The organism is Sphingobium sp. R-21, from assembly GCF_049913335.1.
In the GTDB taxonomy this organism is placed as follows: domain Bacteria; phylum Pseudomonadota; class Alphaproteobacteria; order Sphingomonadales; family Sphingomonadaceae; genus Sphingobium.
In genome coordinates this window covers 838,694-951,152 of the sequence record NZ_CP184375.1, presented here as the reverse complement: position 1 = coordinate 951,152, position 112,459 = coordinate 838,694, and the positions used below count along the sequence as shown (strand labels likewise).

112 protein-coding genes and 2 pseudogenes (1 of these 114 only partly in view) are annotated in these 112,459 nt (G+C 60.1%); 47 read left to right on the top strand and 67 right to left on the bottom strand.

All coding sequences use genetic code 11. The features are described from left to right. Positions 1-124: the beginning of a DUF6152 family protein gene (locus ACN9MX_RS18950; protein ID WP_363737119.1), read on the bottom strand. 242 nt of this gene lie to the left of the window's left edge; the window shows 124 of its 366 coding nt (coding positions 1-124); it begins with the start codon at positions 122-124; its stop codon lies beyond the left edge, outside the window. Positions 125-602: 478 nt separating this feature from the next. On the opposite strand from ACN9MX_RS18950, the gene ACN9MX_RS18945 reads away from it, so the two are divergent. From ACN9MX_RS18945 to ACN9MX_RS18925, 5 genes are all read left to right on the top strand, one after another. Next, positions 603-2,957, top strand: coding sequence for a TonB-dependent receptor (locus ACN9MX_RS18945; protein WP_363830185.1), 2,355 nt, complete (start codon positions 603-605; stop codon positions 2,955-2,957). Between the two features lie 56 nt (positions 2,958-3,013). Continuing rightward, positions 3,014-3,379, top strand: a complete 366-nt coding sequence (locus ACN9MX_RS18940; RefSeq protein ID WP_363830182.1) for a DUF6152 family protein — start codon at positions 3,014-3,016, stop codon at positions 3,377-3,379. A gap of 72 nt (positions 3,380-3,451) precedes the next feature. Then, entirely contained in the window at positions 3,452-4,219 is a 768-nt protein-coding gene (locus tag ACN9MX_RS18935) for a hypothetical protein (protein WP_363830179.1), read from the top strand. A 722-nt stretch (positions 4,220-4,941) separates the two neighbouring features. Beyond that, on the top strand, positions 4,942-6,234 hold the full coding sequence (locus ACN9MX_RS18930; RefSeq protein ID WP_426387678.1) for a tyrosine-type recombinase/integrase: 1,293 nt from the start codon (positions 4,942-4,944) through the stop codon (positions 6,232-6,234). A gap of 77 nt (positions 6,235-6,311) precedes the next feature. Beyond that, positions 6,312-6,698 carry a sigma factor-like helix-turn-helix DNA-binding protein gene (locus tag ACN9MX_RS18925; protein ID WP_426387677.1) on the top strand — a complete coding sequence of 129 codons (387 nt, stop codon included), beginning with the start codon at positions 6,312-6,314 and terminating at the stop codon, positions 6,696-6,698. A 24-nt stretch (positions 6,699-6,722) separates the two neighbouring features. Here the strand turns inward: ACN9MX_RS18925 and ACN9MX_RS18920 are convergent, their stop codons facing one another. From ACN9MX_RS18920 to ACN9MX_RS18905, 4 genes are all read right to left on the bottom strand, one after another. Beyond that, positions 6,723-7,064, bottom strand: a complete 342-nt coding sequence (locus tag ACN9MX_RS18920) for a helix-turn-helix domain-containing protein (protein WP_426387676.1) — start codon at positions 7,062-7,064, stop codon at positions 6,723-6,725. Between the two features lie 503 nt (positions 7,065-7,567). After that, positions 7,568-10,540, bottom strand: a complete 2,973-nt coding sequence (gene mobF, locus ACN9MX_RS18915) for a MobF family relaxase (protein WP_426387675.1) — start codon at positions 10,538-10,540, stop codon at positions 7,568-7,570. After that, positions 10,537-12,582: a type IV secretion system DNA-binding domain-containing protein gene (locus tag ACN9MX_RS18910; protein WP_426387674.1), complete on the bottom strand. Its 2,046-nt coding sequence runs from the start codon at positions 12,580-12,582 to the stop codon at positions 10,537-10,539. The genes mobF and ACN9MX_RS18910 overlap by 4 nt, the downstream gene beginning before the upstream one ends. After that, the gene (locus tag ACN9MX_RS18905; RefSeq protein ID WP_426387673.1) at positions 12,579-12,881 is read right to left on the bottom strand and encodes a hypothetical protein; all 303 of its coding nucleotides are present in this window, start codon (positions 12,879-12,881) and stop codon (positions 12,579-12,581) included. The genes ACN9MX_RS18910 and ACN9MX_RS18905 overlap by 4 nt, the downstream gene beginning before the upstream one ends. Before the next feature lie 354 nt (positions 12,882-13,235). On the opposite strand from ACN9MX_RS18905, the gene ACN9MX_RS18900 reads away from it, so the two are divergent. Next, on the top strand, positions 13,236-13,616 hold the full coding sequence (locus ACN9MX_RS18900; RefSeq protein WP_426387672.1) for a hypothetical protein: 381 nt from the start codon (positions 13,236-13,238) through the stop codon (positions 13,614-13,616). A 103-nt stretch (positions 13,617-13,719) separates the two neighbouring features. On the opposite strand, the gene ACN9MX_RS18895 is transcribed toward ACN9MX_RS18900, so the two are convergent. The 6 genes from ACN9MX_RS18895 to ACN9MX_RS18870 all read right to left on the bottom strand — a co-directional run bounded on the left by ACN9MX_RS18895 (position 13,720) and on the right by ACN9MX_RS18870 (position 18,525). Further along, the gene (locus ACN9MX_RS18895; protein WP_426387671.1) at positions 13,720-13,935 is read right to left on the bottom strand and encodes a hypothetical protein; all 216 of its coding nucleotides are present in this window, start codon (positions 13,933-13,935) and stop codon (positions 13,720-13,722) included. Positions 13,936-14,250: 315 nt separating this feature from the next. Further along, positions 14,251-14,565 carry a hypothetical protein gene (locus ACN9MX_RS18890; protein ID WP_426387670.1) on the bottom strand — a complete coding sequence of 105 codons (315 nt, stop codon included), beginning with the start codon at positions 14,563-14,565 and terminating at the stop codon, positions 14,251-14,253. A 77-nt stretch (positions 14,566-14,642) separates the two neighbouring features. Beyond that, positions 14,643-15,068 (bottom strand): DUF2958 domain-containing protein, encoded by a 426-nt coding sequence (locus ACN9MX_RS18885; RefSeq protein WP_426387669.1) that lies wholly within the window; start codon positions 15,066-15,068, stop codon positions 14,643-14,645. Next, entirely contained in the window at positions 15,065-16,009 is a 945-nt protein-coding gene (locus tag ACN9MX_RS18880) for an ArdC family protein (protein WP_426387668.1), read from the bottom strand. The genes ACN9MX_RS18885 and ACN9MX_RS18880 overlap by 4 nt, the downstream gene beginning before the upstream one ends. A 405-nt stretch (positions 16,010-16,414) precedes the next feature. Then, positions 16,415-16,633: a hypothetical protein gene (locus ACN9MX_RS18875; RefSeq protein WP_426387667.1), complete on the bottom strand. Its 219-nt coding sequence runs from the start codon at positions 16,631-16,633 to the stop codon at positions 16,415-16,417. Between the two features lie 65 nt (positions 16,634-16,698). Continuing rightward, positions 16,699-18,525, bottom strand: a complete 1,827-nt coding sequence (locus ACN9MX_RS18870; RefSeq protein ID WP_426387666.1) for a ParB/RepB/Spo0J family partition protein — start codon at positions 18,523-18,525, stop codon at positions 16,699-16,701. A 586-nt stretch (positions 18,526-19,111) separates the two neighbouring features. Between ACN9MX_RS18870 and ACN9MX_RS18865 the strand changes: the two genes are divergently transcribed. The 4 genes from ACN9MX_RS18865 (at position 19,112) to ACN9MX_RS18850 (ending at position 22,758) form a co-directional block, all read left to right on the top strand. Next, on the top strand, positions 19,112-19,912 hold the full coding sequence (locus tag ACN9MX_RS18865; protein ID WP_426387665.1) for a type IV toxin-antitoxin system AbiEi family antitoxin domain-containing protein: 801 nt from the start codon (positions 19,112-19,114) through the stop codon (positions 19,910-19,912). 16 nt (positions 19,913-19,928) lie between these two features. Continuing rightward, positions 19,929-20,819: a nucleotidyl transferase AbiEii/AbiGii toxin family protein gene (locus ACN9MX_RS18860; RefSeq protein ID WP_426387664.1), complete on the top strand. Its 891-nt coding sequence runs from the start codon at positions 19,929-19,931 to the stop codon at positions 20,817-20,819. Positions 20,820-21,079: 260 nt separating this feature from the next. Further along, positions 21,080-21,448, top strand: coding sequence for a hypothetical protein (locus ACN9MX_RS18855; protein WP_426387663.1), 369 nt, complete (start codon positions 21,080-21,082; stop codon positions 21,446-21,448). Beyond that, on the top strand, positions 21,439-22,758 hold the full coding sequence (locus ACN9MX_RS18850; protein WP_426387662.1) for a hypothetical protein: 1,320 nt from the start codon (positions 21,439-21,441) through the stop codon (positions 22,756-22,758). The genes ACN9MX_RS18855 and ACN9MX_RS18850 overlap by 10 nt, the downstream gene beginning before the upstream one ends. A 142-nt stretch (positions 22,759-22,900) precedes the next feature. Here ACN9MX_RS18850 and ACN9MX_RS18845 read toward each other — a convergent pair whose 3' ends face one another. The 6 genes from ACN9MX_RS18845 to ACN9MX_RS18820 form a co-directional block, all read right to left on the bottom strand. Next, positions 22,901-24,067 carry a winged helix-turn-helix domain-containing protein gene (locus ACN9MX_RS18845; RefSeq protein ID WP_426387661.1) on the bottom strand — a complete coding sequence of 389 codons (1,167 nt, stop codon included), beginning with the start codon at positions 24,065-24,067 and terminating at the stop codon, positions 22,901-22,903. Between the two features lie 675 nt (positions 24,068-24,742). Then, positions 24,743-24,955, bottom strand: coding sequence for a hypothetical protein (locus tag ACN9MX_RS18840; RefSeq protein WP_426387660.1), 213 nt, complete (start codon positions 24,953-24,955; stop codon positions 24,743-24,745). A 55-nt stretch (positions 24,956-25,010) separates the two neighbouring features. Beyond that, positions 25,011-25,805 carry a fructosamine kinase family protein gene (locus ACN9MX_RS18835; RefSeq protein WP_426387659.1) on the bottom strand — a complete coding sequence of 265 codons (795 nt, stop codon included), beginning with the start codon at positions 25,803-25,805 and terminating at the stop codon, positions 25,011-25,013. A gap of 91 nt (positions 25,806-25,896) precedes the next feature. Further along, positions 25,897-26,097 carry a hypothetical protein gene (locus ACN9MX_RS18830; RefSeq protein WP_426387658.1) on the bottom strand — a complete coding sequence of 67 codons (201 nt, stop codon included), beginning with the start codon at positions 26,095-26,097 and terminating at the stop codon, positions 25,897-25,899. 475 nt (positions 26,098-26,572) lie between these two features. Further along, positions 26,573-26,914 (bottom strand): hypothetical protein, encoded by a 342-nt coding sequence (locus ACN9MX_RS18825; protein ID WP_426387657.1) that lies wholly within the window; start codon positions 26,912-26,914, stop codon positions 26,573-26,575. 35 nt (positions 26,915-26,949) lie between these two features. Continuing rightward, the gene (locus ACN9MX_RS18820) at positions 26,950-27,129 is read right to left on the bottom strand and encodes a hypothetical protein (protein ID WP_426387656.1); all 180 of its coding nucleotides are present in this window, start codon (positions 27,127-27,129) and stop codon (positions 26,950-26,952) included. Positions 27,130-27,291: 162 nt separating this feature from the next. Here ACN9MX_RS18820 and ACN9MX_RS18815 point away from each other — a divergent pair, with 162 nt between their 5' ends. The 8 genes from ACN9MX_RS18815 (at position 27,292) to ACN9MX_RS18780 (ending at position 32,903) form a co-directional block, all read left to right on the top strand. Continuing rightward, entirely contained in the window at positions 27,292-27,513 is a 222-nt protein-coding gene (locus ACN9MX_RS18815; RefSeq protein ID WP_426387655.1) for a hypothetical protein, read from the top strand. A 355-nt stretch (positions 27,514-27,868) separates the two neighbouring features. Further along, positions 27,869-28,720: a MucR family transcriptional regulator gene (locus ACN9MX_RS18810; protein WP_426387654.1), complete on the top strand. Its 852-nt coding sequence runs from the start codon at positions 27,869-27,871 to the stop codon at positions 28,718-28,720. A gap of 89 nt (positions 28,721-28,809) precedes the next feature. Further along, complete coding sequence (locus tag ACN9MX_RS18805; protein ID WP_426387653.1) at positions 28,810-29,541, top strand: alpha/beta family hydrolase; 732 nt, start codon at positions 28,810-28,812, stop codon at positions 29,539-29,541. Positions 29,542-29,984: 443 nt separating this feature from the next. Beyond that, complete coding sequence (locus ACN9MX_RS18800) at positions 29,985-30,443, top strand: hypothetical protein (protein ID WP_426387652.1); 459 nt, start codon at positions 29,985-29,987, stop codon at positions 30,441-30,443. Between the two features lie 50 nt (positions 30,444-30,493). Then, entirely contained in the window at positions 30,494-31,363 is an 870-nt protein-coding gene (locus ACN9MX_RS18795) for an ImmA/IrrE family metallo-endopeptidase (protein ID WP_426387651.1), read from the top strand. Positions 31,364-31,421: 58 nt separating this feature from the next. Then, complete coding sequence (locus tag ACN9MX_RS18790) at positions 31,422-31,598, top strand: hypothetical protein (protein ID WP_426387650.1); 177 nt, start codon at positions 31,422-31,424, stop codon at positions 31,596-31,598. A 101-nt stretch (positions 31,599-31,699) separates the two neighbouring features. Next, complete coding sequence (locus tag ACN9MX_RS18785; protein ID WP_426387649.1) at positions 31,700-32,041, top strand: hypothetical protein; 342 nt, start codon at positions 31,700-31,702, stop codon at positions 32,039-32,041. A gap of 151 nt (positions 32,042-32,192) precedes the next feature. After that, positions 32,193-32,903 (top strand): hypothetical protein, encoded by a 711-nt coding sequence (locus ACN9MX_RS18780; protein ID WP_426387648.1) that lies wholly within the window; start codon positions 32,193-32,195, stop codon positions 32,901-32,903. Positions 32,904-33,030: 127 nt separating this feature from the next. Here the strand turns inward: ACN9MX_RS18780 and ACN9MX_RS18775 are convergent, their stop codons facing one another. The 11 genes from ACN9MX_RS18775 to ACN9MX_RS18725 form a co-directional block, all read right to left on the bottom strand. Next, complete coding sequence (locus ACN9MX_RS18775) at positions 33,031-33,291, bottom strand: helix-turn-helix domain-containing protein (RefSeq protein ID WP_426387647.1); 261 nt, start codon at positions 33,289-33,291, stop codon at positions 33,031-33,033. Between the two features lie 380 nt (positions 33,292-33,671). After that, a complete protein-coding gene (locus ACN9MX_RS18770) occupies positions 33,672-37,436 on the bottom strand; it encodes a hypothetical protein (protein WP_426387646.1) in 3,765 nt (1,254 codons plus the stop codon). 301 nt (positions 37,437-37,737) lie between these two features. Continuing rightward, positions 37,738-38,850, bottom strand: coding sequence for a DUF4238 domain-containing protein (locus ACN9MX_RS18765; protein WP_426387645.1), 1,113 nt, complete (start codon positions 38,848-38,850; stop codon positions 37,738-37,740). Positions 38,851-39,250: 400 nt separating this feature from the next. After that, positions 39,251-40,285 (bottom strand): IS110 family transposase, encoded by a 1,035-nt coding sequence (locus tag ACN9MX_RS18760; RefSeq protein WP_426387644.1) that lies wholly within the window; start codon positions 40,283-40,285, stop codon positions 39,251-39,253. Between the two features lie 205 nt (positions 40,286-40,490). After that, on the bottom strand, positions 40,491-40,955 hold the full coding sequence (locus tag ACN9MX_RS18755; protein WP_426387643.1) for a hypothetical protein: 465 nt from the start codon (positions 40,953-40,955) through the stop codon (positions 40,491-40,493). Positions 40,956-41,265: 310 nt separating this feature from the next. After that, positions 41,266-41,976 carry an IS6 family transposase gene (locus ACN9MX_RS18750; RefSeq protein WP_426387642.1) on the bottom strand — a complete coding sequence of 237 codons (711 nt, stop codon included), beginning with the start codon at positions 41,974-41,976 and terminating at the stop codon, positions 41,266-41,268. Positions 41,977-42,154: 178 nt separating this feature from the next. Further along, positions 42,155-43,096 carry a TauD/TfdA dioxygenase family protein gene (locus ACN9MX_RS18745; protein ID WP_426387641.1) on the bottom strand — a complete coding sequence of 314 codons (942 nt, stop codon included), beginning with the start codon at positions 43,094-43,096 and terminating at the stop codon, positions 42,155-42,157. 81 nt (positions 43,097-43,177) lie between these two features. Then, positions 43,178-44,590, bottom strand: a complete 1,413-nt coding sequence (locus tag ACN9MX_RS18740) for an MFS transporter (RefSeq protein ID WP_426387640.1) — start codon at positions 44,588-44,590, stop codon at positions 43,178-43,180. A gap of 9 nt (positions 44,591-44,599) precedes the next feature. Beyond that, positions 44,600-46,993: a TonB-dependent receptor gene (locus ACN9MX_RS18735; RefSeq protein ID WP_426387639.1), complete on the bottom strand. Its 2,394-nt coding sequence runs from the start codon at positions 46,991-46,993 to the stop codon at positions 44,600-44,602. A 731-nt stretch (positions 46,994-47,724) separates the two neighbouring features. Beyond that, entirely contained in the window at positions 47,725-48,132 is a 408-nt protein-coding gene (locus tag ACN9MX_RS18730; RefSeq protein WP_426387638.1) for a hypothetical protein, read from the bottom strand. Continuing rightward, positions 48,129-48,890 carry an SDR family oxidoreductase gene (locus ACN9MX_RS18725; protein WP_426387637.1) on the bottom strand — a complete coding sequence of 254 codons (762 nt, stop codon included), beginning with the start codon at positions 48,888-48,890 and terminating at the stop codon, positions 48,129-48,131. Before ACN9MX_RS18725 ends, ACN9MX_RS18730 begins: the two co-directional genes overlap by 4 nt. Positions 48,891-49,030: 140 nt before the next feature. Here ACN9MX_RS18725 and ACN9MX_RS18720 point away from each other — a divergent pair, with 140 nt between their 5' ends. Continuing rightward, positions 49,031-49,516, top strand: coding sequence for a carboxymuconolactone decarboxylase family protein (locus ACN9MX_RS18720; protein WP_426387636.1), 486 nt, complete (start codon positions 49,031-49,033; stop codon positions 49,514-49,516). 220 nt (positions 49,517-49,736) lie between these two features. On the opposite strand, the gene ACN9MX_RS18715 is transcribed toward ACN9MX_RS18720, so the two are convergent. After that, positions 49,737-51,014 carry an MBL fold metallo-hydrolase gene (locus tag ACN9MX_RS18715; protein WP_426387635.1) on the bottom strand — a complete coding sequence of 426 codons (1,278 nt, stop codon included), beginning with the start codon at positions 51,012-51,014 and terminating at the stop codon, positions 49,737-49,739. Positions 51,015-51,052: 38 nt separating this feature from the next. Next, on the bottom strand, positions 51,053-52,681 hold the full coding sequence (locus ACN9MX_RS18710) for a DUF2235 domain-containing protein (protein WP_426387634.1): 1,629 nt from the start codon (positions 52,679-52,681) through the stop codon (positions 51,053-51,055). 87 nt (positions 52,682-52,768) lie between these two features. On the opposite strand from ACN9MX_RS18710, the gene ACN9MX_RS18705 reads away from it, so the two are divergent. The 10 genes from ACN9MX_RS18705 (at position 52,769) to ACN9MX_RS18660 (ending at position 61,514) form a co-directional block, all read left to right on the top strand. Beyond that, the gene (locus ACN9MX_RS18705) at positions 52,769-53,512 is read left to right on the top strand and encodes a hypothetical protein (RefSeq protein WP_426387633.1); all 744 of its coding nucleotides are present in this window, start codon (positions 52,769-52,771) and stop codon (positions 53,510-53,512) included. 1 nt (position 53,513) lies between these two features. Next, positions 53,514-54,689 carry a M48 family metalloprotease gene (locus tag ACN9MX_RS18700; RefSeq protein ID WP_426387632.1) on the top strand — a complete coding sequence of 392 codons (1,176 nt, stop codon included), beginning with the start codon at positions 53,514-53,516 and terminating at the stop codon, positions 54,687-54,689. A gap of 12 nt (positions 54,690-54,701) precedes the next feature. Then, positions 54,702-55,283: a hypothetical protein gene (locus tag ACN9MX_RS18695; protein WP_426387631.1), complete on the top strand. Its 582-nt coding sequence runs from the start codon at positions 54,702-54,704 to the stop codon at positions 55,281-55,283. A 15-nt stretch (positions 55,284-55,298) separates the two neighbouring features. Next, a complete protein-coding gene (locus ACN9MX_RS18690; protein WP_426387630.1) occupies positions 55,299-55,625 on the top strand; it encodes an excalibur calcium-binding domain-containing protein in 327 nt (108 codons plus the stop codon). An 861-nt stretch (positions 55,626-56,486) separates the two neighbouring features. Beyond that, positions 56,487-58,775: a TonB-dependent receptor gene (locus ACN9MX_RS18685; RefSeq protein ID WP_426387629.1), complete on the top strand. Its 2,289-nt coding sequence runs from the start codon at positions 56,487-56,489 to the stop codon at positions 58,773-58,775. 154 nt (positions 58,776-58,929) lie between these two features. Beyond that, a complete protein-coding gene (locus ACN9MX_RS18680; RefSeq protein ID WP_426387628.1) occupies positions 58,930-59,415 on the top strand; it encodes a helix-turn-helix domain-containing protein in 486 nt (161 codons plus the stop codon). Between the two features lie 64 nt (positions 59,416-59,479). Beyond that, positions 59,480-59,824 carry a hypothetical protein gene (locus tag ACN9MX_RS18675; RefSeq protein WP_426387627.1) on the top strand — a complete coding sequence of 115 codons (345 nt, stop codon included), beginning with the start codon at positions 59,480-59,482 and terminating at the stop codon, positions 59,822-59,824. 123 nt (positions 59,825-59,947) lie between these two features. After that, positions 59,948-60,322, top strand: a complete 375-nt coding sequence (locus ACN9MX_RS18670; protein WP_426387626.1) for a hypothetical protein — start codon at positions 59,948-59,950, stop codon at positions 60,320-60,322. A gap of 20 nt (positions 60,323-60,342) precedes the next feature. After that, positions 60,343-60,669, top strand: coding sequence for a JAB domain-containing protein (locus tag ACN9MX_RS18665; protein ID WP_426387625.1), 327 nt, complete (start codon positions 60,343-60,345; stop codon positions 60,667-60,669). Positions 60,670-60,857: 188 nt separating this feature from the next. Next, positions 60,858-61,514, top strand: coding sequence for a S24 family peptidase (locus ACN9MX_RS18660; protein WP_426387737.1), 657 nt, complete (start codon positions 60,858-60,860; stop codon positions 61,512-61,514). Here the strand turns inward: ACN9MX_RS18660 and ACN9MX_RS18655 are convergent. From ACN9MX_RS18655 to ACN9MX_RS18640, 4 genes are all read right to left on the bottom strand, one after another. Continuing rightward, positions 61,471-61,773 (bottom strand): hypothetical protein, encoded by a 303-nt coding sequence (locus ACN9MX_RS18655; protein WP_426387624.1) that lies wholly within the window; start codon positions 61,771-61,773, stop codon positions 61,471-61,473. The two genes, ACN9MX_RS18660 and ACN9MX_RS18655, sit on opposite strands and share 44 nt — an antisense overlap. Before the next feature lie 278 nt (positions 61,774-62,051). Next, positions 62,052-63,350, bottom strand: coding sequence for an AMP-binding protein (locus ACN9MX_RS18650; protein ID WP_426387623.1), 1,299 nt, complete (start codon positions 63,348-63,350; stop codon positions 62,052-62,054). A 144-nt stretch (positions 63,351-63,494) separates the two neighbouring features. Then, positions 63,495-63,881 carry an SRPBCC family protein gene (locus ACN9MX_RS18645; protein ID WP_133654625.1) on the bottom strand — a complete coding sequence of 129 codons (387 nt, stop codon included), beginning with the start codon at positions 63,879-63,881 and terminating at the stop codon, positions 63,495-63,497. Next, the gene (locus tag ACN9MX_RS18640) at positions 63,881-64,252 is read right to left on the bottom strand and encodes a VOC family protein (RefSeq protein WP_363827966.1); all 372 of its coding nucleotides are present in this window, start codon (positions 64,250-64,252) and stop codon (positions 63,881-63,883) included. Before ACN9MX_RS18640 ends, ACN9MX_RS18645 begins: the two co-directional genes overlap by 1 nt. Before the next feature lie 171 nt (positions 64,253-64,423). Between ACN9MX_RS18640 and ACN9MX_RS18635 the strand changes: the two genes are divergently transcribed. The 3 genes from ACN9MX_RS18635 to ACN9MX_RS18625 all read left to right on the top strand — a co-directional run bounded on the left by ACN9MX_RS18635 (position 64,424) and on the right by ACN9MX_RS18625 (position 68,476). Then, complete coding sequence (locus ACN9MX_RS18635) at positions 64,424-65,191, top strand: AraC family transcriptional regulator (protein WP_363827963.1); 768 nt, start codon at positions 64,424-64,426, stop codon at positions 65,189-65,191. Positions 65,192-65,519: 328 nt separating this feature from the next. Next, positions 65,520-66,584 (top strand): hypothetical protein, encoded by a 1,065-nt coding sequence (locus ACN9MX_RS18630; protein ID WP_426387622.1) that lies wholly within the window; start codon positions 65,520-65,522, stop codon positions 66,582-66,584. A 1,535-nt stretch (positions 66,585-68,119) separates the two neighbouring features. Then, the gene (locus tag ACN9MX_RS18625; protein ID WP_426387621.1) at positions 68,120-68,476 is read left to right on the top strand and encodes a hypothetical protein; all 357 of its coding nucleotides are present in this window, start codon (positions 68,120-68,122) and stop codon (positions 68,474-68,476) included. Positions 68,477-68,680: 204 nt separating this feature from the next. Here the strand turns inward: ACN9MX_RS18625 and lepB are convergent, their stop codons facing one another. The 5 genes from lepB to ACN9MX_RS18600 all read right to left on the bottom strand — a co-directional run bounded on the left by lepB (position 68,681) and on the right by ACN9MX_RS18600 (position 74,397). After that, positions 68,681-69,625, bottom strand: a complete 945-nt coding sequence (gene lepB / locus ACN9MX_RS18620; RefSeq protein WP_426387620.1) for a signal peptidase I — start codon at positions 69,623-69,625, stop codon at positions 68,681-68,683. Positions 69,626-70,965: 1,340 nt separating this feature from the next. After that, the gene (locus tag ACN9MX_RS18615; RefSeq protein WP_426387619.1) at positions 70,966-71,367 is read right to left on the bottom strand and encodes a hypothetical protein; all 402 of its coding nucleotides are present in this window, start codon (positions 71,365-71,367) and stop codon (positions 70,966-70,968) included. Positions 71,368-71,474: 107 nt separating this feature from the next. Beyond that, a complete protein-coding gene (locus tag ACN9MX_RS18610) occupies positions 71,475-71,717 on the bottom strand; it encodes a hypothetical protein (protein WP_426387618.1) in 243 nt (80 codons plus the stop codon). 1,115 nt (positions 71,718-72,832) lie between these two features. Beyond that, complete coding sequence (locus tag ACN9MX_RS18605) at positions 72,833-73,807, bottom strand: radical SAM protein (protein ID WP_426387617.1); 975 nt, start codon at positions 73,805-73,807, stop codon at positions 72,833-72,835. After that, the gene (locus ACN9MX_RS18600; protein ID WP_426387616.1) at positions 73,804-74,397 is read right to left on the bottom strand and encodes a cysteine hydrolase family protein; all 594 of its coding nucleotides are present in this window, start codon (positions 74,395-74,397) and stop codon (positions 73,804-73,806) included. The genes ACN9MX_RS18605 and ACN9MX_RS18600 overlap by 4 nt, the downstream gene beginning before the upstream one ends. Positions 74,398-74,472: 75 nt before the next feature. On the opposite strand from ACN9MX_RS18600, the gene ACN9MX_RS18595 reads away from it, so the two are divergent. Genes ACN9MX_RS18595 through pncB form a run of 3 tightly spaced genes read left to right on the top strand, consistent with a single transcriptional unit; the run spans position 74,473 to position 76,716 of the window. Further along, positions 74,473-75,207, top strand: a complete 735-nt coding sequence (locus tag ACN9MX_RS18595) for an NUDIX hydrolase (protein WP_426387615.1) — start codon at positions 74,473-74,475, stop codon at positions 75,205-75,207. A 55-nt stretch (positions 75,208-75,262) separates the two neighbouring features. Beyond that, positions 75,263-75,403, top strand: coding sequence for a hypothetical protein (locus tag ACN9MX_RS18590; protein ID WP_363737141.1), 141 nt, complete (start codon positions 75,263-75,265; stop codon positions 75,401-75,403). An 8-nt stretch (positions 75,404-75,411) separates the two neighbouring features. Beyond that, positions 75,412-76,716, top strand: a complete 1,305-nt coding sequence (gene pncB, locus ACN9MX_RS18585) for a nicotinate phosphoribosyltransferase (RefSeq protein ID WP_363829475.1) — start codon at positions 75,412-75,414, stop codon at positions 76,714-76,716. Between the two features lie 196 nt (positions 76,717-76,912). Here the strand turns inward: pncB and ACN9MX_RS18580 are convergent, their stop codons facing one another. From ACN9MX_RS18580 to ACN9MX_RS18505, 16 genes are all read right to left on the bottom strand, one after another. After that, complete coding sequence (locus tag ACN9MX_RS18580) at positions 76,913-77,458, bottom strand: hypothetical protein (protein ID WP_426387614.1); 546 nt, start codon at positions 77,456-77,458, stop codon at positions 76,913-76,915. 1 nt (position 77,459) lies between these two features. Then, positions 77,460-78,320 carry an oxygenase MpaB family protein gene (locus tag ACN9MX_RS18575; protein ID WP_426387613.1) on the bottom strand — a complete coding sequence of 287 codons (861 nt, stop codon included), beginning with the start codon at positions 78,318-78,320 and terminating at the stop codon, positions 77,460-77,462. Further along, positions 78,317-79,786, bottom strand: a complete 1,470-nt coding sequence (locus tag ACN9MX_RS18570) for a TIGR01777 family oxidoreductase (RefSeq protein ID WP_426387736.1) — start codon at positions 79,784-79,786, stop codon at positions 78,317-78,319. The genes ACN9MX_RS18575 and ACN9MX_RS18570 overlap by 4 nt, the downstream gene beginning before the upstream one ends. Before the next feature lie 28 nt (positions 79,787-79,814). After that, on the bottom strand, positions 79,815-80,504 hold the full coding sequence (locus ACN9MX_RS18565) for a DUF4166 domain-containing protein (RefSeq protein ID WP_426387611.1): 690 nt from the start codon (positions 80,502-80,504) through the stop codon (positions 79,815-79,817). A 62-nt stretch (positions 80,505-80,566) separates the two neighbouring features. Continuing rightward, complete coding sequence (locus ACN9MX_RS18560) at positions 80,567-81,148, bottom strand: GbsR/MarR family transcriptional regulator (RefSeq protein WP_426387610.1); 582 nt, start codon at positions 81,146-81,148, stop codon at positions 80,567-80,569. Positions 81,149-81,179: 31 nt separating this feature from the next. Beyond that, positions 81,180-82,694: a magnesium-protoporphyrin IX monomethyl ester anaerobic oxidative cyclase gene (bchE, locus tag ACN9MX_RS18555; protein ID WP_426387608.1), complete on the bottom strand. Its 1,515-nt coding sequence runs from the start codon at positions 82,692-82,694 to the stop codon at positions 81,180-81,182. Beyond that, positions 82,694-83,221: a diacylglycerol kinase family protein gene (locus ACN9MX_RS18550; protein ID WP_426387607.1), complete on the bottom strand. Its 528-nt coding sequence runs from the start codon at positions 83,219-83,221 to the stop codon at positions 82,694-82,696. Before ACN9MX_RS18550 ends, bchE begins: the two co-directional genes overlap by 1 nt. Positions 83,222-83,230: 9 nt before the next feature. Next, entirely contained in the window at positions 83,231-85,135 is a 1,905-nt protein-coding gene (locus ACN9MX_RS18545; protein ID WP_426387605.1) for a hypothetical protein, read from the bottom strand. Then, a complete protein-coding gene (locus tag ACN9MX_RS18540; protein ID WP_426387604.1) occupies positions 85,132-85,494 on the bottom strand; it encodes a winged helix-turn-helix domain-containing protein in 363 nt (120 codons plus the stop codon). The genes ACN9MX_RS18545 and ACN9MX_RS18540 overlap by 4 nt, the downstream gene beginning before the upstream one ends. Further along, the gene (locus ACN9MX_RS18535) at positions 85,487-86,080 is read right to left on the bottom strand and encodes a hypothetical protein (RefSeq protein ID WP_426387602.1); all 594 of its coding nucleotides are present in this window, start codon (positions 86,078-86,080) and stop codon (positions 85,487-85,489) included. Before ACN9MX_RS18535 ends, ACN9MX_RS18540 begins: the two co-directional genes overlap by 8 nt. A 190-nt stretch (positions 86,081-86,270) precedes the next feature. Then, positions 86,271-87,431 (bottom strand): Fic family protein, encoded by a 1,161-nt coding sequence (locus ACN9MX_RS18530; RefSeq protein WP_426387601.1) that lies wholly within the window; start codon positions 87,429-87,431, stop codon positions 86,271-86,273. Positions 87,432-87,727: 296 nt separating this feature from the next. Further along, on the bottom strand, positions 87,728-90,928 hold the full coding sequence (locus ACN9MX_RS18525) for an error-prone DNA polymerase (RefSeq protein ID WP_426387599.1): 3,201 nt from the start codon (positions 90,926-90,928) through the stop codon (positions 87,728-87,730). A 269-nt stretch (positions 90,929-91,197) separates the two neighbouring features. Beyond that, positions 91,198-91,539: a hypothetical protein gene (locus ACN9MX_RS18520; RefSeq protein ID WP_426387598.1), complete on the bottom strand. Its 342-nt coding sequence runs from the start codon at positions 91,537-91,539 to the stop codon at positions 91,198-91,200. A gap of 25 nt (positions 91,540-91,564) precedes the next feature. Next, positions 91,565-91,744 carry a hypothetical protein gene (locus ACN9MX_RS18515; protein WP_426387740.1) on the bottom strand — a complete coding sequence of 60 codons (180 nt, stop codon included), beginning with the start codon at positions 91,742-91,744 and terminating at the stop codon, positions 91,565-91,567. 45 nt (positions 91,745-91,789) lie between these two features. Further along, positions 91,790-93,310 (bottom strand): Y-family DNA polymerase, encoded by a 1,521-nt coding sequence (locus ACN9MX_RS18510; protein WP_426387597.1) that lies wholly within the window; start codon positions 93,308-93,310, stop codon positions 91,790-91,792. Next, on the bottom strand, positions 93,225-93,986 hold the full coding sequence (locus ACN9MX_RS18505; protein WP_426387595.1) for an ImuA family protein: 762 nt from the start codon (positions 93,984-93,986) through the stop codon (positions 93,225-93,227). The genes ACN9MX_RS18510 and ACN9MX_RS18505 overlap by 86 nt, the downstream gene beginning before the upstream one ends. A 131-nt stretch (positions 93,987-94,117) precedes the next feature. Here ACN9MX_RS18505 and ACN9MX_RS18500 point away from each other — a divergent pair, with 131 nt between their 5' ends. The 3 genes from ACN9MX_RS18500 to ACN9MX_RS18490 all read left to right on the top strand — a co-directional run bounded on the left by ACN9MX_RS18500 (position 94,118) and on the right by ACN9MX_RS18490 (position 95,050). Beyond that, positions 94,118-94,279 carry a hypothetical protein gene (locus ACN9MX_RS18500; RefSeq protein WP_426387594.1) on the top strand — a complete coding sequence of 54 codons (162 nt, stop codon included), beginning with the start codon at positions 94,118-94,120 and terminating at the stop codon, positions 94,277-94,279. Between the two features lie 68 nt (positions 94,280-94,347). Beyond that, complete coding sequence (locus ACN9MX_RS18495; protein ID WP_426387593.1) at positions 94,348-94,683, top strand: hypothetical protein; 336 nt, start codon at positions 94,348-94,350, stop codon at positions 94,681-94,683. A gap of 4 nt (positions 94,684-94,687) precedes the next feature. After that, a complete protein-coding gene (locus ACN9MX_RS18490; protein WP_426387591.1) occupies positions 94,688-95,050 on the top strand; it encodes a hypothetical protein in 363 nt (120 codons plus the stop codon). A gap of 408 nt (positions 95,051-95,458) precedes the next feature. Here the strand turns inward: ACN9MX_RS18490 and ACN9MX_RS18485 are convergent, their stop codons facing one another. After that, the gene (locus ACN9MX_RS18485; protein ID WP_426387590.1) at positions 95,459-95,719 is read right to left on the bottom strand and encodes a hypothetical protein; all 261 of its coding nucleotides are present in this window, start codon (positions 95,717-95,719) and stop codon (positions 95,459-95,461) included. A gap of 20 nt (positions 95,720-95,739) precedes the next feature. Here ACN9MX_RS18485 and ACN9MX_RS18480 point away from each other — a divergent pair, with 20 nt between their 5' ends. Next, complete coding sequence (locus tag ACN9MX_RS18480) at positions 95,740-95,946, top strand: hypothetical protein (RefSeq protein ID WP_426387589.1); 207 nt, start codon at positions 95,740-95,742, stop codon at positions 95,944-95,946. Between the two features lie 29 nt (positions 95,947-95,975). After that, on the top strand, positions 95,976-96,635 hold the full coding sequence (locus tag ACN9MX_RS18475) for an SOS response-associated peptidase family protein (protein WP_426387588.1): 660 nt from the start codon (positions 95,976-95,978) through the stop codon (positions 96,633-96,635). A gap of 160 nt (positions 96,636-96,795) precedes the next feature. On the opposite strand, the gene ACN9MX_RS18470 is transcribed toward ACN9MX_RS18475, so the two are convergent. Further along, positions 96,796-97,941 carry a diguanylate cyclase domain-containing protein gene (locus ACN9MX_RS18470; protein ID WP_426387586.1) on the bottom strand — a complete coding sequence of 382 codons (1,146 nt, stop codon included), beginning with the start codon at positions 97,939-97,941 and terminating at the stop codon, positions 96,796-96,798. Positions 97,942-98,188: 247 nt separating this feature from the next. On the opposite strand from ACN9MX_RS18470, the gene ACN9MX_RS18465 reads away from it, so the two are divergent. Together ACN9MX_RS18465 and ACN9MX_RS18460 are read left to right on the top strand one after the other, a co-directional pair. Beyond that, positions 98,189-98,836, top strand: coding sequence for an SOS response-associated peptidase (locus tag ACN9MX_RS18465; RefSeq protein WP_426387584.1), 648 nt, complete (start codon positions 98,189-98,191; stop codon positions 98,834-98,836). Next, positions 98,833-99,027 carry a DUF6961 family protein gene (locus ACN9MX_RS18460; protein ID WP_426387583.1) on the top strand — a complete coding sequence of 65 codons (195 nt, stop codon included), beginning with the start codon at positions 98,833-98,835 and terminating at the stop codon, positions 99,025-99,027. The genes ACN9MX_RS18465 and ACN9MX_RS18460 overlap by 4 nt, the downstream gene beginning before the upstream one ends. Before the next feature lie 43 nt (positions 99,028-99,070). Here the strand turns inward: ACN9MX_RS18460 and ACN9MX_RS18455 are convergent. The 3 genes and pseudogenes from ACN9MX_RS18455 to ACN9MX_RS18445 all read right to left on the bottom strand — a co-directional run. Then, a pseudogene (locus ACN9MX_RS18455) lies at positions 99,071-99,151 on the bottom strand (glycine zipper 2TM domain-containing protein); the annotation flags it as partial. 3 nt (positions 99,152-99,154) lie between these two features. Further along, on the bottom strand, positions 99,155-99,445 hold the full coding sequence (locus ACN9MX_RS18450; RefSeq protein WP_426387582.1) for an HU family DNA-binding protein: 291 nt from the start codon (positions 99,443-99,445) through the stop codon (positions 99,155-99,157). 247 nt (positions 99,446-99,692) lie between these two features. Beyond that, entirely contained in the window at positions 99,693-100,175 is a 483-nt protein-coding gene (locus tag ACN9MX_RS18445) for a hypothetical protein (protein ID WP_426387581.1), read from the bottom strand. Between the two features lie 384 nt (positions 100,176-100,559). Between ACN9MX_RS18445 and ACN9MX_RS18440 the strand changes: the two genes are divergently transcribed. From ACN9MX_RS18440 to ACN9MX_RS18420, 5 genes are all read left to right on the top strand, one after another. Further along, complete coding sequence (locus ACN9MX_RS18440) at positions 100,560-101,069, top strand: hypothetical protein (protein ID WP_426387579.1); 510 nt, start codon at positions 100,560-100,562, stop codon at positions 101,067-101,069. A gap of 239 nt (positions 101,070-101,308) precedes the next feature. Further along, a complete protein-coding gene (locus ACN9MX_RS18435; protein ID WP_426387578.1) occupies positions 101,309-101,854 on the top strand; it encodes an RNA polymerase sigma factor in 546 nt (181 codons plus the stop codon). A gap of 7 nt (positions 101,855-101,861) precedes the next feature. Next, complete coding sequence (locus ACN9MX_RS18430; protein WP_426387577.1) at positions 101,862-102,905, top strand: FecR family protein; 1,044 nt, start codon at positions 101,862-101,864, stop codon at positions 102,903-102,905. 166 nt (positions 102,906-103,071) lie between these two features. Beyond that, the gene (locus ACN9MX_RS18425) at positions 103,072-105,615 is read left to right on the top strand and encodes a TonB-dependent receptor domain-containing protein (protein ID WP_426387575.1); all 2,544 of its coding nucleotides are present in this window, start codon (positions 103,072-103,074) and stop codon (positions 105,613-105,615) included. Positions 105,616-105,619: 4 nt separating this feature from the next. Then, a complete protein-coding gene (locus ACN9MX_RS18420) occupies positions 105,620-107,797 on the top strand; it encodes an Atxe2 family lasso peptide isopeptidase (RefSeq protein ID WP_426387573.1) in 2,178 nt (725 codons plus the stop codon). A gap of 2 nt (positions 107,798-107,799) precedes the next feature. Here ACN9MX_RS18420 and ACN9MX_RS18415 read toward each other — a convergent pair whose 3' ends face one another. The 7 genes and pseudogenes from ACN9MX_RS18415 to ACN9MX_RS18385 form a co-directional block, all read right to left on the bottom strand. Next, entirely contained in the window at positions 107,800-109,587 is a 1,788-nt protein-coding gene (locus ACN9MX_RS18415; RefSeq protein WP_426387572.1) for an asparagine synthase-related protein, read from the bottom strand. Continuing rightward, positions 109,587-110,285 carry a lasso peptide biosynthesis B2 protein gene (locus ACN9MX_RS18410; protein WP_426387571.1) on the bottom strand — a complete coding sequence of 233 codons (699 nt, stop codon included), beginning with the start codon at positions 110,283-110,285 and terminating at the stop codon, positions 109,587-109,589. Before ACN9MX_RS18410 ends, ACN9MX_RS18415 begins: the two co-directional genes overlap by 1 nt. A 21-nt stretch (positions 110,286-110,306) precedes the next feature. Next, entirely contained in the window at positions 110,307-110,438 is a 132-nt protein-coding gene (locus tag ACN9MX_RS18405) for a benenodin family lasso peptide (RefSeq protein WP_426387569.1), read from the bottom strand. A 185-nt stretch (positions 110,439-110,623) separates the two neighbouring features. Further along, a complete protein-coding gene (locus tag ACN9MX_RS18400; RefSeq protein ID WP_426387739.1) occupies positions 110,624-110,998 on the bottom strand; it encodes a hypothetical protein in 375 nt (124 codons plus the stop codon). A 57-nt stretch (positions 110,999-111,055) separates the two neighbouring features. After that, positions 111,056-111,241 (bottom strand): annotated as a pseudogene (locus ACN9MX_RS18395) (GntR family transcriptional regulator); the annotation flags it as partial. Between the two features lie 11 nt (positions 111,242-111,252). After that, positions 111,253-111,672 (bottom strand): helix-turn-helix domain-containing protein, encoded by a 420-nt coding sequence (locus tag ACN9MX_RS18390; RefSeq protein ID WP_426387567.1) that lies wholly within the window; start codon positions 111,670-111,672, stop codon positions 111,253-111,255. A 148-nt stretch (positions 111,673-111,820) separates the two neighbouring features. Further along, complete coding sequence (locus ACN9MX_RS18385) at positions 111,821-112,387, bottom strand: hypothetical protein (RefSeq protein ID WP_426387566.1); 567 nt, start codon at positions 112,385-112,387, stop codon at positions 111,821-111,823. Positions 112,388-112,459 lie beyond the last annotated feature (72 nt).

Genomic DNA, 112,459 nt, shown 5'->3' with positions numbered 1-112,459 from the left:
CCCCCTTGAGTTCGGAAGTCCTGGTCTGATCAAACATCGAAAAGGAATGATGCGCCGCCAAAGGTTGACCGAGTGCAAGAAGGCTGGCGCCAAGAACACCGGCACGGATTCTGATTTTAGACATTCACGGATATCTCCTTGATCGACGAGCGGCCGCGCCAAATTGCTCTGCATGGTTCGATCGCCGCTTGATCGATTGCCTTCCGGGGCTATCGGCCGATCGGGTTTGGTTCAATTTACCCAGCCGCCCAAACAGCCGGTGAGCCTCGCAACGTAACGGAACATTGCACCGGCGGAAGTACAAAGGGGTCGCGAAACCGTTAAACGGGCACTGCGCAGGGTAACAACCTCCAATCACGCCAACCCTCCTTGCCCTCCACCGGAAATCTGCGGGCAACCTTCAAGCCAACGGCAGTCCGACGCGGGTTTCCGGTAACGTTACAGCCAGGATCTGAACGTTTCGGAACAGTGTTACACTGGTCTGTTTTGTTTACTTTCCGATAACAAACTACACAAATTGCAGAATGTGTTGCCGATAGGAAACGCTGCGCACTGCAACGAGCGGGCGCGAATAGCATCATGCAAACGGGGAAAGAGGGACCATGAAATATTCCAAAGTTCGGACGATGCCATCAGGATATGGCATCGTCACAGGCAGGGCCGCAGGGTCGCTACCTTTTGGAGTCCTTCTTCTTGCCGGCTCGGCGCTGGCATTGCCCGTTGAGTCTGCGCATGCACAGGAGAACAGTGCAAGGAAGGGCGAATATCAGGAGGCAGTGAGCGTCCCGGAAATCATCGTCTCGGCCCGCCGCAGGGACGAAGCGCTGACCAACGTCCCTGCCTCCATCACCGCTTATTCTTCCGACTTCCTCGAAAAGCAGAATATTCAGACGTTCACCGACTATGCGACCAAAGTGCCCAATTTAAGCTTCCAATATGGGCAAGGCGGCAACCTGCTCTGGAGCGGCGATCGTCAAACCACGATCAGGGGCGTGGTCGGCAATGACACCACTGCTTATTACATCAACGATACGCCCGTCCCGGCATCTGTAAGTCCCCAAACGTTGAATCTGGAACGCATCGAAGTCTTGAAGGGGCCACAGGGAACGCTGTTCGGCGCCAGCTCCATGGGTGGCACGCTTCGATTCATCACGAAAAGGGCCTCGCTTAACGAAACAAGCGGCGCTGTGCAGGTGCAGGGCGGCGCTACCCGCAATGGCGGATTCGATTTCGACGGTAGCGCCATGGTGAACGCCGCCCTCGTTCCGGACCGGATCGCCCTGGACGTGGCGCTAGGCTATACACGGGAATCGGGCTTCATCACGCGGCGGTTTCCGGACGCGGCCTCCGGCGAACTCGTTTCAAAAAAAGGTCAGGGACGTAACGACACCTATACGGGTTCCGTTACGTTGCGCGTAAAGCTGACGGAGGACTTGGAAGCGACAATCAACGGCATCGGGCAGACCAGCAAGCTGCACGGCTTTCCCGCCAGCTACGTACCGCTTCCCGCTTACAGACCGCTGTCCTACACGGTGGAACGCGACCGCGATGTGCAGGAATATTCAAAGGATCGCTGGGGTATCGCGTCGCTGGTGTTGAATTATGCAGGTGACGGCTTCTCGGTGATATCGTCGAGCAGCTATTTCAAGCGCAAGATCCGGGAACTGGAAGACAATACGGAAGGTACGAACCAATATTTCGAACAGGATGAAGGCATCGATCTGGGACGACCGGCCTTCCATGTCACCAGCCTTTCCAAAGAGCGGCGCCTGACGCAGGAAGTGCGGCTTTCGTTCGACCAGGGCACGATATTGCCGGATCTTTCCGGCATCGTCGGCCTCTTCCACCAGAATCAACGCTCCTATTCGATTGCGCCGGGCATTTTCGTTCAGGAAATGGAAGACGCGGGCTTGATTCCTCCCTATTTGAGCTCAGCCAGCGCAGATACACGCAAGATCGACACCGCCTTCTTTGGCGAAGTCTATTACGAGTTGGCGCCCAGGCTCACCATGACGCTGGGGCTACGAAAATATTGGGTAACCCAGAACACCGCCGCCAGCACCGACACCGGATTTATCTATGGTGAAACGGGCATGTCGGAAAATCCTGCGGTGCACAACACGGAGACGGGCCTGGTGCCGAAGGCCGTGCTTTCCTACGAGATCGGCGACCGCGGCAACATTTATGCCTCGGTGTCCAAGGGATTTCGTTCTGGGGGCCGACAGGCGCGTCTGCCCGATTTCTGCGGGGATGATCTTGCCAGGCTGGGACTCACGGTAGACGATATTGGACAGTATAAGTCCGACACACTGTGGAGCTATGAAGTCGGTGCCAAAAGCCGCTTGGCTGGCGGCAGGCTGAGCGCGTCAGCCGCCGCATTTCGAATGGACTGGTCTGACATACAACAGGCCACCCTGCTCCCGATCTGCGGAATATCGTTTACCACGAACGCCGGCAAAGCTCGGATAAACGGCGCGGAGATCGAAATTTCCGGCAAGCCCTTTGCCGAGGTGCCTCTGTCAATCCAGCTTGGCCTCGGTCACACCGACGCAATCCTCAAGGACCCGGGCGTTCTGCCGCAGGCGCCGAATAGCCGCCTGGGCCTGGTCCCGAACTGGACCGGCACCATTTCCGGATATTATGAAGCGCCGGTCAATGACGATGTCAGCCTGTTCGTCGCCGCAGACTATAGCTACACCAGCTCGACCAAGGTTCCCGATGGCGAGGGCGGCTTTCTCTCGCGGCAACCGATCGACATGGTCAATGGCAATCTTGGTCTGAATATCGGCCATTCGCAGATTCTGATCTACGTCAAGAATCTGTTGGATAAGCGATTGAATTATGGGGACCAGCCATCTTCGTCATTCGATCGGCGGGATGAAAATGATCAGCGCCTGCCTCGTGGCGTGGTCAGCCGCCCACGCCAGATCGGCGTGCAGTATCAGCTGAATTTTTGATTTCCACTGGGTCACGGGATGGTGCCGCCGTCCCTGCTCTCGACCAAGGAACGGATATGAAATCGCTTGTAAAATGGATGGCGCCTGCGTCTCTGGCAGCGGCCATCATCCCACTCCCTGCCCTGGGCCATCATTCTTTCGCCATGTTTGACCAAAGGACGGAGACCAGACTTAAGAGCTTGGTCGTGACACGTTTCGAATGGACCAATCCGCATGTCTTCGTCATCGGGACTGCCGGTTCCACCACCTATACGCTCGAATGCAGCAGCCCCAATCTCATGGGGCATCAGGGCTGGAAGCACAACACGCTGACGCCCGGAACCAGGATTGACGTCGCCTTCTATCCTCTACGCAACGGCAAGCCTGGCGGGATGTTGAAGACCGTCACGCTGCCGGGCGGCAAATCGATGAGCGCATGGTGAACGCGCCACCTATGGATCGAGCGCCGGCGCGTCGACGCTTCCCCCAAATTCGTCCATGAAGGGAGCAATCCGATGAAATGCTCTTCCCCTCGCCTTGGCATCCTGCGATCTGCGATCGTGCTCGTCGCCTGTGCCCTGACAATGCCTGCCATTGCGGGCATTCCAAACATCAGCGGGGTATGGAATCACTATCCTCCATTGCCCGGAACCTTTTCAGGTCAACCGAACCCTCCGGAATGGGATCCGGGCGAACCGCCGCTCAGAGAGCCATATAAGACGCAATGGCACCAGCTACAGGAAAAGCTGGCCGCCGCGGAAGCCGCGGGCCATCCGCTGCCCGACGATAGCGCCCTTTGCCGGCCCGACGGAACCCCCATGATCATGTGGGCGCACTACGCACTGCAAATTCTGCAAAATCCTGATCTCAGGCAGATCACGGTGCTCTCCGAATTCATGGCGCAAACCCGGCGCATTTATCTCGATGAAGATCTGCCGCCGATCGACAGCATAGATCCGGGTTATCTCGGCTACTCGGTGGCGCGATGGAACGGCGATGTTCTCGAGGTCACCACGGCGGGAATCCGCGAAGACGTAAAGTTCATGGACATTCCCCATTCCAAGAACATGATAGTCAGGGAAAGGATATTCATGGACGCCGAAAAATTTCTGATAGATGAAGTGTCGATTGAGGATCCCCAATATCTCTCAGAATATTATAATTTCAAGTTCATGTACAAAAAGGAGCCCCTTTCGTACAAGATCTCTGAATATGTCTGCGATAACCAACGTTCGATCATATTGCCTGATGGCAGCCTGGGCATGGCGGTGGAAACACCATAGAGTCGTGATGATAGTTGCATGAATCGCTTGGCCATGCCGCGAGACATCGTGCTATGATTTAGAGCCTGCCTTGAATCTCATGCGAGGCGAAAACTTCGGGTCAGCCCAGATAGGTTCGCACTGCTCTTGACCGGCTTGCACGTATCGAGCGGGATCCTAACTCGATAACCATGGTGGTCGCCCCCTATCTTTCGGAGCAGTCCCGCGTGCGGCTGACATTTCCGGCGCGAGTCGTCCATAGCGCATTGCCGAGGACGCCGCCGCGCTGAACAAACCATCCCGACCGGGAATTGCGCTAGGTGGTCTCGTCAAACTAGCGGCGCCGCGATCAAACGTCATCTTGCGGGTTAAATGCCGTCTGGGCTTCTCGATCCGAGGGAAACGGCAGCAAGAAAGTGGCCGATGCCGTTCGCCGGACAGGATCGTTCCCAATTTTAAGGCGGAATACCCAAATCCCAGAAAAATCGAGTGATTTCAAAGAGAAATGGTGGAGCCGAGGTCGCCCCCATTGGACATTTTAACCCATTGAAATGGCAGGGGAAAACTTGCCAAAACCCTTGATTCTGCTATATAAAATCAAGGCCATTTGTTCAGAAACGTTCAAATCCGTTCAAATCTGTTCGCACACATACGCGCTGAAATTTGGCCCCAATTTAGGTCCCGGATGGGGCTCAAATATTTGGCCCAAATTAGGCCCTGGCTAGGTGTGAGGCAGATTAAGAATGAGCAGGTCGATACACAAACTAAAAGCGCGACGGCTGGAAACGCTCAGCACGCCAGGTTGGTATGGTGATGGAGGTGGCCTCTGGCTCCGGATTAAGACCAACGGCTCCAAAAGCTGGAAGTTCATTTGGAACCGCGACAAGGTTCGACGTGAAATGGGTCTGGGCTCCTACACTGCCTATACGCTCGACGACGCCAGAGAGATGGCGGCAGCGGCCAGAAATTTACTGAAAGAGGGACATGATCCCATCGAGTTGCGTCAGGCGGAAAAGGAGGAGGAAAAAGTCGAGCGCGAAAAAGCGAAGCAGGAGGCGCAGCCAGTGGCTGGCCCCCCAACGTTTCTTGAGTACGCCAAGAAATATATTGCCGCCCATGAGGGCGGTTGGTCCAACGCGAAGCATATCTGGCAGTGGACCAACTCGCTGGAGAAGCACGCAAAGGGGATTCGCGACATCCCGGTTGATAAGATCTCCCCACAGGATGTCGCGGAAGCGCTAAAACCCAGTTGGACGACGTTCGCTGAAACTGCCGGTCGGGTCAGAGGGCGAATAGAAAACGTTCTCGACGCTGCCAAGGCGGAGGGGCACATTCAAAGCCCTTGGGAAAACCCGGCAAGATGGAAGGGCAACCTCCAATTTCTCCTGCCAAAGCGGAAGCGCCTCGTTACCGGGCACCATGCAGCGATCCCGTATGAGGACATGCCGGAGTTCTTCGAAGCCCTGCAAAAGAGGGAAGCCCCGACAGCCCGCGCCCTCGAAATGACAGTCCTTTGCGCGACGCGGACCAGTGAAACCTTGCTCGCCCGCTGGCGCGAGGTGGACCTGGATCGCCGCATTTGGACCATTCCGGCTGAACGGATGAAGATGCGGATCGAGCACCGGGTACCTTTGTCGCATGCAGCAGTCGCGGTGCTCAAGGCGGTTGCAACCGGCAAGCCATGCAAGCCCAACGACTATATTTTTCCCGGTCAGAGGCCCGATAGCCCATTGTCGCAAATGGCGATGCCATTGCTTATGCGACGGATGAATCTCGGGCAGTTCACTGTTCATGGCATGCGCAGTAGCTTTCGCGATTACATGGGCGATGAGACCGATCATGCGGAAACCGTCATTGAGCATGCATTAGCGCATCAGGTGGGAAGCTCGGTCACCCGGGCGTACCGCAGAAAGGATGCCTTTGAAAAGCGGAAGTCGGTGATGGCCGATTGGGCCGACTATCTTCAGGGAAGATCAAAAAATGTCGCGGAGACCGGGCAACATGCTGACGCGCAAAACCTAGATGAGGTAGCCTGATGCGGTCAGAGCTTCCACCGGCCCGGCTAGGAATTTTCCAACATTTCAGATAGGTTAGCTGCCTTCTGGAGGTTTGCATGACAGATGTGGAGGCCCGGCGCGCGTTCGTTCTGACCCGACGAAAGTCTGGCGTAACCTTCAGAGAAATCGGCCGAGAACTCGGGATTTCCCCGAGTCGCGCCTCCCAGCTCCACGCTGCGGCGGTGGAAGCTCTCGAGCGCATACCGCCCGATGTCTACGTGACATCTGAGACACCCCTCTGCGAGCTTCCCCTGAATTGGCAGACTCGCCAAATTCTGGCACAGGAGCCAAGCCTAATGGTCGGCCAATATCTGGCTATCGATGAACCCGACAGGCCTTCACATATCTTGCGCCTCTTCCGATTTGGGCGACGCCACCTCAATGAGTTGGAGACATTTCTCAAATCAGACGCCGCCCTTATGGCACGGGCGCGTTTGGGATAGCCACGCGATTCGGATTTTTGACTTTCATCTCGACCCTGAGGGGCCACCATTCGCGTATCGTTCAACAAATGCTTCAAGGCTGGTCATCGTAATGAGCACCGATCCGTCCAGCTTTATTGTCCTTAGCTCCCCGCGTTTGATCAGCGTGTAGATTTTTGTGCGTCCGACCCCGAGCATCTGGGCTGCCACCATGATCCTGACGCAGAACGGTTGCATTACCGCCTTTCCCTCGAACGGGGCCACCTCGATCGGCACCTCAATGGGCGGCGGCTTCTTCGGCAAGATCCTATTCCGCGAAGCGCGACGCATCAGCATGTTGATCGCGCGATCCTCATTCCCCTGATTGCCATTATCAGTTCCCGACATGACGATCGCCCTCCAGGAAGATGAAAGAACCAAACCGCCTGACCAGTTTCGCCGCAACGAGGCCCGCATAGCGTCGTTGCCGCCAATCGGTTGGGCTATGATAGGCACCCACGGCTTTCCAATAATCATGCGTCGCCGATAGTTCAGACAGGAATATCCATCGCGCCGCCTGGACATTGAAGCAGGGCTCATGGGTGAGCCAGGCACGGACCTGTCCCGGTGGTCGGTCGATCATCGCCGCCAGTTTGGGAACCCACCAACTATTTATCTGAAGCGGCCCCAAATCGTGGCTCCCGTCGCTATTTGCGATTTCCGCACCGATCCAACCGCTCTCCTGATCTCTCAACCCCCAAAGCGTTCGCTCAAGCCAGGGCCGACCATGGGCGGCCTGCCGAATGCACTGCCCAATCCTGCTCTCATGATCCGGCGGGAGGTGAGGCCGAGCATGTGCGGGCTGAATGACACAACAAAGAAGAATGAGCGGGGCGCGGATTCCGATTCGATCAGCGATCATGGCCGCCTCCCCGATCTTGATCGTCGCCACGAGTTGGAGTGGGCGTTGGAGGCTCGCGCCCTGTTAGCTCCCGGTAAGGATCGCGCTCACTGTCGCTCCGTCCTCGATCAATGAGTGCCATGAGCCATTGATCGAGGGTGCGGGCCGCCGATTGCGCTCTTGTGGCGAGGATGCCGGCAAGACCCGCCGGTCGCTGATTGGCGCGATTCGCGCGCGCCGCCTCGAATTCCGCCCTGCGGGTCTCGCGGTCGAGGCGCTGCTGCTCGCGGAGCCTCTCCAACCGCTCCCCATGCTGGCGAGCTCGGCCCCTGACGCTGCTCCGATCGATTCGTCCAAGCCCCTCGAGCGAAGAGGTCTTCTCCCCTGATTTCTGGGTCAGCTTCTCGGCTAGCCGTGCCGGATCCTCGGTCCAGAGCTTCACTCCGAATCGGGCGCGCGTGATGGCGGTGTAGTAATTCTGGCCGGTGACCAGCGGCGAGTTGACCGGCGCCAGCACATAGACCCGATCATATGTCTTGGACTGGGCTGCATAGATTGTCTCGGCATAGCCATGATCCCACGTCCGGTGCTGGGACAGGTCTACCTGCCGCACCTGGCCGTCCCGGTCCCAGCGAATCGCGGCGATGGTCCCATCCAGACGTTCGACCGTTCCCCGTTCGGCATTCTTGATGCCGAGTTCATGGTTCACCAGCCGCCACTGTATCCGGTCGCCTGCGGCGAGTTGGCGGTCCTCCTCCTTGAAGACGTTGATCTGGGACGCGCGCCCGAGCCTTGGATCCCACTGAATCGTCCGACCGTTCTCGTCGACCAGACTGACCTTCTGCCGACCACGCGAATCGCGCATGAGGCCGGTCACGCGATATTCCGCGTCACGCGCGATCCCCAGCCCCGCATTGTCGCGGGCGAAGGTGACCACCTGCCCGCGCGTGTAAAAGCGAGCGAACTGCTTTTCCTGATCGGTCATGCCAGAGGGCGCCAGGATCGTCAGGCGGACGTCCTCGGCGGCGACGACGCCTTCCCTCTTGAGCGCCTCGCGGACCTTCGTGTTGACGATCAGCCGGGTCGCGTTTTCGAGGACGAGAATGTTCGTATGCCCCCGGCTTTCGGCACTGAGCCGGGTCCACTCACCCACCAGGCTCGCGGCAAGCATCTCGCTCGATTCGCCGCTGGTGACCTTGTCGAGATGCCCGATGGATTCGCTGTAATTGCCGAGGCGCGCCTGGGTCACCGCCGCGCGCATGGTCCGGTTCTGCTGCCGGATCGACTCGGTGAGCTCAACTTTGGGCAGGCCCAACTTCTGCATCAACCAGAAAGGCTTGCCCTGCTCGATCGCCCCGGTCTGGAGATTGTCGCCCAGAAGAATGAGTCGAGCACCCGTGAGGCGACTGATCTCCAAAAGGCGAATCGCCTGCCGGTTGCCGAGCTGTCCGGCCTCGTCGATCACGAGCGTGTGCCGATCATCCAATCCCCGCCCGCCGCCTGCAAGCAGGCTCGCAACCGTCCGCGATTCAATCTCCGCCTTCTTGCCTAGCTCATCGGCGGCCGATGATGTGGGAGCGGCGGCAATCAGGATTGCCGTCGGATCTGCCGCCTCGCGCAGAGCGCCGACCAGCGTCGACTTGCCCGCCCCCGCGACCCCGTGCACGCCGATCACGCGATCGGCACTGGTCCCGAGATGAAGCAGCGCCTCCCGCTGCCCGGCATTGAGGCCGGCTGACCTGGCCTCTTCCATCAAGCGCTCGGCCGATGCGAGCGGCTTCGAATCGCCAAGAGCGAGGGCAAGCTGGTCCGAGAGGGCCAATTCCAACCGTGCCGTACGCCTGGTCGTTCGCCCTCGGGTGAGAACTTCATCGCCCGTTGGATGCCGGGTCACGAGAAGTTTCCACCGGGCCTCATGATCCTCGGCCAAGGGGCGCACATCGCGCAACCGGACCTCGCCGACATGAGAGGCAAGGGCGACCTGGAGCAGGCGTCCGAGATTATTGACCGCCTCCTTCCCCTCGGATTGCCGAATCCCAAAAAGCATGGAGCGAGCGGCCAGTTGGGGCGCAACCTCGACGGCGCGTTCCCCAATTTGTTCCGCTGCGCTCCGCGTCTCGCTAACCGCCTGTTCATGCTGGCCGAGACGCATATGCCACTGACCATGAAGCGTTTCGAGCGAGACCTTCTCCTTGGCGCCCCGAGTCGCGTAGAAGGACACGCGGCGCGCAGCCTGTCCGGTTAGGCCATGCTCCCTGGCATGGGCTTCGATCTGTTCAGCGCGCCGCGACATGTCCGCGATCAGGTCACGGGGAACGCCGCGGATTTCAAACAGCCCCTTGCGCGGATCGAAATCGACCTCATAGCCGCGCTCGCGCAGCAGATGGGCAAGCTCGTTCCGGTAGATCTGCCCCGCTACCATCTGCTCGGCGTACATCGCCCGTGTTTCGAGGCTGAGGAAGCGCTCCGCCTTCGCGTCATTGGTGATGTTCATCACCACCACATGGGTGTGGAGATGCGGATCAAGTTCGCGCGAGGCATGCTCGGTAAAACGCGCGAAGATGAGCCTTCCGGTCGTGCGCTCGGTGATCTCGCCGTCGATTCGTTGGCGAGTCGCGGCCTGCTCCTCAATCCAGGAGAGCACGACACCAACGGCCCGTTCATGGGCTTCTATGATTCGCTCATCCCCGGCGACGAGCGCCATGATCGACACGGACTTCGGGGCATTCACGGCGAAGTCCCAACCGGGATGGTGCTGGATTTTGCCACCAGCGCGTCGGCGCCCGAGTTGCTGTCCCCCGACCTTCCCTTGCAGCAGTTGCGCGAAGATGGCGCTGTCGACCTTGCCCTCGAGGCCGAGTTCCTGGGCAATCGCTCCGCCCCATTCGCTATGTTCGCTGTCACCCTTCGTATAATAGTCGCCGACCGTATAGTAGCGGGCGATGTTGGCGGCGGTGCCTTTGAGGCGGCGTGGATGGATCATGCCGGCCTCGCAGAATTGCGGGTGCCATGATGACGGCCGTGCTGACGGAGCCGAAACCCGGCCGGCTTACCGAACAGTTCCAATTGCGGTGCCGCTTCAGCCCGACCCGCAGGTGTGTTCCCCTCGCCGGGATCACCACCTTCCGAAGGAGTGATGTCCCCCATCGCTGCGCCAGTCGATGGGACCGGCGGGAGTGGTAGCTCCGCTTCCTCTCGCGCGATTCGGGGCTTACGGGATTTGGGTTTCGGGGGGGCCGGTCGAGGCGGCGTCGGCGGTACGGGCGGTGATTGCGGCGGCGTGTCCGATTCGCCGTCAAGCCTGATGGCGGGTGCCACGCGCTCCTCGAAAGCCGCACTGACCGAGGCGACCTTGTTGAAGCTGTCCTCGAACCGGACGACGGGAAGACTACGGCCGAATCGGAGGTATCCGGCGAGATTGGGGAGGTTTGTCACCTCCGTGTGCATCACCAACGGCCGGGTTACCTGCATTCGCGAAAGGTTCACGCCGTCACGCATATCGTTGACGCCGTAGGACATGCCCTCATTGGCTTCGATCTGCTCGACCTGCCCCAGATTCTCGCTGACATGCTTGGCCGTCGGGGTGTCGTTGGCGCGCAGCGCAACCCAGGTCGAACAATAGCCGGTGATCGCGGCGGCATCCTGGATGCCATAGGTGGCTTCAAGTTGCGGATAGCTCTGGAAGCCGAGAATGCCGCACCCGCCATATTTCCGGGCGCGGGCCAGAAAGTCCGATAGTGAGGGTAGCTTCTGAAGCGTCGGAAGCTCGTCGATGACGCAATATAGCCGACGGTTTCGGTCCGGCGTCATGCTCATGATGGCGCTGATGGCGATATCGAGCCACACCGTTATGAGGGGCCGCAGCGATGGAAGCTGGTCCGCCTTCACGGTGATGAAGAGCCAGCCGTCGTCCGTGTCATGGGCGACCCAGTCGCGGATCGACAGCCCGTCCGCGGTATCGTCGAGATAGGAGAAACTGCGCATCACCGAGGCCAGTTCCGCCTGGACCCCCGCCGAGGTTCGTTCCCCTTCCGGGCTGATGAAGGCCGCCGCCTCCGTCCCGCTCACATAGGTGGCGAGGTCCTTGAGTTTCGAGCGCAACAGAATGTTGAGAAGCACCGAGTTAAGGGGCCGTTCTTCCCGCGCGAGCTTGCGCAGGACCGCGACGAGTGTGCCCCTCGCAGCCTTGGCCCAGAAGGGATCGCCGGTCTTTTCAGGGATCGTTGACTCCGCGATCTGGTCATAATGATAGTCCCGCGGCACATCGACCCAAGGCGACCAGCAGTCCGTCCGGGCATCCAGGGGATTGAGGAGGACATCGGTCCCGGGCCGGTAGAATTTCTCCACGAAGGTGCCGGCGGTGTCGTAGACGATCGCCCGCCGCTTCCGCTGCCGGATGCCGTCGAGCATCTTGACGATGATGTTGGTCTTCCCGGTTCCGGGGGCGCCACAGAGAAGAATATGTTCCGGTTCGAAGGCATCGGGAACATTGACCCCACCGATCTCGAAGCTCCCCTTCGCATGCCGCCAGAGCGCCCGCCGCACCTGACGGACGGTGCCGAATCGGGCGCCACGCAGGAACTGGTTGGAACCGAGGCCCTTCCCCGTCCGGGTGAAATAGAACCAGGCCCAGAACAGCACCATGAGGGTGAAGGCGCCTGAGATGAGCGCCCCATGGATGAGGTAGGTTTCGAAAGCGGCCAGGGTCTTGTGGGCGATGCCCGACTCAAGGAGCGCCTTGGGGCTGGTCCAATATTGCCGTCCCTCCGGCGTGCCGAAAAGAATGGGGGTGACATTGCCCGGTATGGCGTCCCCCATGATTGTTGCCTGCCCCACCTTGAACAGGACGAACCGCTCATAGGAGGATGACACCTCGCAGGCGTACCAGATGATGCCGCCGATCCAGATCACCAGCCCCGCCAGGAAGGTCTGGTAGAAAACCTGCGTGGTCATCCGCACATTGTGGACGATGGCCTGCCCGCCCCTGGTCCAGGAACCGAGCGTGTCGTGCCGGAAGATACTCATGGCCGGTCCTGCTCGCTGTCGAGCAGCCCCCTTTCGCGGAGGAGGCGGCGGGCCTCGGTCAGCCCTTTCTGGAGCAGTTCGGGGGAGCGCTCACCCACCGAGGTCGCAAGGATCGCGAAGGCCTGGATGGCGGTCGCATGGAGTTCATCGAAGCGGGCATGATAACCGCTCGGGTCGACGCCTTCGAACCGATCCAATATGTCGCGGCAATAGGTTGCCGTGCCGACGCCACTGCCCCGCGCCTGACTGGCGAGGCGCGCATAGAGGTCGTCATCTACTCTTATGGTAATTCGTGCCACGCGCCGGACTCCTGATCCGACACGCGAAAACGCGATGAAGCGTCATCCTGATAGCTCATTTATGCTGCAAACTCAACAGTTTATGAAAACTGCCAGTGGCAGCCAGAAAGCGCCAAGCCAGATCAGCGACTTAACCTTTCATTCCGCGCCCGGTGGCTGCCGCCGGCTGCCGAGCTGTGCCAAAATGGCTGCCAGATTGTGCCATCGGAAACCCGCGGATTTGCTGGAGATTCCCACCCGCAGCACCCGTGCGTACGGTGCATTACAAAATGCCTCGGGCGTGCGTCCCCCTTTCGCAGCGCGCTTGTCCGCTGCGCAGGCCTCGCTCTGGAAGGCGCGGCCCCTTCGGGAGGGATGGCGCAGCCGCCGTCCCGACCCGCTCCCGCCGTGATCCGACGGAGTGCCGCCATCCTGTCGGCGATCCTCCTTGCCGCACCGCGCGCTCGTGCTATTCCCAAACTCGGCGGGCAGACCTTCCTCTTGAAAGGAACTTTCGTGCCCAAATTGACCGACCGCGAAAAGCTCACCGAACTCGAGCAACGCAAGCGCAAGATCGCCGAAGAGATAGAGCAGACCCGCATGACCTTGCGCGGCAAATACGCCGCCATCGTCGCTGAATTGGAGGTCGAGACGCTGACCGAAAAGGAGTTCCGGGATCTGATCACGCTCGCGATCAAAGCTGGGTCGGCGGCATCGCTCCAGGCATTGAAGGCGCTGCCGCCCCGCCCGTCCTGACCGCCAAATCGGTTCACGCTCATGCGGCCATGGGGGTTCGATGCCCCCATGGCCGTCCCTGAAACAAGGGTAATCAGGAGGGGCGCGCGGCCCCTCCCCTTTCTCAGATTTCGTCGACCAGCCTTCCCGGTACGGTGTGGACGATCCGCTCGATGAGCGTCTCGGGCAGCGTCGAATAATCCCCCTCGTCGATGGCGACATAGCCCTGCTCGCCGTCGTTCAGGACATGCTGGTCGAAGTAACTCGAAGCGGCGCGCCGTTCGGCGTTGCGGAGTGCGGCGAGAAAAGCCTTGTGATTGTAAGCCTTCGTCATCTGCATGGGAGCCTCCTTCATCTGGAAAAGACGGAAGGTCCGGCGGCGGGCCGACAAGCTCGGGTCAAGGAGCGCCGGCGCAGCCGGCGACCGCGCAGCGGGCGGTGGAGGAACCGATTTAGTTGCCGCCGCTGCCGCGCGAAGCGTGGCGGCGGCGGCGGCTAAATTGGAGGGGCCACCGATCCTTGAGGCGGGTGAAGGCGGTCTGCCATGATGGGACTTTTGTGAAAGTATCTATGTGTTGGCCTCCCCCGCCGAGGCGTAGCGCCGTGCGGACCGGCGGTTCCGCACGGCACGCGAGCGAGGCGGAACGGCGCCCCGTCAGGGATGCCGCCCGCAAGGACAGCAATAGTCGTCAATGCCGGTCAGCGTGCAGACGCCCGGCCCATAGTCCGGTTCTTCCTCGCCATCGTCATAGCCGAACTCGGCTGCGATCTGGATCGCCTCGTCTCGCAGTGCCGGTTCGATCGCTGCCAGAAGAGAGTTGGCATCCGCGCTGAACCTCCGAACATAAAGTTCATAGGACAAGCCACAACCGCGATTCGCCTCGGCGGCGGCTTCCTCGAACTGTGTCCGAAGAGTCGATAGCGGGTCGCCGCCATTAGACGCATGATTGTCGTTGGAATATTGGGTCATGGATTTTCTCCCATCCTTGGTGTTCAGGATTTGAAGAGGTCGGGATCGCTGTCAGCGATCCCGCCTCGGTGCCCGGTTCAGTCTCTGGCCTTGCCGCTCGCGGGCTCGTCCGGGAGGTTTCCGGCGATGGCCCAGATGAGGGGTTGGGCTTGGATGATGGAACCCGCGACCCGCGCCGCGTCCGCCCAAAGGGACAGCGGAACGAGTCCGTCAAAGCCGATGTCCAGCTCGATCCGAAGCCCAAAGGGAAGGCGAAGGGCCGTTATCTCCGTGAGGCTGAAATAGCCCAGTTCGGGACAGCCAAAGCCAAGGTCGGCCAACCCGAACAAGGCATCGCCATCCTCGCACAACTCGGTGACAAGCCATGTCGCCGCGCCCATCGGATTGAAGAATTTGACCACCGGCACCGGGTCCGGCTCCCTTTCGCCCTTCTCCTGCGCGGCGCGGCGCGATGCAGTGTTGGCCTGAAGGGCTGCGATATGCTGGGGTTGAAGGAGTATCATGCCGCGAGCCTCCCCTCGTTGGTCATCGCTTCCTCGCCCGATTGCGCCGGGGGCAGGAAGCCCAGAAGAAAGTCGGCGGCCTTGCTCGCCTGACTGGCGGCGCGGAAGATGGCGCGGGCATCCTCGCGAAGCACGCCGAGCCACGATCCCAGATAATCGCTGTGACGAACGGTCGGCACGATCCCCAATTCGGCGCAGAGGAAGGCGCTGCCCATTTCCGCGATCAGTTCCTCGCGGGCATAATCGGGGCTGCCGAAACCCGTCTTGGGCAGGCGGTCGAGGCGCGAGCGATGGCCCGAAAAATGGGTCAGTTCATGCAGGACCGTCCGATACCAGTTGATGGGTTCATAATAGACTTCGGGCGGGGGAACACAGATATGATCGGTGGCGGGGGTATAATAAGCGGCGCTCCCGCCGATGCGGATTTCCGCGCCGGTCGCATCGATCAACGCTTGTGCGCGGGGGATCAGGACCGCCTCATTATTCGTGCTGATGGTCGGGGCGGGTTCAACTTCCACCCCCTCGATCTGGTCAAGATTGAAGACCGTGAACCGCTTCAAGAAAGCGACCTGCCGGGCCTCGTCGCCTTCCCTGACAGACTCGCCGTCCTTGGCCTTGGGCGTGAATTTGTCAGCATAGCAGACGGTCGTGCCCTGCTCGCCCTTGCGGACATGCCCCCCAAGTGCGACCGCCTGCCGATAGGTAAGCCAGCCCTGCGACTGATAGCCCCGCTCGAACAGGGTGCTCCAGAGAATGAGCACATTTATGCCTGAATAGCGCCGTCCGGTTCCGGCGTTGCGCGGCAGGCCAAGCGCTGCCTTGCCGTCATCCCAAGGCTTGACCCATGGCAGGGTTCCCGCCTCCAGTTCGGCAATGATGCGATCCGTCACCTCGGCGTAGAGGGTGGAACCAAAGCGCTGCGGCTGATCCTGATGTCCCATCTTTCTTACTCCCTTCGCATCGCACCGGCCGCCGGAAAGGCGGGGGTGGGCGGCAGGAGCGAACCGGCAGGCCCACCGACCGAGGTGGGGCGCACCCGAAGGGCCGCAACGCAGTGGAGGAGCCGGTGGCAACGCCCCGGCTTGCGGCTCGCCGCGGTGGGCCTAAAGGGCAGCGACGCCCACCCCCGCCTCCCCGGAGGCCGGTCAAACCACCCGACAAACATCACCGCGCCCAGGCGCGGTGGCCGCCCGACCTCTTCGCGCTGCCACTCGCAGCGCTCCGCATTCCCTGATCGGAGCTTTGCACTGGACCGGGCGGAAGATCGGCAGCGAACCGTGGATCAATCTACCCCGGCCAACACCATGCCGGGCGGCCCCGCCGCCCGGCGCGCGCCCCATCCCGCTTCAGCCTTCGCGATGGACCGCCTTGTCCAAATGGGCGAGCGCGGCGGCAAAATGCTCCTCCACCTCCCAGACCGAGCAACCGATGCGGAAGGCGATTTCGGGAAAGGTGAAGTCGTCCTTCACATGGAGATAATAGGTGATGCGGGGGAGATAGTTGAGGGTGGCGAGGCCGATGCGGAAGCGGTCGGCCATGCAGCCTTCGGGCCTGCGGGCGGACATGAGCGGTTCCTTTCATGCGAAAATAGGCAGGCGGCGGAACCATGCCGCCACCTGCCCCATGGTGATCAGGCGGCCCGTTGCTCCGGGCCTTCGTCCTCGACCTGCGCGGGATCGCTCGCAGCTTCGTCCGGCGCGTCGGCCGGTTCGATCGCATCGGATGTTGTCAACCCTTCCGCTTCTTCGGGCTGCTCGGGTGCCGGTGCCAAAGCCGCCTCCAGCATCGCCCATTGATCGACGGGACCAACCCCGCCCCGGCCGGTATAGGCGCTCGGCGGGAAGCTCATCCAGCGGGGCACCCAGCCCTCGCGCTTCTCCCATCCCATCTGGCCGTGGAGGCAGTTGAAGATGATCCCGCGCTGGACCTTGCCGCTTTCCTTCGCGTTCGACGCCGCGACCTCGGCCCCGACCACATCGGCAAGGAGATGGCCGACAAGCGCCTTGTCGCGCAGCAGTTCGATAAAGGCGTCGTCGGCTTCCCAGACCTGCGCCATGTCGACCTCCAGCTGACTGCCCAACAGTTCGATCAACATGGTCCCCGACTGGAGCGACTCGGCCATGACCACCGAGAGCACGGCAAGAACGTCCTTGTCGGGAAGCGCCATTAGCGTTGCGAAGAGAGGCACGATTTCGGTATCGCATCCGACAAGGGCGGGCTCGTCCTCGTCAAGCGCCAGCATCGCCAGTGCCTCGCGACGGAAGAAGTCGGTCGAACCTTCCGAGAGACAGCTTTCGACGCTCTCGGTGATCGCCTCGTTCCGGTTCTTCTGCGACTGCCGCTCGACCCGCCACAGGACGGAACCGCAGATCGCATGGGCGACCATCAGCCGCAGCGCGACGGCTGGGGTTTCCGCGACCTTCGCCGCCACCGCCGCATGGCGATGGAGGTTCACATAGTCGGTGAGCGGGGCACTGAGTTCCGGGCGCGCCGGACGCTCGATACTCTCCCCCTTCTCGACTTTGCGCGCCTCCTTGGTGGTGACATAGCCCTCGTGGAAGCAGACGGCCCCGCGATGGTCGATGCTGATATAGACCCGGCCGCCCTTCTTCTTGGGGCAATGCTCATGCTCCCAGCCGTGGAAATAGGCTCCCGGCTCAAGGGTGACGACATCAGCCCAGCCCTCGTCGCGATAGCCTTCCGCCTTGGCCTCAACGGCTGCCATCTGCGCCTCCCAGAACTGGTCGACATTGGCGAAGAAACTGTCCTCTCCGAACAGGTCCGCGATAATCTCGCCTTTGTAGCTTTCGAGCGGGAAGATCGCCGCACTGGTCGGAATGCTGGTCCCGCCGAACAGCCATTCCTTGAGACGATGGCCGGTCGGGACATAGGCGTCCTCATCGTCGAGCAGGGCAAGCCACGCCTTTTGCTGTGGCTTCGAGGCAAGGGTCAGGTGCCGGACGGTGGTGGCGTCAATCTTCTCGGCGCGGTACAATCCCCGGATGCGCGGCAACAGATTACCGAGCGCGAGGGTCCGCTTCACCTGCAAGGCGGTAAGCCCGAAGGTGTTGGAGATATCCTCGGGCGTCCGGCCCTCCTTGACGAGACGGGTGAAGGTTTCCCAGCGGGTCACCTCATCGGGGTCCAACCTCGCGATATTTTCAATGAGCGAAGCCTCCAGCGCCGCCGCATCGTCCCCTGCCGCCATGACCGCGCAGGGCAGCGGATCGATGCCGCCATTTTCCTCCGCGACGACAAGGGCCGCATGATAGCGCCGCTTACCCGCGACGATCTCATAGGTTTCCGGGCTGCCATTCTGCCGCACGATCAGCGGCACGAGGATTCCCCGCGCTCTGACGGAAGGCAGGATGTTGGCAAGGTCAGGCGTCTTCTTCACGCCCCGCATATTGGCGGTCGAGACGGCGAGATTGGCGATATCGATATGCTTGAGTTCCATGACTTGGTTCCTTCTCTTAAAAAACACCACCGGCCCGGCCGAAGCGGGGTGGGCGGCAAGAGCGAACCGGCAGGCACGCCGAGCGAGGCGGGCAGCATCCGTAAGGACCGGAACGAAGTGGAGGAGTCGGCTTGCCGGCTTGCAGCCCGCCGCGGCGGGCCTAGAGGGTAGCGACGCCCGGACCGCTTTGGACTGGCCGGCAACCCGCCAGCGCCAGCGCGCGCAGCGCGATGACCGCAGCCGCGTCAGGGATCGTCGCCCGCAGGGGCGAGACGGCGCAGCCGACTCGACGAAGCGGCACGCGAAGCAGAGCCCGGCCCCGTCAGGGGGACGAAAAAAGGGCGTGCGACCGACTCACACCCCGGACAAACCGATCGATCGGATCGGCAAGAGCGCATCATGGGCTGGCCGGCCCGACTTCATCATTCCAGCTCCCAGCACCCACAGGGTGAAGGAGCGATGCGCCGGCAAACGAACAGAGGTTTGACAAACGCCATTTTTGCCAATCACGACTTAGCATTTAAGCAATAATATAAACTCGACGCTGGTTTATGAAATGCGTATAACCCTCAGGATGACTGAGCGATTGGAGCAAAAGTTAAAGCGCCTGCAGCGATTGCCCGAGCATGTGCTGGTCGATGCCGCATGGCTGGAGCGCCACGGTTACTCATCATCGCTCAGAAGCCAATATGTGAAATCAGGCTGGCTTACCCAGGTGGCGCCCCGCGTCTATCGCCGCGTGCAGGAGCCTGTGTCCTGGCAACAGGTCGTGATGTCGCTGCAAAGCTTCATGGGCTATCCACTCACCGTAGGCGGACGTACCGCGCTCGAGGAGCAGGGCTTCTCCCATTATCTTGGCGAACGGCAGGAGGTCCATCTCTACGGCCCCGCCAAACCCCCTGGCTGGCTCGCCAAGCTGCGACTCGATGTGCAATTCCTCTGGCACAACAGCGCGCGGCTGTTCCCGGACGAGCCGCGCGACCCTTTCGGGCCGCCGCCGCCTTCGGATGACATCCTGCCCGGCAATTTCATGGTCGGCCCCCAGGGTCTCACCTGGCCATTGTGCCTGTCATCGCCCGAGCGGGGATTTCTCGAGTTGCTCGACGAACTTCCCGACCATGAAAGTTTCCATCAGGTTGATATGCTGGCGGAAGGTCTGGTCAATCTCAGTCCCGCCCGACTGACGCTGTTGCTCCACCAGTGCCGCAGCGTGAAGGTCAAGCGGCTGTTCTTCTTCTTCGCCGACCGGCACCGCCACGCATGGCGAAACCGTCTTGATCCGGCCGAGTTCGATCTCGGCGCGGGAAAGCGGGCGCTGGTGCCAGGCGGCCGTCTGTCACCGGACTATAACATCACCGTTCCGGAGGATATGCTTGCCCCTGTTTGACGTCTATCGCCAGCAGGTGGCGCTGCTGGTGCGCGTGCTCCCGTTCGTCGCGAGCGAGCCCGACTTCGCGCTCAAAGGCGGAACCGCGATCAATCTGTTCATCCGCGACCTGCCGCGGCTCTCTGTCGATATCGACCTGACCTATCTGCCCGTTGCCGATCGGCCGGCTTCACTTCTCGCAATCGACGCCGCCATGCTGCGGATTGCCGACAAGGTCACCGCCGGCATCAAGGGCGCCAAGGTGACGCCGAGCCGTCTCCAGCCCGAAAACCAGGTCTCGAAGCTCGTCGTTCGCCATGAGCGCGTGCAGATCAAAATCGAAGTAACGCCGGTCCTGCGCGGCGCGGTCTACACCGCCGAAATGCGGACCGTGTCACCGCGGGTAGAGCAGGCCTTCGGTTTTGCGGAGATCCAGGTCACATCCTTCGCCGATCTTTACGCGGGCAAGATCGTCGCCGCACTTGATCGCCAACATCCGCGCGATCTGTTCGACGTCCGCGATCTCCTCGCGCATGAAGGGATAGACGACGCCTTGCGGTCCGCGTTCCTGATCTACATCCTCAGCCATCCACGGCCGATCGCGGAACTGCTGGCACCGACGAGGCGCAGACTCGATGACGAATATGCCCGCGGCTTCCAGGGCATGACGGAATCGGCGGTAACCCTCGATTCGTTGCTGGAGACCCAGGAAGCGATCATCGCGACAATGATCGGAGAAATGCCGGAGAAGCACCGAACATTCCTGCTGGGATTCAAACAGGGCAGCCCAGACTGGGCCGCGCTGGGCCTGGAGGAATCGGCAAAGCTGCCCGCCGTCCAATGGAAGCTGCACAACCTCGCTCAAATGGCCACGGAAAAGCGTACCGACTTGGCCGACCGCCTCGCGAAGGTCCTATATCCCGGCTGAGCCTGCCATCCCGTCAGCACGGCTCAGCAGCGACGGCACCGACCGTGTGGCCGCGCTTGCCGTTCCGACATCGCGTCCCCGGAAATGAGATCGGTCTCGAGGAGGGCCACCGATCCAGCTCTTGTCGGCTTTGCCGTCACTAGCGGATGCGCGCGCCATCTTCCTCCGCCAGAAAACGTTACGGAAACGGATCATTTTCGCCTTGGCCGGTTCCCTCCGATATGCGATCGGGTCGCCTCAGGCATGGAGGGGCTTGATTGATGAAATATGCTGACGGTAATCGCGCGCTCTACGCAGGGGCTTCCAGTGCCGACGGGACGCCACCATTCAAGCGAACGCAGGTCTATCTCGCTGTCCAGGAGCAGATCGCGCAGGACGGCAGGCGCCCATGGAGACTGGGGCAGAAGCTCAATGACGCCCCCTACCGCTATACGCGCGATGTCCTTTGGGCGTCCCTGCTGCAAATCTCCAAGCGGCTCGACAAGATGCAACCGCCGATCGAATTCCCAACCGAAGGCGCTTTCGTCCATCCTTCCTTCGACAGTTTCTCCGCCTTCGTGAACAAGATGCTCAGCGGCAGCGTCTCGGATCTCATCAACGGGATCATGGCAGCTGCAAAATGGAAGTGAAGGCTCCCCGCCGCCGTGCGACCCGCATCGTCGCGACCGGGCTCCTCGCTTGCGCCTCGCCAGCCTGGGCTGGCGCTCCCACGCAAGCGGACATTTGCGACCAGGCGACCAACAAGGTCGTACCCGAACGTCTCGCTCTCGCGGTCCTCGAATCGGAAGGCGTTTCGCCTTTCCCTTATCGTTGGATCACGACGCATGAATCGGATTATCCCGGCCTGACGCCCGCGCAGCATATCCTCTCGCAGGAGAATTTTTGCGGTCCCAATCCCAAGGACAGCCTCGGCATCCCGCGTTGCGGCAAGGAGGATGCCGCCAAGATCGGACGAGCCCTAAATCTGGTGATGGCGGTGCTGACCACGCCTTCATCCTACCTGCCATCCTCGCCGGTCATCGATCCGCCCACCTATTTTCAGTCGACTGGAATCACGATCGCCTGTGTGAAGAAGCCGGACGGGAAGCCTGTCGAACTGGAGCCGACGCAGATCGCATCGCCGGTCGACCAGAAGACGATCCCGCTGCGGATACGCGGCTCGACCGACGGCCTCCAGTTCGACCGAAATCTCGACAGCGCCTTTGCAGGTGTTGAAAAGGCTTCCTTCTCGTTCAAGGACGATGATGTCGCCGGAAAGAAGACGACCAAGGCCAGCATCATCGTTGGCCTGTCAGTGCCGGTCGTCGATAATGTCCTGGGGATCGTCCCCTATCTTGGCGTCTCCCTCGACAACAGCAAGAAAACGGGTCAGCAACGCGAGGTCTCCGACGACACTTGGCGCGCCGGGACACTCTTCGACTTCCGCACACACCAGGCGCAGCTCTCTCATCTGTTCCTGCTTCGGCCGGAATATGCGGCTAACCGCAAGGAGAAAAGCGAAGTCGTCAGCGCCAACTTCACCTATATACCGGTCTTCAATGGCTGGCTCAATGACGCCCGCAACGTCACAAGCACGAACGACGAGAGCCTGTTCTCGATCATCCCCCGCTTCGACTTGCGGCTTAACGGTGGGCATTTCATCAAACAGGGCAGCCGGCTCGACGAGGACAGCCAGGATTTCATCCGGCTTGGCGGCCAGGTGGGTGCGACACTCACCAGCGACGTCAAATGGCTGCCGCTCGAGCTCACCCTCACCGAAACCTATTTGCGCGCGCTCGACGGCGGACCGAAGAACCTTTCCCAGTTCAAGGGCATCTTCTCGATCTATTTTGACGAGAAGAAGTTCTTCGGGATCGACCTTGGCTATGCTCGCGGGCGGCGGGAAGATCTCGCCAAGCGGGAACGCAACTGGACATTCGGCTTCGGCGCCAAATTCTAGAGCTTTTCCCAAGCAGGCGGCATCGCCTGCTGGCTCGAAAAATCTGGAAAACCATAGCCAAATTGAGCATGATCCGATTCTGCCTGATCGGATCATGCTCTTGCAGCCAGAACACCGGCTCCGGCGATCCCTCACGCCGGCATCAAGCCATGGGAAGAACAATTTCCTCCAGCCCGAGCCAGCGGGCCATGGTTGAAAGTTCCGCGGCCATGGCATCGCGGCTTTCGGCGGGCACGGCTGGCTCGAAATGAACCGAGTGAACGAGCAGCCTTCCCTGCTGCCGGTCAGCCTTGAGGTCGGCCCGCCCGACGAGCCGGTCCCCAAGCAGGAAGGGCAGCACATAATAGCCATGGGTCCGCTTGGCCGCTGGCGTGTAGATGCCGATCCGATAGTGGAAATCGAAAAGACGCTCGGTGCGTGAGCGTTCCCAGATCAGCGGATCGAACGGAGCCAGCAGGGCCTGCGCCGCGATCCGGCGCGGCACGTGCGCATCATGATAAAGAAAGGCGGGCGAACGCCAGCCCTCGACAGCAACGCGATGCAGCAGCCCCTCTTCCAGCAGATCGGCGATCGCTCCATTGGCCTCTTCCGGCTTGAGTCGGAAATAGTCTCGCAGTTCCGCGGCGCTCGCGACCCCGAGCGCCCGCGCAGACAAGGCGATTAACCCTCGCTGCGCCTCACCCGGCTCGGGCGTCGGCAAATCCAATATGGACGCGGGCAGAACCCGCTCGGGAAGATCATAGACACGCTCGAAGGCGGCGCGGCGGGTCGAGGTCGTGAGATGACCTGCCCAGAAGAGCCATTCCAAGGCCTGCTTGGTCTCACCCCATTCCCACCAGCCCGGCCGATTGCAGCTGGTTTCGAAATCGGACGCGCCGAGCGGACCCTCCGCCCTGATCCGATCGAGCACCGCCATCGCCTCGTGCCGACGCTCCGTGGCAAAGCCGCGCAATCCCTTCCAGCCCGATTCTCCCCGATCGGCCTGGGCCATCCGCCAGCGCAGCAGCGGATGCAGCGCAAGCGGCAACAATGAGGCCTCATGCGCCCAATATTCGAACAAGCGGCGGCTGCGGCGTGGTCCCCAGGCGTCGCGGTCGAGCAGGGTCCGATCATAATTTCCCAGGCGAGAAAAGGCCGGGAGATAATGCGCCCGAGCAACCACATTGACGCTGTCGATCTGATGCAAGCTCAGCCGATCGATGGTGCGCCGGAGGTGCAACTGGCCCGGTCTGTCGGGCCTTGCCGTTCCGAACCCCTGCGCATGCAGCGCGATCCGCCGTGCTTCGGATTGTGATAGGCGCTCGATCATTTGTAGCTTCTGTAACCGCAGCGTCCGCCGCCCGCCACCGTCCATCCCATCGGCGCGCAAGGGGCGCCGCGGATCACGGCCGGAAGCGAAGCCCGATTGAAATCCGCGCCCCGATAGGCTTAAATCCCCGTGCGAAAGGACGGCCCATGCGATCGACCCGGCGGCTCAGCGTGACGCTTCCCGATGAGATGGCGGCCCAGGTGCGCGCCAAGGTCACATCAGGGGAATGAGCAAGAGCGAGGTCATTCGCGATGGCTTGCCTGCACTCCAGGCGCGGGACCCTGCGTTAGAAAACTGGCTTCGGCAGGAAGCGCTAGCCTCTTACGACGCCTACAAGGCGGCCCCGCATCGCGGGCTATCGCTCGATGAGGTGAAGGCAGGCCGTGCAGCACGCCACGGACGTCGCGCCAAGTGCGATGAGTGAGAGGCATGCTGATCGAGGAGGCCCGCTTGTTCCATTCTCGTTCCTGCGTCCCCCGGGTCAAATCCAGGGGACATCCCTGATGCCTGGTTCCCCCCATTCTCATTGGGAATTCAAAAGATGAACTCCAGTCGCGTCGCAATCAGCGACGTCGCTCGTCACGAGCCGTCAATCCAGGGATCCGTGCCGTCGCGGCAATCCATCCATCCTGTCCACTCACCCGCCGGCAACAGCGCAACGGTGCCGCGCGACGGTCAGCCCGGACCGCCGTTCAGGACCAGCCGGGCCGAGCGCATATAGAGAGCGAGCTCCGTATCGCCGGGCAGCAACCGGTCGGCCAGGTCCTTCAGATCCGCAAGGTCCGAATCGGGCCTGAACGGGCCTTCGGGCTGCTTCTCGATCACAAGAACACTCAGGCACAGCGCCTTCTTCACCAGATGGAGATCGCGGCTTTCAAATAGGACCATGACGCTGCTCCCGAAATCAGTGAACCCTTAGCATGAAAGGCAAGGGTCGGCTCGGTCAGAATCCCAGCGCCCCCAGGCACGCCCCGGCCTGCTGCGCATAGGCGCCACCGAACAGGCGGAGGTGAACGAGGAGCGGCCAGAGCTGGTAGACAGGCTGACGCTGCTCCCACCCCTGCGCAGGACCACAGGCATCGAAAAAGGCGGCTGGAGGTCGATCGAAGAGACCAAGCATGGCGAGATCGACTTCATGGTCGCCAAAACAGCAGGCCGGATCGATCAACGCGGCGATGCCGCCATTGTCGAACAGGATATTCCCGCTCCAAAGGTCGCCATGCAGCAGGGCGGGCGCGGGCCGCGCAGGCAGCAGTTCGCCAAGACGGTCGCACAGCGCCTCGATCCGCCTCCCCAGGCTGAAATCGACAAAGGGCAGATGGCACCGCAGCCGCTGGTCGGCCCAGAAGGAGCACCAATCCCTGCCGGGACGATTGGAAATTTCCACATCGCCAAAGGCATAATCGTCCGGCCAGCCATAATGCGGACCGAGGGTACTGTGGAGGATGTCCAGCATTTCGGCGAGTTCGACCCAGGATCGCGCGGCCCGTCCGACCGCCGCGATATCCTCCATGACGAGAACATCGCCGTCCTGCGCCATGACTGCCGGCACGGGCACCCCGGCATCGCGCATTGCCGTCAGCATGCGGGCCTCCACCGCAACCAGCGGCGCCTGCTTGGCAATCGCGGTCGTGCCATCAGACAGGTGCAGACGGAAAACCTTCGAAAGGTCGCCGCCGGAAAGTTCGCTCACCGCGACGACCTCGCGGCCCAACAGCAGGGAAGCGCTGATCAGCATGGAAGCGTCGCCGGGACGAATGCCGCCCCGGCGCGGCTAGTTTGATCAGCCCTGCTCAGATCGACGCCTCCTTCTGTCCCAGCCTATCCGCTCAGCCCTTGGGCGTGACCCAGACCTCGACTGGCGCAACGAACTTGCCGGGCGCGGGTTTGCCGACATGGACACGGTCTGCGGTCACGCGCTCGCCGGTTTCCAGATTGAAGGTGGCCCAGGGCTTGGGCATCCGACCGAAGGTCATCTTCTGGATCGGCTGACCGGTCGTGGAATTCATAATCGTTGCGATAATGCTCATGGCGCGCCGGATAGCGGCGCGCACGCATCGGCGTAAATCCCTCGAATCAGCAGAATGCGCCGCGGCACGAGAATTTTCCCTTCACGCCCGAAACCTGGGTTGGAAGCCGTGGAGCAGGCACGAAGGGAGATGGTGGACCGGGGCGACCCGAAGGCTTGGTCAATCGGCCGGTCCGACCGAAGTCTCTCAATTTCCCCTACGGAATACAAGATTTTTGAACCGGCAAAATCAACGCCTTAGCGCAAAAGCGGGTCGGATCTGTGCCCGGCCCGAATGCCAACGCCTGTGGGAAGAACGAACGGCATGCTCTTCTTGGCCCACGACCCGAAGGCTCTGATTCTCAGAGACTTCTTCTGACCTAGCCGCTCATCATGGGCGGCCGGGTCTTTTTCCGCCGCTGGCTGCGGATCCGTGGTTGTCAGGAGGAAATACAAGGTCCCACTCTCATCCTCGTGTCACCCCGAGGCTCAACCGGCTATGCCGGCGCGCTTCCAAGCCGATCCAGTGCGGCGTCCCGCACCGCGACCCATCGGCGGTGTTCATCGCGTGCATCGGCAAGCGCCCGATGGGCAACCACGCCCACTGTTACGCTTGTTGCAACCCGTTCAAGCAGCGCATCGACTTCCCGGTCGAGCGCGCCGTCAGTCCACGTGGCAGAGAGGATGGAGCGGGCGATCTCATGTCGAGCGGCGTCGGTCCCGCGTAGCCGCAGGCTATGGCGCGGCAGGCCGCTCGCGCGGAGAAGCGTGCTCAACCATTTCCCGTCCCAACTCGGCGCACTGGCGCGAAGGTCATGGCCCTCCAGGGCTTTGAGCATCGTTCGCGCGACCATCTCATGATCGCGTCCCTGCGCTAAAATTCGTCAAGGGAAATATGATGAATGGCCTCGGATGCCGGATCCCAGTCGTCCCATTGCGGAGCCGGTTTGATCAGACTCGCCTCGCTGCGCCCATCCTCGAACACCCAAGCCACCTCGATCGGATAGCTTCTCTTGGAAAGCGAAGAGGCTTCAAAATCGAGAAAGAAGATCATCTTCGCTCCAACGGCCACCCCTTCCCTTCTGTCTATCCACCATGCATGGGCCAGAGATCAAGGTACGGCGCGAAATTGCCGAAACATGCCACGCCAGGAAGCGAATACAGCTTCTTCATGCTATGATTGTTCGCACAGTCGAAAACTCGCTGGAGATGAACGATGGATATCGGAACCGAACTTGCGATCCGCGCGGTCATTACCGGCCTTTATTCCTCCGGTGCCGTTACCACCGACCAGGTGCGCGCCATCATGACCTCCCTAAATGAGGCAGCCGGGGCGGCGCTGGAACGGCGCGAAGCGAACAGTTCAAAGGAACTGACGAAGCTGAGAAAGGGTATTCATCTCGACACGGCGGTGTCCCCATCCCCAGGCGACAGCTGAATCACCGATGCGAAGATCATGGTGAGATCGGCGCCATCTCCTGACTTGCAATGTAGATGACGCATCCCGTTGCTTGACGTGGAAGCCCGTTGATGAATATTGCCCGGAAGTCGATGCGGAGTTCGCAGTCGACATCAGAGGCATCCGAGACTTTCGCGTTATGATTTACCGCGAAAATATGCGTCCATAATCATTCGACAAAAATTCGCGGTGCAGCGCCAACCGGGGAACAGGACCGAGTACCAGACATTCAATTGAAGTCTGGTGAATAGAGGCTCGCGCAAAAGGTCGAGCATTTACAATGCAGAACAAATTGCGCAAAAGGCGCAGATCACCTTAGCTCGGATTTGCTCACATGGCCGATGAAAATCAGAACGACATCACCGCCCTCACCGTTCAGCTTCTCAGCGCATTTGTTTCGAAGAACACAGTCTCCAGTGAAGGTCTGGCCGACCTCATCAAGACCACGCGCGCGGCACTGACGGAAAGTCCTGAAGTGGGAGCCGAACCCACGGCACCCGAATATGTGCCGGCGGTCTCGATCCGCAAAAGCCTGTCGTCACGTGAACATATTCTGAGCCTGATCGACGGAAAGCCGTACAAAACGCTGAAACGCCATCTGGCAACGCATGGACTTACCGGCCAGGAATATCGGAAGCGTTACAACCTTTCCGCCTCCTACCCCATGGTCGCACCCAGCTATTCCGAAGCGCGGCGCGCTGTTGCGGAAAAGCTTGGGCTGGGCAAGAAGCCGGCAACCGGAGGCAAGACACCCGCCGCGCCATCCGCAGAGGCAGCGCCGTCCAGCCCTGCTGCGCCGAAGTCTGCCGCAGACAAGCCACGGGCAAAGAAGCCAGCCGCGAAGACCGACGCTTCCAAGCCGTCGCGGATCGCAGCGGCCGACACGTCCTCTGGGGCAGCGACGAAAGCAAAGGCACCGAAGGCAGCAAGTTCGAAGGCTGACGCCGTTTCCCCCGGTTCGCGCAAGAAGCTCTCAATCGCCGCACCGAAAGAAAAAAAAGCCTCGTCCGCCAAGTCCGATCAGCCGGCTACGGAAGCCTCGCCCTCCAAGAAGGCGGGCAAAGTTGCTGCAAAGCCCAGGACTTCCGAAGCAGCGCCTAAGGCTGCTCCGAAAGCGAAATCGTTCAAAGCCGCACTAGAGGCGGCAGGTTCGCATCTTGGCGGTGGCAACAAAGCCCCGGAATAACTGAACCTCATGAGGGATCCTTTGGGGGCGAGGCATCTTAGTTCTCGCTCCCACTCGCCCATGCGGCGCCATCGTGGCTTGATCTTGAAATGAGCGATGCAATCTTGTCCATTTCGAGCCCAATCGAAGACACAAGCGGGATCGAGGCCACCGAAGTCCGCATCCCGGTGAATGCGGAGACCATATCGGGCCTGTTGATGAAGCCGCCCGCTGCGAAGGCGCTTTATCTGTTCGCCCATGGCGCTGGCACGAACATGCGTCACGCGACGATGGCAGCCAATGCGGAAGGCCTGGCTTCAAGAGGCATCGCAACGCTCCGCTATCAATTTCTCTATTCGGAGAAAGGGTCGAAGCGGCCGGATACGCCCAAGCTGGCGCACGCTGCCGTTCGTGCCGCCGCTGCGCAGGCGGCATCGCTAGCACCGGATCTGCCGCTGTTCGCCGGAGGCCGCTCATTCGGAGGGCGCATGACGTCTCAGGCGCAGGCTGAAACGCCCATCCCCGGCGTGCGCGGCCTCGCATTTCTGGGATTCCCGCTCCATCCAGCAGGCAAGCCGGGCATCGAGCGGGCCGAACATCTTACAGAGGTCCGCGTTCCGATGCTGTTCATTTCAGGTTCTCGCGATGCCCTGGCGGAGATGGAATTGATCAAACCCGTCACTGCCAACCTCGGCGCTAGCGCGACGTTACGGATCGTCGATCATGCGGATCATAGCTTCAAGGTTGCCGCAAAAAGTGGACGGACGGCGAGTGAAGTGGAGGCAGAGGCCTTGGACGCAATAGCGGATTGGGTTGTGTCGAATCTAGACGCCGGCATTTGAGCCGGATCAGACAAGGCAAATGGTCTGCCATCCGACAATCAATCTCAGGCTGACGATTGATGATCCGGTTCCGGGCGCCACCTACAGGGTTTAAGATAGGAACGACGCTTTCATGCAATGCCTGTCGATTTCGAAATCATTCGCGACGTCGACCAGCTTGGCGCTCATTGCGCGGCGATGGCCGCTCATGCTCATGCTCATGCTCATGCTCATGTTTCCCGATCGCTGGCAAAAGCTCCCCCTTTTCGAGCGGCATCGATAAGGTTTGCGAACCGCTGAGAGGCGAACGGACTTCCCGCCAGCTGTCGATTTTTACTGCCATGGGCGAATGGCAAACTTGTCAGGGGCCAAGCTGACGGGACACGTCGCTCATCGACCAGGCACAGTAGCAGCCGACCCGTTTCGCGGTTATGCTCGGCCCATGTTTTTCGGGATATGCTGTCATGCTGAGCCGGCCTGAACAGGCTAATCTGAATCTTGAACAGGCACGCGATCTGCGCGCTGCAGGCATTTCCTATCGTGAAATCGCGCGCAGGCTGGCGCTCACTTCCAGCCAGCTTCGCCTGACCCGCCGGTCGTTGAGCCGGGCGAAAGCTGCGCGGACACGCCTGCGTTCCACGATGCCGACGGCCACCGACCGGGATCTGCCGATTGCCCGCTCCGTCCTGCCCTTCGGGTTGCGGGAGCAGTTGAAGAAAGCGGGATATCGAACGCTCGGCGATCTCGCTGACAGCCTCGCCGATCCTGAATTTCAGGGCTTGGAGATGCTGCCGGGCATAGGGGCATATAGAGCCAGACTGGTGCGCGGGTTGCTGGAGCATTTTGATCTGCTTCCCGGTCCCGTTGATTTGCAGGCAGCAGTGGAGGCCTTCTTTCCAGAATTTCGGGACAAGCTGGCATAGAACAAGTTTTGTGATCGCCCCTCCTGTCCGATTACGGTACGAGCCCGCAAATGCCCAACGATGCCTTCCTGAACGATCTGGCGAACTGCGGCTCGGCGGAAACGCTGCTCGCCACGATATTCAAATATCATCCCGACCTGCGGGCGCCAGTAGACGTCGTGGCGATCGCTCATGGCGCGGGCATCACCAAGGTCCGTGATCTTGAAACCGCTGGACTATCCAGTGCGCTGACGACCGATATCGCGAAAGGAGAAGCGGCCATTTCTTGCGGGACGGGCCTCTCGGCGCAGCTTCGCCGTTTTGCGATTGCCCACCAACTCGGCCATTTTCTCCTCGACGGGCAGTTCGTGGACAGGCAGTGCAGCAATCGGGATCTTGCCGAAAACAGGCGCGACACTCCGGCGCGCAAGGCAGAAATGCATGCCAACCGCTTCGCCGCCGGCCTCCTGATGCCCAAGCCATTGTTCGTTGCCTCGGTCGAAGAGCTGGGAAAGCCGACGGTCACCCATCTGCCGGACATCGCTGCTGCCTATGATGTCACGCTTGAAGCCGCCGCTACCCGCTACGCCGATCTCACACAGGCGATGTGCGCATTTCTTTTCGTCAAGGATGGAATCCTGCGATATGCGCGCCCGTCGCGTTTCTTTCCCACGCTTTCCATCCAGACAGGAGATCCGATACCCGCATCCGTCAAATCCGCTACGCCGAAGGATCGCATTGCCTGGCTGCCGGCGGAGGCGCGGGACTGGATTGAGATTTCGCGGCACACCCGCCCGCCCAAGCTGACAATGCAGATATTGAGCAAGGCCAATGGGTTTCAACTCGTGATGCTGTTCGGGAATGTCGCTGCGGAGCGCCGCGCGGATGAAGAGGCAGAGAAGGAAGCAACGGAAAAGCCCAAATTCGGCCAGCGCCGATAGCAAATCATTAGAATATGTCGCCCTTCCCGGCATGGCCCTATGAAGCAGGAATGAAAGCGTGACCAGAAAACGCAAATCGAAGCTGCCCGCCGAGTGGCAGGTCTACAGCAATAGCAACCGCAAGCCGGTGAAGCGATCCGGTGTCGCTATCTGGAAATACGCAGTCTGGGCCATCGTCCTGACCGTGCTTGCTGCGATCGCCTTCTTTCCCAAAGATATCCTGCGGCTTGTTTGAAGCACCCTCGCCCGGATTCGCAGGTCGGAGGCACCGATGTGGTAAAGTCGGCCGCACCACGTTAGGGGAACTGCACAGACTCAGGCAATTCAGGTAGACTCATGGCCCGCAAACATTCGAAACATGGTCCCTATGAAGACCTGCACAGCGAGGACGATGAGGCTCCAGCGGTGATACCTCCCTGCTGGCTCTGCAGCCGGCCTACCGGAGAAACCATCGTCTGGCACCATCCCGTGCCGAAAAGCCGGGGTGGGCGAGATGTTGTTCCGATGCATCCTATTTGCCAGAAGACATTGATCGCCAATTTCACCAATTCCGAACTGCAGCGCCATGGGATGAATGTCGAGGGTCTGCTCGCCAACCCCAATGTACGCAAATTTGTCGATTGGGTAGCGAACAAGGACCCCAATTTCACAGCCACAATGGCCAAGAAGCAACGCTGATTACGACCATTTTCGTCACTCAACGCTCACGATCGCTTCCCCAAAAGTTCACATTCCGCTTGTTCCCGCTCGGCCATCATTTGGCCAGCCTGAGCGCCGCAGAACATCGACGGTTGCCTGTTAGCCTGACAGGTTGCAATCTGAGCACCTCATGATCGAATTCCTTGCCCCTCAGCACGACGACCCGGCACTGCCGAACGCGCACATGCTGCGCGCCGCTCAGCTGACGCTCAAATATATGCTGGACGTTGGGCCCATTGGCCTGACACCGAATAAAGCTTTGAAGCGGACGTTCGTCACATGGGCGGAGGAAGCGTTTGAATGGCCTTACTATACCGCCGAAGACTTGTACGCTGTCAACAAGGTCCTCAACGAACCCGACTTCCCGCCCTTGATGCTGCTGCACGACCTGTTGATTAGCGCCAAGCTGGCACGTCACCGGAAGGGCTTCCTGCATATCACAGCAGCCGGGAAGGATTTGCTTGGGCATCCTGGCAATCTTTGGATTGCGCTCGCCCACCATCTGCTGTTCGTCCTCGATCACTCCCGATACACCCTATATGGCGTCCAACTGGATGATGACTGGCTACTTTTCCTGGGCGTCCTGAACGTTGAAGCTCATTTGGGCGTGACCGATGACCAGTTCGTGAAGGCGGTGTTCGATGCTGATAGCGACAACCATCGGGTCCACGCCGTGGCGTATGGCCATATCCTGCGCCCGCTCTGTTGGTTGGGCCTGCTGGATGAAACACGTTACGGTGAGCCTTACCCGATCCATAAGTTGTTCACGAAAACGAGGCTGTGGTCGACGGTCATCCGCGCCGATACAGACCAATTCCTAATTCCTACCAGCCGCCACTAGCGATGCACGGAGCAAACGAGATCATGGCAGCTCGCGAACCGTATTGGTTGCACAGCCAAAATTTCCGATCCTCATGCCCTGAGCGTCGACCCATCGCACGCCGACCTCTACGGGCCTGATGGGCGCTCTAGGACGGATCGGTCGGCAGAGAGCTCAATATGGCGGCGATCTTTCCTTCGGCAGTGGTAGCTTCAGCGATGAGCAGGTGCAATGCCTTGGCGGTGTCTTCCAGAAGTCCGTCACCAAGAGGCCGCTCGCCGTTGATAAATCGGCGGATGGCGCGCTCGTCTATGCCAAGGCGCCGCGAGAAGGCAGTGGTTCCGCCAAACAGTTGAACGCAATAAGCGAAGTGTTCGCGTCGCTCGTCGATTGAACTTTGCTCGGCCATTGTTTACCTTTTTTTGTTCGCTGTCGGTAGTCAGCCTCTACCTTCCGAATGAAGTAAATTCGACCCTTCCTGGCCGCTCAGCGGCCAAATTTCGTTCCCCGGCAGCGGACATCTCATTGCCGCGCTCGGGCCGCTCATCATGTCCGCTTTGTTGGACGGTCCTGACAGGCAGCTTTCACCGTTACAGGGATTATACGCTGCCGTTCGTTCAGCCATGTCGTTCGGCTTATGCTTGCCGCCATTTCAGTGATGTAAATGCACCTCTCAAACCCTCAGGGTGACGTTCGCCGATGTGGCTCCGAGGAGAAGTGGAAATCGCTCAGTCCGTTAGCAATCGCGAATTGAGATTCAAATTCTGGCTGCAGCAAGCCCCATTATCGTCATTCGAACAGACTGTCTCGCTCACGGTCGCGTCCGTCCCAAAATCGGATTTGGCGTTCTAGCCGCTCCGCCGCCGCACGCGCCCAATTACGTATGCGCGGATCATCGTGGGTCAGCATGGCTTCGACGAGCGGGCGACGGCGCACGAAGCGCAACGAGAACGGGCCGCTGCTCACGCCACTGAAAAAGCGCTCTTCGAAAGCTTGCAGCACGGCGACCGGCTCAGAGGCCCTTGTAATCAGCATTCTCGCGAGCGGCGACCAGCCAAGGCCGGCTTCTTCGCTTGCCGGCGCGGTATATGCAACGAATTCGGCCAGGCGAAGTGCCCGCGCCTGTGGGTCTTCGGCGACCCATTCGGCGATGACCCTCTCGTCGAGCGCGCGATCCCGGCCGCTGCCATCGATATCCTCCATAAGGTGATCGCCAAGGAAGATTTCGACCAGTTCGCCCTTGGCTTGGCCGGACACGATTTCGTCGAGAACAACGCGTAAGTGTGACCCGGTCATCACCTTGCCGAGCTCATTGAAATCTCGCGACGAGCGCCAGCGCTCGCTCGCATTGTACGCGATGCGAAGCGCCTTGCAGATCGAGATCGCGAGCGAGACATCGTTTGCCAAACCGAACATGCGACGTGCGAGGCCCGCCAGCTCATGGTCGGCGCGCGTCCTTTCACTGGAATAGCAGGCCGGGTCGGCGAGGAGCGTGCGCGCGACTTCCGCCAGTTCAGGCGGGGTCTCCGGCTCGCCGTAAAAGCGCATGAAGAGGACTTGGAGAGCTTGCGGCGCGCCTTCGGGTTCACTCGAAAGACGGCTCAGCAAGCGTGCGAGGTCGGGCGAAGGAGTCGGCTTCGTGGCGCCGCCCATAATCAGCATGCCGAGCCGCTCGGCAGTGATGCTGCCCGCATCGAGCGCGGCGATGAAGCGGTCGATGTCCGCGGTCCCGAGTGTCCGTCCGGCATGGGAAAAGACCAGATAAGGGGCAAGGATCGGGTCGTTGGCGATGGCGTTCAGCTTTGCTTCGGCCCACTGTCGATGGCCGGGTTCCGAGCCCTGCACGATGCCGATGAGGAGCCCGGCATCACGCCGGTCGGCGTCGAGGGCGAGATAGGCCGAATGCGCTCGGTCCCACAGATCGTCGATGGCGCCGGTCGCGCGCGCCAATCCGAGACCGAAATCTCGGACGCTGTTGACGTCCCCAGCAAGCGAAGCACGCGCGATAAAGGGTGTCGGATCGATGCCGGAGCGGGAGACGCGTCGTCCGATCCCCTTGGCAAAGGTGCCGACTTCGCGGACGGGCGAATTCTCGCGGCCGCTTGGGTGCCAGTGCCGCCAAGGCTCTCCGAGAACCGCAGCCTCGAAGCACGCTTCGAGGCTGCGGGGTCGCAGGTCGTGTTCGAGCTGTGCCAGTGCATTGCGCCACTCACCGGTCGAGTTGCGTGTGAAGTGCATTGCGTCGGTTGCGGCGCGCCAGCCCTCGTCCCAATAGCCATCCGGGCGGATTCGGCGGACTGCTGCGAGCACGCGGTCGGCATTGCCGCTTTCAAGGTGCGAGCGCAGGTGTTCCAGCACGATTCTGCGCGCCCGGTCGCGGTTCGGCCCGTCGGTCGTCGCGATGCGGCCTATCCGATCGAAGGCTGCCTCGATCCACACCGTATAGTCAAGACCGCGCGGTTGCCATTCCCGCGCCCGCGCACGTGCACCGAACTCGGGCATGAACGACGAACTCAAATGCCACACGTCCATCATGTGATCGAGCGCTTCCACACCCAGGGCGCGGACGCTCTCACGTTCATCGTCGAGGAGGCGGTCAACGAAGGCGAGGCGCGTGTCGCCCGTCGCCATCGTGCGCGATAATACCGGCCAGAAACGTTCGAGGAACAGACAGCGCACCTGCGTGTCCCGGCAATCCGTTTGCTCGGCAAGCGCTAGCGGCAGCATTGCTGTCATTGCGCGCGCGAACAGCGCATTGTCATAGGAGATATGCGCGAGCAGGTCGGCATATTCGGACCGGTCGTGATCCAGCGCCTTGGCATCGTCGCTCAACGCCCGTTCGATCGCCGCCAGAGCTGCCTCGGGCGCTGCGGGGGCAAGGTTGCGGAACGCTCTTTGCTGGTCTGCGTCGAAAGCGGCCGGTAGACCAAGCCAGCCGTTCGCGCCCATCAGTCGCCGCGCAAGTTCCACCGCTTTCGGCTCGTCGTGCAACTGCCCCAGCCGCCGGGCGAACGATGCCATCAGGCGCGGATGCGAAGCGAACGCGTCAAGCAAGGCCGAGGGATCGCTGCGGCGGATCACTGGCCGGGCCAGTCGGTTCGCCAGCGGCGGTGGCATTACCGCGCGCTGGATGCCGCGCTGCTGAACAATGCCCCAGTCGAGCAGCGTGCCGACGTACCGGTAAAACGTGTCGGCGTTTATGCCGGCCAAGCGCGCCAGCGCGGGATGCTCGGCGGTACGCTGCCGGTCGCCAGGCGCCACCTGAAACGCATAGACAAGTGCAGCGGCGTCTGCGACTCGTCGGACCGCGGCATCGGCGGCTTCCCGCCCAGTCTGGAATAGCCGGTCGAGCAATTCGGCATCGCCCAGCTTTGACAAGTCAGCTCCGTCAGTCGATCGTTCGGCGACCTTTAGCGCGATTCGCGCATTGCCGCCCGAAAAGCGTGCGAGATGCAGTCGGTCGCTTTCGCTCAGTTTTGGAAAGCGCTGCTCGATAAGCGACAAGACGACGCCCTCGCTATTGGGATCGAGCTTCACTACCAGCGTGTCGGTCGGTTGGTCATCGCCGATATCGTAGTCGATGGTGATCAAGCTCGTTCGGCTGCCTTTGCGGCGCACGATTTCGGCGAGCTGCGCGTGGGTGCGTCCCGAACAATTATCGGCGACCAGCACCGCCTCGATACCCGACATTGCCAGCTGTTCGGCGACAAGCGCCGCCCCGACATCTAGGTCGAGGCCCGTGTCGCCGTAGATGCTGGTCGCTGCTGCCAGCGCTTTGCCGCCGTGCACGCGTGTATCGAACAGCGCCTCCGCGAGCCGCGTCTTTCCCATGCCCGACAACCCCACGAGCCGCACAGTGCCGCCCGGCGACGCCAACGCACCGCGTATCGCGGTGATCGCCGTGCGGACGTCGCCCTCCTGCCCGCCAACGGCAGCACGCGCGGTTTCGTCAATGACATAGGGAAATGCCGAACTCCCGGGTGCCGACCAGTCGCCGCACGGCCGCCAGCCACCGAGCGGGCGACCGACTGCGGCCAGCAGCCACATCGCGACGCCTAGGTGCTGGTTGACCCACCGTGCGATACGGTCGGCGCCGAGGAAGTCGAGATGAATGCGGTCACTGTCGCCGACGTCGGCTATTGCGGCGCGCATCCGCGCCAGCCGCGCGTCGATGCCGTTGGTGCCGATGTCGTCGGTCGAGAAGATGACGTAGGCACCACCCTCTCGCGCCAGCCGAGCGAAGATCGGGCGTGGCGAGCCGCTAGGGCGCATTTCGGCCTCTACGGCCGCCGGCGGCAATGCTTGCGCCTTGCACTGATAGTAGGTCATCCGGCGTGGCAGCCAACCGACGGGTTTGGGGCCGTCCTGCCACGAAAGGGCCGCGTCGATCCCGCCGTCGGGCGCGTTTTGGTTACCTCCAAGATCGATCGCCGCCATCGGAACGCCGCGCGATGCGGCTTCAGCTTCAAGCAGCTTGCCAAGCAAAGAGCGCAACGCGACATCGTCGAGCTGGCGAACCAAGTCTTTGGAAATGGAGAAGGGACCGGTGCTCACTCCCTGGCGGAGGGCAATGTCACCGAGCGTCTCCGAGATCAGATCAGTATCCGAGATATTGCCTCCAAAGTGAGCATAGACCGGTTCCGCCAGATTTGCACTTCCGAACTTTTCAATCAGCTTTCAGTCAAGAAATTAGGACCCGTCAAACCGCGATCGGATGTGCGACACGCGCTACAGCGTCGAGGCGATACCGGCAATCTCTGATGGACAAATTTGAATTGACGAATGGCAGTTTCGAGAGTGCTGGCTCCACCGCAGATTTGCTCAGACATTCGCTGGGCCAGCGGCCCGGATGGTTTCAGTCGTTCAGGTCCCGTAATGCTCCGTCCGCGGCACCATCAACGATTTCGTCGATATAGGGGGCGATCAGCGATCGCAGAGCACCGCGGAGCTTCTCGAACTCATCTGTCCGGTCGCGTGCGACGTAAAAGTCCCAAGAGCAGCTGGCCATCGTCTCGTTCAAGCCGCCCGGCAGTTTGGCCGTCTCGTCGACCATGCCGACGAGGAGCCGGTCGGACGCGATTGGCATCACGATCGAGTACAGGTCCTCGCGATCGATCATCATCAGCGGGAGCCCTTTGCCGTTCTTGTCGAAGCCGACCCCGACACAATCCGGAAGGATCAGCGGTTCGGACGGATGGGTTACGCGCCAGGCCAGCGCCGACAAGGCCTCGACCCTCTTGGCCGGCACGAGATCTTCGTTGAGCGCCCTTCGCTGGGCGTCCGCGGCGGTGCCGGGCAGTGCCTCGGAGATCGCCATCACGACTTCGGACATTGAACCGCTTATCTCTTCGTGCATTGTCGCGAAGTTGGATTTGACGTTCTCGAACGCCCACCGATCGAAGGTTTCGCGATCCATTCCGAGCATATCGATGAGCGGCCGGTATTGATCGAACGCCTCCTTCAGCTGCTCGGCGAACAAGCCGCGCGGATCGTCGTCGTCGAGCCCAAGTAAGGCGCGGGATGAGTCGGCATCCGCGAACTGATCGGCAACGAGGTCCATGATCCTGGCGCCCGCCGAAGTGACCGCCTTGCGGAAATGGTCGTTGCGGACGGCCAGATGCGTGACGAAGGCGGCGGCCTCTCCCGGATCGGCTCGCGCTCCATCGCTAAGGGAACGGAGCTTCGACAACATCGTCGCAAGGGGTGTCTCGTGATCGGTGATGCGGTCGTCGAGCGTCTCGTCACCACCTTCTACGCCGAGTTCGGAATAGAAGTGCCGTTCGGCGGCGATGCCGTCGGTTGCGGGCGTGAAGATGCCGCGGTCATGCGTGTATGCGACGACGAACGTTGACTTGCCGCGCTTGACGCCGAAGCCCTTGAGCAGACTCTGGGGAATAAAGTGCTGCTTGCTGCCGGACATGGTCGGACGATAGCGCACCGCGGTGCGCCAGTCATCCGGCTGACTCAATGCCTGTAGAACAAATTCATCGATCTCGGTGCGTTCGGGCGGCCAGGATGGACTGCACCTTTCTCGATCATTATGCGCCCAGGTATCTCAGCGCGGGGAACCTACGACCGCTTTCGATGAGCGGTATAGAGCTGCCGAACGGCGTCTGTGGACGCCCCTAAAGAAGCAAGCGTTAAATGAGGTTTGGCACGTAGTCAGGTGCTCTCGTCTGTCCGGCCTCTGGTGCCGCCTATGGCTGCGGGCCAGTATGGGAGTTCGCGGACCGGATCCACATCGGCTTTGCGTGCTTGGTTAGCACTACGCCGTTCTCTGGTTTTCCGGCCCCGTCTTACCGACTGTTGTGCCATACCCTCCTTCGACCGCCTACGTCTCCGACGACCTCTGGTCCCGCGCCGCAGTCTTACGCTGCAACGACGACCGGAGCTTTGTAATCCTCTTGCCTGGTCATCAGCGCCCAGGCGATGCGTGCCATCTTATTCGCGAGCGCTACCGAGACGAGCATCCGGGGCTTGCGTGCCAGCATCCCTTCCAGCCACGAGCCTGCCCGCGCGCCATGTATCGTAGCCTGCCTCACGACCGCGCTGCCGCCGATGATCAGCAGCCGCCTGATTGTTCGCTCGCCCATTTTCGAGATGCGGCCGAGCTTCTGCTTGCCTCCCGTCGAGTGTTGGAGCGGAGCGAGCCCCAGCCATGCGGCAAAATCGCGGCCCTTGCTGAACGAGGCAGCCTGAGGCGCCAGCGCCACGATAGCGGTAGCCGCGATCGGCCCGATACCGGGGATCGTCATCAGCCGGCGCGCCACCTCATCTTCGCGGGCGCGGCGAGCGATTTCCTTGTCCAGGTCGGCGATCCGGTCGTCGAGTTCGGCCAGCATGTCGGTCATGATGCGAAACATGGCGCGTGCTGCCTCGGGCAACGATGAGGCCATTTCATCCTCATCAAGCAAGTCCGCCAAGATCGCCATCTGGGCCTTGCCGCGCGGTGCTACCCAGCCATATTCGGCAAGATGGCCTCGCAGTGCATTGACGAGTTGAGTGCGTTGCCGAACAAGTAGATCGCGGGTCCGGAAGACCATCCCTGCGGCCTGCTGCTCTTCCGTCTTTATCGCAACGAAGCGCATGCCCGGCCGCCGCACCGCCTCGCATATGGCCTCTGCATCGACCGCATCGTTCTTGTGCCGCTTCACGAACGGTTTGACATAGGCCGGCGGGATAAGCCGGACCTCATGGCCGAGCTGCGTCAACTCGCGCGCCCAGTGATGCGCGCCGCCGCACGCTTCCATAGCAACGAGGCAAGCTGGTTGAGCAGCGAAGAAGTCGAGCAGCTTTCCGCGGGTTAGTTTGCGACTGAACACGGCCTCACCGCGTTCATCGGCGCCATGCGCGTGAAAGGAACTTTTGGCGATATCCAACCCGATTGTGGTAACCTTCGACACGGACGCCTCCCTCAAGTGGTGATCAACACCTCCACTTTGGCACATCGATGCCGTCGGGGGGCGTCCACCCCATCAGCTTTGTTGGCGCGAACCGACGTCGGCCCGCTTTCGGGCGACGGTCGAATTCGACGCTTTCGCGCTCCGAACCCGACTGTCGCGAATGTCCCCAAGGATGCCGCCCAATCACCCGCTCCTGAGTCGGCATCTATTCCCCAGAATAGGTCACGATGATCACGCTGCGGCCTTGGTCTCTGGCGATTGCGATGGACGCGTTCCTGCCCTTGCCGGTCGCCGACATCATGCCGGTGCCGCCCGACATGAATTCGGAAGTTTTGCGTAATCCTGCTGCGGCGAAGCTGTCACGATAGAAGGCAAAGATCCTGTCCGCGTCGTCGTTCGTGAGCAGCCGCACCTCATGACTGTCTCCGCCACCTGCCGTTGCGCTGTTGACCGACTGGATGGTGGAACCGGGATATTGGGGCGCAAACTGTGGCATGGTGATGTCGACCGGCGTCACGGCAACTGCGGGTGCAGGCAGCGAAACTGCCGTATCGGACGAAGCCTTTTGCTCTGCCTCATTGCCGGCAGCAATGCCGTTGGACGGTTCCCTGTTCTCGCGGGAACCACAGGCGGCCAGCGCTGCCAACCCGGCGAGCATCAACATACGCACCGCGACTCTCCCATCGCCTCCTCGAGAGGCTAACCCAACGCGTGTGCGACGCAAATAGAAGCCATCCCGGTTTCCTCCTGCTTTCTCTGCACATTCCACTTGCCTGCCGCCCCAAGTCGAGCAATGTGGCCCCGCTTCCCGTGACAGCCGGGAAGCGGGGCGTGAGAACCCCTCCGATGAGACTCGGTCACGGATTTTCCGGGGCCGGGTGGCATGCGCGCATGTCCAGCCGGCAACGGTAAAGGCGGTGCTGTCAGACAAAGGCGAACCGCTCTCCACACGATGCACTTCGGGCTTAGGACGGGGAAACTCAGCTCGCGAGAGACTGCCACTGGGCCAAGGCGGCCGAGCGTCTTTGTTTGTAAATCTGTCGATCGACGAGACGGCGCTCCAGGGCGAAGTGATTGTGAAAGTGGGCGTGGACGGATGCAAATTTCTGTAGGGATCTCATCTGCCGGAACCTGAGCATAGCCCGCTCCCGTCGTCGGAAGGGGAGATGGCTGTTTTCAACCCGATTGTTCAGCCACTGACCTGTTTCCTGCTGCTCGATATTGCCCAGTTCGCGCATCGCCGCTGGATAGGATCGCAGTCCGTCCGTGACGATTTTTGCTGGTGATCCGTGCCGTTTCAATGCCTTCTTCATGAAGGCCAAAGCTGCCTTTTTGTCCCGCTTCTTCGTAACGTAGCTCTCGAGAATTTCACCTTCGTGATCGACGGCGCGCCAGAGGTAAACCATCTTGCCGTTGATCTTCACGTACATCTCATCGAGGTGCCAGCGCCAGTGGCGAAAGCCGCACATCCGATTGATCCGCTTGCGACGGATTTCGCCAGCAAACAGCGGGCCGAAACGGTTCCACCACAGCCGCACCGTTTCGTGGCAGATATCGATGCCGCGCTCAAACAGCAGGTCCTCGACGTTCCGCAGCGACAGCGGATAGCGGACGTACATCATCACCACGAGCCGGATCACCTCCGGGGAGGAGTTGAAATACCGAAACGGGCTAACGGCGGACTTGTTCATAGCCCACCGCTACCGCACTGTCGTTTGCTTTGACAGCACTGGTGGCAAGGCTGATCGCCAGCGCCAGCAAACGGGGAATTTTGGGCATCAGGCACGGTCTTTCACGATAAGGGAGCCGTGCCGCCGGGCAAGGACGGCACGGCCCAGGTCGGCCGGTTTGGGTCGGGGGAGAACCGGCTTATTCGGCGGCTTCCAGCACCGGCTGGACTTCCTGCTTGGTCGTGCGGCTGCGACGGCCGTCAATTGCCACCGGCACGTTACCCGCGATCGTGGCGCGACGCAGCGTGCGGCGTTGCAGGCCGAAATCGGCGATCGCGCGATGTTGCGTGGCGCGATTATCCCAGATCGCGACATCGCCTGCTCGCCAGCGCCAGCGGACGGTATTTTCAGGCAGGGTGATATGGTCCTGAAGAATGCCGAACAACCGCTGCGAATCAGCGGAGTTCAACCCCACGAAATTCTTGACGAAGTGACCCAGAAGCAGGGACCGTTCGCCGGTTTCCGGATGGACGCGGACCACCGGATGCTCGGTTTCATAAACGGTCGAGGCGAAGATGCGGCTATATTCCTCCGCCCGCTTTGCGTCCTTGATGCTCAGCGCAGCGGCATAATCATATTTGTTGCTGTGGACGGCCCACAGACCGTCAACCAGTGTCTTGAGCGCTTCGGGCAAGCCTTCATAGGCGCTGGCCCCGTTGGCCCAGAGCGTATCCCCGCCTGCCGCCGGAATGGTAATGGCGCGCAGGATCGATGCGGCCGGATAGGCGTCGACAAAGGTGACATCGGTGTGCCAACTCGACGCGGCATAGCCTTCCTTCGAATCCAGTTCGAGCAGGTAGCGCGATCCGTCAGCCACTGGCACGGTGGGATGCGCGACCGGATCGCCCAGCAGCCCGGCAAAGGCTTCGTGGCGGGCATCATCCAGTTCCGCCTGGTCGCGGAAGAACAACACCTTGTGCCGGGCGAGTGCGGTGCGGATCGCGGCGATCGTGTCGCCATCCAGATCGCCGGACAAGGCGATGCCGCGCACTTCCGCGCCGATGCGGCCGGCGACGGGCACGATGTCCAGCGGACTGGTGGGGTCTGCGGCATTGACGAAGCTGGCAAGAATATTGGTCATGTCAAATCTCCTGATAATTTGGGGGGTGAGCCTGGTTGGGGAGGCGTGGTGGATCGGTCTGGTGCGCCATGATGGTTCACCCTATTCCGCCGGGACCAGCGCGGCGTCGCGCCGGGCCAGTGTTTCGCGGACTTGCGCATGGGTGGCTTCATCCAGCGGGAAACCATGGATCAGCGCAGCGGACAAAGCGTGGGCGATTGCCGGGCCGAGCGCGAATACCAGCAACAGGCCGCGCAGCGCCTCCGGGCTGTTGGCACCCTTGGGATCGAAGCCGAACCAGGCAACCAGCGGCAGGGCAATGCCGACGGCGATTGCGGTCCCCGCCTTTACCGACAGGCTGAAGGCGGAAAAGAACAGGGCAGTGCGATCATGCCCGGTTTCCAGCCTGTGCCGGTCGGCGACGTCGGCGACCATCGAACGGAGCATGAGATTGCCCGACCCTTGGGCAAACCCTTGGGCAATGGCCAGGCCCAGCAGGAGCGCAAGGGCATCGGGCGTGACCAGCAGCAGCCCCAGGTTGATCGCAACCTGCACGATCTCGCCCGACACCGCTGCGCGATGCTTGCCGATGCGGTAGCCGATCTGCGCCCAGATCGGGCCGGCGGCGATGCCGAAGATGAATTGCAGCAGGAACAGCCCGCTCGCCCATTGCGGTAACCCCATGTAGAAAGTGACGAAGAAAACGATGAGTACGCTGCGAATGCCCTGTCCCGTCGTCACCGCCAGGTCGGACGCAAGGACGCGCAGCAGCAGCTTGTCACTGAACACCACCGCAGCGGCTCGGGCGAAGGACAGGCGCACGGGGGACTGGAGCGGTGCCGGGGCTTCGGGGAAGGCACGCAGCACGAGCGGCAGGGCGATGAGGAGGCTGGTCAGCACTACCATCCCCATGGCGGCCAGTTTCAGCGTGCCATTATGCGGCTGCCACTGGTCGATGATCGTAGGCAGTACCAGCACCAGCAGCAACGCCGCCGATCCCGCGACCGTCTGATAGGTCACGATGCGGGTCCGCTCATGATAGTGCCCCGAAATCTCGCCGGACCAGGCAAGATAGGGGATCTGGATCATCGACCAGCCCAGATACAGGATGAATAGCGCAGCGGCGAGATAGAGTGGCGTCACGGCAACGAACGGGAAGAACAGGGCAATCGCGGCGATCCCGAACACCAGCCCGCCAGTCGCGATCCAGGGACGGCGACGACCAAAGCGACTGCGAGTGCGATCGCTCAAACTGCCGATCAGCGGATCGGCCAGCGCCCCCCACAAGCGTTCGGCCAGGAAGATCGTCCCGATCATCGCCAGCGATAGGCCGAATTGCTGCGCATAGATGGCGGGCAGATAGACCGTCAGCGGCATTTGCGCGGCGTAGATCGGCACCGCTAGCGATGCGAAACCGGCCAGGCGCACGCCATTGAGTTCGCACGGCTTGCCCTGATCCGAGGCGCTGTCGGTATGGATCGATTGCAGGATGGGGCGGGAAAAAAGCGTGGCCATGACTAGACCTCATATTTTCGTGCGAAGGGTGATGCCGATCGTGCGGGGATCGCCCACCTGGCCGGTGATCAGGCCTGTGTTGGCCGGGCTGAGCGTGACGAAGTAATTTTTGTCGGTCAGGTTGCGTGCCCAGACGGACAAGTCCCAGATCCCGTCATCGGATCGCAGTCCGACGCGCGCGTTGAGCAGGCCGTAGCCCGGCGCCAACGAGTAGCGGCTGTTGCTGACGGCGGTGTAGATCGAAGAACGGTGCGAAAAATCGCCATGGGCATAAAGTTCGATTGCCCGGCTGCCCCAGTTGCCGATCGGTTGCGCAACGTCCCCGCCCAGCGTCCAGGTGAATTTCGGCACGCCCGCCAGCCGCGCACCGGACAGATCCTGCAACGATCCCAGGTTCAGATTTTCGACCGCCTGCTGCGCGTTCCGGTAATCCAGATAGGTGGCATCGACATAAGCAGCGGAGGCCGACAGGCTTATCAGGCGGGTTGGCGCATAGGCCAGGTCCGCCTCAAATCCGCGCGATCGCACCTTGCCGGCATTGGCGATATATTGGCGGTAGGATACGGTGTTGGCGACCTGCTCGGTGATCGCAGTCTGATAATCGGTGATTTCGGTCCAGTAGCCAGCCAGATTGAGTGTTGCCTTGCGGTCCAGAAACTGCGTCTTGGCACCCAGTTCGAAATGGTTCACCGTTTCGGGCTTCACATTGGGATTGACGCCGGCCGGGATCACCGAAAGGTTCAGGCCACCCGATTTGCCGCCGCGCGAATAGGTGGCGTAGAGCAGGGCGTCCGCCGCGACCTTGTAGGACAGGTTGAGCAAGCCAGACACGTTGGCGTCATCGAAAAACGTGGTGAAGGATGCGACCGGGCCGAACTGGTTACGCAACGCCTGTGCTGTCGCGCGTTCGCTGGCGGACAATGTGGACAGGTCGGCGCCTGACACGACATGCTGCTCAAAGACGCCCGCCTTTTTTTCATAGGTGTAGCGCAGCCCCGCCGTCACTTTGAAGGCGTCGCTGGCGTTCCAGGTGAGCTGGCCGAACGCAGCATAGCTTTTCGTGATCGGTTCGGAATAGCTTTCGACGCCATAATTGGCGATGGCGGCATCCCGGACATTGGCGGCGATGCCAGGCAGATTGTAGAGCGGCGCATCGACCCCGAAGCTGGTCGCCCCATATCCGCGCACGGTCTGCCAGAAATAATAGAGACCCGCGACATAATCGATCGTGCGTTCGCCGGTGGAGGCAAGCCGCAATTCCTGGCTGAACTGGCGCTGGCGATTGGCCTGCTGCGCCTTGGTCAGCACCGACAGGCCGATGGCATCGCTGTCGTTCGCCGGGTCCCAGTCCCACCAGCGATAGGCGGTAACGGATGTCAGCGCGACGCTGCCCAGATCCCAATCGACCTGGCCTGATGCGCCATAGCCGCGCATATTCGCCTGATAATGGGAATTGGCATCGGTTTTGCGCGCGAAGGGATCGAAGGGCAGCGGGGTATATCCGGCACGGGCCACGCGCTGCTCAAAATTGTTCGGCAACGGCGCGCCATTGTCATATTGGCTGTAACTGCCGACTAGCAGGTTGACGCAGCAATTGAGCGTCTGTTTGGAAAAATCGCCGATCAGCTTGATCGATAGCGTATCGGTAGCCATAGCCAGCAACTGGCCGCGCACGCTGAAATTATCGTAGTCGGAGGCCTTTCTACCTGTGCGGACGTTGTCGATGAAGCCGTCGCGATGTGTGTCGGCGATGCTGATCCGCGCGGCGAGCTTGTCCGCGATCAATGGACCCGACAGTGACCCGCGAAGTTGATGATAACCATAATCGCCGAGCGTCGCCTCGCCGGAAAATTCCGTCTCGAAACTGGGCGCGCGGGTCGAGATGTTGATCGCGCCCGCCGTGGTATTCTTGCCGAACAATGTCCCTTGCGGACCGCGCAGGATTTCGATCTGCTGCAAGTCAACCAGATCGAATTGCGACTGGCCGACGCGGCCATAATAGACATTGTCGACATAGACGCCGACGCCGTTTTCCAGCCCGTCATTGGTCAGCGCTACGTTGCTGCCCAGGCCGCGGATATTGATGTTGGTGTTGCGGGGATTATAGCTGAAAATCTGGAGGCTGGGCACGAGTTGCTGGGTCTGACCGAGCGAGAAATTGCCGGTTGCGGCGAGTTGCTCCGCGCCGACCACGCTGAGCGCGATCGGCACGTCTTGCGCGCTTTCGTCGCGGCGGCGGGCTGTGACCGTGATTGCCCCTGCATCTTCCTCTGCGGCGGCGGTCTCGACCGGCAACACAGATTGAGCCGACGCGCCATACGGCGATATCGTAATCAAAGCAGCGCTCGCCAGCATGGCGTGATGCAGCCCGAAATGCCGCGAGCTAGTGCAAATGAATGTCATGTCTCGTCCCTGATTTTTCTTATTACAATCCGCTCGCCGGATGTGGCGGGACGCGGATGTGGCCGTCGTTGTTGATGATCATGCTGCCGAAGCTGGCGGCCTTTGAGGCATGCGCCTGCGCACCCGGTGCCTGAACGATACAGGCGGCCGATCGCGACCGGCGCCCGTTGAACGACACCAGTGCGCATTGTGGAAGACGTTGGCGAATGGCCCGAAGGAGCGACAGATCGCCGCGCTACAGATCAGGTGGAAAGTTGGTAAGAGCGCATCGTTTCAACCCCATATCGGAAGGGGGGAACACGATCCCTGGCGTGGACGCCCTGGCACCGTGCGCTTTAGCCGTTGGTATCGCGGAGCAAGCTGCATCCCATCAAAAGCCGCGAGTCTGGTGCTGATGTTGTCATCGGGCACAGCGACCAACCGCAACCCTTTCAAGCAATCTCTACCTATTTCATAGACAGAATTCAGTCATGCAAGTTTTGCTATGTCCACGACAATCTGCTCTATGCTCATCGTAGCTGAAAAGACGTTTCGTATACCCAGCGGCTACCAAAAGTCTCGCCATGTCAGGCTGATGGCGACCCTTTGTTGCCGCTCAGGAGCCAATTTTCAATCTCCAGGTTCGGACGGTGAGCTATTCCGACGGCTGTCGACCCTTTCTTGCCACTTAGCCTTTGATTTCCTCTCCCAGATGCAGACCGTCTTCTATGGATAGCTTCCACCGAATGCCGTTATCGCCCGCCGCGCGCCGCATCGCGCCATGCCCAGAAGGCAAGAGCGGTCGTCAGTATAGCTGGCAGCGTTACCACAGGAAAATCCTGGGCCAGCGCATCTGTCCCGCAGATGCCGACCGCCACTTCCCAGAAATGGAACAGCGCATGGCCCGCAAGCCAGAGCGCGGCGGCGGACCACAATGGCACACGCGTAGCCGGCTGTGCGACACCTGCGAGCATCGCGCCTGCAACCAGCAGGAAAATTAGCCCGATGTCGCGTAGGAAATGCTGGTTGAATGAGCCGGTCGTGGTGACGCCGGGCACCGCGAAGTACCATTCGACGGGTGAGATCAGCATGAAGAGGCCGTTGGCGGCGGCTCCGATACCGAGCACTGCGGCCAGCGCAAGCGGGCAAGCGCGCCTCATGCCCCCTGCTCCTGCGACTGCGCCGTCAGCCACGCATCGAACCGCGTGGGCGCGATGCGCGCGCCTTCGTCCGGGATCAGCGTGCGATCGTCGGCGGGCGCGCCAAAATAGTCGCGTGCGTCGGTAACGATGATCCGGCGTGTATCATCACGCGCGCCTAGCCAACTGGCGGTGAATTGGGCAAGCGGCGCTCGCTCGGGTCCAGCCACTTCGATGATACCATCAACGGGGGTCGCCGTGGCTATCTCGGCGAGCAGCGCCGAGACATCGGCGGCGGCGACCGGCTGAAGCGCGATGCCCGGCAGGCGCACGGCGCCGCCCTGCGTGTAGCCGTCCGCAATGGTAGAGAGGAATTCGAAGAATTGGGTGGCGCGCACGATAGTGTAGGGTACGCCGCCGGCAGCGATCAGTTGCTCCTGCGCCAGCTTGGCGCGGAAATAGCCCGACGCCTGAAGGCGATCGGTGCCCACGACCGAGAGCGCGATGAGATGGCGCACCCCCGCGTCGCGCGCGGTTTCCAGCAGATTGGCGGTGGTGCCGCGAAAGAAGGTGAACGCGGCCGCATCCTCGAACGAAGGGGCATTGCTGACATCGACTACGACCGCGGCCCCTTCCAGCGCCTGGGCCAGACCTGCGCCGGTCAGCGCATCAATACCCATGCTCGGTGAGGCGGCGACGACATCATGGCCTTTGGCTCGCAGAAGCCCAACGAGGGGCCGGCCGATCAATCCCGTGCCGCCGATGATAACGATCTTCATGTCCATGTCTCCTATGCAGGTGCCTGCCCACATGACGAGATAGCTGCGGCCAGTGTGACATGGGACGACGGCAGGATCGAAAAAATATGCGGCATGATGTCACAGCTCACTGGCCTGCCTCGTCAAGCCAGTGAGCGTCGATGGTCGACGCCAGTGACGAGGAAAGCATCATGACGGAGATAAAGCGTTTGAATTGGTCGGAAGTCGCACCTGAAGGCGCCAGGGCTCTGTTCGGGGTCCACCACTATGTGACGAAGAAAACGGATCTTCCCGAAGAGCTGATCCATCTTGTCTTCCTGCGTGTGTCGCAAATCAACGGCTGCGCGCATTGTATAGACATGCACACGCGCGACCTGCTCAAGACCATGTCGATCGACAGGGTCGCGCTGGTGCCTGTCTGGGCCGAGGTGCCGTATCTTTTCTCCGATCAATATCGCGCTGCATTGGCCTGGGCAGAGGAAGTCACCAACGTCAGCACGACCCATGCCTCGGACGATGCCTATGCGGCCGCTGCCGTTGCTTTTGCTGGAAAGGATCTGGTTGATCTCACGCTCGTCATCGCGGCAATGAATGCGTTCAATCGTCTTGGGACGCCATTCCGCCTGCCCGTCGCTGCAAAGCCATAGAGGCATCAAGGCGGGCGCAAATCCTGCTGTCGTAACCGGCAGCAGGCGGACCCTTCTTTGCCGTTCAGCCGTCAGATTCCAATTCTCAGGTCCGGACGGTCCGCAATCAGACTATTACCATGAGACATGCGGCTCTGGGGGATGCCTCGCGCTACGAGCGGAGTAGGAAATAACCCTCCATTTGAAGTGACAAGCGACGATCAGCGCATGTTTGCGTTTCTTAGTCTGCTCCCCTGAAATAACCGGTTGCAATCTGACCAGTTGAGCTGACAGTCACGATGACGTTGTCGCAACCACCCGGACTCTCATCATTATCGGGTCCGATCTTGGCTTCGCTGGCTGCGCAATCTTCATCAGCAAGGTCTGTTTGAAAGAGCCCGCCCCGTGCCCGAAGCTCATCCTCAATTGCCGCATCGGGAAGGACAACCTTGCTGTATGGGTGTGGTCCAGAAGATATGATGAAAGTCGATGCCTGGACCTTGTCGAGGAATTCCTGGCGTGACGAGGTCATACTGCCGTGATGCCCAACGACGAGCACGTCTGACCGCAAATCACCTGCACAGCAGGCGATCAACTTTCCTTCGACACTGTTGGCTTCAGCCGGCTGCGAAGGTGTCTTTCGTGCCCCGCCTTCGGCATCGCCCGCTATGAGAATCCGTCGCCCCGCATAATCCAGGCGAATAACGACGCTATTCTCGTTGGGATCATGATGCTTCGTGGCATCGCGGTATAGGATCGACATGGTCCCACCCGGACCAAGCGCAACGGGTGATGCAGTCATCATTGCCGCCTGCGGCAGGACAACTTCACCCGAACAGGTTCTCCCAGTGAACACCACGCGATGCATCCCGCCAGTGGCAATCGCATTATGATATTGAACGCCCGGCTCGGCTGCGACTTTCTTCAGGAATCGGCAATAGCCACGCGTCCTGTTGACGGCTCCTGAATCCCAAACATTGCGTATCATAAAGCGGTCGAATATGTCGGGCAGCAGTTCCAGATGATCCTTATGCGGATGACTAAGGATCAGATGATCGATGGTCTGGAGGCCCGGACGGACCGCTTGGATATAATTCAGAATGCGATTGTCAGGACCGTCCGCCAGATCATCCTGGCTCCCACCGTCATAAAGCATCGTGAATGATGGCCCCTCCACAAACACTGCTAGACCGGTGCCTACATCGATGACATGCAGTTTAAGCGCGCCGGTGTCGATCAGTGGCTCCGGCCCACTTCTGATAATGGTCCAGGCCTTACTCACGAAGCCGATCCGGCCATCGCTAAGCCGGACTTGATGCCAGCCGGAGGCGTCACCGACCACGGAAGCGCTGTCGCCTGGAGACAGCGCGCCGATCGGCTGCGAAGCGGCATTGGGCTCGACCCGCACGACGACATTACGTCGGACCCGCTCGCTAGGGCTTACTTCCGGCTCGGCAAATGCGGAGGTGGCGCCCATCAGCACCATTAAGAACGGAACAATCACTCGGTTGAGCTTCATGGTGATCCTCCGCGTCAACGTCCACACGCTTACTGGCCTTAGGAGTATAGGTGCTTGAAAAGCTCGTGATTTCGCAGCGCTTCGGGGCGATAGGGTCCATCCGCGCCTTGGCTCGGCACAGTTTCCATAGCGAAGCGCTGAGCAACGGAAGGGTGGAGGGTCGCGTTATCCACTGGATCTCGTTGCCTGACCGGCCAAGTCCAGCCCTTGGTCAGCCATCGCAAAAAGGCTGGCGTCCTGCCGCTTATCGTATCCGCCATGCCTGCGATCTCATCATGCTGCACGCCAGCAGGTGACGGGTATAGCTGGAGCCGCCGATCGTTGAGAAGAAGCGGATAAGGCACCGACCTAGCCTCTTCGATCATCCACTGCAGGGCGATATCGGAAAGCCGTGACTCGACTTCGGGATAGCTGCCCCCAATATCGGAGTGGTTGCCTGCAAACCAGAGTTGAACGAATGGCTTGGCCTCACCATCGATTTCCTCAGGTGCCGCCACCGAAGTGCCCCACCCCCATTTCAGCCTCGGAAAATCAGCCCGGTTCTCGTCAATAGAAATAGCATGGCGCGCAAAGATGACCGACTTGCTCAACAATCTGTCGAAATTCTTTCCGCTCCATTGCGCAATATGAAAGCGCGGCCACCGCATTCCAGGCATTAGCGGCCACACGAACTTGAGTGCAGTACGAAGATGGGACACTAGCGAATAGGTTCCGATCAACAGTGCGCTCGCAGCGAATGAGGTAACCCAGTTTGCGTCGAACAGCCAGTGAATCGCACCGGCAGCAGCACCGGCCAATATCGCAATCAGCGATACCATTAGCATAGCCAGGAAAATCCGAAGCGGCCCCTTCGCTCCGAGCGAAGCGACCGTGTCAAAGGCGCCAATGAAATAGGGTGCGGCGTTTGCTTCATCTTCACTACCTGCCCCGAAATCCCGGCGGAAGCGGCGCGCCAGTTCCAGTCGTTCCTCCTCATATTTCGCACGCGGATGGCCGGCACCATGCTCATAAACCCGCAAAACTGCTTTGTCGGCAATTTCCCGGATTTGTTTTCGGAATCGCGGAAGCGAACCAGTGGGTGTTCGTGTCGGCACGCCGCAGAGCATCAGCACATTGGCGATGCAGCGAACGGTGTACGCACCCCGGCTGAAACCAAACAGCCAGATGCGATCCCCGGGCCGATAATGATTGATGATGAATTCATAACAGTCGGCAATGTTGGTGGTGATGCCACGCCCCGTGACCGACGAAATGAGCTTCGTGATCGTCCTTCGCATGCCGGTCACCCCAACGGCGCTGGTCTCCGTTCCCAGACCCGGGTCGTAAAAAACTACCTGCTCGGTTGGGTTAATGCTGTTATCCGACCCCACGCGCGCGGCGCGATACATCTTGTAAATGTTGCTAAGCCGTTGGTCAGCGCGGACGCTGCCATCCTGGCCGGTGCCATCGGAGAAGATGACGATATTGCGGCCGCTCGGTCTGGTCTCATTTGAGGCCGCGTCACTCGTGCTTCCAATCGGCGCGCCCATATATTCCCCCTCAAATTCGGCAGCTTCAACAAATTCACCAAGGATGAGCGCATTGCAACCTATCGACGGGAGAAAGCTATGAAATCGTGGGTAAAAACCCAAGCTTTGGCTTATTATCTCGATTTCTGGCGTGATCATGGGCGCATTTTGCATGTTTAGGATTCAGCGTATTTACCTGCGTACATCAGTTAGTTAGGAAAGGCTGGGGTATTACAGGGGGTGTTAGTGCGATTCAATCATTGCGCGCGGGCAACTTTGCTCGCGCTTGCGCTTTGCGCTTCATCGGCGGCGTTCGGACAAGAGAAAACCGGCAACAAGGAAGGCTTCTCGTTGAAGCCCGGCACTGCGAGGATCGTCCTCATGCGCCCCGTTATTGGTGCGGGCGAGCAGTCGACAGGCGGCATGTACGAACCCAACGCCGACTGGACGAACCAGGCTCGCGAGAATATCGCCGCTGCGCTAGCTCAGGCTCAATCTCAGCTCGGTAATCAGGTGGTGGCCTATTCCGAAGCCGCCAGCGGCGAAGGGCCAATCGTCACTCAATATTCGCACCTGTTCAGCGCTGTCGCTGATTCTGTGATCGAATATCAGTTCTTTCCGGGAAACCGGCTTCCCACCAAGAAGCGCGATAAAGGCTTTGAATGGGCAATCGGTCCGGGGATAGCGTCATTGAAATCGCTTGAGGGCGCAGATTATGCGCTCTTCATCTCCACCCATGATGAATATGGTTCTACAGGCCGAAAAGTGCTGCAGATCGTCGGAATGCTCGGGGGCGTGGGGGTAACGTCTGGTGTCCATGTGGGACACGCTGGTCTTGTGGACCTCAAGACAGGTCAACTTGTATGGCTTAATGCGGACCGTCAGATGGGCGGCGATGTTCGAACAGCCGAAGGCGCGCAAAAGCGGGTGAAGCAGCTGCTCGAAGGGTTTCCAGGCAAACCGGCCGAAGTTACCCTTGCGGGACAGTGACATGAAGCGAACCTTGTCAGCGGTCGTATTGTTGGCCAGTCTTTGCACGGTCCAGCCAGCTCAAGCGGCAGAAAAGTTTGCACTTCCGCCTTATACACCGGCTTATGAACCGACCACCGTCGACGAGCGCGGACAGTGGATGCAGGCAGATGAAATTGAAAGGCAGCTGCGGGACAGTCCGCTTCGGATTCGAGAAGGCAAGCTGGAGGCTTATCTGCTGGATGTCCTCTGCCGTGAAGTCGGCTCGGATCGATGCAAGGGCATTCGCATATATGCGATGGAAGTTCCTGATTTCAACGCTTCGATGATGGCTAACGGCGCCATGCAGGTGCAATCCGGCCTACTGCTAAGATCACGGAGCGAAGCAGAGCTGGCCGCCATTCTGGGTCATGAATTTGCGCATTTCGAACTTCGTCACGGCCTTAACGGATTCAAGAACCGGCGAGGCACCGGTGATGCAATGGCGTGGATCACTGTATTGGGCGGCATCAGTAATACGCCGGTCGGCGACACAAATCTGACGCTGCTTGGGTCGATATATCAGTTCAACCGCGCGCAAGAAACAGAAGCCGATCTGCTCGGACTGAAATATCTCGGGCAGTCTGGCTATCCTCCGGCGGCCGCAGCAGAAGTGTGGAGATCGCTAATGGCCGAAGCGGATGCAACGTCAGCCGGACGCAATCAAAAGGCGAAGGTGAAATATTCCGCGGGATTCTTCGACACACATCCCGCATCGCTCCAACGTGCCACCTATCTTGCCGCTGAAGCCGCAAAGCTACCTCCCGGCGGCGACGCAAGGGCGAAGGAATTCAACGAGGCGGTAAAGCCCTATCTTCCGCGCTTCCTAGCCGCTCAAACCAAACTCAATGATTTCGGCGGTAGCCAGTATATCCTCGACAATCTTGCTCAACGAACTGGCTGGACCGGTGATCTCTTATTTGCGCGAGCAGAACTATATCGGGCGCGCGCAAATCCGCGAGACCTGCAACTGGCGAGCCAATTTTATCGCCAAGCCAAGGAGGCCGGTTATGCCGAACCCGAACTCGACCGCAATCTCGGCCTTTCACTGATGCGAAACGGCCAGACTGACGAGGCACGCGCAGCGCTCTCTGCCTATCTTACCGCCCGTCCAGAGGCATCGGATGCCAAGGCGATCCAAGCCCTCATGGCGAACTAAGGAATTTCGATCATGCGCACTGTAATCATCACAGCCATTTTCAGCCTCATCGCGTCGCCGGCGATCGCCAACTCCCTGATTGCTCCAGGCCCAAAGGCAGGCATCGCTAAATCCCGATTGTCGGCGACCCCGGATGGTGAATGGAATCGACTGAGCCGCAAGGACGGCAAGAACGTCGAATTGTGGACGCTCGACGGCGATTCTCTGAACAAAGTCTCATTTTTCGGCGGCATCCCAGTGGGCGAGCCATTGTTGCGCGAGATTGATCGCAAGAACCATCCGTTGCCCAAGGTTATGGGCAATATGCTGATCACCGACATTCCCGCGTTGCTGGAATCAACCTACCGCAGCCAGTTTTCCGTCAATCAGATGCAGATCGATTCACAAGAACCGGCACTCCTTGACGGAAATAAGGGTATTCGCTTCACTTATGCCTTTTCACGCGCCGATGACGAGGTTCAGCGCAAGGGCGAAGGCATAGGCGCGATGGTCAACGGCCAACTTTTCCTAGTCATCTACGAAGCGCCTGCCCTTTATTTCTTCGATAAGGATGTCGAGAAATTCCGAAAGCTAGCCGCGACACTGAAGCTCTGAATCCTTTGAAACGACATGCTTAATCGGATCGAGGTGAGCAAAATGGTGCGAAGGTTGATCGCCTCAGGCGTCGCCTTGGTGATGGCAGCCTCATTTTTAGTTCACGGCCATCCAGGCGGACTGAACACTGAGGGTTGCCACAACGATAGGCGTACGGGCAGCTATCATTGCCATCGGCACGTCCCATCACAACCACCGCTCCAAACCTTATCGGGCGCGGGCAGCGGCGCATTCCGCAACTGCGCCGCTGCCCGGGCGGCTGGAGCCGCGCCGGTTCGTGCCGGCGATCCGGGATATGGGCGTCACCTGGATCGAGATGGCGACGGGATCGGCTGCGAATAATACCGCGACCCTTCACGGTCGCTCAGCGGCCAAACTAACGTTCCAGTTGCGGACCGGCCGCTTACCGGTAAGATCCTAAAAGACGACAGAAGGACACAGCAGACACACCAATCTCGCCAAGGTCAGCTTCGCCTTGAAATAGCCCGGAGGCAAACCGTAGCGCTGCTCGATCCGTGTGAGCATTTCAAAGCTGGCGGCGCTTTGGGGCGTGCGGCGGCCCTCTCTCCACGATTGCAGCGTAGCGCGATCCAGCTTGTCCCCCCGGCAGGATGATGGATCGGGGTGAAGCTGATAGTAGTTTTCGGAGAAGCGCCGGAGATGCAGGATGCGCGCCTCGCGAAATGTGAGCGGATGACAACAGAAGCCGGGCTCATCTCGTCAGGCGATGACGGCCCGCCCCGCCATATGGCGCCCATCTGCACACGCCCGAATGCCGGACGCGACCTCGTCATCAAGGCCGACGGAATATGAACTTGCCGAACTGCGCAAAAGCAGCCGTTAAAATCCAGGCAACAGCGAAGTGGCCCAGAACGAACGGCCAGCCATGGCCTTCGTCCCCTCCCGCCACTGCGACGACTGCTGCGACGATGGTAATGGCCACCCAGGAAAGCCGACCAAGTGCTGAACCTGTCCGCATCAATGCTCCTTTCCAGGTCTGCCTAGGCATCCTCAACGCCGACTGCAACTGACAAGCCAACCTGCCAGCGGTAAACCCCATCCCTGTCCTGTGCAGTTTCGAGCGCGAGCTTCGGCAGCGATCATCGAGGCGGAAGCCGGAAAATTCTTATTACCTTTGTCATATGTTCTTTTCTTCCCGGCCCGGCCCAGCCACAAAAAAGGCCTACATGGGCCAGGGGAATCATGAAAATCAATCTTGTTGCGGCCGCCATTGGTTTCGGCGTCGTGTCTGTCGCCTCTGCCCATGAGCTGCATGGCAGCACAGTTGCTGCATCCTCAAAGGCAGAAGCAGCATATACAGAATTGCTTGTCACAGGGGAGAAGCTTGGCCGATCCCTGCAGAATACACCCGCCAGCGTCGCCGTCACGACGGCGCAATCCATTGAACAGCAAGCCATGGTCTCGGCCTATGACGTCATGGACCGTACGCCCAATGTCGTAACGGACGGAAGCCGGACAACCTTTTCGATCCGCGGCGTCGACGCATTCAATGTGTCTGGTGCCGGTGAGGGTGCACTGGCGAGCCTATATCTGGATGGAACGGCCATTCCCCGCCTCGCCCTTGCGTCAGGCCCTCTCGACCTGTTCGATGTGGCGCAGATCGAGATACTCCGGGGCCCGCAATCGACTCTCCAGGGACGCAATGCGCTCGCCGGCGCGATCATCATCAACACCGCGGATCCGACCTTTGACTGGACTGGCACAGCCCGCCTGCGGCTTACGGACAGGGACGGTCAACGAAGGTTCGGAATCGCATTTGGCGGACCTGTTGCGCAGGACCAGCTTGCATTCCGGCTCGCGGGCGAAGCCTCAAGGACGTCTGGTCTGATTCGGAACTCAACATCCGGCAGCGATGGAGATCCACAGCGCTCGCGCACATTCCGGGGAAAACTGCTGCTCGAACCGCGGGCTATATCGGGCCTGCGTCTCCTGGGCGCAATCCTGTATGACCGGCATCAGCGGGGTACCTTCTATACCGAACTCGATCCACCCTATGATCCGCGGGCACGGACCACGACCTCGGATATCGAGGACCGAAAGGGTGTCACCAGTAACATCGCGACGCTCCTGGTAGAACAGGAGACCGGTGCCGAGACCGCTCTCAAATTCATAACCAGTTACAGTCGCATCCGCTTCCGTTCACTTTCGGACGCCGATCGGACGAGCATTCCGGGACAGCTCAGTCAAATCGACGATCTCACCCGCTCCTTTCAGGAAGAGGTCCGCTTCACCTTTCGCAAAAGCTGGATCGAAGGGCTCTTGGGCGCATATTATCTTGGGGAACACCGCTCCTATGCCTATAGTGCCAGCCAGAGCCTCAGTCTCGTCAGCCTTGGGATCGCTCGCCAGTTGCAGGCAGCTGGCCTGGCGCCAGCGACAGCAGCGGCTGTCCTCAATTTATATGGTGGCGCCCTACCCATACGCAATGCGCTCTTTCAGCCAAGGCGGACCCACAATTATGCAGGCTTCGCTGATCTGTCATTCCCCTTCGGCTGCAAGCTGCATCTGCGCTTTGGCCTGCGCTATGATCTCGAGACACGACAGCAGAGCGCGGTCCAGGGCGTGGCAATCGATCAATCGCTGCCGGATCCTGAAACGCTGCCAGAGTCCGCCCTTCGTCCCATCGTACGCCAGTTGAACGGCCTTCTCGTCCATCTCGTCGAAGGCGCCAACAACGCCGAACCGGCACAGCACGCACGCTATCGAGCCTGGCTTCCCAAGCTGGGCATCAGCTATGATCTGGCTCCGAACGTGACATTAAGCCTGACAGCGCAGCGTGGTTACCGGGCCGGCGGCTCGAGCTTCAACGAGCAGCGCGCGGAGAGTTATGAATTCGCGCCAGAGCACAGCATGACCTATGAATGGGCCCTCCGGTCATTGTGGTGGGGAAACCGGCTTGCGCTCAACGCCAATGTTTACAGGACAGACTGGAACGACCAGCAGGTCCTGATCCAACTGACCCCTGGAGCGCTTTACGACACTCGGGTGGTGAACGCAGGCAGATCCAGACTCCAGGGTTTCGAGATCGAATCCCATGCCACGGTCAATCGAACGCTCGCGCTGTACGCCGGGCTTGGCTTTGGCAGTGCCCGGTTCCGCAGCTCCGCCCTCGCCCAAGGCAGTCCTTCCGAGAGCCTGGATGGCAAAGCGTTCCCGCATGCGCCGCGTTGGACGCTTTCGGCCGGTGCGACCTTCTCCCATCCTGAAGGCTGGTTCGCAAACGTCAACGCCAATCATCGCAGTGCCTATTACCAGAACGTCCTGGACGAGAGCGAGCGCGACATAGCGGCTCGGACCATCGTCAATGCGAAACTCGGCTGGCAAGGCAGGCATACAGGCGCCTTCCTCACTGCGACAAATATTGTCAACGTGCAGAAGACCAACCAGTTCTTCGTCGATATCGATGGCCGCAAGCGTGGCACTCTCAACGAACCGCGCATATTGGGCATCTCCCTCGAACGCCGCTTGTGAGGAATGCCGATCCTGAGCCCTGCAGCAAAGTAAGGCAGCCCATCATCGTGCAGGCCGCAAACTTTCCTGCCCTCCCCGGACAACGACCGGCTCTCATTTTTTTCCGTGAATTATCTCTACACAGCCTAGGAAATTTCCGCCACAGACATGGTTAATGATTGAGGTTCTCGGGAGGCGTATGTTGGATGATCGGATCGCCAGATTATCCGATATGCAAAAGCGCTGCCTTCGCTTGGCAGCGGAAGGACGAAGTTCGAAGGAGATCGCGCCGCTGGTGGGTTTGACCCATCAGACGGTCGATCAGTATCTTTATCGTGCCCGCATCATTCTGAGCGCGGAGAACCGACGCGAAGCAGCGCGGATCTTCGCGGAAATCGACAGCGCCGTTCCGTTCAAACAATTTGAATTAAAGCCGAACGACGTTGAAATCCCTCAAGTTGATGGCACTCCTGAGGAACCGGTCGAGCAGCGACAGGCGCAGCCCAAGCCACTCGGCCTTCCCCCCATCGGAGGCCCTCCCAATGACCTGACACATGCTCAGCGCCTTATTGCGATCGGCAAGATCGCGCTCTTTCTTACGATTATCGTTCTTTCGGTGATCATCCTCTTTGCGGCAGCCCTCGACGCCCTGTCGAGGTAACACTCCGCTCCACGGCAACCTGATCTTACAGACGCGCAGCCTGAGGTTGCGCGAAGGAGACCCCATGACCGATTTCAACCCGCAGCAGGCTCGCAAGATCGTGACCGACCTGGGTCGCACGCAACTTCTGATCGACGGCGCGCTCAAGAAATTCTCCATGCTGACGACCGATGTGATCGACGCCTTTTCCGACGCGAAGCTGAACGATGCGGCCGGCCAGCCTGCCCTTGAGGAACTGGCCGAAGGCTTCAAGACCTTCGTGGAAGGGCGCCGCAATTTCGTGAACGCCCACAAGATGCTTATCGACATGAAGCAGGATTCAAACCTCCGCGCCGTCGAGATCGGCTGTGATCCGGGACCGCTGTGCCCATGGATCGCGCCCGAGTCGAAGCTGGAATTGGTTGCCTGAACACGCCTCTGGTGCTTTGGCCGTCTTGCGAAACATGGAAGACGGCCAAGGTTCATGCTTTTGATCTTGTATTGGATTATGACGCTATGCTGCTGTCTATATGCCACGAGCGCAGGCGGTACAGTGGGCCGCATCGGCGCGGGTATCATCATATTCAAGACAGTTGCGGGATTTTGCACCTCCATCCTCGACCAAAGCTGGAGTCATACGCTTTACCCTGTGCTGGCAGTGGATACGACATGCCTCGGGGCATTCGTCATTCTGGGCCTGCAGAGCGATCGGAACTGGCCTCTTTGGACGAGCGGCTGTGCGCTCGCGGCGGTTGCGGTTCATCTTGGTTCGATCTCCAAGGTCGGGATCGATCCCAAGATCTATCACGGACTGAGGAGCCTATGGGCTTTTCCCATGCAGCTCTTCATGGTGCGAGGAATTGTGCTGGACAGCCGCTATCGGCGTTCCTGCGAGAAAATGGCCGCCAAACTCCGGAACTGGCCCTGACCTCCTATCTGGAAGCCCACATGGCCACGCTGGCCAAGGAACAGGTGCGCGTTCTGTTCTTCAATGCTGGCGGCGACGCCATAGCCGATGAACGCATTTGGCCGGGCACGGCCACATATGTGGATCTCTCACCGGGCGAGCTTGTGCGGCATGCCATAGCTTGCGACTCGCCAGCACTCCTCCTGGCCCATAATCACCCCTCAGGTCTCCCTCAGCCCAGCAAGGCGGACGTGGAGTTCACGCGAAGGCTGGTCAGACTCTGCAAGGAACTGCAGATCAGGGTCCATGATCATATTATCGTTTCGCGAAACGGCTCGTTCAGCTTTCGGGAACTGGGATATATGTAGCTTCGTCGTGACGATCATCCACGTGCAGATATGGCCCTAAAACGCATGAGAGGAATTCCGGACGTTCAACCAGCCTGAAGTATGAGTCATTGGCCATGGTGAAAAGTGAAGGTTACATCAGGGAATTTGCGGAAAGATGTTTTTGAACTAACGTAAGGCAAGTCTGGGGCAGCAGCTAGCAAGATATGATGATGGAAAACGTTCGGGTGTTATTGGAAAAGAAGATTGCAGAGTGCAACACGACCTATTCTGATCTTTCCCGTCTCATCGGCAAAAACCCGGGCTATATTCAGCAGTTCATCAAACGCGGAACGCCGCGACAACTGAATGAGCAGGATCGCCGAGCGATTGCGCGGTTTCTTAAGATATCCGAGCATCTGCTCAGCGGATTTCCGCTGGCCGAGGCGGCGCCCCCTCCCCGTCAGGCTGTATCCATTGCCGTGCCCAAATTATGTCTGGGAGCCTCGGCGGGAGCAGGTACACTCGATACTGAGGAGTGCGCATCGGAGAGCGTAGCAATCGACAGCCGGTGGCTGCAGGAAATCGGCGTTCAGCCACCCCATGTCTCGATCATCCGGGTTGATGGTGAATCCATGACGCCAACCCTCAACCACGGTGACGACATCATGGTTGATCACAGGGATAATATGAACCGTCTGCGCGATGGCATCTATGTATTACGCCTGGACGGCGTCCTCCTTGTGAAGCGCGTTGCTACGGGGATGCGACGCGGCGAGTTCAGCATCTTAAGTGACAACAATCTCTATCCGAGCTGGATGAATGTGGATCCAGCCCTCGTTACTATCGTGGGTCGCGTGGTTTGGTCAGGGCGTATCCATCGCTGAATTGCTGTTGCAACCCCGCCGGAACTACCGGAAAGTCGGCGATCAGATCGAGAAGATCAATGGGTGGTACCGCCGCCTGTCCTGGCAATGCGTTGATGGCAGCGCCCAGATGCGCCGCTGCCAGAGACAAACCCAGTTCGTCAAGCATCCCAAGACATTGGTTGAGAATCTTGGCGATGTCCGCAACATGCTGATCGTTGATGGCGCCACAGCGCGCCTCTCGCGGCTGTACAGCGGAACTCTGAGCCTTTTCTGTCATATTGCCTTCCCAGTTGAATAGCAGCCGCTACTCCTGATGGTGACAAATGTGAAATTATTCCGAATCCGGAATGGCTGAATTGTCCGTCGTCAGAACATTCAGCACAACTCGCGGCGTAAATTAGCGGAGTGCGGGGGCGTCGTCTGGGGGTTGATGTTAGGCGGCGCGTTTCCGGCGCATCGTGGTGACGGATACCGACAGGGACGCGATGGTTGCACGATGGCATCAAGGTCGGCGCCTTGTCATGCATGGGTTCAGATACATGCGAGACAGTGATTTCATCGTTCCTCGCTCAGTTGCGCGGCAATGATATCGCGCAGTACGTTCTTCTGGACCTTCCCCGTCACGGTCATAGGAAATTCTTCCATGAATCGAATATATCGCGGCTCTTTGTAGTGAGCAATCTGACCGCGACAAAAGGCAATGACGTCCGATTCACTAATATTTTTGCCGGCGCGGACGCGGACACAAGCGCAGACTTCTTCCCCAAATCGATCGTCCGGGACACCGATGACTTGCACGTCCTCAATCGAATCATGGCGGAAAAGAAATTCCTCTATCTCACGAGGATAGATGTTTTCGCCACCCCGAATAATCATGTCCTTGGCCCGGCCAACCACTCGACCATAGCCTTCGTCATCAATCACGGCGAGATCCCCCGTGTACATCCAGCCGTCGCGAACAACTTCCGCTGTCTGATCCTGATCATTCCCGTAACCGAGCATGACCGAATAGCCGCGCGTACACAATTCGCCCGGCACGCCCCGCTGCACGGTTTCCCCGGTGGCTGGGTCAACGATCCTCACTTCAAGATGGGGCTGTACACGTCCTATCGTCGATACGCGGCGTTCAACCGGGTCGCTGACGGCTGTCTGAAAACTGACAGGACTCGTTTCAGTCATTCCATAAGCGACGCCGACGTCGCTCATATGCATTAGGTTCATCACCTTGTTCATGATCTCGATTGGGCAAGGCGCACCTGCCATGAGGCCGGTGCGCAGAGAACTCAGGTCAAAGCGAGAAAATTCCGGATGCTCGAGCTCCGCGATGAACATCGTGGGCACTCCATGAAGCGCAGTGCAATGCTCCTCTTCGACCGTTTCCAGCACCGCCAGTGGATCAAAGCCGGCCGATGGATAGACGATCGTCGCCCCGTGCACCATACAGTTCAGGTTGCTCATGACCATACCGAAACAATGATAGAGGGGCACCGGCACGCACAACTTGTCGCCCGCGCGTAATCCCATGCTCAGCCCGCAAAAATACGCGTTGTTCAAAATGTTGCGGTTGAATAGCCGGGTATAACAATTTCTGCAAACGACCTCCTCAAAATGGATATCGTTTGCTTCACGGCAATATGCTTCGACTTCGCCCTCGCAGACAAAAGCGGATGCATGGACCATTGCATGTTCGGCGAATGCGCTACCGCTCCTGGTCTGACAGTTCAGGCAGTGACAAGCATAAACTTGTAGAGAGCAAACCTTCATTGTGTAGGTGACCGCGCCGCAGTCGCAGCTTCCTGAAAGAGACATCGGAATGTTTGAATCCGCACGAATATGTTCGGAACTATTTGCCATGCATCCGTTCCGTTGTCCAACCGCAGCCGACGGGAAACCCATCGCGCACGGCAGGTATTGCCTGTTGGTCGTCCATCTCTATTGGGACGCACATCAGGCACATCAAATGTCCGACCTGAACCATGCTCAGAAAGCAGATCGCATTTACGAAATGTTTTCTGCGAGTGCTCTGGCACCTTGTTCCACCAATGACAGCACCTCTTTCTTGCGTTCGTCTGGCAGAAAATCGCTGACCCAGAGGAACTTGCAACTCAAATCATCGATCGGCAGAATTTGCATCGATGCCGAATGATGCTCGAACATGTCACCGAGCACGTAATAGACAAGCCGTTGCCGCTGCTCATCAATCGCAACGATCCTTTCTCGAACTACAAGACCGTTGGCGAACGTGACGGTCCGGACGTCGTCCTCCATAACGCCGTCGGTTAGGACAGGAGCAAATAGCTCTTGCGCCTTATCGACGCGTCGAATCGCCGCCCACGCTTTTGCCGCCGGAGCCGCAATCGGTTGCTCCCACCATATCGTAGCCATCAGACATTCTCCCGATTGCAGACCGCTTCGATATTATTGCCGTCCGGGTCGAACAGGAACGCGGCAAAATAGGAAGGGCCATAATCCGGTCGCAAGCCAGGCAGGCCGTTGTCACGGCCGCCGTTCGCAAGACCGGCCATATGGAACGCCGCCACCGCCTCCCGATCAGGCGCCGTAAACGCGATATGTGTGCGGGATGAGGCAGACTCTGCACAGTGTAGCCAGAACATGGCCTGGTCCGCAGGGCCATACCCCACGACCTCCGGGTCATCGTAGCAGCGCGTACATTCCAAGGGTTTGAGCACGGCGTCATAGAACGACGCACTAAACTCGATGTTTTTGACCTTCAGACCGATGTGGTCGATCACCATGCTTCTCCTTTTTGAGGCGGAAAGATCCCACGAAGAGCGCGAGCGGTAACGGAAACACACTGGGACGGACTTGGGGAAAATTGCTAAGTTGCCCCTATGACATTGAACGCACGGACCCTTGCAATTGGCGATGGCTGGCAGGCATCGGATGTACGATGTCAGGCGGGGCCGATGGATGCCGCTTTCGAAGAGCAACACGAGCGAGTCAGTGTGGCAATCGTCCTGGAGGGAACGTTCGGTTACCGGTCATCGCGCGGCAAAGCGGTCCTTGCCCCAGGTGCGATCCTGCTGGGCAATCCGGGCGACTGCTTTGAATGCGGGCATCAACACAGCGTGGGTGATCGATGCCTCTCGTTCCATTTTACCCCGGCATTCTATGAGATGATCGCAGCGGACGTCGCCGGTGTCACACGTCTTCATTTCAATCGCGCGGCCTTGCCGCCGCATGGTGCGGGCGCTGATCTGCTATTGAACGCGGATCTCGTGTGCGAAGAGCCGGGTATCGCCGAGGAGTTTGCCTGCGAACTTGCTGCGCGCGTGGCCACGGCATTGCTGGACGAGCGGCCGACTGTTTCATCGACGGGAAGCAAGACCCGACGTATCCAAGAAGTAGTCCATTGGATTGAGCAGGAAGCACACGAGCCGCAAACCCTTGCCGATTTCGCTCGAATGGCGTGCATGAGTCCCTTTCATTTCCTTCGCGAGTTCAAGCGCGTGGTCGGAATGACCCCGCACCAGTTCGTTATCTCCATCCGTATGCGCCGTGCCGCCGACCACCTGCGGCGTCAGGGCGGCTCGGTTTTGCAGGCGGCGGTAGAGGCCGGCTTTTCCGACCTTTCTGAATTCAACCGCAGATTTCGTCGCGTTCTGGGAGAAACCCCCGGCGAATATCGGGCTCGGATAGGCATAAGAGGTAACAAATCGAACATTTGCCGCTGACGGAAAACACATGTTTCTCGTACACGTGGAGGTAATTCCGCCAGTTGCATGTCGCGCGCGCAACTTCTTGAGCTTCGAACGGGGGGCGATGCACGACAATCGCTGTCGGATTGGCGAAGTGTCGCATGCCCTATCAGATAAGGTTTTACGACATGCCTTTTCGGCAGCAATTTACGTTAATAGACCCGAATCCGATAGGCCGAAATCGGCCAGCCTTTCCCTTGCCTTGACGCTGCGTGCTCTCTTTCGAACGTCCGGTGTTCGCCTAACTGTCGTCCTATCGACGCCGGCCCAGAAACGACAGCAAAGTCCCATGTGCTGCCTACCGATGCCGACCATTGGTTGCCGTTTAGAACGGCGCATATATGACCTGATACCAGACATTGCCCTTTTGTGTTGTTTCCCTGATGATGTCGTGATGAATAAGTCCGGCATCACCCGTCTCCTGTTTGCTCTCGGCATCGCTGCGGCGGCTCCTAGCCTGGCAGCTCAGGAGTGGCATCCGTTCATAGCTTTGGGGCGCGCCGTTCAAGTGCGTGGTTATCCCGTGCCAGATGACGCATCTCAAGAATTCAAAAAAGAACAAGCTGTTACATTTAATTCAGTTGTACAGGCCGCTCAAGTCGATCACGGCAAGCCATTATTTCAAGATGGGTCGTTTGAAGATAGTCAAGTGCAGTTGGTCTACCGTGACGCGCTAATCATTGTATCGGCTCGCTATTCGACGCGAGTTATTTGCAGGGTAGATATACCTACATCGGGATTGCGCGACGGACTGCCGATTGAAGCGGTTACCGAGATAGCAGCGCGATCATGCCGTGCGTCTGAGGAGCGCGGTTGGGGCAGCGCCGGATATGATAAGGCCATTCCGATCGGATCGGAAGAGCTACCTGGACCGTCCGGCGCTAAGGTTCGTATTTACGCAACCGAACAACCGGATCTCTTATTTCAGAATTTGCTTCGTGGCGTTGAAATTGACCAGTCGACGACATCAAGTTTAGTTCGAGGAAAATTCCGGGACTATAAACCACCTCTATGGCGTTATGCTTGGTATGCTGACGGGACATTTCTCGCGCTACGCTATCAAGGTAAAAGGGATTATGGCCGGCCAGGAGTGGAATTTGCTTGCGCCTTGATCGCCACGAATTCTCTGCTTCATGATCTTGACATGGAGAGGTTCTCGTCTTGGTGCACTCAGCAGGCAGATCGGCTAAGGCCGGGCCTGTCTGATTTTGTTACTGCCGTTGGCGAATATCGAGTTAAGCAGTTTACTTCAAAGCCAAATGATCCGAGGCCGCGCTCGCCAGCCGGGTTCCATTTTGGACCTTTTCCAGTAGACTTGGTTTCGACATTCTGGCGCACTGGAAGTGTAGCTTCGCAAGTTGACCATTGACACCGGTGAGCACGGCTGCTTTCCCAAATCCCAGCACATAAACCGATAGTCCGCAAACCACCCATCCGGCGATTTCGCCGGATAAAAGACGTGGCGAGTCGCGCCGGTGCTGCCGGTCCGGTCTATATCCGCATGAAATCGAACGCGAGAACGGCGCTGACGGGTGGTTAGCGGACATGCCGCACGGCAATGTTCCGGCGATGGACAGACATCACCGGGCAGCCCGTAACACCCAACCCTTTGCGTAGAAGTTGGTATTCGGCTTAGCCGTGGGATTGGGAGTAGCCTTTCTAACGAGATATAGTCGCGACCTGCCCCTTCTTCAGGTAAGGTCCGGGAGGTGGACACATTCCTCGGCCGTCGTAAACATACCATGTCAGGGGGTATGTGGAAAAAGGGAATTGTCCGGAAATCACCTTCTCGACGCGAAGGTTAGCCAAGACGCTGCCCGATTTTCCAACCTCGTTCATGACACGCCCGACGAACACCACATCATAATTTTCTTTGGCGGGATCGAACGGGGGAGGAAACACAGCGCAAGCCAGCGCCGCTTGCGCGAATGCGCTCCCAAATGTTGCGACAGCTAGAGCGGACATGTGTCGTTTCATCTTAATCCCGTTATGCTGATCCATACTCCCCTCAAGAAAGCACAAAATCAGCAGGTCCGCTAATGGTCGTGTGCTGCTGGACAGCTTCGCCCCCCTGAACCGGAATGTCAGCAATGGATCCTTGCCGCCTGCGGATCGGCGTTCCTATGGCTAGCGGTGGTCGTCTGCGGCGCGGCAGCTTCCTCTACGAGTTAAGGCAGCTTTCCCGATTCGCTTGCCGGTAACCCGCCATTCTGGAATCGGGCGATAGCGGACCGGGCGCGGGCGACCAGTTTTGCCGTTATTGCCGTTTACTTAGCGAAAACAGCTTCCCGGAACCGGTCGTTTAAGGCACTTTCTGCCTATGCTGCTACGCACCTTATCAGCCACGACTGCCTTCCTTATGGTGCCATATCAACAAGCCGCAGCCAAAGACGCATTGCCACTAAAGAGAGGCATTTACGTCCTGCGGGAGATCCCCTGCGACAAAGCATCGAATGCTGACACCCTCTCTTATTGGGGAGGCAATAACGGAATCAATGATCAGAGGGCTATCTGCACCATTAAATCGCACCGGATGCGTGGTTCAAAGCACATATTGTCCCGATCCTGCCGGGATATCCGTTTCAACGGCGTTTATTTTGATAGCATAATGGTCGATGTTCAGAGCGAGAGGGCTTTCTCGATACGGCGCGATGAATACCGTTTTTGCCGTCCGCTCTCGCGATAGTCCATCATATAGCGGCCATTCCACAATCCACCCGTGCGGGCCGTTCGGGCATCCGATCCGATGTGAACATAAACCGGACCGGCAGCACCGGCGGGACCCGCTACGTCCTTCACCCACCCAAATCGCCGCGAGGGGTGGAGAGCGGACTGTCCGCTTGCGGCAGTGTGAAAAGGAAGTCGGACGTTGCCTGCGCGAAGCCAAATGATTAGTTTTTTCTGATGTCTACCTTGCATCATGTGCGAAGTGCGGCGTCAGTCGCAATTCTTCTTTCTCTCTGTGTGACCCCGGCTCTGGCCAAAGAAAGCGGGCAGGAGAGTGGCGCTTTGCGCCTTCGCGTTCAGTTTACTGAACCGGACACATGCAAAATAGAGGTGGAAGGCAAATCGTTTAGCTTGCCCAAGGATGAAGATGCCTTGCTTGTCGCTCTGAAGTCACGTTCTTCAAAAGGAAGGCGAATTTCAGTCGGTGGTGGTACCGAAATTCCTTATCGATGCATCGGGCACGCGATATATCTTGCGCAGCGTGCAGGCTTCGAAAAAGTTGGATTTATCGCTGAACCAGACGATCCCCAATAGGGTCTCGGCGCATAGCTCCGGCAACTATCGGGCGACCTATATGGCTCGACCAACGGCCGATATTGGTCGCCTGCTGCTTGGCGGCTTCACAATTCGAAACCGGGCCGGCGGGTTGTCGGCTACGCGAGGTGATTCGCCGTGGGAACGATGGTGGAGGGCGGAAAGGGGGCGGTCAGCTTTCGCCTGAAAACTACGGAATGTTACCTATTGCTGATCGTCTAACCGCATACCGATTTTCTGGCGATCATCGCTCCAATGAATATACATCGGCCGGCCGATTACCGAATTCATCGACACCATACCTACGCCAGATGCTTCTGGCGAAACGCGGCTGTCGGCGGAACGATCGCGGTTATCCCCTAGGACAAACAGGCGGTTCGCCGGTATCTTGATCTCAGCCATCTCATCTAAATTGAAGGCTCCCATATCGAGAACCTGATGTGTTGAAGCCTCGCCCGGAAGGCGCTCAGTCAGCATCATGACCGATCGCCGCCCATCGTAGCCGAGTATGTTCATTCTTCTCACAGTCAACTGAACAGCCGATTTGCCGTTCACGATTGGGACACCGTCCCGCACGGCAACCCTGTCTCCCGGAAGCGCGATGATCCGACTTACCCGAATGTTACTAGGCCCTTTGAAAATGATAATCTGACCACGCCCATATGGTCCTCGCCACCGCATGTCGGCAATGAACTTGTCTCCCTTACCGATTGTTGGCGCCATGCTTTCTGATGGAGCATAAAAAGGCTTGTATAGCCGGTGCATCAGCGGTGCCATGAGGTTAAGCGGAACCACGACCGAAATCGCTACTGCAATCAACCAATACCAGCGAAACCACCTTTGCAGAGGCGAGCGGAGGCGACTTCTGCGCCACGTTAGGATGGTTGATACGGCATAGAGTGCAGCCACTGAGGCAGTAACCGCGGCGAGAGCAATCACCGCATGACCAAAGCTCGTGATAGGGAGGCACCCCATCCCAAGGCCAATCAGCAGAATCAGGATGAAGGGCGCGATCAAAAGCAAAGCACCCGCACGCCATTCGCCGACACGAAGAAGTCCAAGACCTGGAACGATTAAGTTGAGAGCCGTAATTCCGGCTCGCGCCAGATACCCTCTACGATCTTCTCGACCGTAAGATGCCTCGGCCATGCCTGACACGCTCCCCACCCCTCAATAGCACCAGCAGACGTGTCTAGCGGCGGCTTTCCAACAATGCGAGGCTCTGAGTTAGTGTCTGACTTTGGTCGCGTGCCGCCGGGCCGCTTCCCCAACGCGAACCGGACCGGCAGGTTACCGGTGACGCGAGGCGATTCGCAGGGCTGGAATGACGATGCGGGTGGATAGCGGACAGTCGGCTATCAACGCCATCATCCGTATAGCTGCCGTCCTAAATGTTCGGACCGTGCTGTCGCTGCGCGTCCCATTCTGTTCCCTCTGCACAACCGCCGCTTCTACACTCAAGGGAATGATCTACCATAGCTCGAACCCGGACGATCTGGCGACAATCCGCGCCCATTGCTGGCCTAAACACTACCATAGGCTGAATGGGGAGTTCGCGTATAGCGGTCAAACGGGAGCCCAATTCAGGCCACGGGATTTCTTCGCCATCGAACAGGATTTGGTTTTCCGTCGTCAGTTCCAATACGCTTAATGCAGATAAGCCGGTGTCCCACTGAGGCTTGGTGTTCCAATGCCCTGCACGGCAAGCATCGGAAGCGGATGAGGCGATGCCGAGGCAGGCAAGTAGAGCTATCAGCCAAAACGCTCCGCCTAAAATCATCTCGCGCCGACCCAAGACATTTCCCCTGTTGGATCAGGCACGATTATCGAACGACCGGTTTACAGCGGGCTAACGAAGAAATCGAGCGACTGCCTCTGGTCGTTAGCGAGACGCCTGCTGGTAGTCGATTTCAACGCCATCTACCTTGCTTTGCTGGTCAAAGATGCGCGACTTCGATGCATAACGGATCAGGAGACGGTCTGGCGCGATCCACCTCATATCCGCCCACGGCCCCTGCCATTCGCCAACAGCGGCTGTCCCATGATTATCATCCGCCCGGAAAGCGTTCCCACCGCCGTTTGGGGCTGTCCCACTGCCCAGCACAGAGATATGGGTCGAATATCCTGTCGTCGCTCCACAATCGCGCTGGAAGATTACTGCATCGCGTTGACCATCGGGCGAGGTTGCCTTCGCGGCTACGCTGTTTTCACATGTGTCCGAGCATCCGCTGGATAGGAGGCAAAGTATGCCGAAGGGTATGGCTTTGAGCATAGCCATTCATGTCTGGTTTCGAGGAACCGAACAAGGACGGATAGCGGCAACAACTGGTCGATTTTGCCCAGTCCGCTTTCCCGCCCGAAACCGGACGGGCGGCTGTCAGGGCTGTTCGGCGCGGTTCAGGCGGTCGAATGGCGAGCGAGGGTGGAAGGGGGACAGTCCGGATTGTCGTGTCGGAACCTTGGAAGCGGACATTCTCGTCTGTAGGATTCTACATTGTGTGACGAATGCACTTATCCGCAGGTAAAGTATCTAACCCCATTAGGAAATCTTTTGTCTTGATTTTTCCAAACTTTCCCCGATCAATTTCGTTAAGTATTCTACCAATTGCTTGGACGTCTAAATCATCACGGTAATAGGCGCGAATTGCTTCTTGCCCATCTTCTTGAACGTCTTCAATGAATGCTCCGATATTTTTTAGGGGTTCCCTGACTGTTTGAAGGTCACTTTCCGATCCGCGTATAGTTGTCCACAGAAGATTTGCTCCTCCGGATGGACCTGGCATGTGGATACCACGGCACCAAGTCCCTGCTTTCCGTGCCGGTGGCACAATTGCGTGAGCGGACTGCAAGCTCATAAACAACAATGACACGGTAACTGACAGTATGACCATAATTGCCCTCCCTCAGCTTATCGCTACAATGAAGACCAGGATCAATCAACACCGTATTAGAGGCTGCTTTTCCGGCTAAACCACCATCCTATTATCGTCGTTTGTGTTTAATCTGCTTTTTTGATCGGCATGGAAAATTGATGCTCGTTGAAAATCTCGACCTGCGCCAATTCCTGCCCCTCATTCCATATGGAAACCCACTGATCCGGATGAACGTCAATCGAATGAGGATGCCCATCTTCAAGGGTGACGATTGCTTCTCCGCCGACCGGAACCTCATACTGGTCGCATATGGGTTCGATAAAGATGGTCAGCGGCGTAGAGAGATAATTTCGTATCGGCAGTCTCATGCCTGCGATGCTCCGGGCGATTGAAACGTCAGCTTAGGATTGCAATGCCCAAGCGACGCTATGTCCACAACTGGTCGCGAGCCGTCCGGCAGCTTGCCCGTTCCGGACCGGACGGTCGCCAATGGAGCGGCTCTTGCGCGAATCGGGGCCGCTTATGGCTGGCGGGGGGTGGGGAGCGGAAGTTCAAAAGCCGAAATTCATAGAACTTAGGATCACTCGTCAACCTCCGGTGGAGCTATCGTGCCGAGCATTTCCTACTTTGCTGAGAGTAGTTTCCCCAGTCGCTTGTAGTGCCCGAAGAACGCGTCCTGTGAGCAGAACGTCCTCCGTGGGCATGATAATAAGGTTGCCCTCACTAAGCATGACCATCCCCGAGGGACCACCGCATTCATTTACGATGGCGTCAACCTCGTCCTGAGATAACCGACCTGCGACGGTTTTGATCGGCGCCCTCATTTTAGCTCGCACGATTGGCGACAAGAGCGCATCAATCAATGGCGAAAAGATCGACCTCATTGTGGAAGCCCTCAACCTGAAGCTCACAGACACGTTTTATCTCGGTCCAGCCCACTTACACTAGGCGGCGGCGCTCGCGTCCGCAATCGGGTCGTTAGCGGAAATGTAAGACGGCCTGAGCAAACAAACCTCCGGCCGCGATTCCACACGCAGCGACAAACATCCAAAACCTAACAGGCTCAACGTCTCGGTCGATGATGCACCCGCCCCGTAATGTGACGCGGCCAGCGAGGGCAGTGAAGAATGTCGTAGCCAACATTACAGTCGCAATTATCCAATTGAAGGCGCTGCCCGGCGTCATGCGGCTAATATCGCCTATTTGTCGAATGTCCGCAATTGGGGAGCAAACACAACCGCTCAGAGGGCAATTTCTGGTCGACGGGCGACAGGCAGCTATTTCTGCCCACGATCGTGTCGCCTGTCCTAAAGAGGACCGGCGGCTATCCCTTCTTACCCGCCGGTAAGGCGACATTCCGAAATCGGCCAGGTGCCGTCGCCGGCGAGTGTCTGAACGTAGGGCAGCTTTTGGCGAGCTAATCCGAAGCAAGGAATGACGGCTATGTTAGCGCTTGCAGTCAAATGAGTTCGCCCGGACGGATTCATGCTAGCAGCGGTTCGAACTTGGCAAACTGCTGGGTACTGGGGCAATCGGCGCAGTCGCGGGCCGGCCGCGCGCGCTGGTGCAACTGCAATTGGCGCGGCAGAGCCTGAAGATCCGCGGTACTACGAAGGTCATCAACTGAAACTCCGAAATGATCGGGCGCGAAGCTACACGGCGCAATGCGGCCGCCTTCGTCGATAAACAGGAAGGTTTCTGCCACGCGGCAATCGGCAATGGGCAGCGGCCGGTCCGCGACTGTGTCGGCGAACCGCTCCAGATAAGCAGTCCCGCCGACCAACATTGTTCCCATCTGGCCGAGCTCGATGCGCAGCCGGGGCACCTCAGCCACCAGTTGCGCGACATCGTCGGGGCGCAAGCGATGGTCGAGATAGAATTCGGGTCTATCGCGCCCGCCCAACTGATTGAAGCTGATTTCGTCGACTCCCCAGCCGGCGAGTGTTCGGCACAATGTGGCAAAACCATCGATGTTGTCGCGCATCAGCACGATGTTGGCGCGCACTTTGAGCCCCGCGCCCGCGGCGTCCCGCTCACCTGTCAGCGCCGGGACGCTCTGCGCGAGCTTGTCGAACGCACCGCGCCAGCCGCGCATGGCGTCATGGAAGTCGCCCATGCCATCGATACTAATCGTGACCTCCCTGTAGCGCTGCACAAGCTCCGCTCGCACGCGCGGCGCACCCAAGCGGGTCCCGTTGGTGGTCAGGCTAAGTCCAATGCCTTGGCTGGCCGCGTGCTTGTCCAGCTCGGCACGCGGCGCCCACAACAACGGCTCGCCGCCGAGCCAGCTCAACAGCACCGGTCGCCCGGTTTCGCTCCGCCACGCGCCGAGCAGGTCGATGAGCTGCGCCACCTGCTTCGGATCCGCCTCTTCCCGCGGTAAGCGCAGGCGCTTGTCATAGGCGCAGAAGGGACACGCCAGATTGCAGTGATTAGAGACGCGCCACAGGACAATCATGCTGCCGCCTCCAGCCGGACCGGCGCGTCCGCAAAATCATTGGCGATGACTTGTTCGATCGGTCGCGTGATCCCGCAGGTAAGTCGCGTCGGCACCTCTACCACGAAACCGCGTGCGACGAGGCCCTGGATTGCCCAGCGAACGCAATAGTCGGCAGCGACGCCGATCACCGTCACTTCGGTGACGTCCCGCGCCTTCAGCTCCGCAAACAAGGCGTCTCGCGCAACCTGCTCACCTGTCGCGACCGCCGTAACCGTGAGATCGGGCTCGGCCCACATGTCGAACACGCCTTTTTCGAGTCGATAGACTGGGATGGCAGGATCGACCGCGTCTGGTTCGAGCACATTCTTCCATCCCGGCGTGCCCTTCTCGCAATGTGGTGGAAACTCTTCGGCCTCTGTCGAGGCTGCATAGATCGCAGGCACGTGCGTGTCCGCGGTGAAGAGCACGCCAGCCACGTCTTCGGAACGTAGGCCCGCGAGCCACGCTTTCATTGGTTGTACGATCGCCTCCGCTCCACCCACCGGCAGTGCCCCGTCGGCGGCCACAAAATCCCGCTGCATGTCGACGACGATCACGAAACGCTTCATAGCTCACCTCCTTGACATTTGACATATGCGCACTTCGCACATAAGTAAAGCGCATAACGCATATAAGGTAGAGCAATGGACGAAGCTGCCTTTCTCGAAAACTACGATCCTGCGGCGTATGAACGCCCGTCAGTCGCGGTAGATCTGATCTTGATGAGCGTGGTCGATGGCGCGCCTGCCGTGTTGCTCACGCGACGCGACCAACACCCGTTTGCGGGGGCATGGGCGCTGCCCGGCGGCTTTGTCGGGATCGGTGAGAGCCTCGACGAAGCGGCGCATCGTATCCTTGTCGAGAAGGCGCGGATGTCGGATGCCTATGTCGAGCAGCTCTACACGTTCGGGGCAGTCGATCGTGACCCGCGGACGCGGATCATCAGCGTGGCCTATTTCGCGCTCCTCCCGGCGGACCGCTTCGCGGCCGCGTTGAAGTCCGCCCCGGAGCTGGCGCTCGCAGAACTCAACGTACCATGGCCCGGCGAGATAGGCGGCCCCATCGAGGCGCGTATCGGTGACGGCGATCCGCTGCAACTGCCGTTCGATCACGGTGAGATGCTCAGCCTCGCGGTGCAGCGCCTGCGCGGGAAGCTCGACTATTCCGGGATCGCCTTCGCGCTCCTGCCCGAGCGTTTCACGTTGCGCGCTTTGCAGGACATCTACGAAGCCATCCTCGACACCAAGCTCAACAAGCCTGCCTTCCGTCGCCGCATGCTCGACCGCGGCTGGCTGGAAGCGACGGGCGAGCGCGAAACCGGCGCGTCGTTCCGTCCGGCCGAACTCTATTGCTACCGTCAAGCAAAAGGGGAACAATGATCGCGCACGTCCGCAATTTCGGTTTCATCGCGCAGCAGGCAAGCTCCCCGGCGAAATGATCGAGGTCACCTTGCGGATGAACGATGGCGGCGTGATCTTTGCGGACGGCATGGAACAGGACTTTCTGGTGTTCGACTGGGGCCGCCGCGTATCCGTGGCTCTCGCTGCCCATGCTCTTCACCTCGTAACTGGCTAGGATCGACCATGCCCGTCACCGATATCGCGACTCGTGTCTATAATCATGGCTGGCGGCTCGATCCGGTCGTGCGAAGCCTGCTCGACACCGACTTCTACAAGCTGCTGATGCTGCAGATGATCCGGCATCTGCATCCAGACGTGCAGGCGACCTTCTCGCTGATCAATCGCAGCAAGTCGGTGCGATTGGCGGACGTGATCGACGAGACGGAGCTGCGCGAGCAACTTGACCATGCGCGTACGGTCCGCTTCTCAAAGAAGGAGCTGATCTGGCTCGCGGGCAACAGCTTCTACGGCAAGCAGCGCATGTTCGCGCCCGATTTCATCGGATGGCTGGCCGATTTCCAGCTGCCCGACTATGAGTTGCGCAAGGTCGACGGCCAGTTCGAACTGCAGTTCGAGGGGCCGTGGACGCATACGACGATGTGGGAGATCCCGGCGCTTGCCATCGTCAACGAGCTACGTTCGCGTGTCGCGCTCAGGGGTAAGGGCCGCTTCGAGCTCGACGTGCTCTACGCCCGCGCCAAGGCCAAGCTCTGGGAAAAGGTGGAACGGATGCGCCAGCTTCCTGACCTGGTGATTTCAGATTTCGGCACCCGCCGCCGCCACAGCTTCCTCTGGCAACGCTGGTGCGTTGAAGCGCTCAAGGAGGGTTTGGGCACGCGCTTCATCGGCAGCTCGAACGTGTTGCTAGCGATGGACAATGACCTAGAGGCGATCGGCACCAACGCCCACGAGCTGCCAATGGTGCTGGCGGCTCTCGCCGATGATGATGCCGGCGTCGCGGCCTCGCCCTATCGGATGCTAGAGGAATGGCAGGCACACTATGACGGTAACCTGCTTATCGCGCTCCCGGATGCTTTCGGCACTACCGCGTTTCTGCGCGACGCCCCCGATTGGCTCGCCGACTGGACCGGCTTCCGTCCGGACTCCATGCCCCCGATCCGGGGCGGCGAGCAGATCATTGCCTGGTGGGAGGCGCATGGCCGCGATCCTCGCACCAAGCTGCTGATCTTCTCCGATGGGATGGATGTCGACAGCATCGAAGCGACGTATCGTCACTTCCATGGTCGGGTGCGGATGAGCTTCGGCTGGGGCACCAACCTCACCAACGACTTTCGAGGCTGCGATCCCGATGGCAGGCACGAGCTGCGGTCGATCTCGCTCGTGGCCAAGGTGACTAGCGCCAACGGGCGTCCTGCCGTGAAGCTCTCCGACAATCCTTCCAAGGCGACCGGCGATCCTGCTGAAATCGAGCGCTACCTGAGGATCTTCGGGCAAGATGGTCGAGTACAACAGGCCGTCGCAGTTTAATCAGCCTCCGGGCGACGCCCCAAGTTATTTGAACTCGACCTGCGGGGTGAGGTGGTCGCGACGATCGTCTGCGATGAGGCCTGTTGGCAGCAACAAGTATCTGGGCTCTGGGATAGCCGCCATTGGTTTGGAGGATGAACGAATGGCGCCTTGTAGGACCGTAGGCGGATCACCGAAACGGCGGCTATGTTGGCGTTCACGAAACACTTGATTCTCGTGCAATCAGTCTCATCACTGCCGAGCGCAGCAACGCCTTCGCATAACGACGATGGAAACCGAGGAGTAGGCGGAAGGGAAGAGGCATGGATCTGCGGCCTGTCTTTCGATTTGTTGCCGATACGACACCGGTGCCAAAGAAAAGCCGCGTGGCTGCTTCGGCACCTTTCCCGACCGGTTTCGCCATCAGCCATGAACGTGTACGTCCCTGATAATCGCAAAGCAGCAACTGGTTGGGCTCCTGGCCTTCGACAGTCCAGGCAGCAAAGCTGTCGATTGAACCATTGGCCAGTTTTTCGGCTTCTGGGTCGGTCGAAGGTTTTGCAACGAGCCATTTCAGGACGAACCGTTCGACCTTGAATAGGCGGCTCGTATAGAACGCGATTACGAACTGCTGTTGCGAAACGTCGCCGGCAACGTCGATCGTAAAACAATCAGTGTAATCGCCCTTGGCATGATAGTCGAACAGCAGCGACTGCTCCGGCAATGGACGCACCATGATCTGGCTCAAGCCAGCTTTGTGCATATCAAGCCTTTGATCGAACAGAAAAGGCCCAGCGAAGCATTTGCGCTACTGCCAGCGAACCGGTTTTGGCGATGGGTGTAATGATAGGCCGCTCCCCGAAGCTATGGAGTTGCTTTGCCCAATCAGGCAGCAGGTCAACCGCCGCAGCAATCAAGGCCTTTTGTATTGGAGCAGAAGTCGGATCGATAGCGGGCTGAGTCACGGTCAATCGTGCGACTTCCCGTGTTCTTACATCAACATGAAGGTCGGCTTGCATTGTGCCGATCAGCGCATCCAGTTCAGCAATCGTTCGCGGCACCGGTTTTGCGCCCAGCATTTCGGCAACATGTCCGGCCTGTTCAACATAGCGGTCCTGCTCCACAACACTTAATCGCCGGTTGCCATAGCTTTGCCAGGCATAGAGGAAGCATCGGGTCTCGCAGGCATGGGCCCATGCCAGCAAGGCGGGATCATCGGCCGCATAGGGCGTCCCGTCCGGCAATATGCCTTGCACCTTTGCGTGGATTGCTTTCACCCGTTCGATCAACGCGAGCGCGTCAGTCCGCTCGGCAAAGGTCGTGACCGCGATAAAGCGTGCAGTGCGCCGAAGCCTGCCATGCATATCCTCGCGAAAATTGCTGAAGTCCCACACGCCGGCGAGCGCCGCCGGATGCAGCATAAGGAGCGCAGCGACACCGCCGATCATCATCGTCGTCACATCGCCATGCACCGTCCATATCGTCGATCCGGGCGGAAACAGCGCGTCGTCGGAGCGGATGACGGGCGCTTCGCCCTTCGACCGGTTGTTAAAAACCGATTGGACATGCCGCACGGTGTTTCTCCGCAACGTTTCCATGGGGTTTGGAAAAGAGAACGCATTCATAGCCCAGCCTCTTTCAGCACCAGCTCGGGCACCTTTGGCGGCGCGATCGCCTTGCGTTCACCCGTGATTACGCCCAGCGCCATATCAATTGTTGCATAATTGAAGGTAAAGCCGCTGCGCAACGCCGCCTGCGGATAAACACGCTGGCCGCTGAGCAGCAGTTCCTCGGCAAAACCACCCAGCAGCTTGCGCAACGGCCATGCGGGCACCGGGATGATCGCGGGACGGTGGAGTGCGTGGGCCAGCGCTTTCGTGAAATCGCGATTGGTTACCGGCTCCGGCGCAGTGCCGTTCACCGGGCCGACGATCTCTTCGTGCGCGATGCAGTGGACAATCATCCGCACCAGATCGTTGCGATGTATCCAGCTCATCCAGTGCTTGCCGTTGCCGAACGGACCGCCCATGCCGAACTCGAACGGCGCAAGCATGCGCGCGAGCATCCCGCCGTCGTTGTCGAGTACCAGGCCGGTGCGGAGCAACACAGTGCGAACGCCCAATCCTTCCGCCTTGCGCGCGACCCGTTCCCACGACACACACACACGGCGCGAGAAGCATGGCGCGCCGAGATTGTCCTCGGTCAGCATCTGGTCGCGGCGCAGGCCATACCAGCCGATCGCCGAGCCGCTGACCAGGACCTTGGGCCTGTGGTCGAGGCGGCGGATAAGGTTGAGCACATCATGGGTGGCGGCCAGCCGCGATTTGACGATGCGGATGCGCTTTGCCCTAGTCCAGGGGCTGTCGGAAATCGGTTCACCCGCCAGATTGACGATCGCGTCGATGTGCGCATCGTCGGCGATCTCGGCGAGCGATGTCACGACCCGGACCGGTCCGGTTTCAGCCAGCGGTAATGCGTTGGCGCGATTGCGGGTGAGCACCGTCACCTCATGCCCAGCACCCGCCAATGCAGCGACGAGGCGCGCGCCAATGAAACCGGTGCCTCCTGTAACCAGTATTGCCTTGCGGCCTTTGAGCGCCTCGGCCAGCCGCGCGGCAGGTTCCCGGCGCAAATTAGGACAACGGCGCGCGGCGGCCAGATCGCGCAAGCCCGACACGATCACACCGAGAGCGGCTACCGCGCACAGCCAGCTTACGATCCCGTAATGCGCCGGAACGAGCACGGTCGGCGCGCCCGCCAGCTCGAGCAGCCATGGCACCAGCAACGCCAGCACCACGCCATAGTTGAGCGTCAGCAGCGTGTGGGTGATGCGCTCGGTGGCGGGCAGCTTGCGGGTGCGGTCTTCCTCGACGAAATCCCACAGGGTGATGAGCAGCTCGCCTGCCATCAGCGCGATGAGGCCAATGGCCCATGCCCCATGCGGCTCGGTCCAGCCGAGCGCCATGAACAGCACCGCGTAGGCAAGATTACGCACACCATGCAGCCGCAGTTCGTCCTGCTGATCGGGCCGCCAGGCAAGCCGTTCCATCCCTTCATGATGATAGAGCGTATCGAATGCGCCCATCGCCATCTGCGCCAATATGGCCGCCCAGAGAATGTCAGTCATGGCAAGGCTCCTTGTCGATTGCAGGTTGATCGTGGAAGCGGCTGTTCTGGCTCATGATCTCGCCGAACAGCGCGTGGCGCAGCGTCAGCGTGAAGGTGAACGCGCCCTCGCCAAGGTCCGCATGGTCGATGCGCAAATGGCCGGGGCCGAGCCAAGCAGGCAGGCGCAGCCGCCTACCCGCCAGCATCAGGAAATAATGATCGCTGGTGAAATGGATGCCGTCCGCGTCAGCCGTGGTGGTAAGGGCGATGCCGAAGCCGCCACCGAGATATTCCTCAAGCCCGGTGGGGCCGGCGAAGCGCTTGGCACTATGAATCACCTGCGGGAAGCCGCGCTTACGGGTATAGACACGGGTCCACACCTGGCCACCGCTTGCGCCATCCTCGGTCACCGAGACGACCGCCGCGACGCCGCCGTCGCGTTCCAGAGGCAATGGCGCGCCGATAAGGCGACACCCCTGCGCGATCAACCAGCCCAACGTACTCATCCGGCAATGCAGGACTTGCCCGGCATAGTTGACTGATTGTCCTGGCCCCAGCCGCTTGGCGAAGCGCAGCTTCACTGCCTGCGGCAAGCTGTTCCATGCGTCGGCCCCCACCAGCCCACGAAAGCGCAGATCGAGCAGCGCAGCATCGCTTTCGCGCGCCCGTTCCGTTTCCCTTCTCTCCAGCACTGCGGTCATTCCCCGGACTCCTGTTTGTTTTGGTATTTCTGTAATGAGAGAAATTATGGATCAAAATTTTTTCAGCCGGTTTCAGTTTTCGATCCACCCTTGCCGCCAACGAACTTCAGCAGGCCAACGACCTTCGAGCCGAGACGGATCAGTGTCATGATCTGCGAAGGGGGAACGTGGAGCATCTGGTTATACCAGCCCTCCACCGTGTTGACGAAATCATGCATGGAATTGAGCCGGGCGCGCACGGCCGGGCTAATCTTGGGATCATCGGCATGTTCCATGGCCGCGCGGATCGCACCGACCATCGGGTCGATCTCGCGTTCCTTACGGCCCTGCGCGACCTTGCTCGCCATTTGCCACAGATCGGTCTCCGCAACATAATGGTCGCGGCGATCGCCCAGCACAGGCACGCGCATTACTAGCTTCCAGTTGAGCAGCTCACGCAGCGAGTTGGACACGTTTGAGCGGGCCATGCCCAGCTTCTCGGAAATCTCCTCGGCGGTGAGCGGCCGGTCAGACAGGAACAGCAACGCCTGTATCTGCGCCACCGAGCGATTGACGCCCCATTGTCCGCCGAGGTCACCCCAGCGCAAAACGAAAGCCTCTACGGCTTCAGGCAGCTTGTCCGAATCGATAGTTGTTTCTGTCATGACAGAAATATCTGCTGAAATCGGATGAGAGTCAAGCAGCATGTTGCGCCGACCGTTCCACCGCCATAGCTTCCTCTTCGCTTTCCTGCGTTGATCCGATGAACGTCTTTACCGTCGTCCCTGATGGCCCGGTTCTGTCGCGCAGGAAGAACCCCGCCATCTCATGGAACCATACACGCCGCCCCATACGATAATACCAGCGGATCGCGTGGCGGATCTTCGGCTCCGGGTTCCATAGCAGCCGTCGCAACGCGCGCGGGCGCGTCTGCATCGCCACCTCGATAAACTTCACCCAGAGGAACAGGCGCCAGGGCGGCATCTTCGCCATGCCGAGCACCTGATGCTTGTAGTCCCATTTGGTCCGGTCGGCCTGCACCACCTTGCGGTCTTCGGCTTCGCGATAATAGGGCGTCCAGCGATGCGGCGTCACATAGAGCGCCTGGATCTGGTCGGGGTCATAGGCGATCAACCGGCGCAGCGCACGCCACATGTCACGATCGGTCTGGTCGACGAAGCCTGCGACCCATGTCGCCATCGACAGGATATTGTGCTGGCGGAGCAGCCGGATCGCCTCACGGTCCGTACTGGTGGCGCCGCCCTTTCGGATCAGCTTCAGCGTGTCCTCTTCGGTGTTTTCGGTGCCCATCAGAAAGCGCTCGAAGCCCGCCTGCTTGTAGAGGTGCAGGAACTCCGCATCGCGTACGATGTCGTCGGCGCGGGTCGACCCGACCAGCGTGACGTCAATGTCTTCAGCGATCAGCGCTTCGAGAAATGCCTTCCACGCCTTGCGTCCGGCGGATGGATTCTCATCCGCGAAGTTGAAGACCTCCACCCCCTGTTCGCGATGGAGCCGGGCGATCTCGGCGGCGAACCTTGCCGGATCGCGATGACGCCAGCGGGTCCAGAAGCCGCGCTGGCCGCAGTAGGTGCAGAGGTGTGGGCAGCCGCGCGAGAACTGGACGACGACAGCGCGCTTGCCGCCCCAATAGCTGTAGCGGGCATGATCGATCAGTTCCCAGCCGATGCGGTAGTCATCAAGGGTCTGGATGACCGGGGCTGCACCCGTTGCATGGGCGGCACCATTGCGGCGGAAGGCAATCCCGCGCACGGCGTCGAGCGTGCTTCCCGATTCCAGCGCGCAGATAAGACGCCGCGCCGTTTCCTCGCCTTCGCCACGAACGATCGCATCGACCCAAGGTTCGCTCTCCAATATGTCGCGCCAGAAATAAGTCGGATGAACCCCGCCATAGATGATGTAGGCATCTGGAAATCTCGTACGAACGGCCTGCGCCACCGCCGTGATCACCGGATGGCCTGACGACGACCCGGAATGGCCGAACAGGACCGCATCTGGTCCGAAGGCGGCGACCTGCTCGACGATTGCATCGGTCGGCATCGGTCCGAACTCTCCATCGATAAGCCGTACATGATGCCCATCGTCGATCAGCGGCCCACCGACACTGAGCAATCCCAGCGGCGGCAGATGATCGTCGGGAATGCGGCTGCCGATCGCGGGGTGCGGTACGTTCACCAGCATGATGCGCATCAGTTTGCTCCCCCACAGAGAAAGGGTGTCGGCAACGCCTCGCCGGAAAACGGTTTCGCGAGATGCGGCAGGAATATGCTCCCGCCGATGAGCGCGGCGGCGATCGCGGCAATCAGCACTGCGCCCGCCGCAACGTCCTTTGCCGCCTTGATTGCGGGGTTGAAGCTGCGGCTCACCGCATTGCAGACCTGTTCGACCGCCGTGTTCAGTGCCTCGGCCGCGAGCACCAGCGCGATGGCAAGGATCAGCCAGCGCCATTCATTGAGATCAATGCGCAACCAAATGCCCGCGCTTATAGCGGTGGCGGCAAGGCCGAGATGGATGCGCATATTGGGTTCGTTGCCGACCAGAAAGCGCAGTCCTTCAAAGGCATGGCTAAAGCTCTGCAAGCGACCCACTGAGCGGATCGGCGGCGCAGGCGTCGTTTCGCCAACGACCGATCGCCACGCGAGCGGGTTTGTCCGCAGGGCGAGAAGCGGGCGCACGAGGAGCCCCAGCAGCGCGGCGATGACTGTGCAGCAAACCATGGGTGGCTCTCAGACCACGGGTTCGAACCGCAGGTGGGTTCGCTGGTTGAATAAGACGCGAAGGGATACCTTGCCGTTCTCGTCGGACCGCACAAAGGGCTGTTCGGAAGAGCCGGTGCGATAATGTCGCCCGGGCAAGAGGCCGCCCAGTTCGATCAATGGCGTTGGGTTCGGCAGGCCGGGGTCGAGTACAAGATCCAGCGCGCGGTCCTCGTTTACGGCCCGGATGACAAGAAGGTCGGGATAGGGTGCCGCGAGCAGATGCGGCCCCTTGCGATCCGGCGTGTGTGAGATCAGATCGCGCAGGCCGTTGGCGCGATTGCAGCGCGCGAATATCTCCAGCGTATGCGCCCAGAGTGAGGCGCGCTCGCGATGGATGACGTCACCCAGCTCATGCGATGGACATTCCAGCTCCAGCCTGCGCAGGCATTCATCGGCGATTATACTGTCGCCCATCTCGACCGCGGCCGCCGCGGTCGCGGCATAGCTCGACGCGCGGCTGAAGACGTAATTGCCGACATCGACCGGCCAGAACAAGCGGTCCCATGATCCATGATCGAGACGCTGGCAGACGCGGTGCCAATGCTCCTGAGCTAACTCAGGGAAGAGCGAATTGAGGAACAGGCAGGGGAAGGCCTGCATCACGATGCCGCCTGGTGCGGGCGGCGCAATCCCGGTCAGCGACGAGCGAAAGGCGATGAAGCTGCCGTCGGCACGCGTGCCTTCTCTCTGAAGCGCGGTAAGAAACGATTCGGAAAGGCGCACCCAGCGATCGGCACCGAGGCGAGCGTCGCTTGCCCTGATCCCGGCCATGGTGATGAGGTTGCACAGCGGGTAGATCCAGTTCGGCTCGCAGGCGAGCAGGCCGTATCGGGATGCGCGATATTGCGCCTCGAGCAGACCAGCGATGTCATCGAGACCATAGGTCTTCCCGACCTTCCCGGACCGGTGCAGATCGAGCGTGTTGCCGCCGCCCAGCGCCATCTGCAGCAGCGTGAAGCCAGAATACATGATGTTCTGGCGGGGAACGGGATCAGAGTCGAGGCGGAGATTACCCCACGCATTTTCCAGCCGCCAGTAGCGCCACAGCTGCCGGTCGCCGATCTTCGCAAGAAGGCATGCTTGCGCTTCGTCGTAGCTGGCGCGCGCGGCAGGCGCATGGCGATGCTGCGCCATCGCGAGTGCATAGGCCATGAAATTGACCTGATAGCGCATTGCCGCAGTCTGGAACTGATCGCGCCACTCGAAACCGTCGAAGCGGTCCACCGGTTGCAACGCCCGGTCGAGCAGCAAACGCAGGCGTTTGCAGTTCTCGACCGAAAGCTCCGGTCGGCTCTCTTCCTCGACACGAACCGTTGCAAAGGGACGGGATGGCAAAGGGAGTGCGCGCGGTTTGATTGGTCGAAGCCGTATTGCTGATCCGGCCGCTATGATGCTTGGGGCGATCAGCCAGGGCCAGGCATTGGTCGCGCCGCTATCGACCAACCCGATTAGATCGTGGCGTGCTGCGAGAACAGCGAGACCAATCCAGCAGGCCGTTGGTGCGATGATGTTGCCCGTGGCAAACCAGAGGACCAGCGCAGCGCCGAACATGCAGAGGCCAGCCGCGAAGAAGCCGAGAGAAAGCAGGAGTTGATCACCAAACGCCCAATGGAAAAAGCCGGCGCCGGGGAAACTCAGGCCCAGCAACGCTGACTTATAGGCGCCATCCTGCGTCAAGCTTCCCAGCAGGTTCGCGACTGCCACTATGGCGCAATAGATCAGTAGGCTCTTACCCTGTCGGCGGCGATGGAAACTGCTATCCAATTTTTGTAAATAACTTTGTATTGTAGAGTTAATTGATAAAAAGGGGGATATGCGGTTCCGGGCAGGTGTCGCGCTCTGCAACGGCAAAAGACTGGCTGCGATCTTCATGTGAATTTCTCCCTGAGATTCTTCTCGGGCGCGTCCTTGCGCCGCGCGCTGCGCAACACCTGTTCGAGCACACCGAGATAATCGGAGAAGCGCGCGCGGCCCTCGTCGGTAAGCTTGCATGTGGTGAGCGGACGCCGCCCCTCAAAGCCTTTGGTGACGCTCACCATGCCGGCTTCTTCCAATATCTGGACGTGGCGGCTGAGATTGCCGTCGGTAAGGCCACACAGCTCGCGCAGTTCGGTAAAGCTGAGGCCCTTGGGGTGGTCGGCGAGCGAGGTCATGATCGACAGGCGTGCCTTTTCATGCAGCACACGGTCGAGCCCTTCGAAGGCAAAGGGGGCTTTGGAGCTATCAGCCATGCGGCGCCTCCCTTGAAGCATGAAGGAGCAGTCCGGCGACGAGCAACTGGCCGACACCAAATGGCACCATCATCAGCCATGCCGTGGACAGCGCATTGTTGGCACTCAGGATCAGTGACGCCGTGCCGGTCGCGAAATAGAAGAGCGCCGCAAACAGCATCTGGCGCGGTAGGTTCGACAGGACGGAAAAAATGCCAACGCCCATCAGCACCTGCCACAAGCCCGGAAGCAGGCGACCATGCTCGGGCGCGCGTAACAGGATGACAATCCCGATGATCGCACCCGCTGTTGCCACCGGCAGGAACCGGTTGAGCGTGGTGGTCAGCATCCGGTCGGCCATTGCGCGATGGTGGGTTCGGGACCGGACCACAGCCTCGGTGCCGATCATCAGCGCGCAGATCGCTGCGAGCAGGATCCAGACGAACAGGTCCTCCTCGGTTGCGCGCAGTTGCCACCCTCCGAGGGCAAGGGCGAAAAGTCCCGTCAGCGCGACCACACCAGGAGCAAGCCCCTGAAAGCGGCTGCTGGCGGCCAGCTGCTCACGCAACCGCGCTATATCGTCCAGAGCCGAATCGATATCAGTCATGCGGTTCTCATAATTCAAATTACTCTACAATGTAAAGTTATTTGAGATCACGAGCATTCTCTCTGTGCTGGAGGTGATGAATCAATGGCAGCTAATAAGGATGTCGTTCATCGAACCGAACGGCAGCTATGTCGGCGCTGAACGACTGCTACGTCAGCGAGGCCAAGAGTCTGTTCAATCAAATGCGCCGTCAATCGGCGATGATCGCGGCGATGATTGCGCAAAGCGGGACCAGGTTGCCGTTATCCGCTGCGAACAGCGCCTCGCGATAGTTGATGCCGCGGTCCATGCGGCTCATGTCGGCATGGCCAAAAAGGTCAAGACACTGTTGCATAAGAAGGGCGCGCGCCGTTCTCCCATTGCCATCGAGGAACGGGTGGATGAGCAGAAACCTATGGTGGAAGATGGCGAGCGCTGTGAGCTTAGACGCTGTCGTGCTTGCGTCGGTACGCGCCGCTTGCCAATCCGCGCACAAGGCTGCAATTTGCTCCGCAATCAGAGCGGGCTCCGTGACGGTGCGCGGTGCTGCGCCTGGGACCATTAAAGATACTTCTTCTGTGCGAAAGATACCGATTACCCGAGATGGTAGTTCGAAACAGACGAGACGGTGGACTAGGAGAAGCAGTTCAGGTCCAATCCGTTGCGTGATTTCTGAAGCCGATGAAGTTCCGATGAGTTCGCCCATCGGAAGTGGATCGACAAGTCGCATTGCAGGAACGGTGTGTTCGGCACCTGACGCGAAGGCGACGGTCTTCATTGTGTGCGCAACGACCCTGGTGTGCGCTTCTAGTCCTGAGACCTTTTCTCTAAGCAGGCGCAACTCGGCGGTATTGCGATCGATGGCCGCGTCGGCAAGGTCCTCACGGCTGGCAAAGTAGGCGATCTGCTCCCCGTCCGACATCGGGATGGCAAGATATGCAGCTCGTAGTCCGTAGCCGGACGGGACGTCGAGCATACCGGAAATTCGCTCGACGTCGTAAACTTCACATTCAATGCCTTTCCCTAACGCCCTACTCTTGAGCATGTTGCGCTGGCTGCGGGTCAGCCTCTGATTGGTGAAAAATGCAAAGGCGCTGCGCTTCCGTGTGTCGACGCCGACAATGTCGTGGTCGAACTTATCGACGATGTCATCATATTCCTTGTTTGTAGGCGGGAAATAGACCGCTGCTACATAGCTGTAGCCACCTCGATTGCAGAGGACGTCTGCGCGGCCATCCGGCCCGCCCAACGGGGCTTGAGGTTCGACATTCTGATACCCTTCGACGCGTAACAGCGCTGCGATGAGCCTCTCCGATTGGGTCGGACCACCCCGCCACATTGAAAGATGAAGTTCTGTCGAGCTGTCAGCCATTGATCGAGCATGACGATCCGGGCGCGTGCTGACAACCGCGCTCTCTATGGACCTGCAATTTCCGATATCGCCTTCCACCGGAAAACTAAGTAAAAATCGACATTATCAGGTGAACGAGCGGCCGCTTTCAGGGAGCGTCAATCGACCGGTGAACGTCTGATATGTTGGCGCGAACGGACGTCGGCCCGCTCTCGGGCGACGGTCGAATTCGACGCTGTCGCGTTCCGAACCCGACTGTCGCAAATGTCCCCGAGTTCCCCAAAATCGGGGCCTTCAGGATTGCCTTCGCGACGGCATCAATGAAAATTCCTGCTCTTCACCAACGCCCAGTCGCGGATCTGATCAATGTGCAAATCTCTGATCAGAATGTCGCGTGGTTTGTGTGATCCAGCCATCACCTCCCCTCGCTGCCCCAACGATCCCAGCAACGGCGACAGGTCGATAAGCTTCTTCGCGATCACATGCACAACCTCGCCCTCACGCTGCACCTGCCCATAGAGGCCGAGCATCCGCGCGCCCATGACGATCCGCCGGTTCTGCTCGAACATGCGCGGCCAGATGATGAGATTGGCGATCCCGCTCTCATCCTCGATCGTGATGAACATCACCCCCTTGGCCGATCCTGGCCGCTGCCGGACCAGCACCAGCCCGGCCAACCAGATATAGCGCCCGTCCTTGGTCGTATCGAGCGCGCTGCACGGCACCATCTTCTGCCTGAGCAGTTCCTCGCGCAAAAACGACACCGGATGCTGGCGGAGGGTGAGGCCCACATGGCCATAATCCTCGACCACCTCCCTGCCCTCGCTCATCGGCCGCAGCGCCACTGGCTGCTCGACAATCTCCTGCACGAACCCATTCTCCCGTGCGTCAGCCGCCGCGAACAACGGCAGTTGCTCGTCGCGCAGCGCCTTGATCGCCCACAGGGCTTCCCGCCGTGCCAGCCGCAGTGACGCGCGAAAGGCATCGGCCTCAGCCAGCCGGTTGAGCGCGCCTGCTCCAACACCGGCCCGGCGCCACAACTCCTCTACGCTGACGAACGGCTCATCCGCCCGCGCCGCGATGATCCGGGCGGCGTCCGCCTCCTTCAGCCCCGTCACCATCAGCATCCCCAACCGCACGGCGAACCGATCGCCGTCGATCGGCTCCAGCGTACAATCCCAGCGTGACGCATTGATACAGACCGGCCGAACCTCGACCCGGTGCGCCCGGGCGTCCGCCACGATCTGCGCGGGGGCATAGAAGCCCATGGGCTGGGCATTGAGCAGGCTCGCGCAGAATATCTCAGGATGCCAGCATTTGAGCCAGCAGGAAGCATAAGCGATGAGCGCGAACGACGCCGCATGGCTTTCCGGGAATCCATAGCTGCCAAAGCCCTCCAGCTGTCCGAAAGTCTTTTCGGCGAACTCGGCGGTATAGCCACGCTCGACCATGCCGCTGACCAGCTTCTCCTTGAACTTCGACACGCCGCCAGTGAACTTGAACGTCGCCATGGCTCGCCGCAGCTGATCCGCTTCCGACGCGGTGAACCCGGCGCATTCGATCGCGACCCGCATCGCCTGCTCCTGGAACAGCGGCACGCCCAGCGTCTTGCCCAGCACCTTTTCCAGTTCGGGCTTGGGATATTCCACCGTCTCCTTGCCCGCCCGGCGGCGCAGATAGGGATGGACCATATCACCCTGGATGGGGCCCGGACGGACGATCGCCACCTCGATCACCAGATCGTAGAAGGTCCGAGGCTTGATATGCGGGAGCATCGCCATCTGCGCCCGGCTCTCGATCTGGAAGGCGCCCAGCGTGTCGGCGGCGCGGATCATGGCATAGGTGCGCGGGTCTTCGGGCGGGATCGAGGACAGGTCCATGCGGATGCCCTTGTGCTGCTCCAGGAAATTGAACCCGCGCTTCATCGCCGTCAGCATGCCCAGCGCCAGGCAGTCGACCTTCATGAACTTGAGCGCGTCGATATCGTCCTTGTCCCACTCGATCACCTGCCGGTCGGCCATGGCGGCGGGCTCGATCGGCACCAGCTCATCAAGTCGGTCATGGGTCAGCACAAATCCGCCGGGATGCTGCGAGAGATGGCGGGGCGTCCCAATCAGCTCCCGGGCGAGATCGAGCGCCAGCCGCAAGCGCCGGTCGGAGAGATTGAGGTTCAGCTCTTCGACATGGCGCTCCTGCACGCCCTCCTCGCTCCAGCCCCAGACCTGACCCGAAAGCGCCTTGATCAGATCTTCCGAGAGGCCCAACGCCTTGCCGACATCCTTGATCGCGCCCTTGGCGCGGTAGCGGATGACCGTCGAGCAAAGCGCGCTATGATTACGGCCATAGGTGTCGAACACCCATTGCATGACGATCTCCCGCCGCTCATGCTCGAAATCGACGTCGATATCGGGCGGTTCCTTGCGCTCCTGACTGACGAACCGCTCGAACAGCAGGTCGGATCGCTCGGGATCGATGGAGGTAATGCCCAGCACATAGCAGACCGCGCTGTTCGCGGCTGATCCCCGCCCCTGGCACAGAATATCCCGGCTGCGCGCGAAGCGGACTATGGAATTCACCGTCAGGAAATAGGGCGCATAGCCCAGCTCGGCGATCAGCCCCAGTTCATGCCGCAGCAGGCGCGCGACCTTGTCGGGCACGCCCTCGGGATAACGGGCCTCCGCCGCTTCCCAGCTCATCTGCTCTAGCGCCGCCTGCGGCGTCAGGCCGGGAACGCTGGCTTCGTCGGGATATTGATATTTGAGTTCGTCGAGCGAGAAGCGGCAGCGCTCGGCAATTTCCAGCGTCCGCGCCAGCGCCTGAGGATAGCGGCCATAGAGCCGGTGCATTTCAGCGGCCGGCATCAGATAGCGATCGGCATGGAGTTCGCGCCGGGCGCCCAGCTCATCGATGGTGCAGCGATGGCGGGTGCAGGTCATCACCTCCTGCAGCACCCGGCGATGCGGATGGTGATAAAGGACGTCTCCCGTGATCACCGTCGGCACTGCATGCCGTGCGGCGAGATTGGAGAGATTGTGCAGCCGCAGCTGATCGCCGGGCCGTCGGCGCAGGGTCAGCGCCAGATAGCCCCGTCCGGCGAAGAGGGCAGCAAAGCGACCGATCATGGCTTGCGCTTCCTCCACTTCCTCCGGCAGCAATATGGCAAGCAGTCCTTCGGCAAATTCCCCGACATCGTCCCAGCCGATGATGCACTTGCCCTTCCCGCCCCGCTTCTTTCCGCGGCTGAGCAATCGGCACAGATGGCCGTAGCCGGATCGGTCGATGGGATAGACCAGCAGCGACGGACCTTCGGCAAGGTCGAGCCGGCAGCCGACGATCAGCTGGACGCCGGTGACCTTGGCCGCCTCATGGGCGCGCACGATCCCGGCCAGGCTGTTGCGGTCCGTAATGGCCAGCGCGTCGAGGCCGCAGGCCTCCGCCTGGGTGAACAGCTCCTCGCAGCTCGACGCACCGCGCAGGAAGGAGAAATGGGAGGCGCATTGGAGTTCAGCATATCGCATGGCGGCACCTGCCGATTCTCACATCATAGCGTATATGTTCGCTATTTGTTCCAACGCACCAAGAGTCAACAGCCCCGGCGGGGGCACTGCCAACTGGTGCGCGAAGTGCCGCTGCCTTCAACCGCCCCGGCCCAGCATCAGGACTGGATAAAAGGATCCCCGCCGGAGCAAAGCATCACGGCGGGGCCAGTTCAGAGATATGCCGCTCGAAGGGGAGGAAGCGACAAAAACAAGCTATGCCTTTTGCGTAGCAATTCAAGATGGATTCGTCACCGTTTCGGTGCGGATGGCTCGTCGAGATGACAGTCCTGCCAATCCCAATCATCCTTCTGGACGAAGGCGACATAGCCATCGTCCAGAATCAAGGTCGCTTCGCCATTGCGAAAATGCTGGCCCAGCGACGAAGGCTTACGGACGAGGACCAGTTCGCTGTCGGCCAGCTGCACGCGCGCCTGCCGCCCTTCGATGCGAAGCCCGAAGCCACGCCCCTGCCCGCAAGCGACGTGCAAGAGTTCATGATTGTCGGCGGCCTGAGCCGGCAAAGACCCGGCCAACATCAGGGCTGCGATGAGGGGAAGTGCAGGCACGGCAATCTCCACGGCACGCATCATCCCAGGCTCCAACGAAGTTCCGCGCTTAATCCTCCGCTGACACGGCGGTTCCGTTGGCAAGCGCGTCGCTGATCATTGCCGCCAGTGTTTCTTCCGCGCGACCGCGCGCGGCCGCGTCCTTGGATTCCAGATCATGCCGCAGCCATTGGGGCGCGCGCTCGATCACCCTTAAAATCGTAGCGTTTGTTTTCTCGTCCATTTTCAAGGCCTATGGTCGACGGGCATCAGCAGGGCAACAAGGCTTTGCTTCTCAGCCGAAAAGCCCATGCAGGAACCAGCCCTGCCCGCCCGTCGCGCTGTCCATGCCATCGCCCTGTCGAAACACCCAGTAGCGGGCTCCTGTTTCATCTTCGATCAGGAAATAATCCCGGACGCTCAGCCACTCCGCCTCGCTCACATGCCATTCGCCATAGATGCGTTCCGGGCCATCGGCCTGCTTCACCCGCCGCCTGATGCCCCGCCAGACAAAATGGACCGGCGGATGATCGGGCAGCAGCGCCATGGTGTCGATCGGCGCGGGCCGCGCGAACAGCCGTGCCGGCCGCGGCCAGCGTTCAGGCCAGCGCAGCAGGGTCGGATCGGCCATGGGGGCGATTCGGGTCACTGATCGTTCGGGGATATCGCTTTCCCGCGCGGCATAGCGGTAGAGTCGCTCCTCCCCCACCCTGTTGCCCAATATGTCGACCAGCGCCGCCACGTCGGGAACCGGCACATCGCCCAGATTGGAGATGGTGCGAAAACTCAGCGGCTCCACCGCCGGTGCCGCCAGCAGCATCCGTTCTATGCCAAAGCCCGGATCGACGGTCTCGATCCGGTCGCACAGCAATCGCCCCATCTGCTTGGCGTCCCGGCTGGGCCGGGCAAGACCAGCGCGGATCGCCTCGATCACATTGTCGACGCGGTGGAAGCGCAGGTCGAGCCGGCGCGCGCCCACCCCTGCTTCCTCCAGTTGCTGGCAAAGCTGATCGACGAGCTTACGGGTGTAGCGGGCCAACGTCTCGGGCGCGCCGATGGGTTCGACAAAACGCCGCTCCACCTCAATGCGCTCGGGCGCGGCGATCGGCTCGAACGGTTCCGATGCCCGGCCATAGGCCTGGTCGAGCCGTTGCCCCGGCATGGATCCGAACCGCAGTGCGAGCGAGGCGCGCGGCATCGCCTCCAGATCTGCGATGGTTTCGAGGCCCAGTTTGCTGAGCGAGAGCACGGTGGCGCGGTCCAGCCGCAACGCGGCCAGCGGCAGGGCGCCGATGGCGCCGACCAGCTCCAGCGGGTCGACGACGCGGACCGGATCGGCGCCATAGCGCGCCAGCGCATGGGCGGCACCATAAGCCGGTGCACAGACGGCGCGTCCCGCGGTTTCCACCTCGGCCAGGCGCTTCAATATGTCGCGCAACACACCCAGCGCTCCGCCATGGGCGTGGGCCGCGCCGGTGATGTCGAGCATCAGCCCATCGGGCGGATCGAGCGCGATGATGGGGGCGTAGCGACGAAGCGACCAGATGGCGAGCCGCTCCAGCGCTTGCCGGTCCTCTTCTGGTTCGGCGTCCATCATGGTGAGATCGGGCACCAGCGCCTGCGCCTGGGTCGCCGCCATACCTGCATGCAAGCCGATCGAGCGCGCGGCCGTATTCGCCGCGGTCAGCACCCGGCGATTTCCCTCCATGCCGACCAGAACGAGCGCCGCGTCAGGAGGCGGCGCGCTTCGCCCAAGCCTGCGACGCAGCCGATCGGTCGGCCAGGTCGGCAGGAAGAGCGAGACGACCTGTCGCATCACATGCTTCCACCAGAAAATCAGCGCTTTCGCCCGCCCGGCAGCGGATGAGTTCGACGAACCAGCGATGCCGCCCGACGCCGGGCACCGGCAGCGGCTCGGACGGCACCGCCGTCACCCGCCAGCGCGTCGCCGCCGCCGTGGGTTGCCCAAGATCGGAGGCTTCCGCCGGTCGGCGCCAGCGGCGCACGGCGATGCCGATCGTGCCCGTGCTTTCCGCCGCCAGTTGCAGGCGCCGCGAGGCCGTCATCGGAAGGCGGGCAACCTCGGCCACCACGCCGCCCAGACCGCCATGGCGCAGCCCCTCTTCAAAACAGGAGAGTACAGCGGTTTCATCGCGGGCTTCCACATAGATGACCCGATCGGGATCGAGTCCGGCCTGGGCGATGGCCGGCGCGAAAAGATCGGCCTGCGTCATGCACCAGAGAATGCTGCCGCTGATCCGCCCGACAATGCCCGCGGCGAAGAGGGCGGCGGCCGCGCCATCGGTCGCCCCCTGCGAGCCGCCCGCCACCTCGTGCAGTGCGCCCAGCGCCAGGCCACCACCGGGCAGCTTCGAGTCCATGGCCTCGATGCCGAACGGCAGCACCGATCGCGCACGGCGATCAACGCCCTCGATCTCGGCGATTTTCGCGCGCAGCGCAGCGACATGGGGACGTGCCCCTCTTTCCGTCATGAAGGGCCTCCTCTGACTCGGCGGTTGGATTCGTTCTTATTTTGTTCTAATGTTCATGAGAGTCAACGGGCCGGAGTCACAGCGCCTTCATGGTAGCCGAGACAGGCCTGAAATCATTGAGGAGAAACGCGATGCAACAACGGCGAAAGCTCAGTTTACGGCTCGGAAGCGAACGGGCCGACGCACCGGAACAAGCGGATTTGTTCGAATCGGCCGGTCCCGAACCGGCGACACCGCCGGTCGATTCCCGCAACGATCCGGCGCTCGTCGACGATGACGAGATCCCGTGGTGAAACCGGAGGCCGGCGCGGCTATGGCCCCTATATGCGGGGAGCCTTGGCCTGGGACGAGCGCGTGAGACATGCAAACCCGTGATGCCATCACCCGCGATCATGATCGGCAGACGACCTCCATCTTCGAGGCCGCCCATTGGGGCTATACGGTCAAGGTCGAATGCCGCTGCCGGCGGGTGGGTTTGTTCGAAGCCCATGGCCTGTGGTGGAAATTCCACCGCAAGGGTTGGACCGATGATTTTCGCGACGCAGTCCGATGCTTCTACTGCACCAACTGCTCGAAACGCTATGGTCGCAAGGTCCGTCCCGTTTCGATCGAAACCACGCGGCAGCCGCCCAAGATCAAATTTCCCCCTCCCGATGAGCGGGAATGGAAAAAAGCCGTGAGCCGACACAGAGGATGAAGCCATGAGCATCAAGGCCGTACCCGAAGAGCTGTTCGACATTCCCGACAATCTCTCGCCCGGCGAATATCGCCATGTCTGCGCCCAGATCGCGATCCAGGCCATCACCTATGCGATGGGATCGCGCGAGGTGAAGGAAGGCCATGCCAGCATCGCCATGCCCATGCTGACCGAAGCCCTCGCCATGGCTATCGCGATGCTCATCACCGCGGACGATGTTCAGCAGACCCCGCGCGACATGCGGCTGTCGGGCGAGCATTTCGGCAAGATGATCGGCGGCTTCGCCTCCATCCTCAAAAATGGCGACGACACGACCGGCACCCAGCTCATGGCCATGCTCGGCGTTTCCAAGACAAAGCTCAATTGAACGATCGCGCTACCAAGCTAGGAATTTGACGGTTGAACAATAGGTTCAATAAGATAGCACACACGGTAACAATATTTTTTTCGCAGCGCCCCGGATAGGTTTTGAAATGCTGTGTCGTTCCGATATAACGGGCGCGTCCTTTATTGCCCGACAGCAAGATGGACGCGCCCTGCACCTGTCCCTTGCGTGCAGGGCGCTTTCTATGCGGCAACGCTCACGCAAGCTTCCTGCGACTCCCTTGGTGCCCGGGAGATACAGCCATAATAATCATCGAAGTGAAACGATCCCTGAACGACCGCGCCACGCGCTCACTTCGCGAAAAGGACGCCATGGGAAATATCGTGTGCCGATCGCAGTTCCTTCAACTTACTTACGTGAATCAATGATTTATCCTCGTCTTGATTTCGATCAGCACGATTCTGGCGGAACGGCAGTCTTGACTGCCGGTTCTTCTCCCGTGCCGCTTCGGCACGCGAGAGGATGCAACTCATGGCAGACCAGAACAGAGACAATCAAATGGGCGGTGGACAACAGGGCGGACAGCCCGGCCAAAAGCCCGACCAGCAGAATCAACAGGATGAGCAGCGCCGCCAGCAGGGTGGTGGGCAGCCCGAACGCCGCGACGATCAGGATCGTGGATCTCAGCAGCGCTAACTGCAATCTCGTCACGAAGGAGGGCCGTCATTATCATGGCGGCCCTTTTTCATGCTATATTTTCTGCCGACATGACTTGGAGGCAGACCATGGAGGATGCTCACAGGGCCGCAGTGCAGGTGGCCGCGCTGACCGACGCGCAGTTGATTGCCATTTGGGCCGGCATCCTCGATACCGACGAAATGACCGAGGAGCAGCGGGCCGTCATCGACGAGATGGAGCGGCGAAACCTCGATTTCTGATCTTTGCCCGCCCAAGCGCAGGATAAATCTTGTCCAGGCTCCACACCATCACTGTGAGCGCGGCGGAGGTCGCCAAATATTTTGGCGCCGACATGCCCGCGCCCATTCCGGCGGTTGAAGATATCACCGAGGGCGCGCAGGGCATGGTGGTGTTCGAGAATAAGGGGCGGCGGATATTGCGGGCGGTGACCTGGGGTTTTCCTCGCCTCACCCGCGAGATGCGCGAACGCGACGAGGAGCCAGGCCGCATTGGCCTTGTCGCCGATCTCACCAATCCGATGTGGGAGCAGATGGTGGTAGATACCCGCTATCGGTGCCTCATCGCCCTCACCCATTTCGCCAATCCCGCCGGCACGCCCGGGGCCATGACCCGCACATGGTTTTCCGTGAAAGGCCAGCCGATCATGGCCTGGGCAGGCTTCTGCCGGAACCTGCCGGACGAGGGTCCGGTCTATACCGGCATGACCATGGAGGCCAATGCCGCCATCCCGCCAACCAACGACCGTATGCCGGTCCTGCTCGATCCAACCGACTATCAGCGCTGGCTCTATGGGTCGATCGAGGACGTCATCGCCTTTCAGTTCAGAGCGCCGTTCGCCGCCGAACGCATGATCGTCGAACCGACAGAGGATTTGTGGCGCAGCGGCAAGACGCCGCCCAGTGGAGGCGCGCAACTGGCGCTGCTTTGAGAGGCAGGTTGCGTTTGACGCACTTGTGACGGGCCGCTTCGCATTTGCCGGCCAGCGTGCCCGGTGCCACATGGGTCCTGCCTTTCAGGCATCCTCTCCTAAAACTCAGAAGGCCGGTCGCAAGATCGGCCATTTTTTTTGGGAAGCTGTGGGCGGATGCTCAGGCGACTGCCCGGCCGACCTCCTGATAGTCGTCCGGTCCGCAAAAATTGACCTGCGCCTTACCCCGCGCCTTTGACTGGTAGAGTGCCGCGTCCGCGCAGGCGATCAGCCGTTCGAGATCCAGCCCATAGTCCGGCGTCATAGCAATGCCGACGCTGACCGACACGCGCATGTCCGTGCCGTCGATAAGATAGGGTTCACTCAATTGCCGGATCACGCGGCGCGCCAGCAATTCGGCCTGATCTTCATGCTGCACATGGGTCTGGACGAGGAGGAATTCATCGCCACCCAGGCGCGATACCACATCCTCTTCCCTCAGCGCCGCCCGCAATCGGCGCGCTACCTCCAGCAACAGCTGGTCGCCGGCCGGGTGACCATGGCGATCGTTGATGCCCTTGAATCCATCGAGATCGAGATAGTGGATCGCCAACCGGTCCTCCGAGCCACGCGCGCCCTGAAGAGCTTCCAGAAAGGATTCCCGCAGCAGCAGGCGGTTCGGCAAACCAGTCAGCGGATCGTGGCGGGCGAGCTGGGCGAGATCATGTTTGGTGGTCAGATGGTCGACCGACGAACGGTAGAGATGCCGTACGGAATCGAGGCTCATCAGCGCCACGGCCAGAAGCAGCACGCCCTCCAGAGCGATAAACTCGGCATGGAGCGGCTCGCTAGATTCGGTGGTGGCATGCACCAGCATGGCGATTGATGTGGGCAGGACTGCCAGCGCCAGGCTGATGACGCAGAGCCTCGGTCGGGACGCATTGCGCGACACGATCCCAGCTCCAAAGGTGAAAACAAGGCTGATCGTACCGATATGGACGAGGGGCGCATGGACCATGAGCGCACGGATGTTGAGACCCGCCAGCAGAGCGGCGAAGACATAGGCGAGCGCCGCATAGCGGCGTTCCCATTTCTTCAATTCCGCCACACCCTGGTTGGCGCTGCCTGCCCGATGATAGGCGCCGATCAGGCAAACCCGAGCGATTGTCGTCAGAACCGCCGTTCCGGTCAGTGCGGCAATCATGCCATCGGGCCATCGGAGGTAGATCAGTATGCCCACGACAAGATAGAGCATGCCGAACCCGATGATCGGCAGGGTCATGGTGAAAAGGGTCGAAACGAGATCCCGGTACACCGCATCGGGCAAAGGGGGATGGATTTCTCGACCGATGATAGGGGACCCGACAGGGCGACCGTCTAATTTTCTTCTCTCCATTCCCTTAGCTCTCACCAACGAAGGTTAACGGCATCCTACCGACGCGATGACATGTGACCGATCCGGGCGCAGTCGTTCCAATGGGACGCGTCGAGCAGCTGTCCATATCTGGCTTTTGCGCCCCGTGGCTGGCCGGATTGGCTGTTGCGTGCGGCACGGACGATGATAGCCTGTGGGGATGTGCAACCTCTTCACGGTACGCAAGTCAGCAGCGGAAGTCGCCGCGCATTTCGGCGTGACCCTGCCGGTCACCCAGTTCAACGCACCAGACGAGGTCTATCCCGGATATCCCGGCATGGTCGTCCGCGAGAAAGAGGGAGCGCGCGTCCTGGAAAGCATGAGCTGGGGGTGGCCCGTTCGCCTCAAAGGCATGAAACCTGAATCCAAGCCCAAGCCTGTCAACAATATCGCCGACCTGCGTAAGCCCTTCTGGATTGGCGCGGCCAGAAAACCCGAATTCCGCTGCCTCATCCCCGTGACGGCCTTTGCCGAAGCCGAAGGAGAGAAGGGTGCGAAGACCCGAACATGGTTCTCGCTGCATGAACGCCCCATTTTCGCCTGGGCGGGTCTTTGGCGTGACAGCGCGGAATGGGGGCCGGTATTTTCCGGCGCCATGACCGATTGCAACGAGGCGATTCGCCCGGTCCACGACCGCATGCCGGTGCTCCTCCATGAGGGCGAATATGATCAATGGCTGCACGGCAGTTTTGAGGAGATTGTCGGTTTCCAGGACCGCTGTTTTCCCGACGAGTTGATCGCCATGGAGCGCACCAGCGATCCCTGGAACAAGCCCCGCTCCACGCCCACAGCCCCGACACTGCTGTGACGCCGGAACAGGAACACTGGGCGGAGGCGCTCGCCATCGAAAGGCAATGGGGCAACGATGCACCGCGTCACATTGCCGCGCGCGTCAGCGCCCTCGCTCTTGCGGGCGACGAGGCTGGCGTCGAACGCTGGATCGCGATCGCAGGGCGCTACGATCAATTGCAAGCTTGTGACGACAGCGCCGTTCAGTGATGCAAAAAGGCGGCCCCTTGGGATGCCGCCACTCCACAGCACCTCAGCAGCTCGAATTACGATCGATGGGACGGCCTGCCAACGCACCGGCTCCGGCGCCGATCACAGTGCCAGTGGTACGATCGCGTCATGTATCGACAGCGGCGTTCAGTCGTTTCAACATCGGTTTGCCCAGCTTGAAGAAGGGCCTGCTCGATGCCGAAACCTCCACCGTGTCGCCATTTTTGGGATTTCGGCCGGTTCGCGGCTCATAGGTTCGCACTGTAAACGATCCAAAGCCGCGCAGTTCGACCCGGCCACCGTTGGAAAGTCGGGCAACGATCTCGTCGAAAAACAGGCTGACAATCTTTTCGATTGCCTGCCCATCAAGCTCGGGAAACTCAACCGCCAGCGCCTCGACCAACTCCGTGCGTACCATCTTTCCTCCAAGGACCGACCCAAAGGTCATCCGACCACTCGCAGAAAATCGATATAATTCAAACAGTTTCTAGATCGAAAATGGTGTCAGGAAAGAATGCCCTCAATCCGGTAAGCCACCCGCGTGGTAGCCCCCTCGCCTCACCGCCCTACGGCAACAGCCCGGTACAGAAAGACGAAATCAGGCCGATCCGAAGCCATGATTTCCGCTGAGAACGACTGAACGCCAGATTGTGGCACGGCCATGCTCAGGTCGGCTTCCGCAAAGCGACACCCGATGCAGCATCCGTCTCGTCGCGAGCGGTCCCCACAACAGCGGCGCTGCTCGCCGCTTCCTGTCCCAACCGGCGCAGGGCTTCCCACGCGCGCGAGATCTTGTGCGCCTGATCGCGCTCAACTGGACAAAGAATGACTCTCAACGTTCTCGGCCCATTATCCGTGAGCCGCGCAAATGCGGCCCGTTCGCCAGGCGTCAGACGATCGATGCCGGAGACAGCGACGAGCCGGGGCTTGTCTTGTGTGAACGCCATATGCTGCTCAGGCTTCACGACCTGATCGAGGTGGACCCCGATAAATTGGAGACCCAGTTCTTGCGCTATCCCACGCAATTCAGTCGTAACATCACGGCCCGGTGCGATAAGGCTGATCAGCGCCTTGGGTTTTTCGACGGACGCGTTCCACAAATCCACCAGTCGCCCGCGTAGGTCTTTTGGCAAGGCAACGTCGGACATCAGATCTCCAGCAGGTGAAAGCGGATGGCCCAATGCCGCCTCCAGCTTTGGGCGTCAACTGCCTGCGCCGCAGCGTCGGCACTTGCGGCGGCGCCCTGCGGCCGCGTCTGACGGGAGCACCGCCAATCACCTCCAATATGGATATGTATCGAAACGCGCTGCTCCTTTTAGGGCAGGATTCTACAAGAGGCGGCAACGACAGTTGCCATAATCAGCACCACAGATGGAGCGACCGATGAAGTCTCCTGGAAGGGATTTGCGTATAATATTTTTCATTCGTCGTTGAGCCAGCTGGAGGAAAAACAATTGTCGAAGACATATTCACTTGGCTTCCAATGAATCGGTAAACCATGCTTTGCGGCCCGCCGACGGAATTGGGAATATTTGCCGACGATCGCTGGAGATGCGCGCGGATACAGTCAACTGGATAAGCGACGACGCGATCAAGATGGGCGCCTTTACATGAAGCACGAAACAAATTGGTCGACGACCACGCTGGACCGGACCGTCATGACGAACCTCGCATCCAAGGCCCAGCAACTCAAGATCAGACAGTTCGGAAAGGAACTGGTCTCTGCCCCGGGCTTCGAGATGCTGCTCGACCTCTATATGCAAGCAGACCCGCTTCCCCGTTCCTTGACCGCTTTGACCGCAGCGTCGAGCGCTTCGGAACGCAATGCGCTTCGGATCATCCACCGCATGGTGAAGCAAGGGCTGCTGCTGCGATACCGGGATCCATCGGATGGGCGCCGTAAGATCGTCGAATTGACGCCCGAAGCGATCATCGCACTCGACAGCTTCTTCGACCACCTCGTTACCTTCATTAAACCGGCCCATGTCAAACCAGCCCAGCCCAGTCGCCCCGCGCAAATTCACGGCCAGCTCGACGGCTAGCCTCCCTCAAGAAGGCGACTTGCAAGCCTTGGAAATTTGTAGCAACCTTATGCAGCAGCGCGGAAATATGGCTGGGACCCGTTGCAGGATTATCCTACCAGGCATGACAGGTGTCCATCCATGAGGGTTGGGCACACGCATTGGACAGAACCCTGCCGCCTTCTGGTGGCCCTGTCATGTCGTCGAAAATTCATTGCAAATCTTTCGCCTGTTTCCCGGATGGCCGGGCGCGTTGACCGATGTTTCGCCATCGGGATCGGGCGGGGGCGGCTTCGGGTGTCGAAGCACGCCTCGATACAACAACCTTTGATCGCATCTATCGTGTGGAAGCGCCGCGATTGCGCCAATTTCTCAAGCGCCGGATTTGGGCAGAGGAAGATCGCAATGATCTCGTACAGGAAGCATTTTTGCGGCTCTTCGTCTCGCGATCCGGTGCGGCGCAAAGCAATCCGGGCGCTTATCTCCAGGGCATCGTGCGCCATCTTCTGGCGGACCGGGTTCGCGCCTGGGCGAAGGTCCAGCGAAGCCAGCCAATCCAGATCGGAGACGCGATGGAACCGCTAGCGCCCGACGTCGCCGCAGAGATCAGCGATCTGAAACAACGCTATCGCCAGGCCATTGAAGGGCTTCCGCCCAAGACCAAGGAAGTGTATTTGCTGCACCGCTCAGACGAAATTGGCTACAGGCAGATCGCCGAGCAGCTTGGAATCAGCATACGGACTGTGGAGTGGCATGTGGCCCAAGCAATTGTGCGCATCAGCAGGTCCATCGGTCCCAATGTCTGAGCCCGGCATGACATCGGACCCCGCGCGCAGGGACCAGCTTCTGGAAGAAGCGAGCTTGTGGTTCGCGCGGATGCGCGGTCCTGACGCCGAAAGCTTTCGCCCCGAATTCGAGAAATGGCTCTCGCTCGGTGCGGCGCATCTGGGCGCCTATAATCGTGCTGGAGAAATCTTCGCGGTCGGACGGTTCCTTGCGCATGAAAGGGCAGCCAGCAAGGATAAGCCAGTAGACGTCCCTGACACGGCGCCGACTGCCTGGCGTGTCTGGGCCATGGCAGCGGCGCTCGTTCTCGCTTTGGGCGTGACAGGCTGGGTCGCCTTCAACCAGGTGCCCGTCCGCAAGGCCCCAACTTCTGGGCTCTCCAGAGTAGCAACTGTCGATGCCCAGTCCTTCTCGACGGTCGGCGCCGTCGGGCGGAGCGTGAAGCTCGCGGACGGATCTATGGTCGCCCTCGATTCGGACACGATTTTACGCACCCAATTCGACGGAGACCGACGCGAACTGCGGCTCGAGCGCGGCAGCGCGCGATTTGAGGTGGCCCATGAGCGGCGCCCCTTCACGGTGATCGCCGGCGGCGGGCGCGTGACGGCACGTGGCACGATCTTCGATGTCAGCCTGGCTTCGCCCGGCCGCGTCGTGGTCCGCTTGTTGCGCGGCGCCATCGATGTGGAGCGCCCGGAACGGCAACCGCGATCGGGCGCATCATCCGCTCCTGCTGTCACGCGATTGGCCGTCGGAGACGAACTGAGTTTTGCGGTTCCGCTCCAACTAGGTCTATCGCCGCAGCTCGCAGACAATGATGCGGCATCCAGCCAACCAGACTTCTCGCTGATCCGCGAGTTTGACGGCGCACCGCTGTCGGCCGTTGTGTTGGAAGCGAACCGCGATTCCCTCACCGCCATTCGTCTGGCCGATCCCTCGATCGGCGACATCAAGGTTTCCGGCCGCTTCCGGGTCGACAGCCCGGAACAGGTGGCAGGCCGTCTGGCATCCCTCTTCGATCTCAAAGCCCAGCGCGAGGCCCCGAACATGATCGTCCTTCGCCGCAAATAGCGCGTCCTTAAATTTATTTTGGAAAGCCACCCCGTAGATTGCACTTTTGTTGCGATGCTCTCCGTGAAGTCCCGCCAAAAGGGCGGGAATTGAGCGGGGGACGGTGATGGTGCGTATGCGGAATAAGCTTAGGATTCAGCTGCTTCTTGCGGCTGCGGCAGTGCAAGTGACCAATGTGCCGGGTGCGTTCGCGCAGGCGGCAAACAGCCAGGAATATAACCTCCCCGTCGACGATCTTGGAAGCGCGCTCCGGGCCGTCAGCCGTCTCTCGGGTCGCGAGATCATCTTTGATACGGACGCGGTCGCGGGCAAACGCGCGCCACGGCTCCAGGGCCGATTCAATGCCGACAACGCAGTAAAAGCCCTTCTTCGCGGCTCGGGTCTGTTCGCCGAATATCGAAAGGACGTGATCCTGATCCGGGGGCGAACGGAAGCGTCGGGTCTTGCTTCAGATCCGGCGAATGTAGTCGAGCTGTTCGTGACCGGATCGCGTATCCGTGGCACGGAACCTGTTTCACAGGTCATCGCCGCAACCCGCAGCGACATTGTGCGGCGCGGCCGGTCCGATCTCGGCGCCTATGCGCGCGACCTGCCCCAGAATTACAGCGGCGGTCAGAACCCAGGAGTCGTTGGGGCCGGCGCTCAGGGCGGCAACGAGAATCTGACATCCTCGTCGACCCTCAATCTGCGAGGTCTGGGCGCCGACGCTACGCTGACACTCGTGAACGGCCATCGCATCGCTTATGACGGCGTTTCGCAGGGCGTCGACATTTCCTCTATTCCCCTCGCAGCCGTCGACCGGATCGAGATCGTCGCCGACGGAGCGTCAGCCCTTTACGGATCGGACGCGGTGGCAGGCGTCGCCAACATCATCCTGCGACGCGACTTTGAGGGGCTGTGGACCTCGGCCCGCTTCGGGACAACGACGCGAGGCGGCGGAACCGAGCAGCAATATAGTGCCGTCACCGGGAGCAAATGGTCGACCGGCGGCATCCTCGCGACGGCGGATTATCGACATTCCACGGGCATCAGGGCAGACCAGCGCTCCTTTGCCGACAGCGTAGACGGCTCGGCAACCCTCATTCCCCGGCAACGCCAGATCAGCGCTATCGTCTCGGGACACCAGGAATTGGGCGACACAGTGACGTTCGAGTTCGACGGGCAATATAGCAATCGCCGGTCGACGCTTTACCTGCCGAGCTTCGTGGACCAGGATGTTTTCACAAACGGCACCATAACCCGTCCTCGGGTAGAAACCTTCAGCATCACGCCCTCGCTCCGTGTGAGCCTGCCGGGCAGTTGGGAAGCCCGTCTGAATGGGACCTATGGGATCGGCACCAGCAAGGTGCCGGGAGATGTATTCACTAACGGCAGCCATTCCAGCCATCGCGACGTGCGGTATCGCAACGCTACGAAAAATGTCGAAGGTTTCGCGGAAGGTCCCCTCTTTCACCTGCCCGGCGGCGACCTTCGCCTGGCGCTCGGCGCGGGCTATCGATCCGTCAGCCTTGACGCGGACAGCTCACTATCGGTCGGCACCAGCATCACGCCGATCCAATCCTTCGATCGCCATCGCGATGTCGCCTATGCCTTCGGTGAAGTTGCGATCCCGATTGTCGGTGAAGGCAATAGTCTGCCTCTGATCCATTCGCTGCTGCTGACTGGCGCGCTGCGATACGAGAAACATTATGATGTCGGCCATATCGCGGCGCCCAAGGTCGGGATCGTTTATCATCCAGACGGCAGCATCGCCGTTCGGGCGAGCTGGGGCAAATCCTTCAAGGCGCCCACGCTCTACGATCAATCGAGGGGCTATCAGACGCTCCTGCTGCCTGCTTCCTTTTTCGGCGCGAGCAACGCAGGGGCCAATGACAGCGTCCTCTATGCCGCAGGCGGCAACGGTGACCTGAAGCCGGAGAGGGCCACCACCTGGTCCGCGACGGTGGAAGTGTCGCCACAGTTTGACGAAGGATTGAAGATCAGCGGCAGCTATTTTCACATTCGGTACAAGAACCGGGTCGGAACACCCATGAGTTCCCTTTTCGGCCTTTTGACCAATCCACTATACAGCGCGTTTGTCCAGAGTGGCCCGTCGGCGGAAGCTATCGATGCCCTTACTTCCTCTGCCCTGTTCGGGCTGGAGAACCTCACTGGCGGCACCTACGACCCGACCAACGTGATAGCAATCATCGACAACAGACTACAGAACATATCGACGCAGTCGGCGCATGGCTTTGACCTTGCGCTCAACTACAGCATGAAGCTTGGATCGAACGACAAGCTCAATCTCACCGGCTCAGCCAGCTATCTCAAAAGCGACCTTCAGCTTGTCCCCGGGCAGGCGTCCATCCAGAAGGCTGGCACGATTTTCAATCCGCCGCATTGGCGCGCCCAGGCTGGCGGAACATGGGATCATGAACCTTTCAGCCTTACGGTCTTTGGCAGCTATATCGGCGGAACAGTGGACAATCGTCTCGTCAGCCTCTCCCGCGTGAAATCATTCTTCTCGGTCGACCTTGTCGCGCAATGGCGCAGCAGCGCGCCGACGGGGGCGCTCAAGGATGTGGAGGCGAGCCTGTCCGTGTCAAACCTGTTTGACCGAGCGCCCTCCTCCATTCGCAGCGCGAGCAGTGTCGATCCAGGGTTTGATTCAACCAATTATCCCGCAACGGGCCGCGCTGTCAGCCTCACCCTTTCGAAGAAGTGGTGACGCCATGTCGATCAGCATCGCCCTACTTCTCGCTTCGACGTCGGCTGTCCTCGCTCCGGCGCCGGAACAGGCCGTCCAGCAACCGGCTCCGGCGGATTGTGCAAGCCTTGCTCCTCCTTCGCCCTTCAAGCCCGAAGAGTATCGCCGGGCGTTGAGGGCAGAAGATTTGGTTCGTCTGCGTGATTTCGGCCCCGCCAATAATGAAATGCCGGAAAGCAGCCTGTTCGCCATCTCGCCAGACGGGCGGACTGTAGCATTGCAACTGCGCCGAGCCGTCCCGGAAGCCAACCGCTATTGCCTGGGCATGTTCGTCGTCCCGTTGCGCCCCGACGCGAAAGCCCATGCTGTCGATTTTGGCGGTGAATTGATTCGGCTCACGCTCGACGGCTTCGGAAAGAGCGGCAGACCATCGGGCATTCCCCTGCCCATCACGCCGCAATGGTCGAGGGACGGCAAGTCCATCCTGTTCCTCAAACGAGAAAACGGCCCAGCCCAGGTCTGGATTGCCCGCACTGACGGAAGCGACAGCCATGCGCTCACAAACAGCGAGATCGATGTCGAGGCGTTCCTCCTCCTCGCCGACGGGACGAGCCTGGTCTACTCGACCCGACCAGCCCTTATACAGGCAAGGGCCGCGATCGACGCGGAAGGACGCACCGGCTTTCATTATGACGAGCGCTATTCGCCGGTCCTCAGCAATCGTCCGATCGCCAAAGAAGGCCTACCCTATTCCTATACGGCATTTGATCTCGCTAGCGGGACGACCCGTCTAGCGACCGACGCTGAAAGAGCTGCCCTGGACGCCCCTTCTCCCCGCTCGCCGCGGACGGACGATAAAGCTGCAAGCCCTGCTGCCTCTTCCGACGCCTGGCTTTCCACAATGGGATCAACAGAACTGATCCCGGTTGCCCGACCGGCAGTCCGAGCACAGGATGGAAGCGCCATGCACTGTCTCGCTGACAGCTGTGCCAACGCCATTGGCCCGGTGTGGAAAACGGCCGGAGGCAAAACTGTCCGCTTCCTTCACCGCGAAGGATGGGCCAACAATCTGACCGGCGTCTATGAATGGAATTTGGCGTCCGGCCGCGTCCGACGGCTCTATCAGACAAAGGATTATCTCGCCGACTGCCAGCCTCTGGGAGATGATCTGCTGTGCGCGCGCGAGCAATCGCTGGTTCCCAGACATCTCGTCCGACTCGACCTCAGACGGGCACGGACGGAGACGGTTTTTGACCCCAATCCCGAGTTCGCGCGCCTCTCGCTGGGCAAGGTCGAGCGCGTCTACAGCCGCAATGCATTAGGCTTTCAAAGCTTCGCAGATCTGGTCTACCCGGTCGGCTACCGTCCAGGCAGGTCCTACCCCACCATTGTCGTGCAATATATATCGAGGGGCTTCTTGCGTGGTGGCACCGGGGACGAATTCCCGATCCAGCTATATGCCAATGCCGGTTATGCGGTTCTAAGTGTCAATCGCCCGGTATCAGTCGGGCTCGACGGCACCGCGAAGAGCGCCGACGAAGTCAACGCCAAGAACCTTGTCGATTTCGCGGAGCGTCGCAGCATATTATCGTCCGTCGAGGTCGCACTCAATGCGCTCATCCAGCGGGGCATCGTCGATCGAAATCGCATCGGGATCACGGGACTGAGCGATGGGTCATCGACGGTCCAATTTGCTGCGCTACACAGCAAGCTTTTCGCTGCGGGAGCCGTCGCTTCATGTTGCTCGGATCCCATGCAGGATGCTGTATTCGGTCCCGACACCGCCGCAATGCTGAACCGCATCGGATGGCCGCGTCTGATCGACGATGCGCCGGCCTTCTGGTCGCAAATCTCGATCGCCCGAAATGCAAGGAAAATGCGGTTTCCGTTGCTGCTCAATAGTCCCGACGACGAATATCTTTCGACCCTCCAGGGCTATACCGCGCTTCGTCAAGCCGGTTCCCCGGTGGACATGTTTGTCTTTCCCGACGAACATCACATCAAATGGCAGCCAGCGCATCGATTAGCCGTCTACGAGCGGTCGCTGGACTGGTTCAATTTCTGGATCAAGCGCGAGCTGCCTCCAAGCGGTCGGCGGCTTGCGGAAGCCCAATATTGGCAGACGCTGCGTGACCCGCAACAAAGATCGAATGAAAGCGCCATGTATCCAGCTACTCCCGTAATCGAAGGCAAAGGTGGCTGACCTCATCCCACACCCTTCCGCGCATCCAACTGCCCTGTTTGCCATTGCCCGGAGCGCGATTGCCAACCGTCGATCCAGGCCTCGGTATCGAGGAGAAAGAGAAGGCGAACATATTCGATGCCTCTGCCCAAACGAGATGGTTCGAGAGCGCGCTCAACCGCCGGCCGATCGATAATGCGATGGGCAGCCAACTGACCATCAAGCAGGCGTTCCTTCACCGCTGGCAGATTGGCCTGGAGTATCTCGATCGCGAAACTGTCGGGGCCGCCTTTGACCCGGCGGTCGAGGATCGATGGGGGAAGCCGATCAGCGAAGCCTGCACGCGCAACCGATCGATCGACGCCGCCCCGACAGACGTACCAGCTTGGTATCGAGAGGCATGTCTCGACCACCGGCTGCGACAGCAGCGGCGCGACGGGCGTGAAGGGTAACCGACGATCATAGCCATGGAGATAATGCTGGGCGCGCAATATCATCCCTACATGCGCAGCTTTTCCGGGAAGCGCCTTGGCCGGCGTCTCTAGCCAGGCATGGGTCGGCGGCAACGCGGTCACTATATCGAGGACATCGCGCGAGAGAAATTCGGGATCAAACTTCCAGCGATATTTCTGGCTTCCGCGCCGCGGCACACGCAAGGCATGGCGCAGCACCTCCCATGCGCTCGCACCGGTCAATGCGGCAATATCGCGCCAGGTCGTCAGCAGATCACCGTTGAGTCCTAAAGAGAGATATTGGTCGACAAGCGGCCGGGCGGAATGGGTGAAATGGAAGACATTGTCGCCTCCGCTCCCGGTATAGAAGGCGTCAGCCCCCTTCTCACTGATCAGACGCAGAAGCGGCGCATCGTAAGCGAGGCCCTGGGTCCGTCCACCGGGGCGCGGCAGATGAGCAAAGCTTGAGACGCCTATGTCGGCGTCGGCCAGCGCATAGGTGAAAGCGGTAAGCCGTAAACCAAGCGCGTCGCATAACGCGCGGGCATAGGGCTCCTCATTGCCCTTGGGCTCAACGGTCGCCATGGTAAAGCAATCCAGGTCGAGCGCGCCCGAAAGCGAGGCAGCGACGATGGACGAATCGAGCCCGCCGGAAACGGCGAGAACCGCTTTGCTGTGAGTCGCGCCCCAGCTTCGGATGCAATTATGGACAACCCGTTCCAGCCGCTCAGCCTGCGCATCGGGACTGATTCTGAGGTCATGGGCAACAAAATCCCATGGCGACCAGCGCGAACTTGCCGTGACGCCCTCGTCGGTGATGCTGGCCATATTGCCGGCGAGCAGTTCCATCACCCCTTGCAGCGCCGTTTCGCGCAGTGGCAGGTCATTGGCATAGAGCGTTTGCGCGACGAAGCCCCAGTCGATCCGAGGGCTGACCAGGCCGGCCGCCACCAGCAATTCGGCATCCGAGGCAAAAGCGATCGCCTCGGCGGAACTGCTATAATAGCAGGGCATGCTGCCGGAGGGATCCCTGAGGATCGCTGACCGCCCCGCCTCGTTCACGATCGCGGCATAGGATCCCCAATATCTACTGAAGAGCGTGTCGACCGTCTCGTGGCTGAGCGCAGCGGCATCGGCGGCATCAAGAGCGGTAATCGCAGGCCCGACGCCGTGGCGATGGAAGAGATCGCCGATGATCAGACCGTTGGGGAAAGTCAGGGGCGGTTTCGCCGCATCGGTCAGGACATGCAATGATCCAAAGCCATGGTGTCCGGTAAGCCCCGTTGCCGCGGCTATCTGACCGATAGCCAATTGGTGGCGGCTCCCGCGCGGGATCAGGATCAGATAGCGGTGGGCCATTATATCTCCAATATGGGGGTAAACTGGCGAATGCGCTCGACACGGTCGTTGATCACCATGTCGTCAAGCTGGACCCAGCAATGCGCTGCGAACGGGTTGACGCTGACACCGATGACAAGGGTTGCGGGAACGCCTCGATCGAGACAAAGACGATGGAAAGCGATGGATTGAGGCAAGCACTGATTCCTCGCCCGAAAGACCGGGGCTGTCGACGCGAAGGCCGCCAGGACGAGCGAAATCTCACCTGAAGGATCGGGAGCAACGGAAGTCAGCGATGCCTTGCGCTCGCGGACATTCTTGAGAACCGTCGCGAAGGGTTGGCCCCGCACCTTTCTCGCGGCCCGATATCTGTGCGCGAGCGCCTGGGCACCCGCAAAAAAGGAGGGCTTTACTGGCCGCCGATGGAAATCCTGCTTTGCCGGGATCATCTCATAGGGTTGGGTGATCAAGCCTGGAACGTCCGCGGGCACCAGCAACCCGGCCGACAGCAGAGGTTCAAGTGCCTTGCTCGTTGGTTCGACGGGCGCGCCGTCGTGGGTCAGTGCCTGAAATGCCCGATCGACCTCCGCCGAAACGGCAAAATAGCGATTGGCTTTGACGTCCAAAAAAATTGTCCGTCCGACACATGTGCAATAATGAAGCCCATCTCGCAATCGAACATGCATGATAAAAATCCGACAATTGGGCGCACGTCCCAAAAGGACGTGCGCTCCTGTTGATCAATCGTCGGAAATGCCGCCTGCGATCGACCGGCCCTGCTGCTGGTCGAGCACCAGGAATTGGCCACCCTTCGTTTCCTCGGTGGCAACACCCAGATCGATGAGATCTTCATGGGTTTCGATATTCTGCATCACACATTCCTTCACATCAGCCGCGAAGATTTGCGGCCTGCTCACAATAGGCCAGAGAACACAGCGAATTTCCCGGATATTTCTCGACACCTTGGCGCGAAATATCCTGCCCCACCGTCGTGCTGATGCATTCAGAAACTAAGAAATCAACATCTCATTGATTTATAACGACATTATGATCCATCTTAAGACTGGCTTTGGCTTTCATCTTCGGCAGCCAAGCGGCGGATTCTCCGCAGATGATAGGACTCCAATCGCCGTCGCATGTTTTTATGGAGGTCTGCCACGTCCGATTTCACCAGCGTTCGAAGTTCCTTAAGAGCGGCCGGCACATTGGTTGTCTCGGCGATGCGCGCATAGTGCAGCCGTTCGTTCATGAGCCGAATATCGTCCACAACACGCGGGTTGGATGTCGCGGCGGCGATCGATGTGAAAATTTCGGTCGCGAGTTGGGCGATGCCGACCGTCCCCAGTGCCGCGATTGCGCCGTCAAATCGCTGCAATGCCTGGCGCAACGTGGACGTCTTCAAGCCCGCGGCAATGGCGATGAGCGTCTGCATGTGCCAGGATTGCTGGTCGCAAATGGATGTCGGCTCGTGAACCGGGACCATGAAGCCGCTTTCCGAATGGTGGACGAAAATGCCTTGTCCAACCAGGATGCAGGCGGCTTCGCGGACCGGGGTCTTGCTGGCGGCGTGCCGATCGGCAATATCCTGGATGTCCAGCCTGCGTCCCGGCACGAAGATTCCAGCCATATAATCGGCCTTCAGCGCGTTATAAATTCGTTCCTGGACGAAGGGCATAGCTGCCGCCATCAGAATTTTGCTCCTGTATCGCCCGGGGGTGACTGCCAGGCCGGCGTCAGCGCGCGGGTCAGATGGTCGAGGTTCCGCCTCGAAATCATTTCGATGCACAGGCGCTCGATTTCGCCCATATCACCCGTGGCAAGTTGACGGGGAAAGCTCATCTTCTGCCCCGCGAACAGGAGCGGGATAAGGATGTGTCCGGTGGACAGATCCAGCCGATAGGCGCAGAGGAGATGGTCATCAAGTCGTGACCTGGGGTTCCCAGATTCGATTTCACGCAACCAACGCACGCCCATGCCCAGTTCTCGTGCAAGCTGGCTTTGCGTTATCCGTCTTTTCTTCCGTGCTTCCTCAATTCTCCGTCCTGATTGTAGCTTGATATACAATAGCGGGAATTCAGCAACGGAAGTCGCGTCTTCATGCGACATACCGTATCTCCTTTATGGAGGAACCGCCCGACAATGCCCTAGCGAAATCAAGTACTAGGTGTGCATACCACCACTGTCAAACAGAACATCGGTCAAATTGTCGGGATCGTCTGACCATATCCCATTGCATAACTTTACTCCGAACCGATCATACTGACCGATCCGGAAACTGGGACCGCAAATAGGCTTCCATTATCGCCGGCTGCGCGGCTCTCGCCAGTTCATGAAGCGCGAGAATGTAGATCGTGCCGAGCGTCGGGGGCGACCGCTCTGGCGCCGCCTGTTTGACGCGCTCTACGATGCCCGTGGCGACGGACCAGAGGCGGTGCGGTGCCCCGACATGATGCTCCTGCTCACCGCTATAGCGGCTCACATCCAGGCTGGCGAGGAGTGCCAATAGCCGGGCGGCCGGAATGGTGCCGAGATGATCGACCGCGACATGAAGCGTGGTCCCCCATGCGATCAATGCGCGGGTCGTGCGAATCAGATGACAATGGGTATCGATCAGCGTGTCTATTCCGGCCTGCGAAAGTTTGAGCTTAAAGCTGCGCGTGGCACGACTCATCTTGCAATCTCCCTGCCCTGCCTGTCTGAAGACTTCGCCATTGGGCCAGGCGAAGCCGCTTTCCTTGGATTGTCGACGCAATAACGGCAATAAAGTGCCGAATTCTTTCAACATCCGCCCATTTTGACCAACTTGGGCGGCGAGCGCCATTTCCGGGACATTTGCGCTTTCTTTCGCCGGTTCGGCATTTCAGTGCCCTGCCCCTTGCGGAGCCCGATCGGG

Excerpts from the sequence above, each read along its gene's own strand:
- ACN9MX_RS18845 (WP_426387661.1), bottom strand. The coding sequence starts at position 24,067 with ATGATCGAGCGCCTATCACAATCCGAAGCACGGCGGATCGCGCTGCAT.
- ACN9MX_RS18570 (WP_426387736.1), bottom strand. The coding sequence starts at position 79,786 with ATGGCGATGGGCGCATTCGATACGCTCTATCATCATGAAGGGATGGAA.
- ACN9MX_RS18635 (WP_363827963.1), top strand. The coding sequence starts at position 64,424 with ATGGATGCCGCTTTCGAAGAGCAACACGAGCGAGTCAGTGTGGCAATC.
- ACN9MX_RS18580 (WP_426387614.1), bottom strand. The coding sequence starts at position 77,458 with ATGCACAAAGCTGGCTTGAGCCAGATCATGGTGCGTCCATTGCCGGAG.
- ACN9MX_RS18680 (WP_426387628.1), top strand. The coding sequence starts at position 58,930 with ATGATTGAGGTTCTCGGGAGGCGTATGTTGGATGATCGGATCGCCAGA.
- ACN9MX_RS18385 (WP_426387566.1), bottom strand. The coding sequence starts at position 112,387 with ATGGCGCTCGCCGCCCAAGTTGGTCAAAATGGGCGGATGTTGAAAGAA.
- ACN9MX_RS18835 (WP_426387659.1), bottom strand. The coding sequence starts at position 25,805 with ATGCTGATCAGCGCTTCCCTGCTGTTGGGCCGCGAGGTCGTCGCGGTG.
- ACN9MX_RS18690 (WP_426387630.1), top strand. The coding sequence starts at position 55,299 with ATGCTTAATCGGATCGAGGTGAGCAAAATGGTGCGAAGGTTGATCGCC.
- ACN9MX_RS18715 (WP_426387635.1), bottom strand. The coding sequence starts at position 51,014 with ATGAAGCTCAACCGAGTGATTGTTCCGTTCTTAATGGTGCTGATGGGC.
- ACN9MX_RS18815 (WP_426387655.1), top strand. The coding sequence starts at position 27,292 with ATGGATATCGGAACCGAACTTGCGATCCGCGCGGTCATTACCGGCCTT.
- ACN9MX_RS18710 (WP_426387634.1), bottom strand. The coding sequence starts at position 52,681 with ATGATCACGCCAGAAATCGAGATAATAAGCCAAAGCTTGGGTTTTTAC.
- ACN9MX_RS18805 (WP_426387653.1), top strand. The coding sequence starts at position 28,810 with ATGAGCGATGCAATCTTGTCCATTTCGAGCCCAATCGAAGACACAAGC.
- ACN9MX_RS18430 (WP_426387577.1), top strand. The coding sequence starts at position 101,862 with ATGACATCGGACCCCGCGCGCAGGGACCAGCTTCTGGAAGAAGCGAGC.
- ACN9MX_RS18615 (WP_426387619.1), bottom strand. The coding sequence starts at position 71,367 with ATGGTCATACTGTCAGTTACCGTGTCATTGTTGTTTATGAGCTTGCAG.
- ACN9MX_RS18910 (WP_426387674.1), bottom strand. The coding sequence starts at position 12,582 with ATGAGTATCTTCCGGCACGACACGCTCGGTTCCTGGACCAGGGGCGGG.
- ACN9MX_RS18780 (WP_426387648.1), top strand. The coding sequence starts at position 32,193 with ATGATCGAATTCCTTGCCCCTCAGCACGACGACCCGGCACTGCCGAAC.
- ACN9MX_RS18630 (WP_426387622.1), top strand. The coding sequence starts at position 65,520 with ATGCCGACCATTGGTTGCCGTTTAGAACGGCGCATATATGACCTGATA.
- ACN9MX_RS18450 (WP_426387582.1), bottom strand. The coding sequence starts at position 99,445 with ATGGTACGCACGGAGTTGGTCGAGGCGCTGGCGGTTGAGTTTCCCGAG.
- ACN9MX_RS18600 (WP_426387616.1), bottom strand. The coding sequence starts at position 74,397 with ATGAAGCGTTTCGTGATCGTCGTCGACATGCAGCGGGATTTTGTGGCC.
- ACN9MX_RS18535 (WP_426387602.1), bottom strand. The coding sequence starts at position 86,080 with ATGACTGATATCGATTCGGCTCTGGACGATATAGCGCGGTTGCGTGAG.
- ACN9MX_RS18445 (WP_426387581.1), bottom strand. The coding sequence starts at position 100,175 with ATGTCCGACGTTGCCTTGCCAAAAGACCTACGCGGGCGACTGGTGGAT.
- ACN9MX_RS18530 (WP_426387601.1), bottom strand. The coding sequence starts at position 87,431 with ATGGCTGACAGCTCGACAGAACTTCATCTTTCAATGTGGCGGGGTGGT.
- ACN9MX_RS18575 (WP_426387613.1), bottom strand. The coding sequence starts at position 78,320 with ATGAATGCGTTCTCTTTTCCAAACCCCATGGAAACGTTGCGGAGAAAC.
- ACN9MX_RS18520 (WP_426387598.1), bottom strand. The coding sequence starts at position 91,539 with ATGATGCGTGCCGTGGAGATTGCCGTGCCTGCACTTCCCCTCATCGCA.
- ACN9MX_RS18775 (WP_426387647.1), bottom strand. The coding sequence starts at position 33,291 with ATGGCCGAGCAAAGTTCAATCGACGAGCGACGCGAACACTTCGCTTAT.
- ACN9MX_RS18750 (WP_426387642.1), bottom strand. The coding sequence starts at position 41,976 with ATGAACAAGTCCGCCGTTAGCCCGTTTCGGTATTTCAACTCCTCCCCG.
- ACN9MX_RS18415 (WP_426387572.1), bottom strand. The coding sequence starts at position 109,587 with ATGGCCCACCGCTATCTGATCCTGATCCCGCGCGGGAGCCGCCACCAA.
- ACN9MX_RS18855 (WP_426387663.1), top strand. The coding sequence starts at position 21,080 with ATGAAATATGCTGACGGTAATCGCGCGCTCTACGCAGGGGCTTCCAGT.
- ACN9MX_RS18560 (WP_426387610.1), bottom strand. The coding sequence starts at position 81,148 with ATGACAGAAACAACTATCGATTCGGACAAGCTGCCTGAAGCCGTAGAG.
- ACN9MX_RS18435 (WP_426387578.1), top strand. The coding sequence starts at position 101,309 with ATGTTTCGCCATCGGGATCGGGCGGGGGCGGCTTCGGGTGTCGAAGCA.
- ACN9MX_RS18685 (WP_426387629.1), top strand. The coding sequence starts at position 56,487 with ATGAAAATCAATCTTGTTGCGGCCGCCATTGGTTTCGGCGTCGTGTCT.
- ACN9MX_RS18390 (WP_426387567.1), bottom strand. The coding sequence starts at position 111,672 with ATGTCGCATGAAGACGCGACTTCCGTTGCTGAATTCCCGCTATTGTAT.
- ACN9MX_RS18545 (WP_426387605.1), bottom strand. The coding sequence starts at position 85,135 with ATGAAGATCGCAGCCAGTCTTTTGCCGTTGCAGAGCGCGACACCTGCC.
- ACN9MX_RS18590 (WP_363737141.1), top strand. The coding sequence starts at position 75,263 with ATGATCGAGGTCACCTTGCGGATGAACGATGGCGGCGTGATCTTTGCG.
- ACN9MX_RS18550 (WP_426387607.1), bottom strand. The coding sequence starts at position 83,221 with ATGGTTTGCTGCACAGTCATCGCCGCGCTGCTGGGGCTCCTCGTGCGC.
- ACN9MX_RS18660 (WP_426387737.1), top strand. The coding sequence starts at position 60,858 with ATGATGGAAAACGTTCGGGTGTTATTGGAAAAGAAGATTGCAGAGTGC.
- ACN9MX_RS18730 (WP_426387638.1), bottom strand. The coding sequence starts at position 48,132 with ATGAGGCGCGCTTGCCCGCTTGCGCTGGCCGCAGTGCTCGGTATCGGA.
- ACN9MX_RS18925 (WP_426387677.1), top strand. The coding sequence starts at position 6,312 with ATGACAGATGTGGAGGCCCGGCGCGCGTTCGTTCTGACCCGACGAAAG.
- ACN9MX_RS18830 (WP_426387658.1), bottom strand. The coding sequence starts at position 26,097 with ATGAGCATTATCGCAACGATTATGAATTCCACGACCGGTCAGCCGATC.
- ACN9MX_RS18500 (WP_426387594.1), top strand. The coding sequence starts at position 94,118 with ATGCAACAACGGCGAAAGCTCAGTTTACGGCTCGGAAGCGAACGGGCC.
- ACN9MX_RS18505 (WP_426387595.1), bottom strand. The coding sequence starts at position 93,986 with ATGACGGAAAGAGGGGCACGTCCCCATGTCGCTGCGCTGCGCGCGAAA.
- lepB (WP_426387620.1), bottom strand. The coding sequence starts at position 69,625 with ATGGCCGAGGCATCTTACGGTCGAGAAGATCGTAGAGGGTATCTGGCG.
- ACN9MX_RS18785 (WP_426387649.1), top strand. The coding sequence starts at position 31,700 with ATGGCCCGCAAACATTCGAAACATGGTCCCTATGAAGACCTGCACAGC.
- ACN9MX_RS18945 (WP_363830185.1), top strand. The coding sequence starts at position 603 with ATGAAATATTCCAAAGTTCGGACGATGCCATCAGGATATGGCATCGTC.
- ACN9MX_RS18890 (WP_426387670.1), bottom strand. The coding sequence starts at position 14,565 with ATGACCCAATATTCCAACGACAATCATGCGTCTAATGGCGGCGACCCG.
- ACN9MX_RS18820 (WP_426387656.1), bottom strand. The coding sequence starts at position 27,129 with ATGATCTTCTTTCTCGATTTTGAAGCCTCTTCGCTTTCCAAGAGAAGC.
- ACN9MX_RS18565 (WP_426387611.1), bottom strand. The coding sequence starts at position 80,504 with ATGACCGCAGTGCTGGAGAGAAGGGAAACGGAACGGGCGCGCGAAAGC.
- ACN9MX_RS18825 (WP_426387657.1), bottom strand. The coding sequence starts at position 26,914 with ATGCTCAAAGCCCTGGAGGGCCATGACCTTCGCGCCAGTGCGCCGAGT.
- ACN9MX_RS18850 (WP_426387662.1), top strand. The coding sequence starts at position 21,439 with ATGGAAGTGAAGGCTCCCCGCCGCCGTGCGACCCGCATCGTCGCGACC.
- ACN9MX_RS18650 (WP_426387623.1), bottom strand. The coding sequence starts at position 63,350 with ATGGCAAATAGTTCCGAACATATTCGTGCGGATTCAAACATTCCGATG.
- ACN9MX_RS18525 (WP_426387599.1), bottom strand. The coding sequence starts at position 90,928 with ATGCGATATGCTGAACTCCAATGCGCCTCCCATTTCTCCTTCCTGCGC.
- ACN9MX_RS18940 (WP_363830182.1), top strand. The coding sequence starts at position 3,014 with ATGAAATCGCTTGTAAAATGGATGGCGCCTGCGTCTCTGGCAGCGGCC.
- ACN9MX_RS18870 (WP_426387666.1), bottom strand. The coding sequence starts at position 18,525 with ATGGAACTCAAGCATATCGATATCGCCAATCTCGCCGTCTCGACCGCC.
- ACN9MX_RS18700 (WP_426387632.1), top strand. The coding sequence starts at position 53,514 with ATGAAGCGAACCTTGTCAGCGGTCGTATTGTTGGCCAGTCTTTGCACG.
- ACN9MX_RS18740 (WP_426387640.1), bottom strand. The coding sequence starts at position 44,590 with ATGGCCACGCTTTTTTCCCGCCCCATCCTGCAATCGATCCATACCGAC.
- ACN9MX_RS18895 (WP_426387671.1), bottom strand. The coding sequence starts at position 13,935 with ATGCAGATGACGAAGGCTTACAATCACAAGGCTTTTCTCGCCGCACTC.
- ACN9MX_RS18725 (WP_426387637.1), bottom strand. The coding sequence starts at position 48,890 with ATGAAGATCGTTATCATCGGCGGCACGGGATTGATCGGCCGGCCCCTC.
- ACN9MX_RS18645 (WP_133654625.1), bottom strand. The coding sequence starts at position 63,881 with ATGGCTACGATATGGTGGGAGCAACCGATTGCGGCTCCGGCGGCAAAA.
- ACN9MX_RS18800 (WP_426387652.1), top strand. The coding sequence starts at position 29,985 with ATGCTGAGCCGGCCTGAACAGGCTAATCTGAATCTTGAACAGGCACGC.
- bchE (WP_426387608.1), bottom strand. The coding sequence starts at position 82,694 with ATGCGCATCATGCTGGTGAACGTACCGCACCCCGCGATCGGCAGCCGC.
- ACN9MX_RS18720 (WP_426387636.1), top strand. The coding sequence starts at position 49,031 with ATGGTCGACGCCAGTGACGAGGAAAGCATCATGACGGAGATAAAGCGT.
- ACN9MX_RS18900 (WP_426387672.1), top strand. The coding sequence starts at position 13,236 with ATGGCGCAGCCGCCGTCCCGACCCGCTCCCGCCGTGATCCGACGGAGT.
- ACN9MX_RS18510 (WP_426387597.1), bottom strand. The coding sequence starts at position 93,310 with ATGCGACAGGTCGTCTCGCTCTTCCTGCCGACCTGGCCGACCGATCGG.
- ACN9MX_RS18595 (WP_426387615.1), top strand. The coding sequence starts at position 74,473 with ATGGACGAAGCTGCCTTTCTCGAAAACTACGATCCTGCGGCGTATGAA.
- ACN9MX_RS18675 (WP_426387627.1), top strand. The coding sequence starts at position 59,480 with ATGACCGATTTCAACCCGCAGCAGGCTCGCAAGATCGTGACCGACCTG.
- ACN9MX_RS18745 (WP_426387641.1), bottom strand. The coding sequence starts at position 43,096 with ATGACCAATATTCTTGCCAGCTTCGTCAATGCCGCAGACCCCACCAGT.
- ACN9MX_RS18735 (WP_426387639.1), bottom strand. The coding sequence starts at position 46,993 with ATGACATTCATTTGCACTAGCTCGCGGCATTTCGGGCTGCATCACGCC.
- ACN9MX_RS18795 (WP_426387651.1), top strand. The coding sequence starts at position 30,494 with ATGCCCAACGATGCCTTCCTGAACGATCTGGCGAACTGCGGCTCGGCG.
- ACN9MX_RS18935 (WP_363830179.1), top strand. The coding sequence starts at position 3,452 with ATGAAATGCTCTTCCCCTCGCCTTGGCATCCTGCGATCTGCGATCGTG.
- ACN9MX_RS18420 (WP_426387573.1), top strand. The coding sequence starts at position 105,620 with ATGTCGATCAGCATCGCCCTACTTCTCGCTTCGACGTCGGCTGTCCTC.
- ACN9MX_RS18880 (WP_426387668.1), bottom strand. The coding sequence starts at position 16,009 with ATGGGACATCAGGATCAGCCGCAGCGCTTTGGTTCCACCCTCTACGCC.
- ACN9MX_RS18885 (WP_426387669.1), bottom strand. The coding sequence starts at position 15,068 with ATGATACTCCTTCAACCCCAGCATATCGCAGCCCTTCAGGCCAACACT.
- ACN9MX_RS18655 (WP_426387624.1), bottom strand. The coding sequence starts at position 61,773 with ATGACAGAAAAGGCTCAGAGTTCCGCTGTACAGCCGCGAGAGGCGCGC.
- ACN9MX_RS18640 (WP_363827966.1), bottom strand. The coding sequence starts at position 64,252 with ATGGTGATCGACCACATCGGTCTGAAGGTCAAAAACATCGAGTTTAGT.
- ACN9MX_RS18920 (WP_426387676.1), bottom strand. The coding sequence starts at position 7,064 with ATGTCGGGAACTGATAATGGCAATCAGGGGAATGAGGATCGCGCGATC.
- ACN9MX_RS18405 (WP_426387569.1), bottom strand. The coding sequence starts at position 110,438 with ATGCAGAATATCGAAACCCATGAAGATCTCATCGATCTGGGTGTTGCC.
- ACN9MX_RS18495 (WP_426387593.1), top strand. The coding sequence starts at position 94,348 with ATGCAAACCCGTGATGCCATCACCCGCGATCATGATCGGCAGACGACC.
- ACN9MX_RS18400 (WP_426387739.1), bottom strand. The coding sequence starts at position 110,998 with ATGCAGACGCTCATCGCCATTGCCGCGGGCTTGAAGACGTCCACGTTG.
- ACN9MX_RS18875 (WP_426387667.1), bottom strand. The coding sequence starts at position 16,633 with ATGTCCGCCCGCAGGCCCGAAGGCTGCATGGCCGACCGCTTCCGCATC.
- ACN9MX_RS18610 (WP_426387618.1), bottom strand. The coding sequence starts at position 71,717 with ATGAGACTGCCGATACGAAATTATCTCTCTACGCCGCTGACCATCTTT.
- mobF (WP_426387675.1), bottom strand. The coding sequence starts at position 10,540 with ATGATCCATCCACGCCGCCTCAAAGGCACCGCCGCCAACATCGCCCGC.
- ACN9MX_RS18840 (WP_426387660.1), bottom strand. The coding sequence starts at position 24,955 with ATGGTCCTATTTGAAAGCCGCGATCTCCATCTGGTGAAGAAGGCGCTG.
- pncB (WP_363829475.1), top strand. The coding sequence starts at position 75,412 with ATGCCCGTCACCGATATCGCGACTCGTGTCTATAATCATGGCTGGCGG.
- ACN9MX_RS18465 (WP_426387584.1), top strand. The coding sequence starts at position 98,189 with ATGTGCAACCTCTTCACGGTACGCAAGTCAGCAGCGGAAGTCGCCGCG.
- ACN9MX_RS18930 (WP_426387678.1), top strand. The coding sequence starts at position 4,942 with ATGAGCAGGTCGATACACAAACTAAAAGCGCGACGGCTGGAAACGCTC.
- ACN9MX_RS18625 (WP_426387621.1), top strand. The coding sequence starts at position 68,120 with ATGTCTACCTTGCATCATGTGCGAAGTGCGGCGTCAGTCGCAATTCTT.
- ACN9MX_RS18665 (WP_426387625.1), top strand. The coding sequence starts at position 60,343 with ATGGCCACGCTGGCCAAGGAACAGGTGCGCGTTCTGTTCTTCAATGCT.
- ACN9MX_RS18540 (WP_426387604.1), bottom strand. The coding sequence starts at position 85,494 with ATGGCTGATAGCTCCAAAGCCCCCTTTGCCTTCGAAGGGCTCGACCGT.
- ACN9MX_RS18605 (WP_426387617.1), bottom strand. The coding sequence starts at position 73,807 with ATGATTGTCCTGTGGCGCGTCTCTAATCACTGCAATCTGGCGTGTCCC.
- ACN9MX_RS18810 (WP_426387654.1), top strand. The coding sequence starts at position 27,869 with ATGGCCGATGAAAATCAGAACGACATCACCGCCCTCACCGTTCAGCTT.
- ACN9MX_RS18695 (WP_426387631.1), top strand. The coding sequence starts at position 54,702 with ATGCGCACTGTAATCATCACAGCCATTTTCAGCCTCATCGCGTCGCCG.
- ACN9MX_RS18480 (WP_426387589.1), top strand. The coding sequence starts at position 95,740 with ATGGCGGCCCTTTTTCATGCTATATTTTCTGCCGACATGACTTGGAGG.
- ACN9MX_RS18490 (WP_426387591.1), top strand. The coding sequence starts at position 94,688 with ATGAGCATCAAGGCCGTACCCGAAGAGCTGTTCGACATTCCCGACAAT.